Source organism: Pseudomonas sp. MWU12-2029, from assembly GCF_023242425.1.
In the GTDB taxonomy this organism is placed as follows: Bacteria; Pseudomonadota; Gammaproteobacteria; order Pseudomonadales; family Pseudomonadaceae; genus Aquipseudomonas; species Aquipseudomonas kribbensis.
Map to the genome: position 1 here is coordinate 111,602 of NZ_JALJDY010000004.1, position 115,343 is coordinate 226,944.

Consider the following 115,343-nt stretch of genomic DNA (forward strand, 5'->3'; position numbering starts at 1 on the left):
GTCCATTCGGACTTGGCCCAGTCACCCATAATTTGCATGCCGGCCTTGCCGTTGATGACCTTGGCCGCTTCGAGGTTCCAGTCCTGGCCTTTGCCGTCGACGTCCATGTAGGTCGCGACTTTCTTCAGCTCGGTCAGGGCCTTGACCATTTCCGGGCCGGTCAGGGCAGCGTTGTCCAGGTCGACCAGGGCTTTCTTGTAGCCATCAACGCCCATCACCGACAGCACGACCGCTTCGAACACGGTACTGTCCTGCCAAGGCTGACCGCCGTGGGCCAGCGGGATGAAGCCCGCAGCCTTCAGCTTGTCGCCGGCGGCGTAGAATTCTTCGAGGGTGGTCGGGGCTTTGGCGATACCGGCTTTCTTGAAGACTTCCGGGTTGATCCACAGCCAGTTCACACGGTGAATGTTCACCGGCACGGCCACGTAATCACCGTCGTACTTCACGGTATCGGAGACTTTCTTGTCGAGCAGGCTGTCCCACTTCTCGGACTTGGAAACGTCCTTCAGCACGTCGGTGTCGAGCAGACCGGTGGACGCCCATTCCTGGATGTCCGGGCCTTTGATCTGGGCCACGCCAGGCGGGTTGCCAGCTACCGCACGGCTTTTCAGCACGGTCATGGCAGTCGCACCGCCACCACCGGCGACAGCGCCGTCTTTCCAGGTGAAACCGTCTTTTTCCACTTGTGCCTTGAGCACATCGACGGCGGCTTTTTCGCCACCGGACGTCCACCAATGCACGACTTCCACCGAACCTTTGGATTCGGCAGCGGAAACACTCAGGGGCAGCACAGCGAGCGGGAACAGGGAGGCGACAGAAATGACAGTAGCGAGGCGAGAAATCGCATTCATCTGAGATGTACCTTTCTTGTTGTTATGCATGCAAGTCTGGTGCTTGCGCTGCACACGAGTTTAAACAGGACGTTTCCCCTCGCAGGTAACGAAGGGACGCGCAAATGTCACCGCATGGTTACACAGGAATGGGCCGGGACAACTGTGCCAGCGCAGTCGCCATGCTCGGCGCCAGCGGCAGACGCGGGATCAGCACCGCCTGCCAGGCGTGATACAGATCCGGTTTACCCGCCCAGATATCGGCGCTTGGACGGTTCTGCGGATCGAGTTCGTGATGCCAGCTGCCGTCGCAGCGGTCGATGAAATTCGCTTCGCAGAATTCCCAGAATAGCCGGTACCAGGATTCGTACTGCGCATCGCCGGTGCGTTTGAGCAAGGCACTGGCGGCGGCGCTGGCTTCGGCGTGGGTCCAGTGCAGGCGATGGCGCACCACGGCCTTGTTGTCCCAATCGAGGGTGTAGACGATGCCCGGGGCGCCATCGACGTCCCAGCCATGCCGGCAGTTGTTCTCGAACAGCTTTTGCGCATCGGTGGCCAGCCAGCCCGGCGTAAGCATACCGGCCTGGACCCGCGCCGCTTCGAGGTGCAGCAACAGCCGCGCCCACTCGAAACCGTGGCCCGGCGTGGTGCCGTAGGGGCGAAATCCGTCGGCGGGATTGTCATGGTTGTATTCACGCAGCGGCTGCCAGTTTCGGTCGAAATGCTCAATCACCAGATAGTCGTTGGCAGCGGCGTGACCGTGAATCACCCGCTCGACGATGCGTTGCGCACGCACCAGCCAGCGCGGGTCTTCGGTGACATCGGCCAGCGCGAGGAACGCTTCGGTGGCGTGCATGTTGCTGTTGGCGCCGCGATAGGCTTCTTCTTCACTCCAGTCACGATTGAAAAATTCGCGCAGGGCGTCCTCTTCTTCGCTCCAGAAATAGGTGTCGATGATGTCGATGGCGTCATCCAGCAATGCCTTCGCGCCGGGACGCTGGGCGACCACGGCGGAACTGGCCGCGAGGGCCACGAAAGCATGCAGATAAGCGTTCTTGCCGGTGTTGTCGTCGCGGTGCTCGGCGACGGCGAACCAGCCACCATGCAGCGCATCGCGCAAGGGGCCGCGCAATGCCTGAATGCCATGATCAACCAGCTCGGCGAAACCCGGCAGGCCCTGAATGTGGGCCATGGCGAAGCTGTGGGTCATGCGCGCGGTGTTCATGGTTTCGGCTTGCGCGCCGGCCTGGAGCTGGCCGCGCTCATCGAGATTGCCGAAGCCTTCGGGCAGTCGCGAAGCCTTGGCGAACGCCAGCAGGCGCAGGCCTTCGTCGGCGAGCCATTGCTGGTGGGCAGGGGCATTCAGCCAACTGCTGAAGCCCGGATTGAAGTGATCCATGGAAGGCCTTTTTTGTTGTTATGACTGCGGGCAGTCTAAACAACGGGCCGGGGTTGGCTTGTAACGAAGGGGGCAGGTTTTGTCACCAGCCGGTGACATTCGGATCAATCCGCCGAACGCGGCAATTGCAGGGTCACACGCAATCCACCCTCACGCAGATTCTGCAACGTCACTTCACCGCCATGGCTATGGGCAATGTTGCGGGCAATCCCCAACCCCAGCCCATACCCCTGCTGCTGCCCCGCCAGCCGGAAGTGCGGTTCGAACACCTGCTCCAGCCGCTGCTCCGGTACGCCCGGCCCTTCGTCATCAACGTGCAGGACAAACGCACTCTCGTCGTCATCGATATGCAGATGAGCGTTCTGCCCGTACTTCAACGCATTGTCGATCAGGTTGCCGATGCAGCGCTTGAGCGCCAATGGCTTGCCCGGATACGCCGCCAGCGCCCGCCCTTGCTGGGTCACGCGACCATTGCCGTTGGGCGCCAGATACGGCTCCACCAGGCAGTCGAGCACATGGTTCAGATCCACCGGCTCGATGTTTTCGTGGATGTCGGTGTCTTTCACGCATTGCAGCGCGCCTTTGACCAGCAGCTCCAGCTCATCCAGGTCGCGGCCGAACTTGGTTTGCAGCTGTTCGTCTTCCAGCAGTTCGACCCGCAGACGCAGACGGGTGATCGGCGTGCGCAGGTCATGGGAAATCGCGCTGAACAACTGGCTGCGCTCGGTCAGGTAACGGCTGATGCGCTCGCGCATGGTGTTGAAGGCGCGGCCCACTTCCACGACTTCGCTGCCGCCCCCCTCGGCCACCGGCTCGACATCGGCGCCCAGCGACAAGTCCCGCGCCGCCCGCGCCAGGCGCTTGAGCGGCCGGCTCTGCCAGTGCACCAGCAGACCGATGAACAGCAACAGAAATCCGCTGGTGAATACGATGAACCACACCTGCTGGGTCGGCAGGCCCTGCTCTTCAAGACTGGTGTAGGGCTCGGGCAACAGCGAGGCGATGTACAGCCATTCACCCGGCGCCAACTGGATCTGGGTCACCAGCACCGGCGGATTCACCGGTTCCAGGGTCAGCGCGTAGTGCGCCCAGGAGCGTGGCAACTCGTCGAGTTTCAACCCGGCGTTGAAGATACGCAGGTCATCGGGGCTGACGAAGGTCACCAGAATGTCGGTGTCCTGACCCAACGACTGACGCAGCACCTCATCCACCGCTTGAAGCACCGCCGCCTTGCGCGGCGTCACCGGCAGCACTTCCATGCCCAGCGGTTTGTCATTCAGCGTTACCACAAATCGGGTGCCGCCCATGCTGCGCAACTGATCGAGCACCAAAGGCCGGTAAGCCACCGGCAACGAGCGGAAATAACTGACGCTGGCGGTCATCGAATGGGCGAGGCTGCGGGCGCTGGTGACCAGGCCTTCGAGCTGGGTCGCGCGCAACTGAGAAACCCAGATCACGCTGGACAAGGTCTGGGCGAACAACACCGCCAGCAACGTCAGCAGCAGCATCCGCCCGAGCAGCGAACGGGGCATCGGCACTTTGCGCGCGGTGTTGCGCAGGAACTCAGTGACCATTGCCGGCAACCACATTGGCTGCCAGTTGGTAGCCGCTGCCGCGCACGGTGCGGATCAGCCGTGGCGGTTTTTCGGTATCGCGCAGACGCTGGCGCAAGCGGCTGACGGCCATGTCGACGATACGATCGAGGGGCATCAGGTCGCGGCCACGGGTGGCGTTGCCGATGGTGTCGCGGTCGAGGATTTCCTGGGGGTGATCAAGGAACAGCTTGAGCAAGGCGAAGTCGGCGCCGGACAGAATCACTTCCTCGCCGTCGGTGTGAAACAGCCGATGGCTGACCATGTCCAGTCGCCACTCGTCGAAGGCCAGCACTTCGCTGCCGCTGCGTTCCTGGCCGAACTGGGCACGGCGCAACAGGGCTTTGATCCGGGCTTGCAGTTCGCGGGGGCTGAAAGGTTTGCCGAGGTAGTCGTCGGCGCCCAGCTCCAGACCGATCACCCGATCGGCCTCGTCGGAACTGGCGGTGAGCATGATGATCGGCACCTGGGCCTGACGCGGATGCTGGCGCACCCAGCGGCACAGGCTGAAGCCGTCTTCATCGGGCAGCATCACATCAAGGATCACCAGATCACTCGGCGCCTCGTTCAGCGCCTGGCGGAAACTGGCACCGTCGGCCGTGGCCCGTACCTGAAAACCCGCGCGGGTCAGGTAGGTTTCCAGCAACTCGCGTATCTCCTGGTCGTCATCGACCAACAAAATCGACTTGTTGACTGAACTCACTTCGAAGGCATCCTTGTTGTTGGAATTGGGCGGATTATGCCTGATGTGCCGATGGTTCCCACGCTCGGCGTGGGAATGTTCATTTACCGGATTGTTCGAGCGCCACTCCTGCACCGACCAGACCCGAGTACGGTGCCGTCACCAGCCACACCGGAATCCCCTTGAAGTAATCGCTCATGCAGCCCTTGTCGGCGAAGCTGCGGGCGAAACCGCTTTCGAGGAAGAAATCGGCAAAGCGCGGAATCACGCCGCCAACGATGTACACCCCACCACGACCACCGGTGGTCAGCACGTTGTTGCCGGCCACGCGACCGAGCCAGCAGCAGAACTGCTCCAGCACTTCCAGGGCAATCGGGTCACCGGCAAGGCCGGCTGCGGTGATCGCTTCCGGTGTGTCGAGTTTCGGTTCATAACCATCCACCGCGCAGATCGCCCGGTATACCCGAGGCAGGCCGCCGCCGCTCAACGCGGTTTCCGCGCTGACGTGGCCGATTTCGTTGTGGATGTGTTGCCAGAGCTGGGTTTCACGCGGGCTGCTCAGCGGCAGATCGACGTGACCGCCCTCTCCCGGCAACGCGGCAAACCGGCCTTCGCCCAGATCGAGCAAAGTGCCGACGCCCAACCCGGTGCCCGGACCGATCACCACCGCCGGACGCAACGGTTCCGGCTCGCCTTCGCAGACCACGCGGAATTCGCCGGGCTGCAAACGGGTCATGCCCAGTGCCATGGCGGAGAAGTCGTTGATCAGCAATAACTGCTCGACCTGTAACGCCTGGCAGAACGCCTTGCGGCTCAGGCGCCAGTGGTTGTTGGTGAACTTGAATTCATCGCCGCTCACGGGACCCGCCACCGACAGGCACACCGAACCGATGGCGCCCGGTGCCAGGCCGAGCCCGCTCAGGTAGAGGCTGATCGCCTCTTCCGGGCTGGCATGGTCGGCCGTGGCCAGCACCTGCACCGATTCGAGCTGCTGATCTTTCCACAACGCGAACCGCGCGTTGGTGCCTCCGATGTCACCGACCAAAGCCAGTTTCAATTAAGCGTCTCCAGGGCAGAAGTGAAGGCGCTGGCGCCCTGCTCTGCCGAGCTGAAGGCCAAACGCATGAAGCCAAACAGTTCGCGGCCGCTGCCGATGTTGTTGCCCAACAGGCCTTTGGCGGGTTCGCGCGCTGCAAATTCGGCGGCGTCCACCTTGAGTTCCAGGGTGCCTTTGACGCCGTCGACGCGGATGATATCGCCCTCTTGCACGCGAGCCAAAGCGCCGCCGACATAAGCCTCCGGGCTGACGTGGATCGCCGCCGGGATTTTCCCCGACGCGCCGGACATCCGCCCGTCCGTCACCAGCGCGACCTTGAAGCCGCGATCCTGCAGCACACCGAGGAACGGCGTCATCTTGTGCAGTTCCGGCATGCCGTTGGAACGCGGGCCCTGAAAGCGCATCACCGCGACAAAATCCTTCTCCAGCAAACCGGCCTTGAAAGCGTCGGCCAGGTCCTGTTGATCCTGGAACACCATGGCCGGTGCTTCGACGATCTGGTTTTCCAGCGCCACGGCAGACACTTTCATCACGCCACGACCGAGATTGCCTTCCATCACCCGCAAGCCGCCCTCTGCCGAGAACGCACGAGCCACCGGACGCAGGATGTTTTCGTCGAGGCTGTCGGTCGGGCCTTCGCGCCACACCAGTTTGCCGTTATCGAGGAACGGCTCCTTGGTGTACTGGTTCAAACCGTGGCCGAGCACGGTGTTGACGTCTTCGTGCAGCAGGCCCGCTTCCAGCAGTTCGCGGATCAGGAACGACATCCCGCCCGCCGCCTGGAAGTGGTTGATGTCAGCCTTGCCGTTCGGATAGACGTGGCTCAGGGTCGGCACGACTTCGGAGAGGTCGGCCATGTCCTGCCAGGTCAGTTGAATGCCCGCCGCCATGGCGATGGCCGGCATGTGCAGGGTGTGGTTGGTCGAACCGCCGGTGGCGTGCAGCGCGACGATCGAGTTGACCAGCGCCTTCTCGTCGACGATTTCGCCGATCGGCAGGAAGTTGCCGTTCTGTTTGGTCAGGCGCGTGACCTGATGCGCGGCTTCGCGGGTCAGGGCCTCGCGCAGGGGCGTGTTCGGGTTGACGAAGGACGCGCCCGGCAAGTGCAGGCCCATGACCTCCATCAGCAACTGGTTGGTGTTGGCGGTGCCGTAGAAGGTGCAGGTGCCCGGGCTGTGGTAGGACTTCATTTCCGATTCCAGCAGCTCTTCGCGGGTCGCCTTGCCTTCGGCGTACTTCTGCCGCACGTCGGCTTTTTCCTTGTTGGAAATCCCCGAGACCATCGGCCCGCCCGGCACGAAAATCGTCGGCAAGTGACCGAAACGCAACGAACCCATCATCAGCCCCGGCACAATCTTGTCGCAGATGCCGAGCATCAGCGCGCCGTCGAACATGTTGTGGGACAGCGCCACCGCCGTCGACATCGCGATCACTTCGCGGCTCGGCAGGCTCAGTTCCATGCCCGGCTCGCCCTGGGTCACGCCGTCGCACATCGCAGGCGTACCGCCGGCGAACTGGCCGACCGAACCGATTTCGCGCAAGGCGTTCTTGATCTGCTCCGGGAAGACTTCGTACGGCTGGTGCGCCGAAAGCATGTCGTTATAAGACGAAACAATCGCGATGTTCGCCGAGTTCATCATCCGCAGACTGTGCTTGTCTTCGCTGCCACACCCGGCCACGCCGTGGGCGAAGTTGGCGCATTGCAGTTTGCCGCGCATCGGCCCGTCGGTTGCGGCGCCGCGAATGAGCGCAAGGTAAGCCTGACGCGTGGCGCGGCTGCGGGCGATAAGCCGTTCGGTGACCTCAAGAACGCGGGGATGCATGTGTAGAACTCCAGGCTAACGGATGTGGCGACCTGATTGTCTATGCTGACCAAAGCGCCCGCACGTGTGGGATGACGGGCGGTTTCCTTGACCATTCGGACCAGTTGATTCAGGTCACTCGTTGTAGATAAAACAAAATATTGCCACTAAAAAGGCTTGTTTTCTATTTTTATGCGAATAATCTTGTAATTCCAACAACAAAACGACGGCGGCGCTGTTCAATGACTCTTCGAATCGCAATCAATGGTTTTGGCCGCATCGGCCGTAATGTCCTGCGCGCACTGTATACCCAAGGCTATCGACAGGATTTGCAGATCGTCGCCATCAACGATCTGGGCGACAGCGCGATCAATGCGCACTTGCTCAAATACGATACCGTTCACGGCACGTTCGATGCCGAAGTTGCGCATGACAACGAGAGTCTGACCGTCAACGGTGACCGTATTTCGGTCAGCGCGATCCGCAACCCGGCCGAGCTGCCATGGGCTGCGGAAAAGATTGATGTGGTCTTCGAATGCACCGGTCTGTTCACCGACCGGGCCAAAGCCGCCGCGCATATTACTGCCGGTGCGCGCAAAGTCATCATCTCGGCCCCGGCGAAAGGCGCTGATGCCACCGTCGTTTATGGCGTGAACCACGACATCCTGCGCCAGTCGCACCAGATCATTTCCAACGCCTCGTGCACCACCAACTGCCTGGCCCCGGTGGCCCAGGTGCTGCACCGCGAACTGGGCATCGAAAGCGGTCTGATGACCACGATTCACGCCTACACCAACGACCAGAACCTGACCGACGTCTATCACACCGACCCGTACCGCGCCCGTTCCGCCACGCAGAACATGATCCCGAGCAAGACCGGCGCCGCCGAAGCCGTGGGCCTGGTGCTGCCGGAACTGGCGGGCAAGCTGACCGGCATGGCCGTGCGCGTGCCGGTGATCAACGTATCGCTGGTTGACCTGACGGTTCAGTTGAAACGCGAAGCCTCGGCCGATGAAGTGAACGCACTGATGAAAGCCGCGAGCCAGCACTCGAAAATCCTCGGCTACAACACCCTGCCGCTGGTATCGAGTGACTTCAACCACAATCCGCTGTCGTCGATCTTCGACGCCAACCACACCAAATCCAGCGGCAAACTGCTGAAAGTGCTGGCCTGGTACGACAACGAGTGGGGCTTCTCCAACCGCATGCTCGATAACTGCCTGGCGCTGTGTAACGCGGAATAAAACCGCTGCTGCCGATTTTAAGGCGGGTCGTGGCTTTACCAACCTTTGACAAATCAACACTTGACCACTCGGGCGGATGATAAGCATTATCATTCGCTCGAAATGGATCAGGTCCTCCCGTGAGTCAGTCGCAGTTCAATCACGTTTTCCTCGCCCAGCGCACTTCATTGCTGCGAACGCTGGAACGCATGGTCAACAACCACAGCACCGCCGAAGACCTGTTGCAGGAAACCTACCTGCGCGTCACGCGGGCGCTGAGCGAACGGGCCATCGATCACCTTGAACCCTTTGTCTTCCAGACCGCGCGCAACCTGGCGCTGGATCACTTGCGTGCGCGCAAGATTCACTCACGCACCATGGTCGACGACGTGCCGCAGGACGTGGTACACAGCGTTGCCGCCCCCGCCAGCAGCGCCGAAGACGCCGCCCACGCCGAACAATTGCTGGAGCGCTTGAACGTGAGCCTCGGTGAACTCAGCCCCCGTCAGCAGCAAATCTTCATCCTCAGCCGCCTGCACGGGCACAGCTATCAGGAAATCGCCGAAGAACTCAGCGTCTCTCTCAGCACGGTGCAGAAAGAACTCAAATTGATCATGACCATTTGCATCGGTGTCGCCGAGCGCCTGAATGGCGACTGATGCTGTAGGTTTTTTCTCTAAGTGCCAGGATCGACTGCACTGATCATCGGGCTTTGTTACCCTTGCCCGACTTTTACGCTTCACTAAAAAAACAGCCGTGCACAGACACTGCCGAGGAAACACCGTGACGGACACCCACCGCCCTCCTTCGCCCGACACGGCGCAGGACGCCGCCAACGCAATGGACCAGGCTCTGGACTGGCTCATCGTGCTCGGCAGCCCGGACGAGGAGCAGACCCGGCAGTTTCATGCCTGGCTGGCGGCCGATCCGTTGAACGCCCAGGCATTCGCCAAGGCCCAGGCGATCTGGGATGGCCCGCAGATCGCCCAGTGCGCGCAAGACCTCGCGGCCAGACCGAAGAAAGTCACCGTCCTCACACGCCTGCGCCCGCACTGGAAACCGCTGGCCACCGCTGCGGTGCTGATTCTCGGTCTGTTCAGTTTCAGCAACCTGCCGATGCGTCTGCAGGCCGATCACCTGACCGTGGTCGGCGAGCGGCAACGTTTGCAGCTGGAGGACGGCTCGAAAGTCCTGCTCAACACCAATTCCGCCTTCTCCAGCACGATCAATGATCGCCAGCGGGTTGCGCGGCTGTATCAGGGTGAAGCGTTTTTCGAGATCCCGGCCAGCCGCACCCAGCCACTGGAAATCGACGCCGGGCCGGTGAAAGCCAGCGTGCGCGACACCGCGTTCGCCGTGCGTTATCTGGATGGCGTGGCGCAGGTTCGGGTGCAGCGCGGTGATGTCGATCTGCGTGCGACCCGTGACGATGCCCGGGTGCGGCTGTCCGCCGGGGAAAGCATCCGCATCGGCCCCAATGGTTTCGACCGCCCGGCCAAGGTCGACGCCGCTACCGATCTGGCGTGGGTGCAGGGTCGGTTGATCTTCGAAAACTGCCCGTTGAACCAGGTGCTGGCGGAACTACGCCGCTACTACCCGGGTTTCATCATCAACACCAACGAACACCTGGCCGACGTCGCCGTCACCGGCAATTACCGTCTCGACCAGCCGCTGGACGTGGTGCGCTCGCTCGCTCACATCACCTCGGCCAAGCTTCAGGAATTCCCGGCGCTGGTGATTCTGAACTAAATGAGAATTATTTTTACTCGATAGCAGAAGCTCGTTCGTCTCGTTATAGCCAATGCAATTGATTCGCATCTTCGGACGTGAATCAGCACCTATAAAGATTCGTGCGACACGGAGCGCTATCGATGTCCTCACGCCTTACCCGCCAGACTTCTTCCCCTTCCCGCGTGCTGTCGTTGCTGACCGCCGCCATTCTGATGGCCGGCACCGCGCCACTGATGGCCGCCACCGAGCAACCGGCACGCAACATGGGCGATTACTCGTTCGCCATCAGCCAGCAACCGCTGGTGTCGGCGCTCAACGCGTTCACCGCCGTCACCGGCTGGCAGGTCGGTTTGCCGGCCGAACTGGGTAAAGGCGTGTCGTCGCCGGGCGTGCGCGGTTCGCTGCCACCGGAAAAAGCCCTGGAGCGACTGTTGGTGGGGACCAACCTGAGCTTCCGCAAGCTGAGCAACAACAACGTCGTGCTGGAAAAACGCAACAACAGCGGCGCGCTCAACCTCGACCAGGTGACCATTAGCGCCACCCGTCAGGAACAATCGGTCAACAGCGTGCCGGCCACCGTCACCGTGCAGACCCGCCAAGATCTGGACCGCAACAACGTCAACACCATCAAGGATCTGGTGCGCTACGAGCCGGGCGTCTCCGTGGGCGGCGCCGGTCAGCGCGGCGGTATCAGCGGCTACAACATTCGCGGCATCGACGGTGACCGCATCCTGACCCAGGTCGACGGTGTCGAAGTGCCGGACGGTTTCTTCAACGGCCCGTACGCCAAGACCCAGCGCAACTACGTCGACCCGGAAATCGTCAAACGCGTGGAAATCCTCCGTGGCCCAGCCTCGGTGCTGTACGGCAGCAACGCCATCGGCGGCGCGGTCAGCTACTTCACCCTCGACCCGAACGACATCATCAAGCCAGGCCAAGACGTCGGCGCCCGCCTGAAAACCGGCTACAGCTCCGCCGACGACAGCTGGCTGAAATCCGCCACCGTTGCCGGTCGCGCTGAGCAGTTCGACGGTTTGCTGCACTACAGCCAGCGCGACGGTCATGAAACCGATTCCTACGGCAGCAACAACGGCACCGGTCTTGAGCGCACTGCCGCCAACCCGGAAGACGTGAAAGCCTCCAACGTGCTGGCCAAGATCGGCTGGAACTACAGCGAAGGTTCGCGCCTGGGCCTGACCTACGAAAAGTACAAGGATGATCGCGACACCGATCAGAAAAGCGCCTACGGCGGGCCGTACTTCAACGGCGCCCCGACCATTCCGAACAGCGTTTTGCCCGGCGGCATGTACCAGTGGCGCACCGGCAACGACACCGTCACCCGTGAGCGTTTCGGCCTGGAACACAGCTTCGAGTTGAACAGCCTGCTGGCGGACAACGTGAAGTGGAGCCTCAATCACCAGACCGCCAAGACCGACCAGAGCACCGACGAGTTTTACTATCCGATGACCCGTAAAGTGCTGCGTACCCGCGACACGATCTACGAGGAAAAACAATGGGTGTTCGATGCGCAACTGGACAAGGCATTCGCCATCGGTGACACCGATCACGTGCTGACCTACGGCACCACGATCAAACAGCAGAAAGTCACTGGTTCGCGCAGCGGCGACGGCAAGTGCCTGGCGGTCGGTCGCGGCTGCACCGCCATCGGCGCCACCAGTGCGGCTGACGTGCTGAAGAAGTCCAGCGACTTCCCGGACCCGACCATCAATACCTACAGCCTGTTCGCCCAGGATCAGATCAGCTGGAACAAATGGACCTTCCTGCCGGGCCTGCGCTACGACTACACCCAGCTCAAGCCGCACATCACTCAGGAGTTCCTCAACACCGTGGCCGCCGACGGCAAAGGCACGGTCAGCGACGAAAACAAGACCTGGCATAAAGTCTCGCCGAAATTCGGCCTGACCTACGCCCTGACCGACAACTACACCTGGTACGGCCAGTACGCCGAAGGCTTCCGCACCCCGACCGCGAAAGCGTTGTACGGCCGCTTCGAGAACAGCACCACCGGCTACAACGTGGCGCCGAACCCGAACCTTGAACCGGAAAAGAGCAAAAGCTATGAAACCGGTCTGCGCGGCAACTTCGAGCAAGGCTCGTTCGACGTGGCGGTGTTCTATAACAAGTACCGCGACTTCATCAACGAAGACGCCGTCACCCCGGGCTACAGCGAGCTGACCTTCCAGTCCAGCAACATCAAGCACGCCACCATCAAGGGTGCCGAAGTCAAAGGTCGCCTGAACCTGGATTCCTTCGGTGCGCCGCAAGGTCTGTACACCCAGGGTTCGATCTCCTACGCCTACGGACGCAACAACGACAACGGCGAGCCGTTGAACAGCGTCAATCCGCTGACCGGCGTATTCGGTCTGGGTTATGACCAGGACAACTACGGCGGCCTGCTGAGCTGGACCGTGGTGAAGAAAAAGGATCGCGTCGACGACACCAACTTCAAGTCGCCGGACGGTGTCAGCAGTCAATTCAAATCCCCGGGCTTCGGCATTCTCGATCTGGCCGGCTACTACAAGGTCACCGACGACGTCACCGTCAGCGGCGGCATCTACAACCTGACCGACAAGAAGTACTGGTTGTGGGATGACGTGCGCGGTTACGACAGCGTCGGCGAAGCGTCGGTGACACAACCGGCCAACCTCGATCGCCTGACCCAGCCGGGTCGCAACTTCGCGATCAATCTGGTCTGGGATATCTGATCCGGATGACCTCACGGTGCGTGCATTGTCGCGCCGTGAGGTTTTTTTACTGTCCGGCGCTTGCCCGTTCGTCTCGTTATCAAGCGCCTCATTTATCAAGGACATCTCATGAGCACCCCGGAAAAAGCCCTGCGTTCGCAACGCCTGAACCAGATCACTCACGAGCCGCACAGCAAGCTCGATGCGCTGGTGAAAGCCCATGCGCCGTTCGAGACTCGCGCCAATTTCGCCCGTTTCGTGGTCGCGCAGTACCTGTTCCAGTCGGAACTGGTCTCGCTGTACAACGATGCCGAACTGACTGCCATCGTCCCTGACCTGCCGGCCCGCTGCCGTGCCGAAGCGGCCAAGGCCGACCTTGCCGACCTCGACACCGAAGTGCCTGCCCCGGTGGCCGGCGCGGTGAAAAACCCGAGCAAGGCCCGCGCCCTGGGTTGGATCTTCGTCTCCGAAGGTTCCAAGCTCGGCGCTGCGTTCCTGATCAAACGCGCCGTCGCGCTGGAACTGAGCGAAAACTTCGGCGCCCGTCATCTGGGCGAGCCTGAAGGCGGTCGCGCCGAAGGCTGGAAGAGCTTCGTGCGCACCCTCGATTCGCTGCAATTCAGTGCCGAAGAAGAAGCCGAAGTGGAGCAAGGCGCGATCGACGCATTCAACCGCTTCACCGTGCTGCTGGAACAGGCTTACGCCACGGAAGCCGAACCGGCCTGATACTGGCCACACTGTAAAATCCTGTGGGAGCCGGCAAGCCAGCTCCCACAAGGAATTGCGTAAGTCTGTAAGATTCCTGCCCTGTCTCATAAGCCACTCGCTGAGCCCATGCCCCAACCCGCCTCCTCCCGACTCGCCCGCCTGCTGTTCGGCCTGCTCGCCTACGTCAGCCTCGGCATCGGCCTGATCGCCATCGTCGTCCCCGGCCTGCCGACCACCGAGTTCATCCTGCTCGCCGCCTGGGCCGCGACCCGCAGTTCGCCGCGCCTGAGTGCCTGGCTGGAAAACCATCGGCTGTTCGGGCCGATCCTGAGCAACTGGCGCAACGGCAAGATCATCGCCCGCAAGGCCAAGGTAAGTGCCACCGTCAGCATGCTGCTGTGCGCCACCCTGATGCTGGTGGTGCTCGATCACGGCTGGCCGGTCTATCTGGCGATTGCCGGCATGACCCTGGGTAACCTGTGGATCTGGTCGCGCCCGGAATCGCTGCCGAAGATTTCCTGATTTTTCCCTTCTTTTCAGGGCTTTTGCCCGCGCAAACGTTTTGCCGTGACCGTTCGTCGGCATACGCCTCATGCACCCTCGCCCCGCGCCGATGAGCAATGAATGGCGCTGAATGGATTTGGCGAATCGGGCAACTCCGTGCCCCGTAGCCAATAGTTCATTCATTCGCGAGAACACTCCATGTTCGACTCCCTGTCCATTCGCCTGAAAATCGTCCTGCTGTCCGGGCTCTGCCTGCTCGGCGTGGTTGCGCTGATCGTCGGCATCAACATCTACCAGACCAACCAGAACGACGAACTGGTCAGCGATTCGAGCAGCAAGATGCTCACCGCCAGCGTGCAGAACCTGCTGCAGGCCAAGGCGGCCGAACAGGCGGTGCAGGTGCAGAAAACCTTCGGCGAGAGCCTGCTGGTGATCACTGCTCTGGCCGACCAGATCAAGGACATGCGCGTCATGGCCGCCAAGCGTTCGCTGGACGCCGGGGCCTTGCGTGAAGAGTTGAACCTGAGCCTGAAAACCGCGTTCGAGCGCAACAGCAAGGTGCTGGGTATCTGGCTGGCCTTCGAACCCAACGGCCTGGACGGCAAGGACAGCGAGTTCGTCAACGACGCGGCGCGCCAGTCCAACGAAGCCGGGCGCTTCGCCACCTACTGGAGCCGCGCCGCCGGTTCTGCGCTGAACACGATCATGGTCGAAGAAGACATGACCAAGACCACCCTCAGCGTCAGCGGCACGCCCTACAACAGTTGGTACACCTGCCCTCGCGACAACAAGCGCACCTGCCTGCTCGACCCGTACGCCGACACCGTGGGCACCAAGGAAATGCTCATGACCACCATTTCGGTGCCGCTGCTGGTGGACGGCAAGGCCATCGGCGTGGTCGGCATCGATATCGCCCTCGACGCCCTGCAAGCGGCGGCCGTGGGCTCCCAGCGTGAACTGTTCAACGGCGCCGGGCACATGCTGATTGTCTCCGGCAGCGGCGTGTTGGGCGCCTACAGCACCGACGCGACCAAGGTCGGCAAAGGCATCGCCGAAACCCTCGGCGCCGAAGGCAAGGACATCCTGCAATTGCTGAGCGCCGGCACACCGAAGATTCTCGAACAGGGCGACCTGATCCGCGCCGTGTACCCGGTCGATCCGATCGGCAATTCCCGGGCCTGGGGCGTGGTCATCGACCTGCCGAAACAAGTACTGCTGGCCGACTCGGTCAAGCTGCAAGCGGTGCTTGATGACGCTCAGCAAACCGGTGTGATGACCGCGTTGGCGGTGGCCGTGATCGCCGGCCTGATCGGCCTGGTGCTGATCTGGCTCACCGCCTCGGGCGTGACCCGGCCGATCAACAGCGTCGCCGAGATGCTGAAGAACATCGCCAGCGGCGAAGGCGACCTGACCCAGCGCCTGAACTACACCAAAAAGGATGAACTGGGCGAACTGGTGAACTGGTTCAACCGCTTCCTCGACAAGCTGCAGCCGACCATCGCCCAGATCAAACAGAGCATCACCGAGGCTCGTGGCACCGCCGATCAGTCGTCGGAAATCGCCCGCCAGACCAGCGAAGGCATGCAGGTGCAGTTCCGCGAAATCGATCAGGTGGCCACCGCGTCCAACGAAATGAGCGCCACCGCCCACGACGTGGCCAACAGCGCCTCGAACGCCGCCAACGCGGCCAAAGGCGCCGATCAGTCGGCCAAGGACGGGATGTCGATCATCGAGCGCAGCACCCGCGACATCAATCAACTGGCCGATGAAGTCAGCAAAGCGGTGACCGAGGTTGAAGAACTGGCGGTCAACAGCGAACAGATCGGTTCGGTGCTGGAAGTGATCCGCAGCATTGCCGAACAGACCAACCTGCTGGCACTGAACGCCGCGATCGAAGCCGCCCGCGCTGGTGAAAGCGGTCGTGGTTTCGCGGTCGTCGCCGACGAAGTCCGTAACCTGGCCAAGCGCACTCAGGATTCGGTCGAGGAGATCCGCGTGGTCATCGAACGCATCCAGACCGGCACCCGTGGCGTGGTCGCGACCATGCATTCGAGCCAGACCCAGGCCCACAACAACGCCGGGCAGATCCGTCAGGCCGTGGACGCTCTCGGCAAGATCAGCGATGCGGTGACCGTGATCAGCGACATGAACCTGCAGATCGCCAGCGCCGCCGAACAGCAAAGCGCCGTGGCCGAAGAGGTCAATCGCAACGTGTCGGCGATCCGCACTGTCACCGAGACCCTGACCGAACAGGCCACCGAATCGGCGGCGATCAGCAGCCAGCTGAATGCCCTGGCCAGCCAGCAGATGAAATTGATGGATCAGTTCCGCGTGTAATTGCGGTTGCCCTGAATCCCTGTGGGAGCTGGCTTGCCAGCGATGGCGGTAGATCAGTCGATACACTGCTGACTGACACTCCATAATCGCTGGCAAGCCAGCTCCCACAGGGGACAGTGTGTTTCATCTAAGCCGACAGCGTTTTGCACTATTCTGCCCTCTCGTTCCGGAGGGCCTTCGATGACTGATCTGCTCACGTCCATTCAAGCCGCACTCGGCTTGCCCAGCACGCCGATTCCATTCACCGGCGAGGGCGCCCTGCCCTCTGTATTTGCCGTCACCGACCTGGCCTGCGCGAGCATTGCCGCTGCCGGGCAAGCCGTCGCTGAACTCCTTCGGCAGCAAACCGGCGACTTGCCCACGGTAGAAGTCGACCGCCGCCTCGCCTCGTTCTGGTTCGCCACCTCGCTGCGGCCAATAGGTTGGGAAGTCCCACCGCTGTGGGACCCGGTGGCAGGTGACTACGCGACCAAGGACGGCTGGATCCGCCTGCACACCAACGCCCCGCATCATCGCGCCGCCGCTGAAAGCGTGCTGGGTGCCTGTGCCGATCGCGCGGCCATGGCAGCGAAAGTCGCGCAATGGGCCTGTGCCGATCTGGAGCAAGCGGTGGTCGATGCCAAGGGTTGTGCAGCCGAAATGCGCAGTTGGGCGCTGTGGCAGAACCACCCCCAGGGCCTGGCGGTGAATGCCGAGCCGTTGGTGCATTTCAGTGATGGAGAGGAAGGTCATCTCCCCTGGAATGGCTCGGTGGCGCAGCCATTGGCCGGACTCAAGGTGCTCGATTTGACCCGCGTCCTCGCCGGCCCGACCGCCAGCCGCTTTCTCGCAGGGCTCGGCGCCAATGTCCTGCGCATCGACCCGCCGACCTGGAACGAACCCGGCGTAGTGCCGGAAGTGACCCTCGGCAAACGCTGTGCGCGGCTGGATCTGCATGAGCCGGCAGATCGCGCGGTGTTTGAAAGCCTGCTCAAGGACGCTGACATTCTGCTGCACGGCTATCGCGCCGATGCGCTTGAGCATCTCGGTTTTGGCACCGAACGTCGCCGGCAACTGGCGCCGGGGCTGATCGACGTCTGCCTCAATGCTTACGGCTGGAGCGGTCCGTGGCAGAACCGCCGGGGCTTCGACAGTCTGGTGCAGATGAGCAGCGGGATTGCCGAGGCCGGGCGGCGCTGGAAGCAGGCGGACAAGCCGACACCGTTGCCGGTACAGGCGCTGGATCATGCGACGGGGTATTTGATGGCGGCGAGTGTGATCCGGTTGCTGGCTGACAGACTGCGCAGTGGTCGAGGTGGATCCGCACGGTTGTCGCTGGCACGGACGGCGAAGTTGTTGATCGAGCAGGGGCCGGGCACGAACAAAGCGCTGCGTCCGGAAGATGCAAAAGATCGGAGTTTGCAGATGGAGCAGACGCCCTGGGGTCCGGCGCATCGGCTGCAAGCGCCTTTGAAGATCAGCGGGACGCCATTGCAGTGGACATTGCCGGCCACCGAGTTGGGTTCACATCAAGCGCGATGGTTTTGACTGCGTGCGGGTTTCAATCCGCACGACTCGACGAAGTCCACAGCAACTGCGCCGCATACCCCCGAAACGGTCGCCAGGCCTCGGCGCGGGCAGACAATTCCCGCGCCGTCATCCGCTCCCCTTCCAGCACCTCCAGTGCTCGCAGCAACCCCACATCCCCGGTCGGAAACCCGTCCATGTCCCGCAACTGCCGCAGCGCGATGTACTGCGCCGTCCAGTCGCCAATCCCGTGCAGCGCCAGCAACCGCGCGGTCCCGGAGGCAAACAGCAGCGGATCATCCAGCGACGCCTGCGCCACCCCGGACAAGGTGCGCCCGCGACTTTTCGGCATGCCCAGTGTCGTTAGATCGGCACTCGCCAAAACGGCTGCGCGAGGAAAGACGTGAGTCAGTCCAGGCACCGACGAACGCAATGGCTCGCCATACTGCGCCAGCAGTTTCCCCGCCAGCCGGATCGCCCCGACCACGGTGATCTGCTGCCCCAGCACCGCCCGAAACGCCAGCTCCAATCCATCCCACGCACCCGGCACCCGCAACCCCGGGCGTTCGGCAATCAACCGCGCCAACAGCGGGTCCGCCTTCAAATGCTGTTGCATCGTCGGCAGATCCGCGTCCAGATCGAACAGCCGACGCAAGCGCATGATGATCTCGGGAACCGCTGACGGATCGGGGAAATCCAGCTCCACCTCCAGCGCATCGCCGTCACCTGGCCAGACCGAAACCGTGCCGTGAACGCCGTTCAACCCGATGCTGCGCGAATAAACGCCATCGACCACCCTCTCCATCCCGACCACCGCCCGCGCGGCGAGAAAATCGAGCATCGCCGGCCAGTCGTAGGGCGCCAGGTATTCGAGCCGCAGCCTCACAACGACAGCAAGCCGCTGTACAACCCGTAGGCCGCCAGCCCGGCCCCGGCGATCACGCAGGTGAAAATCCCCTTTTCGATGGTGGTAAACAGCGGCTCGCCCTGCTCATGCTTGGCCTTGGCGAACAGGATCACCCCCGGGGCATACAGCAGCGCCGACAACAGCAGGTATTTCACCCCGCCGGCATACAGCAACCACACCGCGTAGCACAGGGCGATGCCGCCGATCAGCAGGTCCTTGGTGCGCTCGGCCGAGGCATGTTCGTAGGTTTCGCCGCGCCCGCTCAACAGCACCGCATAGGCCGCCGACCACAGGTACGGCACCAGAATCATCGACGACGCGAGGTAGATCAGGCTGGTGTAAGTGCCGGCGGAAAACAGCGTGATCAGCAGGAAAATCTGGATCATCACGTTGGTCAGCCACAGCGCGTTGACCGGCACATGGTTGGCATTTTCCTTTTTCAGGAACGCCGGCATGGTCTTGTCCTTGGCCGTGGCAAACAGGATTTCGGCGCACAGCAGCGCCCATGACAACAATGCGCCGAGCAACGAAATCGCCAGGCCGATGCTGATCGCCAGCGCGCCCCACGGCCCGACGATGTGTTCCAGCACCGCCGCCAGCGAAGGGTTCTGCAAGGTCGCCAGTTCCGGCTGGCTCATGATCCCCAGCGACAAGACGTTGACCAGCACCAGCAGCGCCAGCACGCCGATGAAACCGATCACCGTGGCCCGGCCGACATCCGAACGTTTCTCGGCCCGCGCCGAGTAAACGCTGGCACCTTCGATGCCGATGAACACGAACACCGTCACCAGCATCATGTTGCGCACCTGATCCATCACCCCGCCGAAATTCGGATTGCTGCGGCCCCAGATGTCGCGGGTAAACACGTCAGCCTTGAACGCCACTGCAGCGATGACGATGAACATGACCAGCGGCACGATCTTGGCCACGGTGGTCAGTTGGTTGATGAACGCCGCCTCCTTGATCCCGCGCATCACCAGAAAGTGCACGGCCCACAGCAGCACCGAGGCGCAACCGATGGCGATCGGCGTGTTGCCCTGGCCGAACACCGGAAAGAAGTAGCCGAGGGTGCTGAACAGCAACACGAAATACCCGACGTTACCCAGCCAGGCACTGATCCAGTAACCCCACGCTGAAGAGAAACCCATGTAGTCGCCGAATCCGGCCTTGGCGTAGGCGTAGACGCCGGAATCCAGCTCCGGCTTGCGGTTGGCCAGGGTCTGGAATACGAACGCCAGAGTCAGCATGCCGATGGCGGTAATTCCCCAGCCAATCAGGATGGCACCGGCATCGGCTCGCGCCGCCATGTTCTGGGGCAAGGAGAAAATACCCCCGCCAATCATCGAACCCACCACCAGGGCGATCAGCGCGCCAAGGCGCAGCTTTTGCGTCGGTTGCGACATACAAATCTCCTTGAAAGATGTGGTGAGGTTTTATTTGTAACAACTATTAACTAAACGGCTAACAGTCGAAGACGTTTATCAGGTAATGCCAACAAACGCCCACTTATATATAGCGGATGACGCTAACGCCTAGCACGTTAAGTCAGTTTTGTGCGCCGATCCTAATAAATCAATTCTGTACTGAAAACAGATGTGAAAAATTTGCCAAAACCGGAAAAGCAACTAGCGTGATAACTCGAAAGTAATAGGATCCATTCCCAATCAAATCGACCAAAGGCCTCTGGGACGGGCCTTCCAGACAGTAGCCTTATGCCTGCAGTGGATTCATAAGTCATTCATTAACAATGGAATGTGGCCATGCACTGATCTATGTCAGCTGTTTGAACAGTCAACAGAACTACGCTGTGAACTCTTCTCTCCTGCAATGGAGTCATGCAATGTCTGAAGCTCCCGGAAAACTACGACTAGGTGCACTGGTTGCCCTGGTAGTCGGATCAATGATCGGTGGCGGGATATTCTCTTTGCCACAAAACATGGCCGCCAGCGCCGACGTCGGTGCGGTACTGATCGGGTGGGCCATCACCGCCGTCGGCATGCTCACCCTCGCTTTCGTCTTTCAAACCCTCGCCAATCGCAAACCTGACCTGGACGGCGGCGTGTACGCCTACGCCAAAGCCGGTTTCGGCGACTACATGGGTTTCTCGTCCGCCTGGGGCTACTGGATCAGCGCCTGGCTGGGCAACGTCGGTTACTTCGTTCTGCTGTTCAGCACACTTGGCTATTTCTTTCCGATTTTCGGTGAAGGCAACACCGTTGCCGCCGTGATTGGTGCCTCGGTGCTGCTGTGGGCCGTGCACTTTCTGGTGCTGCGCGGGATCAAGGAAGCGGCGTTCATCAACCTGGTGACCACCGTCGCCAAGGTCGTGCCGTTGCTGCTGTTCGTCCTGATCGCGATTTTCGCCTTCAAACTGGACATCTTCACCGCCGACATCTGGGGCGTGAAAAACCCGGATCTGGGCAGCGTGATGAACCAGGTGCGCAACATGATGCTGGTCACCGTGTGGGTGTTCATCGGCATCGAAGGCGCGAGCATCTTCTCGGCCCGGGCGGAAAAACGTTCGGACGTGGGTAAAGCCACCGTGATCGGCTTCATCACTGTGCTGCTGTTCCTGGTGCTGGTGAACGTGCTGTCGCTGGGCATCATGACCCAACCGGAACTGGCCAAACTGCAGAACCCGTCGATGGCCGCCGTGCTTGAGCACGTGGTCGGTCACTGGGGCGCGGTGCTGATCAGCGTCGGCCTGATCATCTCGCTGCTGGGAGCGCTGCTGTCGTGGGTGCTGCTGTGTGCGGAGATCATGTTCGCCGCCGCCAAGGACCACACCATGCCGGAGTTCCTGCGCAAGGAGAACGCCAACCACGTGCCGGTCAACGCCCTGTGGCTGACCAACGCGATGGTGCAGCTGTTCCTGGTCATCACCCTGTTCTCGGCCAGCACTTATCTGTCGCTGATCTACCTCGCCACTTCGATGATTCTGGTGCCGTACCTGTGGTCGGCGGCCTACGCCCTCCTGCTGGCGGTGCGCGGCGAAAGCTACGAGGGCTTCGCGGCAGAACGGCGCAAGGACCTGATCATCGGCGGCATCGCCCTGATCTATGCGGTCTGGCTGCTCTACGCCGGCGGCGTGAAGTACCTGCTGCTCTCGGCCCTGCTCTATGCGCCCGGCGCGATCCTGTTCGCCAAGGCCAAGCTCGAACTCAAACAACCGGTTTTCACCAACGTCGAGAAGCTGATTTTCGCCGCGGTGGTCGTGGGTGCCCTGGTGGCGGCCTACGGTCTCTACGACGGCTTCCTGACTCTGTAATTGCCAAACGTTTTATCTCTGGAGGATCACTGAAATGACCACGGAAAAAGTTAAGTACGGCGTCCATTCCGAAGCCGGCAAACTGCGCAAAGTCATGGTTTGTTCCCCAGGTCTGGCCCACCAGCGGCTGACCCCGAGCAACTGCGACGAACTGCTGTTCGACGATGTGATCTGGGTCAATCAGGCCAAGCGCGACCACTTCGACTTCGTCACCAAGATGCGCGAGCGCGGGATCGAAGTGCTGGAAATGCACAACCTGCTGACCGACATCGTCGGCAACCCCGAAGCGCTGAAATGGATTCTGGACCGCAAGATCACCCCGGACACCGTCGGCGTCGGCCTGACCAACGAAGTGCGCAGCTGGCTCGAAGGCCTGGAGCCGCGCAAGCTCGCCGAGTTCCTGATCGGCGGCGTGGCCGGCGAAGATCTGCCGGACAGCGAAGGCGCCAGCGTGATCAAGATGTACCGCGACTACCTGGGCCACTCCAGCTTCCTGCTCGACCCGCTGCCCAACACCCAGTTCACCCGCGACACCACTTGCTGGATCTACGGCGGCGTGACCCTCAACCCGATGTACTGGCCGGCCCGTCGTCAGGAAACCCTGCTGACCACAGCCATCTACAAATTCCACCCCGACTTCACCGGTGCCGACTTCGAAGTCTGGTATGGCGACCCGGACAAGGACCACGGCAAAGCCACCCTCGAGGGCGGCGACGTGATGCCGATCGGTAATGGCGTGGTGTTGATCGGCATGGGCGAGCGCACCTCGCGCCAGGCCATCGGTCAGCTCGCACAGTCGCTGTTCGCCAAAGGCGCCGTGGAAAAAGTCGTGGTCGCCGGCCTGCCGAAATCCCGCGCGGCGATGCACCTGGACACCGTGTTCAGCTTCTGCGACCGCGACCTGGTCACGATCTTTCCGGAAGTGGTAAAGGAAATCGTGCCGTTCATCATCCGTCCTGACGAAAGCAAACCTTACGGTCTGGACGTACGACGGGAGAACAAAACGTTCCTCGAAGTCGTGGCCAACTCGCTGAACCTGCCGAACCTGCGCGTGGTGGAAACCGGTGGCAACAGCTTCGCCGCCGAACGCGAGCAATGGGATGACGGCAACAACGTGGTGGCCGTGGAACCGGGCGTGGTCATCGGCTACGACCGCAACACCTACACCAACACCCTGCTGCGCAAGGCAGGCGTGGAGGTCATCACCATCAGCGCCGGCGAACTGGGCCGTGGCCGTGGCGGCGGCCACTGCATGACCTGCCCGATCATCCGCGACCCGATCGACTACTAAAACTCTGAGCCCTGGCCGCGACTCACAAAGAGCGGCCAGGGGGATAACCGACACCGAAGGAGATCCATCATGGCTTTCAACATCCACAACCGTAACCTGCTCAGCCTGGAACACCACACCCCACGTGAGCTGCGTTACCTGCTCGACCTGTCCCGCGACCTGAAACGCGCCAAGTACACCGGCACCGAGCAACAACACCTGAAGGGCAACAACATCGCCCTGATCTTCGAAAAAACCTCGACCCGTACCCGTTGCGCGTTCGAAGTCGCCGCCTATGACCAGGGCGCCAACGTCACCTACATCGACCCGAATTCCTCGCAGATCGGCCACAAGGAAAGCATGAAAGACACAGCCCGCGTGCTGGGTCGCATGTACGACGCCATCGAGTACCGTGGCTTCAAGCAGGAAATCGTCGAAGAGCTGGCCAAGTTCGCCGGTGTGCCGGTGTTCAACGGCCTGACCGATGAATATCACCCGACCCAGATGATCGCCGACGTGCTGACCATGCGTGAGCACGCCGACAAGCCGATCCACGAGATCAGCTACGCCTACCTGGGCGACGCTCGCAACAACATGGGCAACTCGCTGCTGCTGGTCGGCGCCAAACTCGGCATGGACGTGCGCATCTGCGCGCCGAAAGCCCTGTGGCCCCACGATGATCTGGTACAGCGCTGCAAAAAATACGCGGAAGAAAGCGGCGCCCGCATCACCCTGACCGAAGACCCGAAAGCCGCCGTCAAAGGCGTGGACTTCATCCACACCGACGTCTGGGTATCCATGGGCGAACCGGTTGAAGCCTGGGCCGAGCGCATCGAGCAACTGCTGCCTTATCAGGTCAACGCACAACTGATGAAAGCCACCGGCAACCCGCGCACCAAATTCATGCACTGCCTGCCGGCGTTTCACAACAGCGATACCAAGGTCGGCAAACAGATCGCCGAACAGTATCCGCACCTGGCCAACGGCATCGAAGTGACCGACGACGTGTTCGAGTCGCCGGCCTGCATCGCCTTCGAGCAAGCGGAAAACCGCATGCACACCATCAAGGCGATTCTGGTGTCGACCCTGGCTGATCTGTAAGCGTTGCCCCTGACCTGCGGGCGCCGCCGAAAGCTGCCCCGCAGGCTCACCGAATTCTGAAAGGACTGCATTATGCGTATCGTCGTAGCTCTGGGCGGTAACGCCCTGCTCCGCCGTGGTGAGCCGATGACCGCTGACAACCAGCGCGCCAACATCCGCATCGCCACCGAGCAAATCGCCAAGATCCACCCCGGCAATCAACTGGTCATCGCCCACGGCAATGGCCCGCAAGTCGGCCTGCTGTCGTTGCAGGGCCTCTCCTATAAACCCGATGAAGCCTACCCTCTGGACGTGCTCGGTGCCGAAACCGAAGGCATGATCGGTTACATCATCGAACAGGAACTGGGCAACCTGCTGGACTTCGAAGTCCCGTTCGCCACCCTGCTCACCCAGGTCGAAGTCGATCCCAAGGATCCGGCTTTCAAGGACCCGACCAAATTCATCGGCCCGGTCTATGCCAAAGAAGAAGCCGAGCGCCTGGCCAAAGAGAAAGGCTGGGTGGTCAAGGCCGACGGTGATAAATATCGTCGCGTGGTGGCCAGCCCGAAACCCAAGCGCATCTTCGAAATCCGCCCGATCAAGTGGCTGCTGGACAAGGGCAGCATCGTGATCTGCGCCGGCGGTGGCGGCATCCCGACCATGTACGACGAGAAGCGCAACCTCAAAGGCATTGAGGCGGTCATCGACAAGGATCTGTGCTCGTCGCTGCTCGCCGAACAGCTGGAAGCGGACTTGCTGGTGATCGCCACCGACGTCAACGCGGCGTACATCGACTTCAAAAAACCCACCGAGAAAGCCATCGCCCAGGCCCACCCGGACGAACTCGAACGCCTGGGCTTCGCCGCCGGTTCCATGGGGCCGAAGGTGCAGGCAGCTTGCGAATTTGCACGCCATACTGGCAAGGTCGCGGTAATCGGTTCGCTGGCGGACATCGAAGCCATCGTCCAGGGCACCGCCGGTACGCGGGTGAGCACCTCGAAACCCGGCATCACCTACCGATAAAAAAGAAATGCTGGGGCAGACTCCAGGTCTGCCCTTCTCCCATGCCTTGAAAGGAGAGAACACCATGGCCCAGTTCGAACCCGGTCATTTGCACATCGAGCGGCACGCGTTGACCAAAGATGACGTCAACTACAACATCCGCCTCGAATACGAGGTGTCGCAGGATCCGCAAAAAGGCAAAGGGATACAGTTCCGGCTGGTTGGAAGCATCCAGGGCAAAGAGGTCAACGAACCGTTCTTTCTGCCCAAGGAAGAGGCCTACAACTTCGCGCGCAACGTGACGCAGATTGCCGAAAAATACGGCATCCCCAAGAGCCACAGCCAGATCGGCTCGGTGCACAAGCATTACGACCTGATGTTTGAAGACATTCGTACGCAGTTGAATATGAAATCCGGGGATCCGGTTAATCCGGAGCATTTCGAGTAACCCCCAAAGCCCCCTCACCCCAGCCCTCTCCCAGAGGGAGAGGGAGCTGATCCGGGGATGCTTCAGGCATACGCCGACCTGAAAGCTCTTCGCTGAATCCATAATCAACTCGATCTTTCAGGTCGATGTATCACGCAATACACCTCGGTAGGCCCCCTCTCCCTCCGGGCGGTCCGACGTTTCGGGAGGGCTGGGGTGAGGGTGCTTTTGATTTAAGGCATACTTGCCCTCCTCCGCACCCCAGAACCCAGAACCACCCCATGCGTATCCACGTCAGTTTCATCGACCGCGTCGGCATCACCCAGGAAGTCCTGGCGATTCTCGGTGGACGCAATCTCAATCTGGATGCGGTGGAAATGGTCCCGCCGAACGTCTACATCGACGCCCCGACCCTCAGCCCGCAAGTGCTCGAAGAGTTGAAAGACGCGCTGTTTCGGGTGCGCGGGGTGGAAGCCGTGGTCGTCGTCGACATCCTCCCCGGCCAGCGCCGGCACTTGCAGCTCGACGCGTTGCTCGCGGCGATGACCGACCCGGTGCTGGCCCTCGACAGCGCCGGCAAGGTGCTGCTGGCCAACCCGGCGCTGATCGCCCTGTACGGTCGCGAGCCGGCGGGTGAAAGCGTCTCGGAACTGTTCAACGATCCGGGCCTGCTCGAAACCTTGCTCGAACAGGGTTTCCGCCTGCCGCTGCGGGAAATCACCGTCAACGGCCAGACCCTGTTGCTGGACGCCACGCCAATCACCGACGCCGGCGCCCTGCTGACCCTGTATCAGCCGAACCGCATCGGCGAACAACTCTCGGCGCTGCACCATGACCACGCCGAAGGCTTCGATGCACTGCTCGGCGAGTCGCCGCCGATCCGCACGCTCAAGGCCCGGGCGCAGCGTGTTGCGGCACTCGACGCACCGCTGCTGATCCAGGGTGAAACCGGCACCGGCAAGGAATTGGTGGCCCGCGCCTGTCACGCCATCAGCGCCCGGCACAACGCACCGTTTCTGGCGCTGAACTGCGCGGCCCTGCCGGAAAACCTCGCCGAGAGCGAACTGTTCGGCTACGCCCCCGGCGCCTTCACCGGCGCACAACGGGGCGGCAAACCGGGGCTGATGGAACTGGCCAACCAGGGCACGGTGTTTCTCGACGAGATCGGCGAGATGTCGCCGTACCTGCAGGCCAAGCTGCTGCGGTTCCTCAACGACGGCAGCTTCCGTCGGGTTGGCGGTGATCGCGAAGTCAAAGTCGATGTGCGGATCCTCAGCGCGACCCACCGTGATCTGGAAAAAATGGTCAGCGAAGGCCTGTTCCGCGAAGACCTGTTCTACCGCCTCAACGTGCTCAACGTCGAAGTGCCACCGTTGCGCGAACGCGGTCAGGACATTCTGTTGCTGGCGCGCTATTTCATGCAGCAGGCCTGCGCGCAGATCCAGCGCCCGGTCTGCCGCCTCGCGCCTGGCACCTATCCGGCGCTGCTCGGCAACCGCTGGCCGGGCAACGTGCGGCAATTGCAGAACGTGATTTTCCGCGCCGCCGCCATCTGCGAAAGCAGCCTGGTGGACATCGGCGACCTCGACATCGCCGGCACCTCCGTGGCACGCCAGACCGACACCGACGTCGACAGTCTGGAAGAAGCGGTGGAAGCCTTCGAGAAATCGCTGCTGGAAAAACTCTACGTCAGCTACCCCTCGACCCGCCAACTGGCCGGCCGCCTGCAGACTTCGCACACAGCGATTGCCCATCGGCTGCGCAAGTACGGGATTCCGGGAAAAGCCTGACCCCGCCAAAAGCGACCTCCATCTGTACTGAAAGCGCTACAGCGGAACGATATCGCTACACCCTCCTCCGATCACCGCCGTGCAAGGCTTTGATCCGCTTCAGCTTTTTTCTTCGCCCCGAGCTGTAGCGATTTCGCTACAAGCCCCACCCTCAAAGCCCATCGACTAAATATCAACTCATTGATTTATAACGATATTTTTACGTTGGCCGCGTTCTTGCTAAGTAACCGTTCATAAAATCAGGGCATTACCGCCCAAGTAATCCACCGCGTCCACCAGACGAGTCTGGCCCTTAGGAGATTCCATGAGCGAGTTGCGTTTTACTGAAGATCACGAATGGCTGCGCGCCGAAGCCGATGGTTCTGTCACTGTTGGCATCACCGCTTTCGCGCAGAACGCTTTGGGCGATGTGGTCTTCGTGCAACTGCCTGAACTGCAGGCTTACGAAAAAGGCGCCGAAGCCGCCACCGTGGAATCGGTCAAAGCCGCCAGCGGCGTGTACATGCCACTGGATGGTGAAGTGCTGGCAGTCAACCCGGCGCTGGAAGATGCCCCTGAGCTGGTCAACGAAGATCCGCTGGGCGAAGGCTGGTTCTTCCGCTTCAAACCAGCCGACGCTTCCGCCGTCGCCAAGCTGCTGGATCAGGACGCCTACGACCGTCTGATCAAAGCCCAAGCCGAAGCCTGAGGAACCTGTCATGACCCAAGTTAATCTCGGCACCGCCAACGAATTCATCGCCCGTCACATCGGCCCGCGCGCCGGTGACGAGCAAGCCATGCTCAACAGCCTCGGCTTCGACTCGCTCGAAGCCCTGAGCGCCAGCGTCATCCCGGAAAGCATCAAGGGCACCAGCGTGCTCGGTCTCGACGACGGCCTGAGCGAAGCCGATGCCCTGGCAATGATCAAAGGCATCGCCGGCAAGAACCAGCTGTTCAAGACTTACATCGGCCAGGGCTACTACAACTGCCACACGCCGTCGCCGATCCTGCGCAACCTGCTGGAAAACCCGGCCTGGTACACCGCTTACACCCCGTACCAGCCAGAAATTTCCCAGGGCCGTCTCGAAGCGCTGCTGAACTTCCAGACCCTGATCAGCGACCTCACCGGCCTGCCGATCGCCAACGCTTCCCTGCTCGACGAAGCCACCGCCGCTGCCGAAGCCATGACCTTCTGCAAACGCCTGAGCAAGAACAAGGGCAGCCACCAGTTCTTCGCCTCGATCCACAGCCACCCGCAAACCCTCGACGTGCTGCGCACCCGTGCCGAGCCGCTGGGCATTGAAGTGGTGGTCGGCGACGAGCGTGAACTGACCGACGTGACGCCGTTCTTCGGCGCGCTGCTGCAATACCCGGCCAGCAACGGTGATGTGTTCGACTACCGCGAACTGACCGAACGCTTCCACGCCGCCAACGCACTGGTGGCCGTAGCTGCCGACCTGCTGGCCCTGACCCTGCTGACCCCGCCAGGCGAATTCGGCGCTGACGTGGCCATCGGCAGCGCCCAGCGTTTCGGCGTTCCGCTGGGCTTCGGTGGCCCGCACGCGGCTTACTTCTCCACCAAAGATGCGTTCAAGCGCGACATGCCGGGCCGTCTGGTCGGTGTTTCGGTTGACCGCTTCGGCAAACCGGCCCTGCGTCTGGCGATGCAGACCCGCGAGCAACACATCCGCCGCGAGAAGGCCACATCGAACATCTGCACCGCGCAAGTGCTGCTGGCCAACATCGCCAGCATGTACGCCGTGTACCACGGCCCGAAAGGCCTGACCCGGATCGCCAACCGCGTGCATCACCTGACCGCGATCCTGGCCAATGGCCTGAGCGCACTGGGCGTGACCGTCGAGCAAACCAGCTTCTTCGACACCCTGACCCTGGCCACCGGCGCGCAAACTGCCGCGCTGCACGACAAGGCTCGTGCCCAACAGATCAACCTGCGGGTGATCGATGCCCAGCGTCTGGGCCTGTCGGTCGACGAAACCACCACCCAGGCCGATATCGAAACCCTGTGGGGCCTGTTCGCCGACGGCAAGACTCTGCCGGATTTCGCAGCTCTCGCCGCGGCCGCGCAAAGCACGATTCCGACTTCGCTGGTTCGTCAGTCGCCGATCCTCAGCCACCCGGTGTTCAACCGCTATCACTCGGAAACCGAGCTGATGCGCTACCTGCGCAAACTGGCGGACAAGGACCTGGCACTGGATCGCACCATGATCCCGCTAGGCTCGTGCACCATGAAACTCAACGCCGCCAGCGAAATGATCCCGGTGACCTGGGCCGAATTCGGCGCCCTGCACCCGTTCGCCCCGGCCGAGCAAAGCGCCGGCTACCAGCAACTGACCGACGAACTGGAAGCAATGCTCTGCGCCGCCACCGGTTACGACGCAATCTCGCTGCAACCGAACGCCGGTTCCCAGGGTGAATACGCAGGTCTCTTGGCGATCCGTGCCTACCACCAGAGCCGTGGCGAAGACCGTCGCGACATCTGCCTGATCCCGTCGTCCGCCCACGGCACCAACCCGGCCACCGCCAACATGGCCGGCATGCGCGTGGTCGTGACCGCCTGCGACGCCCGTGGCAACGTGGACATCGAAGACCTGCGCGCCAAGGCCATCGAGCACCGCGAACACCTCGCCGCGCTGATGATCACCTACCCGTCGACCCACGGCGTGTTCGAAGAAGGCATCCGCGAAATCTGCGGCATCATTCACGACAACGGCGGCCAGGTGTACATCGACGGCGCCAACATGAACGCGATGGTCGGCCTCTGCGCACCGGGCAAGTTCGGCGGCGACGTTTCGCACCTGAACCTGCACAAGACCTTCTGCATCCCTCACGGCGGTGGCGGCCCGGGCGTCGGCCCGATCGGTGTGAAATCGCACCTGACTCCGTTCCTGCCGGGCCACGGCCACATGGAACGCAAGGAAGGCGCGGTCTGCGCAGCGCCGTTCGGCAGCGCGAGCATTCTGCCGATCACCTGGATGTACATTCGCATGATGGGTGGCGCGGGTCTCAAGCGCGCTTCGCAACTGGCGATCCTCAATGCCAACTACATTTCCCGTCGCCTGGAAGAGCACTATCCAGTGCTGTACACCGGCAGCAACGGTCTGGTGGCGCACGAGTGCATCCTGGATCTGCGCCCGCTGAAAGACAGCAGCGGCATCAGCGTCGATGACGTTGCCAAACGCCTGATCGACTTCGGTTTCCACGCCCCGACCATGTCGTTCCCGGTGGCCGGTACGCTGATGATCGAGCCGACCGAAAGCGAATCCAAGGAAGAACTGGACCGCTTCTGCGACGCCATGATCCGCATCCGCGAAGAAATCCGCGCAGTGGAAAACGGCACCCTGGACAAGGACGACAACCCGCTGAAGAACGCTCCGCACACCGCTGCAGAGCTGGTTGGCGAGTGGACTCACCCGTACAGCCGCGAACAAGCGGTGTACCCGGTGGCGTCGTTGATCGAAGGCAAGTACTGGCCGCCGGTCGGTCGCGTCGACAACGTGTTCGGCGACCGCAACCTGGTCTGCGCCTGCCCGTCGATCGAAAGCTACGCTTGACCTGTGAGGGGGCGGGTTCGCCCGCCCCTTTCATGCGTGCCTGATGTGCCTATAACAAGAAACCGGAGAACAACCATGTCGTTAAGCGTGTTCGACCTGTTCAAGATTGGCATCGGCCCCTCCAGCTCCCACACCGTCGGCCCGATGCGCGCAGCCGCGCGCTTCGTCGAAGGCCTGCGCCGGGAAAACCTGTTGTCGGCCACCACCAGCGTCAGGGTCGAGCTGTATGGATCCCTCGGCGCCACCGGCAAGGGTCACGGCAGCGACAAGGCTGTGCTGCTGGGCCTGGAAGGTGAACACCCGGATACCGTGGATACCGAAACCGTCGCCGCACGTCTCTCGCAGATTCGTGGCAGCGGGCGTTTGAACCTGCTCGGTGAACACAGCATTGCGTTCAATGAGAAAGAACATCTGGCAATGATCCGCAAGCCGTTGGCCTATCACCCCAACGGCATGATCTTCCGTGCCTTCGATGCGGCGGGATTGCAGATCCGCAGCCGCGAGTACTACTCGGTCGGCGGCGGTTTTGTGGTCGACGAAGATGCGGCCGGAGCCGACCGTATCGTCGAAGACGCCACACCGCTGACCTTCCCGTTCAAAAGTGCCAAGGACTTGCTCGGTCACTGCGCCACCTACGGGCTGTCGATCAGTCAGGTGATGCTGACCAACGAAAGCGCCTGGCGCCCGGAAGCGGAAACCCGCGCCGGCCTGCTGAAAATCTGGCAAGTGATGCAGGACTGCGTGGCTGCCGGCTGTCGCAACGAAGGCATTCTGCCGGGTGGCCTGAAGGTCAAACGGCGGGCGGCGGCGTTGCACCGGCAACTGTGCAAGAACCCGGAATCGTCGCTGCGCGATCCGTTGTCGGTGCTGGACTGGGTCAATCTATACGCCCTCGCCGTCAACGAAGAAAACGCCAACGGCGGGCGTGTAGTGACAGCACCGACCAACGGTGCGGCGGGGATCATCCCTGCGGTGTTGCATTACTACATGCGCTTCATTCCCGGCGCCAACGATGACGGCGTGGTGCGCTTCCTGCTGACCGCGGCGGCCATCGGCATTCTCTACAAGGAAAACGCCTCGATCTCCGGCGCCGAAGTCGGATGTCAGGGCGAGGTCGGCGTGGCCTGTTCGATGGCGGCCGGTGCGTTGTGCGAAGTCCTTGGCGGCAGCGTGCAACAAGTGGAAAACGCCGCCGAAATCGGCATGGAACACAACCTCGGCCTGACCTGCGACCCGATTGGCGGGCTGGTGCAGGTGCCGTGTATCGAGCGCAACGCCATGGGCTCGGTCAAGGCGATCAACGCCGTGCGCATGGCCATGCGCGGCGACGGGCAGCACTTTGTCTCCCTCGACAAGGTCATCCGCACCATGCGCCAGACCGGCGCCGACATGAAAAGCAAATACAAGGAGACCGCCCGTGGCGGTCTGGCGGTCAACATTATCGAGTGTTAATTAGCCCCCTCTCCCGTCGGGAGAGGGTTGGTGTGAATCAAGGAGTCACGCATGTCCACCGAACAACTGTCGAAAACCCCGCTGCACGCTCTGCACATCGAACTCGGCGCCCGCATGGTGCCGTTCGCCGGCTACGACATGCCGGTGCAATACCCGCTGGGCGTGATGAAAGAACACCAGCACACCCGTGAGCAGGCCGGGCTGTTCGATGTCTCGCACATGGGCCAGATCCGCTTGACCGGCGCCAATGCCGCCAAAGCCCTGGAAACCCTGGTGCCGGTGGACATCATCGACCTGCCGGTGGGCATGCAGCGTTACGCGATGTTCACCAACGAAACCGGCGGCATCCTCGATGACCTGATGGTCGCCAACCTGGGCAACGACGAACTGTTCCTGGTGGTCAACGCCGCGTGCAAGGATCAGGACCTGGCGCATCTGCAAAAACACATCGGCGATCAGTGCACCATTACCGAGCTGTTCGAAGCCCGCGCCCTCCTTGCCCTGCAAGGCCCGGCCGCCGTAACCGTACTGGCACGTCTGGCGCCGGAAGTGGCGAAGATGACTTTCATGCAGTTCGCCCGCGTGACGCTGCTGGGCGTGGATTGCTTCGTCAGCCGCTCGGGCTACACCGGTGAGGACGGTTTCGAAATCTCCGTACCGGCGGCCGATGCGGAAAAACTCGCCCGCGCCCTGCTGGCCGAACCGGAAGTCGCCGCCATCGGCCTTGGTGCCCGGGATTCGCTGCGCCTGGAAGCCGGCCTGTGCCTGTACGGCCACGACATGAACACCGACACTACGCCAATCGAAGCCAGCCTGCTGTGGGCAATCTCCAAGCCACGTCGTGCCGATGGTGCGCGGGCCGGCGGCTTCCCGGGTGCAGAACAGGTTTTCGGCCAGCAGCAGAACGGTGTCGCACGCAAACGCGTCGGCCTGCTGCCGCAGGAGCGCACGCCGGTCCGTGAAGGTGCAGAGATCGTCAACGAAGCCGGCGAAATCATCGGCAGCGTGTGCAGCGGCGGTTTCGGCCCGACCCTGGGCGGGCCATTGGCGATGGGTTACCTCGACAGCGCTTATGTCGCACTGGACACACCAGTCTGGGCCATCGTTCGTGGGAAAAAGGTGCAAATGCTTGTAAGCAAAATGCCATTCGTTCCACAACGCTACTATCGTGGTTGATTGACTGTTTCTATAAGTAACGCGATTGCGTTATGCGTGCACTAATGTGTAACGCAATCGCCATAAAACAGTGCACTTCCCTTACATTCGATTCGAATATGAACTTGGCTTATAACGTTCGAAAACAATTGAACAAGCTAATCGTATAAGCCCGACTAGTGGACTGACTAACAGCCGGCAAGCACAGGAAAACCGGGGCCTTCACGGGGCTTGTTTTTCCTCCTGTAGTTGGCGTAGAGTTTGTCCACTGTGTTTGCATGGGTCAGCTTGGAATCGTGACCTGGGCAGTAGCCTACAAGTTAGCTACATCCCGTTCGACGTCTTCTTACTCTCCTGCAACCAGCCCCAGTACTCTTTCATGAGGAAGAGACTGTCATCAATTTTTGCGTCAAAGGAAATAAGAAATGTCCACACGTCAGAGCGGTACCGTCAAGTGGTTTAACGACGAGAAAGGTTTTGGTTTTATCACTCCAGAAAGCGGTCCGGATCTGTTCGTGCATTTCCGCGCTATTCAGGGCAACGGCTTCAAGAGCCTGAAAGAAGGCCAGAAAGTGACTTTCGTTGCCGTACAAGGCCAGAAAGGCATGCAGGCTGATGAAGTCATCGCTGAAGCCTGATTTTCTGTAACGAAAAAGCCCCTGATATTGATATCAGGGGCTTTTTTGTGCGCGCGAATCCGTAAAATGGCGCTTCACTTTCCGTCCAGAGGCTGCCATGTCGAAACACCTGCTCGTTCCCCAGGGCGACTTTCCTGCCGTCGGTCTCGGCCGTCGTCTGGCAGCGATGTTCTACGATTTTCTTCTGTGCACCGCCCTGCTGATCGTCACGGGCTTCATCTATAAGCTGATCCAGGCCGCAATCATCGGCGAAGAACGTCTGCGCGCAATGACCGACGCCGGCAAACTGGACGGCGACCCGCTGTACTCCACCGTGCTGCTGCTGGTGCTGTTCGGCTTCTTCGCCAAGTTCTGGACCCACGCTGGCCAGACCCTGGGCATGCAGGTCTGGGGCATCCGCGTGCAGAACGCTGATGGCACCGCGATCAGCCTGTGGCAGGCGCTGCTGCGGTTCATGGTGTCGATCGCGTCGTGGCTGTGCCTCGGCGTGGGTTTCTTCTGGTCGCTGTTCGACAAGCGCAAGCGTGCCTGGCATGACATCTACTCGGACACGCAACTGGTGCGGATCCCGAAAAAAGCGAAGTAACCCGGCAGATGCAAAAACGCCCCGATCGAATCGGGGCGTTTTTGTTTGCAGCTCAAGGTCAGGCGTTGCCTGCCAGCTTCATCCGCGCAGCCTGAGTGAAGTCGAGCATGCGCTTGAGCGGGCGGATCGCCTGGGGAATCAGCGCCGGGTCGACGAAGATCTCGTTCGAGCCCTCCTGCAGGCACTTCAGCGTGCGCTCAAGGGTGTTCATGGCCATCCACGGGCAATGTGCGCAACTGCGGCACGCCGCGCCGTTACCGGCCGTTGGCGCCTCGATGAAGACCTTGTCCGGGCACAGCTGCTGCATCTTGTAGAAGATGCCACGGTCAGTGGCCACGATCAGGGTCTTGTTCGGCAGCGATTGCGCGGCAGCGATCAACTGGCTGGTGGAACCGACGGCGTCTGCCAGCTCGATCACCGACGTCGGCGACTCCGGGTGCACCAGAATGGCCGCGTCCGGGTACAGCGCCTTCATATCTTCAAGTTGCTTGGACTTGAACTCTTCGTGAACGATGCAGGCACCGTCCCAGAGCAACATGTCGGCGCCGGTCTGACGCTGAATGTAGGTGCCCAGGTGCTTGTCCGGGCCCCAGATGATGGTCTCGCCGTTATCCATCAGGCTTTCGACGATCTCCAGCGCGCAACTCGATGTCACCACCCAGTCGGCCCGGGCTTTGACCGCGGCCGAGGTGTTGGCGTACACCACCACGGTGCGCTCCGGATGCTGATCGCAGAACGCCGAGAACTCATCCACAGGGCAACCCAGATCCAGCGAGCAAGTCGCTTCCAGAGTCGGCATCAGTACGCGCTTTTCCGGGTTGAGAATCTTCGCGGTTTCACCCATGAATTTCACCCCGGCAACCACCACGGTCCTGGCCGGGTGAGCGTTGCCGAAGCGGGCCATTTCCAGCGAGTCGGAAACGCAACCACCGGTTTCTTCGGCAAGGGCCTGAATGATCGGATCGCAATAAAAGTGGGCAACCAGCACCGCGTCCTGAGCCTTGAGCTCGGCGGCGATGGCGGAACGGTAATAAGCCTCTTCCTCGGCCGTCAGCGGCTTGGGCTGCTTGGCGTCGAGGTGGGCTTGTACCAGAAGGCGTTCGGAAATCTGCGTCATGTTCGCAAGACCTGCAGGCGCATTCGCGCGAAAGTCGAGTATACACCCGGCTCCGGACCGCTTGAGGGTACCGCCGGGAGAGTGAGTTTTATCAGGCACGGACAGCGTTGAAGCTGCGCAAGGCTACAGAATATCCCGATGATGCAAAAGATGATTCTGACCTGTGTCAGCGCAACCGGCGCTAAAAGAAGAAAGGCCGAATCGCAGGCAAAAAAAAACCCGGAAATCCTCACTTTCGTGGGCCTTCCGGATTTTCTAAACCGCCAAATATGGTGGGTCGTGTGGGATTCGAACCTACGACCAATTGGTTAAAAGCCAACTGCTCTACCAACTGAGCTAACGACCCGCTGTGTGGTGGCGCGTATAATACTGATTTTTAAGGACTATTCAACACCTAATTTGAAAAAAATCAAAAATAAGGTGTCGGGTCGCTGATTCCGGCCGCTGCAAAGCCTTCCGCACGCAGTCGGCAGCTGTCGCATTTGCCGCAGGCACGGCCGTTATCGTCCGCCTGATAGCAGGAAACAGTCAGTCCGTAATCAACACCCAGCTTCACGCCAGTCTGAACGATCTGTGCCTTGCTCAGGTTTTGCAGCGGCGCCTGGATGCGGAAACCATTGCCTTCCACACCGGCCTTGGTCGCCAGGTTGGCCATGCGTTCGAACGACTCGATGAACTCGGGACGGCAGTCCGGGTAACCGGAGTAATCCACGGCGTTGACGCCGATAAAGATGTCACGGGCGCCGAGTACTTCAGCCCAGCCCAGTGCGAGCGACAGGAACACTGTGTTGCGCGCCGGTACGTAAGTCACCGGGATGCCTTCACCCAACTCTTCCGGGATATCAATGCTGGTATCCGTCAGAGCCGATCCACCCATGCCGTTCAGGTTCAGGCCGATCACTTTGTGTTCGATCACTCCCAGGTCACGGGCAACGCGAGCAGCGGCATGCAATTCAGCGTGCGAACGCTGACCGTAATCAAAACTCATGGTGTAACAGGCGTAACCTTCTGCCCGGGCCATGGCCACGACCGTTGCCGAGTCCAGACCACCCGACAGCAGGATTACCGCACGTTTTTCGTTGGTGTTCAGTTGTTCAGTCATCTCAGCGCCCCGGCTCATCATTCCATAGATATTTATGCAGCTGCAGTTGCAGGCGCACTGGCAGGTTATCCGCCACCACCCAGTCCGCCAGATCCCTCGCGTTCAGGTCATGGTGACTTGGAGAAAACAGGACTTCGCCGGCACGCCGGTCAAGCCCGTACTGGATCAGTTTGGATACCGCCCAGTCATAGTCGTCCCGCGAGCAGATGACAAACTTCACCTGATCGTTGGGCGTCAGCAGTTCGATGTTCTCGTAACGGTTGCGATGGGCTTCTTTCGAATCGGGCGTCTTCAGATCGACGACCCGACTGACCCGCGGATCAACCGCTGAAATATCGAGGGCGCCGCTGGTTTCCAGCGAGACTTCGTAGCCGGCATCGCACAATTGTTTGAGCAAAGGGATGGCATTGGGCTGTGCCAGCGGCTCACCGCCAGTGACACAAACGTAGCGCGGGCGAAACCCGGCCACTTGCTCGAGGATGTCGTCGAGCGTACGAATGGTGCCGCCGCTGAACGCGTAGGCACTGTCGCAGTATTGGCAACGCAACGGGCAACCGGTCAGGCGCACAAAAACAGTGGGCAGCCCGGCAGTCCGCGTTTCCCCCTGCAACGAGTAGAAAACTTCGGTGATTCTCAATGTGTCTTGCATAGTCGCCACGGGCGTAACAGCTAAACAGGCTGTCCGCCTCCGTCAGGCACTTCAGGCAACCCCGCCAACGCGTAGATCACCAGAAGCGTGTTTCATAAAAGGGCGTGAATTCTAACGAAAAAACCCGCGACAAGCGCGGGTTTCTTCCAAACGGGTCAAACAGTATTACATGCGCTGCAGATCGCGTTGGGCCAACTGGGCAGCGGAGGTACCCGGATACTGGGACACCACTTGTTGCAGAATGCCTTTGACCTTGTCGGTGTGACCGAGGCGGCGCTCTACATCAGCCAGCTTGTACAGCGAATCCGGCACTTTGGCATGCTTGGGATACAGCTGCGAAACCTTGGCAAAAGCCTGACCTGCACCTTGCAGATCGCCTTTGGCCAGGTTCACTTCACCCAACCAGTACTGGGCATTGCCCGCGTACTGGCTGTTCGGGTATTTACGCAGGAAAGCGGCGAAAGCCTGGCTGGCCTTGTCGAAATCCTTGGCCTTGATCAGGTCGAAGGCTGCATCGTAATACAGCTTTTCCTTGGCCGGATCAGCCGGTTCGCCACTCGCGGCAGGTGCCTGGGCGGCAGCAGCGGCCCCGGCTCCAGCAGCGGCACCGGCAGCAGCACTTGCATCGCCACCGGCAGAAGAATTCTCGGGAGTCGCGGCAGGTGCAGCACCGGATCCTATGCGCCGATCAAGATCCTGGTATCGCTCCAGGGATTCCTGCTTCATGCGCGCAACCTGATTCTGCAGTTCTTCGATCACACCCTGCTGGCGCGATATCTGATCCTGCATTTGTTGCAGTTGGTTGAACAGCATGCCTTGTGCCGAGGCAGGGGCCGAAGCCGCTCCCCCGGCATAGGCGCCGTTCGTACCGTAACCTGCAGGCGGATAACTGCTCCCGCTATTGTTATAACCGGAGTTGTCATCGACCACAGGAACCGCAGCCCACGCCGCAAGCGGCGCGAGACTGAGAGCCAGAACAGTTACAGCACGACGGCACGTTCGCATATCGAATTACTTACGCAGTTCGACGCGACGGTTTTGAGCCCAGGACTGCTCGTCGTTGCCGGTAGCAACTGGACGCTCTTCGCCGTAGGAAACCAGTTCCAGCTGAGCTGGGGAAACACCTTGCAGTACCAGGTAGCGCTGAACGGCTTTCGCACGACGCTCGCCCAGTGCCATGTTGTACTCACGAGTACCACGTTCGTCGGTGTTGCCTTCCAGAACAACGCGAGCGCCGTTTGCTTTCAGGTCTTTGGCGTGAACGTCCAGAGCGCGCATGGCTTCTGGCTTCAGATCCGAGCTGTCGTATTCGAAGTAGAAGGTGGTGATTGCGCGCAGAGCAGCTTCTTCGCTCAGGGAACCGTCAACGGCACCAGTGTTTGCGCCGTAACCAGCGTTTGGATCAACAGCGCCTTCACCGGCGTTGTCGCCGCCTTTGGACGAGCAACCTACAGCTACAGCCATGGCCAGAGCCAGCGCAGCAAATTTACCAAACTTCAGCATTTCCATCGTGAAACTCCTAATGAACCCCAGTGTGTTAAGTAAAACGTGTAGCGCCCGCTCACTTCAGGTAAGGGGACCAGGACGGTTCTCTGACTTCGCCTTGAGCGGTAGGAAGCGGGAGCCTAACGCGTCCATTAATGGACACGAGCATCAAGACTCCCCGGCCCTGTTGGCGGGTGGCGTAGATTACCATGGTGCCGTTGGGCGCAACAGTAGGCGACTCGTCCAGAGTGCTATCAGTGAGGATTTTTACACTTCCGCGCTGCAAATCCTGAGCCGCCACTTTGAAATTGGTGAAACCGTCCTGACGATGGATCATCACCAGGGTCTTTTCATCAGCCGAAAGCTTCGGGTTGGCGTTGTAGTTACCCACGAACGTCACACGCTCGGCACCACCGCCATTGGCGCTGGTCTTGTAGATCTGCGGCTTGCCGCCACGGTCGGAAGTGAAGTAGATGGTCGAGCCATCCTTGCCCCAGTAAGGTTCGGTGTTGATGCCAGGACCTGCGGTCACTCGGGTGATCTGACGCGAACCGAGGTTCATCACGTAGATGTCCGGGTTACCGTCTTTCGACAGCACGAACGCCAGGCGATTGCCATCCGGCGACCAGGCCGGAGCACCGTTCAGGCCTTCGAAGTTGGTGATCTGCTCACGGCGACCGGTGTCGATGTTCTGCATGAAGATGCGCGGACGCTTCTGCTCGAACGATACATAGGCAATACGCTTGCCGTCCGGTGCAAAACGCGGCGACAGGATCGGCTCGCGCGATTGCAGCAGAGTCACGGCGCGGGCACCGTCATAATCCGAACGCTGCAGGGTGTAACGGGTGTTCTTCTCGGAGAAGCGTTCAGCCGTCACGTACAGCAGGCGAGTCGAGAACGCACCGTCGATACCGGTCAGCTTCTGGAACGACTGGTCAGAGATGAAGTGCGCCATGTCCCGCAGTTGTTCGGTAGTACCGGAAACACTGCCGTCCGCCACTTTCTGTTCAGTGGCAACGTTGAACAACGCCCACTGAACCTGCAGGCGACCACCGGCCGGCGTGATATTGCCGACCATCATGTACTGGGCACCCACCGCCTTCCAGTCACGGAAGATGATTTCGCTCGGCTGGCTTGGCTGGCTGATCATGTTCTGTTTTGGAATCGGCGAGTAATAACCCGAGTTCCGCAGGTCGTTGCCAATGATTTCAGCCATGTCGTCCGGCAGGACGGCACCGCCCTGGAAACCGAACGGTACGACGGCGATCGGGGTCGCCCGATCGCTGCCGCTGGTGACCAGAATGTTCTTTTCATCCGCCATCGCGATCCCTGCCATGCAGCAGATCACGACCAGCATTCCTCGAAGAAGGTTTCTCACAAGGCTAGATCCTCAGGTGTGAATGTCATCTTGAATGAACGATACGGAGCGAAATCGCTCGGCTTCATTCCCTGCATTTCCGTCAAACGTCCAATATTCTTGACCGCCGCCACTGCCGACGCATCGAACGGACCGTCGCCACTGGACTTGGCCACGCTGACCGTAGTCACCGTACCGTCCGGCAACATGCCGATCTGCAGTACAACCGTCATGCCTTTGCGTGCCGAAGGAGGACGTGCCCAACCTTCCGCTGCCCGCGCACGAATCAAGTCATCGAAGCTGCCTGCGGTTTCGTCACCACGTTCATCCGCCAAAGCCTGCTGACGCTCGGTCTTGTCGGACAGCAGGTCGGCCAGAGCCTGGGCCTTCTTGTCCTCGACCGATTTGCGTGCCGCGTCCTGCGCTTTCTTCTTCGCAGCATCGGCAGCAGCTTTCTTCTTGGCTTCGTCGGCGACTTTCTTCTTCGCCTCTTCAGCCTCGGCTTTCTTCTTGGCGTCTTCGGCGGCTTTCTTCTTCGCGTCTTCGACGATTTTCTTCTTGGCTTCTTCAGCGGCCTCTTTCTTGGCCTCTTCTTCAGCAGCCTTCTTGGCTTCTTCTTCAGCTTTCTTCTTGGCTATATCAGCCAATTGTTTCTCTTCTGCCTTCTTGGCTTCGGCGGCTTTCTTCGCGTCTTCGGCTTTCTTGGCTTCGTCAGCCTTCTTCGCCTGTTCCGCTTTCTTCGCCTCATCGGCCTTCTTGGCTTCCTCGGCCTTTTGAGCCGCTTCTTCTTTCTTTTGTTCCGCAGCCTTCACCGCTTCCTGCTCGACCTTTTTCTGCTCCATCTGCTCGACTTCGGTCTGGCGCGCGGCGGATTTCTTCGCCTCACCCGCAATCTTCTGATTGGTCTGGGTGGTTGCCTGACTTTTCGATTTCAGCTGGTAAAGGGTCGCCTGGACAATCGGCTTGGCCGGCGGCAGCTCCGGTGTCATGGCGAAACTGACGAACAGCATGCCGAACACCAGCACGTGCAAGCCAATCGCCCAGACACTGGGCCAGAAGTAGCTTTCCGAGGCGGACGGCTCTCGCTGTTGCTGCATCAGGGGGCCTCGGTGATCAAGCCAACATTACCGACCCCGGCTTTCTGCAAACCGCCCATGGCGCCCATGACGGAGCCATAATCGACGGACTTGTCGCCACGGATGAAGACCTGGGTACGCTTGCCGCCTTCAGTGCCGGCGCGGATGATCTTGGTCACCGCGTCGGTCATCTGTGGCAGGGTCATGGCCCGGTCCTGTTGCTTCTCGGTGTCGACTTCGCTGCCAAGGTTCCAGTAGTAGGTCTTGTCAGCCTTGATCGAAATGGTCAGCACCTGGGTGTTGTTGTCCTGCGGCAAGGCTTCGCTGGAAACCTTGGGCAGATCCACTTTCACGCCCTGATTGAGCATCGGCGCAGTCACCATGAAGATGACCAGCAGCACCAGCATCACGTCGATGTAAGGCACTACGTTCATCTCGGCGACCGGCTTGCGCTTGTGTCGGGCTCGAGTGATTAAAGCCATCGGTAAATACCTGCTTATTCTTCGCTGGTGTGCACTTTGCGGTGCAGGATCGCCTGGAATTCATCGGCGAAGGTGTAGTAGCGGCTCAGCAAGGTTTCACTGCGGGCAGAGAAACGGTTGTAAGCGATAACGGCCGGGATCGCGGCGAACAGGCCGATCGCGGTGGCGATCAGGGCTTCGGCGATGCCGGGTGCCACAGTGGCCAGGGTGGCCTGTTGTGCACTGGCCAGACCACGGAAGGAGTTCATGATCCCCCACACGGTACCGAACAGACCGATGTACGGGCTGACCGAACCGACGGTGGCGAGGAACGGCAGGCTTTGCTCGAGCTTCTCTTCCTCGCGGGAGATCGCTACGCGCATGGCACGGGCCACGCCTTCCATTACCGCTTCAGGATCAACGCCCGGCTGCTGGCGCAGACGCGAGAATTCCTTGAAACCGGCACGGAAGATCTGCTCGACGCCCGAGTCCGGATCCGGGTTGCTGCCGGCCTGGCGGTACAGTTTGGACAGGTCGATACCCGACCAGAAGCGCTCCTCGAAGCTCTCCAGGGCACGTCGACCGGCGCGCAGCAGATTGCTGCGCTGAAAGATCATGATCCATGAGGTCACCGATGCGGCCACCAGGGTCAACATTACCAACTGCACCACGATGCTGGCATTGCTGACCAGGCTCCACATGGAGGAATGGTCGACGACGTTAGCTTCCACGCTTTATCTCCTGCTTCAAGTGTGTACCCGTGCCGACCGCGTCGGCGAAAGCCGCACGCAAGTCTTCGGGAAGGGCCCGGGGTTTCAAACTGTTAGTGCGCACACAGGCCACCAGAAACTGCCCCTCACAGAGCAGCACATTATCCGTTGCCCGCCTGACCTGCTGTCGAAAGCGCAGGCTGGCACGGTTCAATTCGATTACATCAGCGCTTACCAGCAGTTCGTCGTCCAGTCGCGCCGGCGCGTGATAACGCGCTTCGCTGGAGTGCACGACGAACAACAGGTCCTCCCCTGCCAGCGCCGACTGGGCAAAGCCCAGCTCCCGGAGCCGCTCGGTTCGAGCCCGTTCCATAAACTTGAGGTAATTAACGTAATACACGATGCCGCCCGCATCGGTGTCCTCGTAATAAACGCGACAACGATGTGCGAACGGCTCAAGCCCGTTTTGCGCGCGCATACTCTAGTGCTTACTCCTCGGGTTGCCAATCCGGCCAGGCAACTGTTTTTCATAGTTCGAAGGCTTTACCGCAAAAGTACCGTCCTGAGACAGTACAAACGCTGAATAAATCGCCAATAAATGTGTATCAATCGTCCACGGCATCGAGAAACTCGTCTGCCACGGGCATTTCGCCCATTCGTGACGGAATGTTTAAACCAAAATGCAGATACGCGTGACGGGTCACCACCCTGCCCCGCGGCGTACGCATGATGTAGCCCTGCTGAATCAGATACGGCTCCAGCACATCTTCGATGGTGTGGCGCTCTTCACTGATCGCAGCCGCCAGACTGTCGATGCCAACGGGACCGCCATCGAACTTCTCGATCATGGTCAGCAGCAATCGCCGGTCCTGATGATCGAAGCCGTGCTCATCGACATCCAGCAGATTCAGTGCCAGGTCGGCAACGGATTTAGTGATATGCCCCTTGGCCCGGACTTCGGCAAAATCCCGCACCCGGCGCAGCAGCCGATTGGCGATCCGCGGCGTGCCACGGGCACGACGGGCAATCTCGAAAGAGCCTTCCGGGTCCAGCGGCAGACCGAGGATGTTCGCCGAACGGCTGACAATCGTCGCCAGGTCTGCGGTGCTGTAGAACTCTAGACGCTGGACGATACCGAAACGGTCACGCAACGGATTGGTCAGCATCCCCGCCCGCGTCGTCGCCCCAACGAGGGTGAACGGCGGCAGATCGAGTTTGATCGAACGCGCCGCCGGCCCTTCACCAATCATGATGTCGAGCTGGAAATCTTCCATCGCCGGGTACAGCACTTCTTCGACGATTGGCGACAGACGATGGATTTCATCGATGAACAACACATCGTGGGGTTCAAGGTTGGTCAACAACGCGGCTAGATCCCCCGGCCGCTCGAGCACCGGGCCTGACGTGCTCTTGATCGACACGCCCATTTCCTGGGCAATGATGTTGGCCAGGGTGGTCTTGCCCAGCCCCGGCGGGCCGAAGATCAGGGTGTGGTCGAGGGATTCGCTACGGCCGCGGGCGGCCTGGATAAACAGTTCCATCTGCTCGCGAACGGTCGGCTGGCCAATGTATTCGGCCAGACTGACGGGACGTATCGCCCGATCCTGGACTTCTTCGCGCTCACGCGGACTGTGCGTGGCGGCGATCAGACGATCAGCTTCAATCACTTAAATCATTCCCTTCAGGGCGCGTCGGATCATGTCTTCACTGCTCAAGCCTTTCTCCTTGATCGCGGAAACCGCCTTGCTCGCTTCCTGTGGCTTGTAGCCCAGGGAAATCAGCGCGCTGACCGCGTCGTTCTCGGCGGTATTGACCGGTGCCGGGCCGTCCGGCTGGTTCGGTACCAGCGCAAACATGGCCGGCGAGGTTTCCCAGGCCTTGAAGCGGTCCTTGAGTTCGACCAGCAGACGCTCGGCGGTTTTCTTGCCCACACCCGGCACTTTGGTCAGCGCCGAAGTGTCCTGGGACTGCACGCAACGGATCAGCTCATCGACTTCCAGACTCGACATCAAGGCCAGGGCCAGTTTCGGGCCCACACCATTGAGACGGATCAACTCGCGAAAAAAGTCTCGCTCACGCTTGCCAGCGAAGCCATAGAGTAACTGCGCGTCTTCGCGTACGACCAAATGGGTGTGCAAGGTCAGCGGTTCACCGACCGACGGCAGGCGATACAGGGTGGTCATGGGCACTTCCAGCTCATACCCGAGGCCGTTTACATCCAGAATCAGGTGCGGCGGCTGTTTTTCAGCGAGGGTGCCGCGCAAGCGTCCAATCACGTTTCAGATCCTTGAGCGTTGGCCAGCCGTGGGCTGGCGACAAAACGGAATACGGATTCGGGCCGACGACCCAGGCACAAAATCCGTATACCGGAAAATTGATTGCTGATGCTATCAGAGACGCAGGCGCCCGCCACGACTGCGTGCGGTTCCCAGACCGTGAGGCAACAGACTGGATCGGGTGTGCGCATGGCAAATGGCAATGGCCAGGGCGTCAGAGGCATCGATTTGTGGCTTGCTGGTAAGTTTGAGCATGTGCATGACCATCATCTGCACCTGCTCCTTATTCGCGGCGCCGGTGCCGACCACGGCCTGCTTGACCTGGGTTGCCGTGTACTCGGCGATTTCCAGGCTCTCTTCGGCACCCGCAACGATCGCGGCCCCTCGGGCTTGCCCGAGCTTCAGCGCCGAATCGGCGTTTTTCGCCATGAACACCTTTTCGATGCCCATGGTCACCGGACCGTAGGTCTGAATGATTTCCCGCACGCCGCGATAGACGATCTGCAGACGCTCATGCAACTCGCCGGCGCCGGTACGAATGCAGCCGGAAGCCACGTAGACACAACCACGCCCGGTATCGCGTACCACGCCATATCCGGTGATGCGCGAACCGGGGTCGATACCAAGAATTAAAGTCATAAGCCTGCTGGTTTCGAAAAAACACAAAAACAAATGTGGGAGATTCCATGTTCGAGAGGAACCCTCAAACATGAAATCTCCCACATTGAAGCCTAGCCGTTATCAGCCGAGCTGAGCCGCCACGTCTTCCGGAATGTCCGCATTGGAGTAAACGTTCTGCACGTCATCCAGATCCTCGAGCATGTCGATCAGCTTGAGCACCTTCTCCGCACCTTCCAGATCCAGTTCGGCGCTGGTGGTCGGCTGCATGACGATTTCCGCGTCATCACCCTTGAAACCGGCCGCTTCCAGCGCGTTTCGCACGGCGTAGAAACTGGTGAACGAGGTGAACACGTCGATCGAGCCATCTTCATGAGTGACCACGTCATCGGCGTCGGCTTCCAGCGCCGCTTCGGTCAGCGCATCTTCGTCGACACCAGGCGCGAAGCTGATCTGGCCCTTGCGTTCGAACAGGTAGGCCACCGAACCGTCGGTACCGAGGTTGCCGCCACACTTGCTGAACGCATGGCGCACGGCCGCGGCGGTACGGTTGCGGTTGTCGGTCATGCACTCGACCATCACCGCCACGCCACCCGGGCCGTAACCTTCGTAGGTCAGTTCTTCAACGTTGTCGGCCTCGGTCGCGCCGGCGCCACGGGCCACCGCACGATCGATGATGTCGCGACTCATGTTGGCGCCCAGCGCCTTGTCCAGGGCCAGACGCAGACGCGGGTTGGAACCCGGATCGCCGCCGCCCTGACGGGCCGCAACGGTCAGTTCACGGATCCACTTGGTGAAGATCTTGCCTCGTTTGGCATCCTGACGTTCTTTGCGGTGCTTGATGTTCGCCCACTTGGAATGACCTGCCATATCTCGCTCCGAATTCTCTTTGAAACGTTGCCCGCCGCGCACCTCGCACAGCCAGCAAACAAAAAATCTCGACCTGCTCTTTATAGAAAGAAAAAAGGCGCATCCGAAGATGCGCCTTCAGGCCCGTCTTACTCAGCCTTTGGTGTTTCGCGCAAACGAATGTGCAATTCGCGCAGTGCCTTGGCATCCACGACACCCGGCGCCTGCGTCATAACGTCGGCAGCACTCTGGGTTTTCGGGAAGGCGATCACTTCACGGATCGACTGGGCGCCGGTCATCAGCATCACCAGACGGTCCAGACCGAAGGCCAGACCACCGTGCGGCGGTGCACCGTACTTCAGCGCATCGAGCAGGAAGCCGAACTTCTCTTCCTGTTCCGCTTCGTTGATACCCAGCAGGCGGAATACCGCTTGCTGCATCTCCTTGCGGTGGATACGGATCGAACCGCCACCCAGCTCGGTGCCGTTTAGGACCATGTCATAGGCACGGGACAGCGCGCCAGCCGGGTTGGCTTCGAGCTCTTCCGGGCTGCACTTCGGCGCGGTGAACGGGTGGTGCAGGGCGGAGAAGCTGCCGTCGTCGTTCTCTTCGAACATCGGGAAGTCGACGACCCACATCGGAGCCCACTCACAGGTCAGCAGCTTCAGGTCGTGACCGAGCTTGATACGCAGCGCGCCCAGGGCTTCGCTGACGATCTTGGCCTTGTCGGCGCCGAAGAACACGATATCGCCGTCGACAGCACCGACGCGATCGAGGATCACGTTCAGGTTGGCTTCCGGGATGTTTTTCACGATCGGCGACTGCAGACCTTCAACACCGGCAGCACGCTCGTTGACCTTGATGTACGCCAGACCCTTGGCACCGTAGATGCCGACGAACTTGGTGTAGTCGTCGATCTGCTTGCGCGGCATGCTCGCCCCGCCTGGAACGCGCAGTGCGGCGATACGGCACTTCGGATCGTTGGCCGGGCCGCTGAACACCTTGAAATCAACTTCTTTCAGTTGATCGGCAACGTCCACCAGCTCCAGCGGGTTACGCAGGTCCGGCTTGTCGGAACCGTAACGGCGCATGGCCTCTTCGAACGTCATGTGCGGGAATTCGCCGAATTCCAGATCCAGCACTTCCTTGAACAGGTTGCGGATCATGCCTTCGGTCAGGCCCATGATGTCTTTTTCGTCGAGGAAGCTGGTCTCGATGTCGATCTGAGTGAACTCAGGCTGACGGTCGGCACGCAGGTCTTCGTCGCGGAAGCACTTGGCGATCTGGTAGTAACGGTCGAAGCCGGCGACCATCAGCAGTTGCTTGAACAGCTGAGGCGATTGCGGCAGTGCGAAGAACGAACCGGCGTGAGTACGGCTCGGCACGAGGTAGTCACGCGCGCCTTCCGGAGTAGCGCGGGTCAGGATCGGCGTTTCCACGTCAAGGAAGCCGTTCTCGTCGAGGTAGCGACGGATGCTGGTGGTCATGCGCGAACGCAGGCGCAGCTTCTCGGCCATTTCCGGACGACGCAGGTCGAGGAAACGATAGCGCAGACGGGTTTCTTCACCGACGTCGGAGAACTCGTTCAGCGGGAACGGCGGGGTTTCCGACTCGTTCAACACTTCCAGTTCGTAGCCCAGGACTTCGATCATGCCCGACGCCATGTTGGCGTTGGTGGCACCGGCCGGACGCAGACGCACCTTGCCGGTGATCTTCACGACGTATTCGCTGCGCACGCGATCGGCGGCGGCGAAGCTCTCGGCGCGATCCGGATCGAAGACCACCTGGGCCAGACCGTCACGATCACGGATATCGAGGAAAATCACCCCGCCGTGGTCGCGGCGACGGTGAACCCATCCGCAAAGGGTAATTTCCTGGCCTTCCAGGCTTTCGTTCAGTTGGCCGCAATAATGGCTGCGCATCATGGTAGTGGTTTCGCTTCTCGTAATTCGAAATTCGGTGGAGATCCGCCGCACTCAAGCTCTGTGCGACCGGTGGATGCTCGCGCGTGTCGTAAGACCCGGGACTGAACCCTAGTCAGATTTGTCGCCACCGGCCAGATTCTTCTTCGCGCCGGTCTTGAAATCGGTTTCGTACCAACCGCTGCCGCTGAGGCGAAAGCCTGGCATGGACAGCTGTTTCCTGAGCTCTGGTGCCTGACAGGCAGGGCAATCGACCAGCGGTGCATCACTGATCTTTTGAATGGCTTCCAACTGATGACCACAGGAAGCACATTGGTAATCGTACATCGGCATGGAGTTGTCTCGGCGATCAGATTGCCAGCTCCCGCAGGGCGGTGTGGCGAAAGAGCGGGATTATATCCATTAAATGCGGCCTGTGCAGCCGGAAGACTGCACGGGCCGCCCGGTCACTGGCAACCCCCGATGGTTACCGGGGCATCCCGCAGGCCGTGCACGACGCACACCACCCGCACCAGACCGCTGAAGTTCTTCACGCCACCGTGACGCAGGTGCACCTCGCGATCGACACGGGACAGCAAGGTGCCGACCGAACAGCAATTATCCTCGGCCATTCGGCCCAGAATATTCCAGTAGACCTGTTCCAGCCGCATGCAGGTCGCAAACCCGTTCAAACGCACCGACCGGGCCAATGGCCGGATCAATGCCATGTCGAACTCCTCAAGAAACGGTGCCACGGCCCTGTCCTGCCGCGAGCCGATGACGATTCCACTTCGCCTGTCTCCAACTTCCATATCATTGACACTCCTTTGCCATCTCTGCTTGTTGCCAAGGCAACATCCTGTGACCTCATTAAAAGCGCAGGGACAAAGGCATGGCCAGACGACTTTTTGACCGTCCTCGTAGGATAAGCCAACAGAAAAGGGAGGATCATGGACCAGCGAAGTGCTTTCCTCGCATCCTACAAACGCGAGTGTTTTTTCCTCGCCAGGACGGGCGCACGGCCGACAATTCGTGGCCGTGCGCCACGGGCGATCAAGCTTCGAGCAGCGCCCTGAGCATCCACGCGGTTTTCTCGTGGACTTGCATGCGCTGAGTCAGAAGATCAGCCGTCGGCTCGTCACTGACCTTATCCAGCAACGGGAAAATCCCCCGCGCCGTGCGAGTAACCGCCTCCTGGCCTTCGACCAGTTGTTTGATCATGTCTTCGGCACTGGGTACGCCCACCTCTTCCTTAATAGAGGAAAGACGCGCGTAAGTCGCATAGGCGCCCGGCGCAGGGAAACCCAGGGCGCGGATGCGTTCGGCGATCGAATCCACGGCCAGTGCCAGCTCGTTGTACTGCTCCTCGAACATCAGGTGCAGGGTCCGGAACATCGGTCCGGTGACGTTCCAGTGGAAGTTGTGGGTCTTCAAATAGAGCACGTAGGTGTCCGACAGCAGACGCGACAGCCCTTCGACGATGGATTTGCGGTCTTCTTCACTGATACCGATATCGATTGCCATGCTTACCCCCTAACGGCGATTGAATTCATCCAGCAGGTGTCGGTTCACTGTAGCAAGGCCTCCCTTCCATGGCAGCCCCCGTATCGACCCGATAGAGGCGACAAATCGCCCCACGCGTTGCCGCTGGCCGGCGTGATTTGAGTAGCTGTGGGCTTTGCTGTTAAATAGGCAGTGTGTCGCTACGCCCTGTTTTCCGGGCGTTGCGCATAGGCTGATGCCGGGCACGTGTCCAACGCCTCTTATTGTTTCGAAGCGAACCGTGCGCCTTCAGCTCTTCCTTGTGAGCCGTCATAACGTGAGTCAATAAAAATGTTGAAAATCGTCCACCTGCTAATGGGCGCAGCGGCGTTGCTGCTGTCGTTCATACCCAGCTTGAAATCCGAAGCCGTTCCTTACCTGCAACAACCCGATGCACTTTACCTGGCCTTTTTCGGCCTGCTGAACCTGGTCATTGCCCCGGTGATCCCTTACTGGAACAAAGGCCCGCGCCAGCATCTGCAAAATCTGGTCAGCGCACTGCTGGTGCTGACCGTCGTCCTGCAAACCCTGACCCTGATCGCGCCGATGCCTGTCATCGCCGGCCAGCCAGCCGTGCTGTTCAGCCTGGTGATCGCTCTGGTCGCCGTGATCCTGCACCTGGCCGTCAGCTTCTACAAATCCTCACCGGCCGCCGCCGCGCAAAGCTACGACATGAGCAACCGCGATACCGGCACCGTCAAGTGGTTCAACACCTCCAAGGGCTTCGGCTTTATCTCCCGGGACTCCGGCGATGATATTTTCGTGCACTTTCGCGCCATCCGTGGCGAAGGCCACCGCGTCCTGGTCGAAGGCCAGCGCGTGGAGTTCTCGGTCATGAACCGTGACAAAGGCCTGCAAGCCGAAGACGTGATCGCCGCCCTGCCGCGTCGCTGATCCAGAACGAAAAAACCGCGAACAGCCTGGCTGCTCGCGGTTTTTTATTGCCCCTACGAAATACGCAAACTCAGTAGTGCGGCGGCGGTGCGTCTTCCTCAAAGGACCCGAACTGGCCGACCATTTCCTCCTGGCGCTTGAGCAGCGCGGCCATCTGCAATTGCAGACGCTCCACGACTCGCTGCTGCTCCACCAGCACATCATTCAACGCCTGAATGGTGTCGTCCTGAAATGCCAGACGGCTTTCCAGATCGGTAACGCGTTGTTCCAGGCTCATGATCAGCCCTCCAGAAACTTGAAATCTTCGTCCAGCACCAGGCGCAGGCGCTCGCGGATCGCGGCCACCTGTTCGGCGCTGTAAGGCTTGGCTGGGTGCTTGCCCCAGACCGGCGCCGGCCACGCGGCGTCATCACGCTTGCGCACGATCACATGCATGTGCAGCTGGCTGACGACGTTACCCAGTGTGGCAACGTTCATCTTGTCGGCATCGAACGAGTCCTTGAGCACCTCCGCCAGAGCGGTGGTTTCCTGCCACAGACGCTGCTGATCCGCGACATCCAATTGAAACAACTCGCTGATATCGTCGCGACGAGGCACCAGGATGAACCACGGGTAGTTGGCGTCGTTGGACAGCAGCAACCGGCAAAGCGGGAAGTCGCCGATGGTCAGCGTGTCCTGTTGAAGTCGTGAATCTAAAGCAAACACTGGGTGCACTCCCGGCTGATCGACAATATTCAGCTTAGTGGACCTGCCCGGTGGAAGGCGCACTAAACGACAGGACGGCAGCATACCTTCGAATGCCCTGCCCTTCACGATGAAGCGGCGCCCCGTCATGGAACATTTCTGGCGATCGCGCACCAGCACGAAACCCGCCGTGCCAGACAGCACGCCGAAATGACCGTGACTCACTACCGCGTTCAGGGTCATGACAGGGCTCAAGTGTTTGAATTCAGTACAGCCGGGAAAATTATTTGCACCAAAACCGTACAGTGGGTCTACGCTCAATGGCTCGGGCATCCGCCAAATACTCACTGACAGGGTGAACCGGTAACGTTTTTGGTTGTCATGCGCAAAATCGGGCCTGGCAACACCAAGCGAGGAAGCGCGTCAACCCTGATCAAAATGGAGCGCGCGAGCCCGCATTTACAAGGTTTTTACAGCCACAAGCGGGGCCAGGGAAAAATAACCGCATCAATTTTGCGGTTTGTGCACGCTTGTTGCATTCGTACTCATATGGGCTATGAGCCCGCCACGGGAAGTGGTGGTTCAAACCCCGAAAAAAACAGTGGCAGGGTTGCCCGATGGAGATTCAAGTGTTTTGCCAGGGACTCTTTTTTACCGATGCAGAAAGGCCCAGAAACAGCGATAAAGTTGTCAGCCCGACTGCATGGGTACTGTGAATTTGCGACATCGACCAAGTCATTTGCGACAGCGTCGTAAAGAACATGAAAGGTTGTATGTGCAAGTATCGCCAACATTGTCGGCGTGATATAAGTTTGCGCCGACACAAAAAGAAAGAGCCGCCCAGATAATAAAACAGGTGGGACGGCAGTACTCTTCTAAAACCAAAGGAGCAAATCACGATGCGCGTGATGAAGTGGAGCATGATCGCACTGGCAGTTGCAGCAGCAGCCAGTACTCAAGTGGCTACGGCCGCACCGTTTGTTAGTGACCAGGCAGAAGCCAAAGGCTTTGTTGAAGACGCCAAACTGACCGAAACGTTGAAGAACTACTACTTCAACCGTGACAACAAGAACGGCGGCCGCGACCAGAAAGACTGGACCCAGGGCTTCCTCGGCAACTTCAGCTCCGGTTACACCCAGGGTACTGTCGGTGTAGGTGTTGATGCATTCGGTTACCTGGCCATCAAACTGGACGGCGGTGACGGTACTTCCGGTTCCGGCAACATGAGCCGTAGCGATACCGTCAACCCGGACGGTTCCCGTGACGTCAACAACAGCCAGGGCAAAGCCGGCGCTGCAATCAAGTTCCGCGTTTCCAAGACCGAGCTGAAAATCGGTGACCAGCAGCCAAGCACTGCTCCAGTGTTCGCTGTCGGCGGTTCCCGTATCCTTCCTCAAACTGCCAGCGGCTTCCAGCTGCAGAGCAGCGAAGTCAAAGACCTTGACCTCGAAGCCGGTCACTTCTACTCGGCTACCAGCCAGGACAAGAACGCCCGTGACGGCGAGCTGTGGGCAACCTACGCCAACGTCAAGGCTGACTCGATCGACTACTTCGGCGGCAAATACGGCATCACCGACAACCTGTCGGCTTCCCTGTACGGCGCCAAGCTGGAAGACATCTGGAACCAGTACTACGCCAACGTGAACCTCACTACCCCATTCGGTGGTGACACTTCGCTGAACACTGACTTCAACATTTACCGCACCACCGACACCGGCAGCGCCAAAGCTGGCGAGATCAGCAACACTGCGTTCTCCCTGGCAACCGCCTTGTCGTTCCTGAAGGCACACACCTTCACCCTGGCCTTCCAGAAGGTCAATGGCGACACTCCGTTCGACTACATCGGTGTCGGCGGCCACGGTCCTTCGAACCGCGGTGGCGACTCGATCTTCCTCGCCAACTCCATCCAGTACTCTGACTTCAACGGTCCAGGCGAGAAATCCCTGCAAGCCCGTTACGACCTGAAAATGGCCGAGTATGGCGTTCCTGGCCTGAGCTTCATGGTTCGTTACGTCAAAGGTTGGGACATCGACGGTACCCACACTCCAGCGGGCAGCTCTTACACCGGTGCTTACGGTGAAGACGGCAAACACCACGAAACCAACTTTGAAGCCAAATACGTGGTTCAAAGCGGTCCGGCAAAAGACCTGTCCTTCCGTATTCGTCAAGCGTGGCACGTTGCTAACGCTGATGAAGGCGAAGGCGACGTTAAAGAGTTCCGTCTGATCACCGAGTACCCACTGAACATTTTGTAATCGTCAGTGGTTAGTTTGGTAGCATAAAAAAGGCCCATCTTCGGATGGGCCTTTTTGTTATCTGTCACTTGTAATAAATGCCTGACCAACAAGTCAGGCAATTAATTAGCAACCTATCATTACACTGCCGATTCCTGAACCACACGAATCACTCGTTGTGGAAACGGAATATCAATGCCGGCAGTCTTTAAACGATCACGGGATTGTTCGTTAAACATGAACATCACATCCCAATAGTCTGCAGTTTTAACCCAGACCCGCAGGGAAACAGTAATCGAACTATCGCCCAAGGTGGAAATGACAGCCTGAGGCGCCGGATCCTGCAGAACGCGATCATCCTTGGCCAGGTCCAGCAGCACTTGACGAGCCTTTTGCAGATCAGCTTCGTAATCGACACCTACATCGAACACAACCTTGCGGGTTGGCTGACGGTTGGTGTTAGTAATGATGCCATTCGACAGGTTGCCGTTCGGCACGATGATGGTCTTGTTGTCGCCGGTACGCAGTACGGTGTGGAAAATCTGGATGCTGTCGACAGTACCTGCCACGCCCTGCGCTTCGATCCAGTCACCGATGCGGAACGGACGGAACAGCAAAATCAGCACGCCGCCGGCGAAGTTCGCCAGGCTGCCCTGCAACGCCAGGCCGATGGCCAGGCCGGCCGCACCGATCGCCGCGACGAACGAAGTGGTCTCGACGCCGATCATCGACGCCACGCTGACGATCAACAGCACCTTGAGAATGATGTTGGCCAGGCTGCTGATAAAACCCTGCAGCGCCAGGTCGGCATTGCGCAGAGCCAGAAGACCGCCCAGTTTTTGCGTGACCTTGTTGATCAGCCACCAGCCGATCGCCAGGGTAATCACCGCCAGCAGCACACGGCTGCCGTATTCCATGATCATCGGAATCCACGCCTGGGACGCCTTGACCAGGTTGTCTACCTCAGCATTCAAATCCATCTTTTATCTCCTGATTGCCGGCTTCCCGGGCTGAAAAAATCAGCGGCAGAACGACCGGGCCTGCGGGGGCTCAATCGTTTCTGCCGCTGCTTGGCCCTCGGACGCTGAAAACGCCGAGAGGTTCCCGACTCGGATGGCTCAGTCGCGGAAGTTGTTGAATTGCAGTGGCATGCCGAATTCCTTGGCACGCAGGGCAGCGATGGCTTCCTGCAGATCGTCACGCTTCTTGCCGGTGACACGTACCTGCTCGCCCTGAATGGCAGCCTGCACCTTGAGTTTGGCTTCCTTGATGTGGCCGACGATCTTCTTCGCCAGCTCCTTGTCGATGCCTTCCTTCAGAACGGCGTCCTGCTTCATCAGCTTGCCCGAGGCGAAGGAGTCTTTGACCTCGAGGCACTGCACGTCGATCTTGCGCTTGACCAGGGCCAGCTTGAGGATCTCGATCATCGCTTCCAGCTGGAAATCGGCTTCAGCGGTCAGGTGGACGGTCAGGTCCTTTTCCTTGAATTCGAAGCTGCCCTTGCCTTTCAGGTCATAACGACGATCGAGTTCCTTCACGGCGTTCTCGACCGCGTTGGTGAGTTCGTGTTTGTCCAGTTCGGATACCACGTCGAACGACGGCATGTAATCTCTCCAATAAAAAGGCGCGCTCGTTCAGGACGCGGCGCGCTTGGCTTGCGGTTAAAATCGGGCTCATTATAACGGGTCTTTTCCCACCGACACGGCGAGCCTTGCATGCCTGTACCTTACCGAGTGAAAAACTGATGTCCACCCCCTGGCACATCCTCGGCGCCGGAAGTCTCGGCACCCTCTGGGCCACGCGTCTGGCCCGGGCCGGATTGCCGGTCCGGTTGATCCTGCGCGACATCGACCGCTTGCATGACTATGCGACGGCGGGCGGCCTGACCCTGGTGGAACAAGGCGTGGCCAGCAGCTATGCCATCCCCGGCGAAACGCCGGACAGTCCCGGACCGATCCGGCGCCTGCTGGTGGCGTGCAAGGCCTACGATGCCGAAAGCGCCGTGGCCGGCGTCGCTCATCGTCTGGCACCGGACGCAGAACTGATTCTTCTGCAGAACGGCCTCGGCAGTCAGGAAGCGGTTGCTGCGCAAGTCCCGCAGGCCCGCTGCATCAGCGCCTCCAGCACCGAAGGGGCGTTTCGCGACGGCGACTGGCGCGTGGTCTTTGCCGGCCACGGTTACACTTGGCTCGGCGATGCCGGTCTTCCCGTGGCACCGTTCTGGCTGGATGATCTTGAAGCGGCAAAGATTCCTCATGAATGGAGCGCGGACATCCTCACACGACTGTGGCGAAAACTGGCGCTCAACTGTGCGATCAATCCCCTGACGGTGTTGCACGACTGCCGTAACGGCGGTTTGCAGGACCATCATTGTGAAGTCGCCACCCTGTGCGCCGAATTGACCGAGTTGCTGGAGCGTTGCGGCCAGCCTGCAGCGGCAGACAACCTGCAACAGGAAGTCGAACGGGTGATTTCGGCCACCGCCGCCAATTTCTCCTCCATGTATCAGGACGTGGCCAGCAAGCGCCGCACCGAAATCAGCTATCTGTTGGGCCATGCCTGCAAGGTTGCTCAGCGGCACCAGCTCAACCTGCCGCATCTGCAACAATTGCAGCAACGGCTGACAGCCCATCTGCACAGTCTCGGATTGCCCGTGGACTGAGCAGCGGCTACGCTGCCCACTTGTTCCTTTGTTGCGATAAGCCCGATGCCATTGCGCCAGCGCCTCGAAAACCTGCCGGTCGGCCAGAAACTGCTGGCCGCCCTGCTGGTGCTGTTGACCACCGTGTTACTGGTCGCCAACCTGACTTTCATCAGCGCGGCCTATTACATTTCCCAGGAAAGCATGGCGCCCCAGGCGCTGCAGACCATTGGCCGACTGGTCGCGAACCCGAGCCTGATCGCCGAAGCGCTGCAATCTCCGCAAAGCGCCGAACGCCTGCTCAAGGAGCTCGACAGCTACTCGCCGCTGCGGGCGGCCGCCCTGTATGACGGCAAGGGCGACCGTATTGCGCAGGTACAGCGCGGCGACAAACTCAATCTGCCGGAACGCTACCGGCATATCGAAGCCTGGCAGCTCACCGAGTTTCGCAGCAATCAATTGATCACCCTGCCCCGCCCCGGCACGGCGCCGGGTCATCTGCTGCTGGTGGCCAGCAGCGAACTGCCGATGGCGTTCTACACCGGCACCCTGACGGCGAGTCTGGGAATCCTGATTTTCAGCGTCTTGCTGTGGCTGGTGATTGCCCGGCAGATCAAGCGCCTGATCACCCGCCCCATCCACGAACTCGAAGAACTGTCCCGCCAGGTCACCCGCGAGGAGAACTACGCCCTGCGCGCCTCGCGCGGCAACCACGACGAAATCGGCAGTCTGGCCGAGGCCTTCAACACCATGCTTTCACGCATCGAGGCCCGGGAGCAGCAGCTCAAGCGCGCCCGCGATGACTCGCAAGCCGCCTACGATCAGGCCCAGGGGCTGGCCGAAGAAACCCGCCATACCAACCGCAAACTGGAGCTGGAAGTCCAGGTGCGCAGCAAGATCGAGAAGAAACTCACAGGCTTCCAGAACTACCTCAACAGCATCATCGACTCCATGCCCTCGGCGCTGATCGCCCTCGATGAGCAGCTCTACGTCACGCAATGGAATCAGGAAGCCAGTGCCCTCTCCGGCACCCGGCTGGACGAAGCACTGAATCAGCCGATCTTCCTCGCGTTCGAACCGCTCAAGCCGTTCCTGCCGCAGCTCAAGCAGACCGTCGAACAACACACCGTGGCGAAAATCGAGCGAGTGACCTGGTTCAAGGACGACGAACCCAAGCATTACGCCCTGACCTTCTACCCGCTGATGGGCGGTGCCGGACGCGGCGTAGTGATCCGGATCGACGACATCACCCAGCGCCTGTCACTGGAAGACATGATGGTGCAGTCGGAAAAAATGCTCTCGGTCGGCGGCCTCGCGGCCGGCATGGCCCACGAGATCAACAACCCGCTGGGCGCGATCCTGCACAACGTACAGAACATTCGCCGGCGCCTGTCGCCCGACCTGCCGAAGAACCTCGAACAGGCCGAACAACTGGGCATCGAACTGGAAACCGTGAACCGCTACCTGCAAGGCCGGGAAGTCCCGCAACTCCTTGACGGCATTCAGCAGGCCGGGGCCCGGGCGGCAAAAATCGTCACCCACATGCTCAGTTTCAGCCGTCGCAGCACACGCCAGATGGCGCCGTGCGACCTGCCGGCGCTGATCGATCAAGCGGTGGATATCGCCGGCAACGACTTCGACCTGGCCATCGGCTTCGACTTCAAGGGTCAGGCGATCATCCGTCAGTTCGACCCGGCGCTGGGACCGGTTCCTGGCACCGCCAACGAGCTGGAACAGGTGCTGCTCAACCTGCTGAAAAACGCTGCGCAGGCGATCCACCTGCGCGAAGACGACAGCGAGCCGGGACGAATCATCCTGCGCACCAGACTCAATCCGCCATGGGCCGAGATTCAGGTCGAAGACAACGGCATCGGGATGAGCGAGAACGTGCGCAAACGCACCTTCGAGCCGTTCTTCACCACCAAGGAAATCGGCCAGGGCACGGGGCTCGGGCTCTCGGTGTCGTACTTCATCATCACCAACAATCACAAAGGGCAGATGGAAGTGCAGTCGGCACCGGGGCAAGGCACCTGCTTCACCCTGCGCCTGCCGCTGGCGCAACCGGCACCCATTGCCGCCGAAACCAATCAACTACCGAGGTAACCCATGGGCTTTCGCTTGTCGAAGATTTACACCCGCACCGGCGACAAAGGCGAAACCGGCCTCGGCGATGGCCGCCGCGTCCCCAAGGACCATCCGCGCATCGAGGCCATTGGCGAGGTCGACACATTGAACAGTCAGGTCGGCGTGCTGCTGGCCGGGTTGATCGCCGAACGCGAAAACTGCCCCGGACTCAATGAATTGATCGACGTGTTGGCGCCCTGTCAGCACCGCTTGTTCGATCTCGGTGGCGAACTGGCGATGCCGGAATATCAGGCGTTGAACACGGCGGAGATCGAACGGCTGGAAGCGGCCATCGATGTCTGGAACGAGGAATTGGGGCCGCTGGAGAATTTCATTCTGCCTGGTGGTTCGATGCTGATTGCCCAGGCGCATGTTTGCCGCAGCCTGGCGCGCAGTGCCGAGCGGCGCTGTCAGCATTTGAATGCGTTGGAGCCGTTGGCCGGGGTTGGCCTGGCGTATATCAATCGCTTGTCGGATTTGTTGTTTGTAGCGGCGAGGCTGATTGCGCGGCGTCAGGGCATTGCAGAAATCCTGTGGCAACCGGCGGCGAAACCCGAAAACTGATCACTCCCACGCCAGGCGCGGGAGTGTTCAGATGCCATTCAGGCCTCAGGCCAGAACGCCCGAATCCCCGCCACACCCTGAGCCCCGGCATTCCACGCCTTCTCGCGCTCGGCCGGGCCGACGCCACCCAACAGGAACACCGGTTTGCTGAAGCCTTCGATCAGTGTCGAAGCCTGCTCCCAGCCCAACGGCTGCGCATCCGGGTGAGTCAGGGTCGGCTGCACCGGCGACAGGGTGACGAAATCCACGCCCATCTGCTCGGCCAGCGCCAGTTCTTCAGCATTGTGGCAGGACGCCGCCAGCCAACGCTCCGCCGGTAGCGGACGCCCCGCTACCGCGTACTTGCGCAGTTGCGCCGAGGTGATGTGCCAACCGGCGGACGGGAAATCCCCCAGCCACTCGAACGGGCCCTTGATCATCAACTGCGCCTTGCCGGCACACAGTCCGACCGCGTCCACCGCCAGATCGCGGTATTTCGGGTCATAACCGTTGGGCGCACGCAGCTGGATCAGCTTGATGCCCCCGGCAATTGCCTTCTGGATGCCGCGCAACAGGGCCGGGGCTTCCAGGTCTTCCGGGGTGATCAGGTATTCAGCAGGCAGTCGCGCCGCCGCCACGATCGGCTGGTTGGCCGCCGGGAACTCGTAATTCGCCAGCTCCTTCGCCGACACCCAGGCCAACGGTTGGCCTTCGGCGCCGTGAGGTTCGCCGGTGAAGCTCGAGACTTCCCAGACATCCAGCAACACCTGCTTGTCCGGGTAATCGTGGCGCACCTTGATCAGCGGGCGGGCGGCGCCGACGACAATGCCCAGTTCTTCGTGCAGCTCGCGGGCCAGCGCGGTCTGCACCGACTCGTCGGCTTCGACCTTGCCACCGGGAAATTCCCAGAGGCCGCCCTGATGCTGAGTGTCAGCCCGGCGGGCGATCAGGATTTTGCCGCTGTCGTCACGAATGACGGCAGCAGCGACATGTACACGTTTCACGACTGCAATTCCTCCAGTCCAGCCTCTTGCCAAGCCTTGAAGGCCGGCCATTGGTAGACGGTTTCAACATAGGCTTCATCTTCGGTCGGCAGCTTCACCTGATAGGTGCGCAGGCGCACGGCAATCGGTGCGAAGAACGCATCGGCCAGTGACACGCGACCAAACAGGAACGGCCCGGCCTCCGTCGCCGCCGCACGGCATTCGGCCCACAGCGCCAGCATACGCTCGACATCGACCTTCACCTCTGGCGGCACCGGATTGAGCGGTGCGTCGTGGCTCAGGTTGAACGGCATGTGATTGCGCATCGCGAAGAAACCACTGTGCATCTGCGCGCAGGCAGAGCGCGCCTGAGCACGAGCAGCGATATCGGTCGGCCAGAGCTGCTCGGAAGGAAACTGTTCGGCCAGGTATTCGGCAATCGCCAGGGAGTCGGCGATGGTACCCCGTGCGGTGGTCAGCAGCGGCACCTTGCCGGTGGGCGAATGCTTGAGCAGCCGCTCGCGGGTGTCGGGCTTGCCGAGCTTGATCAGTTCTTCGGTGTAGGGTGCGCCGGTCAGTTCAAGCGCCAGCGCCGCGCGCAGGGACCAGGAGGAAAGCAGTTTGTCGCCGATGATCAGGTGAAGGCTCATGTTCGGGTCCTTTCATGGGACAGAAGAAAAGGAGGTCCGCAGACCTCCCTCTTCGGCAGGGATCAGGTGCGGTATTCGGCGTTGATCTTCACGTACTCGTGGGACAGGTCGGTGGTCCAGATGGTTTCGCTGCAATCGCCGCGACCCAGCTCGATATGGATGGTGATTTCTTCCTGCTGCATCACCGCCGAACCCTGGGCTTCGGTGTAGCTCGCGGCGCGGGCGCCACGGCTGGCGATGCACACTTCGCCAAGGAACACGTCGATCTTGCTCACGTCCAGATCCGGCACACCGGCACGACCGACAGCGGCGAGGATGCGGCCCCAGTTCGGGTCGGAGGCGAACAGCGCAGTCTTGATCAGCGGCGAGTGGGCCACGGTGTAACCGACGTCCAGGCATTCCTGGTGATTGCCGCCGCCATTGACTTCAACAGTCACGAACTTGGTCGCGCCTTCGCCGTCACGCACGATGGCCTGGGCCACGTCCATGCACACTTCGAACACGGCCTGTTTCAGCTTGGCGAACAGCTCGCCTTCGGCACGGGTGATTTCCGGCAGCGCAGCCTTGCCGGTGGCGATCAGCATGCAGCAGTCGTTGGTCGAGGTGTCGCCGTCGATGGTGATGCGGTTGAACGACTTGTTGGCGCCATCCAGCATCAGGTTGTGCAGCACGTCGCGGGAGACTTTGGCGTCGGTAGCGATATAGCCGAGCATGGTTGCCATGTTCGGACGGATCATGCCCGCGCCCTTGCTGATGCCGGTGACGGTGATGGTCACGCCGTCATGCTGGAACTGGCGGCTCGCACCTTTTGGCAAGGTGTCGGTGGTCATGATGCCGGTGGCGGCGGCTTCCCAGTTGTTTTCCGACAAGTCGTCCAGCGCGGCCTGCAAGGCGCCTTCGATCTTCTCGACCGGCAGCGGCTCGCCGATCACGCCGGTGGAGTACGGCAGGATCTGGCTGGCATCGACGCCAGTCAGTTCTGCCAGCTTCGCGGTGGTGCGCTCGGCGGCGGCCAGGCCCGGCTCACCGGTGCCGGCGTTGGCATTGCCGGTGTTGGTCAGCAGGTAGCGCACAGCATTCTGCACGCGCTTCTTGGCCAGGATCACCGGCGCTGCACAGAAAGCGTTCAACGTGAACACGCCCGCCACGGTCGAACCTTCGGCGCAACGCATCACAACGACATCCTTGCGCCCAGGGCGCTTGATGCCGGCCGAAGCGATACCGAGTTCAAAACCGGCAACCGGGTGCAACGTTGGCAAAGGACCAAGACCAACAGCCATGAATGCGCTCCTTACTCAATGATGTCAGCACCGCCAAGCGTAGTGGCGGTGGTGTAAATGGCAAAACGCCGCGACGGCTGGTGCCGGTCGCGGCGCGGGTATTTCAGCGATTGAAACGGGTTTTACTGGATCTGCCCGTGGCAATGCTTGAATTTCTTGCCCGAACCGCAGTAGCACAGTTCGTTGCGGCCCAGCTTCTGCTCGTTGCGAACCGGTGCGGTGGCCAGGGCCACATCGACCTCTTCACCGACCAGTGCTTCCGGCTGCTCCAGACCCGGGGCTTCGGCGTGTTCGAACTGCATGCGAGCGGCCAGTGCCTCGGCTTCCTGACGCAGACGCGCCTCTTCCTCGGCCGGATCTTCGCGGCGAACCTGAACGTGCGACAGTACACGGATCGAGTCGCGCTTGATCGAATCCAGCAGCTCGGAGAACAGCGTGAAGGACTCGCGCTTGTATTCCTGCTTCGGGTTCTTCTGCGCATAACCACGCAGGTGGATGCCGTGACGCAGGTGATCCATGGTCGACAGGTGGTCTTTCCACAGGTCGTCCAGCACGCGCAGCACGATTTGTTTCTCGAAGGAGCGCAGTGCGTCGGCACCGGCCTGGTCTTCTTTCTCGTTGTACGCGGCGATCAGCTCGTTCATCAGCTTCTCGCGCAGGGTTTCTTCGTACAGGTGATCGTCTTCGTCGAGCCATTGCTGGATCGGCAGCTTCACGCCGAAGTCGCTGGCAATCGCGGCTTCCAGACCGGCCACGTCCCACTGCTCAGGCAGCGATTGTGGCGGAATGTGCGCGCTGACGGTGGCGTTCAGGACGTCCTGACGGAAATCAGCGATGGTTTCACCGATGTTGTCTGCGGCCAGCAACGTGTTGCGCATGTGATAGATCACTTTACGCTGCTCGTTGTTGACGTCGTCGAACTCCAGCAGTTGTTTACGGATGTCGAAGTTGCGACCTTCAACCTTGCGCTGGGCCTTTTCGATGGCGTTGGTCACCATGCGGTGCTCGATCGCTTCGCCAGGCTGCATGCCCAGGGCCTTCATGAAGTTCTTCACCCGGTCGGAGGCGAAGATGCGCATCAGGCTGTCTTCCAGCGACAGGTAGAAGCGGCTGGAACCGGCGTCGCCCTGACGGCCGGCACGGCCACGCAGCTGGTTGTCGATACGACGGGATTCGTGACGCTCGGACGCGATTACCTGCAGACCGCCGGACTCCAGCACCTGCTGGTGACGCTTCTGCCAGTCGGCCTTGATCTGCGCGATCTGCTCAGGGGTCGGGTTTTCCAGCGACGCGACTTCAACTTCCCAGTTGCCGCCCAACAGGATGTCGGTACCACGACCGGCCATGTTGGTGGCGATGGTCAGGGCGCCCGGACGACCGGCCTGTGCAATGATTTCAGCTTCTTTTTCGTGGAACTTGGCGTTCAGAACCTTGTGTTCGATGCCTTCCTTCACGAGCAATGCGGACATGTGCTCGGAAGTTTCGATGGTCGCAGTACCCACCAGCACCGGACGGCCGGCAGCCATGCTTTCCTTGATGTCGTTGACGATCGCCGCGTATTTCTCTTCGGCGGTCAGGAACACCAGGTCGTTGTAATCTTTACGGGCCAACGGCTTGTTGGTCGGGATCACGATGACCGGCAGGTTGTAGATCTGATGGAATTCGAACGCTTCGGTGTCTGCAGTACCGGTCATGCCGGACAGTTTTTCGTACAGACGGAAGTAGTTCTGGAACGTGGTCGATGCCAGGGTCTGGCTTTCGGCCTGGATGTTCAGGTTTTCCTTGGCTTCGATGGCCTGGTGCAGGCCTTCGGACAGTCGACGGCCCGGCATGGTACGACCGGTGTGTTCGTCGACCAGTACGACCTGACCGTCCTGCACGATGTATTCGACATTGCGGTTGAACAATTTGTGCGCACGCAGGCCGGCGTAGACGTGCGTCAGCAGGCTCAGGTTGTGCGCCGAGTACAGGCTCTCGCCCTCGGCCAGCAGACCGATGCTGGTCAACTGGTCTTCGATGAACTGGTGACCGGCTTCGTTGAGTTCGACCTGACGGGTCTTCTCGTCGACGGTGAAGTGACCTTCCTGGGTGACTTCGCCTTCGACTTCTTCAACGTGCAGCTTGAGTTTCGGGATCAGCTTGTTGATCTCGATGTACAGCTTGGAGCTGTCCTCGGCCTGACCGGAAATGATCAGCGGAGTACGTGCTTCGTCGATGAGGATGGAGTCGACTTCGTCGATCACGGCAAAGTTGAGTTCGCGCTGGAATTTCTCTTCCATGCTGAACGCCATGTTGTCGCGCAGGTAGTCGAAGCCGAATTCGTTGTTGGTGCCGTAAGTGATGTCGGCGGCGTAGGCGGCGCGCTTCTCTTCCGGCGGCTGGAACGGCGTCACGATGCCGACGGTCAGGCCGAGGAATTCATACAGCGGACGCATCCAGTTGGCGTCACGGCGGGCCAGGTAGTCGTTCACGGTCACAACGTGCACGCCCTTGCCGGACAGTGCGTTGAGGTAAACGCCCAGGGTACCCACCAGGGTCTTGCCTTCACCGGTACGCATTTCGGCGATCCGGCCTTCATGCAGCGTCATGCCGCCGATCAGCTGGACGTCGAAGTGGCGCATGCCCATGACGCGCTTGCCGGCTTCGCGGGCGACCGCAAAGGCTTCCGGCAACAGCTTGTCGAGGGTCTCCCCCTTGGCAATGCGGTCCTTGAACTCTGCGGTCTTGGCGCGCAGTTGATCGTCCGAGAGGGCGACCATCTTCTCTTCGAAGGCATTGACGAGCTGCACCGTCTTGAGCATGCGTTTGACTTCACGCTCGTTCTTGCTTCCAAAAAGTTTCTTTAACAAAGGCGCAAACATATCGGCAGGATCTTCCACACTAAAGGGATGGAGGGCGGCCCCGTGAGTCGCCCGTGCAGCCCTCATGGCCGCATGCGAACGAGCATTCTACCCGGAAACGGTGGTGAGGAAAGTGGCGATATTCCACGATGCTGGCACTGCGCTTTGACGGGGCTCACTTAAAATAGGGGCGTTTTGCTCAACTTCAAGCCGTTGGTGGCAGAAGTTAGTCGTTGATTTAATGGGCAAAGCAGGGACAAAAGCAATGGGCGAGTGAAATGGGGCCCATCTGCTACCATGGCGCCTTTGCAACTTCAGGTGTTGGATCATGGCATTTCGCCCTCTTACAGCCAGAGCGCCCGCCGTTCTGCTACGCGAAGCCAGGCCGTTGAAAGCCATCCTCGGCCATGCTCAACGCCTGGCCCATCTGCAGCGCCTGCTCGACAGCCAGCTGCAACCCGCCGCCCGCGAGCACTGCCATGTAGCCAAGTGGCGCGAAGGCGAACTGTCGCTGGTGGTCACTGATGGTCATTGGGCCACTCGCCTGCGCTATCAGCAAAAACGCCTGCTGCGGCAATTGCAGATGTTCGACGAGTTCACCGGCCTGACGCGGATCAAGTTCTCGGTGCGACCACCTGTCACCCCGCCAAGAGCAGCGGGGCACACGATGGATCTGTCGACGGATGCCGCAGCGACCATTCAGTCCACCGCCGACGGGATCAGCGATCCAAGCCTGCGGGCGGCGCTGGAGCGTCTGGCAGCGCACGCCAAGGCCAAATCCTGACCCTGGCTCGCCACAGGTTTTAGCGGCGCTTGCTGCCACCGAGCAACGATCCCATCAACCCCCGCACCAACTGCCGGCCCAACTGGTTCGCCGCCTGACGCATCGCCGACTTCAACGCCTGCCCCGCCGCTGTCCCGAGGAACTCCCCGGCCTTGTCCGCCAAACTCGGCTCTTCAGGCGCCGGTTTGCCAGGTATCGCCTCGGCTTCAGGCCCCAGGTTCTTGCGCCCGGTGAGGATTTCATAAGCCGACTCGCGGTCGATCGGCTTGTCATAACGCCCCTTGAACGGCGACCCGGCAATCAGCATGGTGCGCTCGGTCTCGGTCAACGGCCCGATCCGCGATTGCGGCGGCGCCACCAGCACGCGCTGGACCATTTCCGGGGTGCCCTTTTCCTGCAAGGTGCCGACCAGCGCCTCGCCAATCCCGAGTTCGGTCAACACCGACAACGTATCGAACGCCGGATTCGGCCGGAAACCATCCGCCACCGCCCGCAGGGATTTCTGCTCCTTGGCGGTGAACGCCCGCAGACCGTGCTGCACGCGCAACCCAAGTTGGGCCAGCACGTTGTCCGGCAGATCGCCCGGCGATTGAGTGACGAAATACACCCCGACGCCCTTGGAACGGATCAGCCGCACCACTTGCTCCAGCCGCTCCTGCAAGGCCTTGGGCGTATCGCCGAACAATAAGTGCGCTTCGTCGAAGAACAGCGCCAGCAGCGGTTTGTCGGCATCGCCCCGCTCCGGCAGTTGCTCGAACAGCTCGGCGAGCAACCAGAGCAGGAATGTCGCGTAGACTTTCGGCGCTTCATGCACCAGACGACTGGCATCGAGCAAATGAATGCGCCCGCGACCGTCGGCGGCCGGTTGCAGGATGTCCTCCAGTTGCAGCGCCGGCTCGCCGAACAAGGCTTCGGCGCCCTGCTGTTCGAGGATGGCCAGACGCCGCAACAGCGCCTGGCTGGAACCGGTGGTGAACAACGCTGCGTCGTCACCGAGCAGTTGCGGGTTGTCCTTGAGGTGATTGAGCAGTGCTTTCAGGTCTTTCAGATCCAGCAGCAACAGGCCTTCACGGTCCGCGACCTTGAACGCCGCGTACAGCGCCGACTGCTGGCTGTCGGTCAGCTCCAGCAACGCACCGATCAATAACGGTCCCATTTCACTCAGGGTGGTGCGCAGCGGATGACCGGACTCCCCGTGAATGTCCCACAAGGTCACGGGATAGGCCTGAGGCTTGTAATTGAGCCACGGCATCCCGGCGATGCGCTCGGCGACCTTGCCCTGGGGATTGCCGGCAGCGCCCAGGCCGCACAGGTCACCCTTGATGTCGGCGGCGAACACCGCGACCCCGGCGTCGCTGAAGGCTTCGGCCAGACGCTGCAAAGTGACGGTCTTGCCGGTACCGGTCGCACCGGCCACCAGTCCGTGACGGTTAGCCAGGCGCATCGCCTGGGCGATCGGTTGCCCGGCGAGATCGGCACCGATAACGAGTTGCGAGGAGTCAGGCATTTGGTCACCCAATAGTTAATCTTTGTCGAGCATGGCCGATAGAGAGGAGTGAGAGACCCGATCAAAAGTCCGGTCTGAGATTTCCCTAAGGAGAGACGGAAATATCAGTGAGCTTTCACCCCTGCCCATTTTGCGCGCCTTTATAAAAGCACGCCCTGGACATTAAGACCTTAGCGGAACCCCAAGCCATGAACAAAAATCTACGCTTCAGCCATAAAATCTTGCTTGCCGCCGCCCTCATCGTCATTGCCGCCTTCGCCTCGTTCACGCTGTACAACGACTGGCTGCAACGCAATGCAATCCGCGACGACCTGAACAACTACCTCAACGAGATGGGCGAGGTCACTGCCGACAACATCCAGACCTGGCTCAGCGGGCGCATCCTGCTGATCGAGAACGCTGCACAGAACATTGCCATCAATCCCGAGCCGTCCGCCGTCGCCAGCCTGCTGGAACAGAAAGCCCTGACCTCGACCTTCATGGCGTCCTACCTCGGCGACGCCACCGGGCACTTCACCATCCGTCCGGATGCGAAGATGCCGGACGGTTTCGATCCACGGGTCCGCCCCTGGTATAAAGGTGCCGAAAGCAGCAGCACCTCGACCCTGACCGAACCGTACATCGACGCGGCCACCGGCCAGACCATCATTTCCATTGCCACCGCCGCGAAAAAGGCCGGCCAGAGCGTCGGCGTGGTGGGCGGCGACCTGAGCCTGCAAACCCTGATCGACACCCTCAGCGCCCGGGACTTCTCCGGCATGGGCTACGCGTTCCTGGTCAGCGCCGACGGCAAGATCCTGGTGCACCCGGACAAGGCCCTGGTGATGAAATCGCTCAAGGAAGCCTATCCGCAGGACACCCCGCGCATCAGCAGCGATTTCAGTGAAATCATTGTCGACGGCAAAACCCGCATCGTCACCTTCGCCCCGATCAAGGGCCTGCCGTCGGTGAACTGGTACATCGGCCTGTCCGTGGACAAGGACAAAGCCTTCTCGATGCTCAGCCAGTTCCGCACCTCGGCGGTGATCGCGACCGTGATTGCCGTGGCCATCATCATTGCCCTGCTCGGCATGCTGATCCGCATCCTGATCCAGCCGCTGCACGTCATGACCCGCGCCATGGAAGACATCGCCGACGGCGAAGGCGACCTGACCAAGCGTTTGACCATCCAGAACCAGGACGAATTCGGCGTGCTGGGCACGGCATTCAACCGCTTTGTCGAGCGGATTCACGGTTCGATCCGCGAAGTGTCGTCCGCCACCGGGCAAGTCAACGAAGTCGCCCTGCGCGTGGTCGCGGCCTCCAACTCGTCGATGTACAACTCTGACCAGCAAGCCTCGCGCACCAACAGCGTGGCCGCCGCGATCAATCAGCTCGGTGCCGCCGCTCAGGAAATCGCCCGCAACGCCGCGCAAGCCTCGACCCAGGCCAGCGACGCCCGAGGCCTGGCCGAAGACGGTCAGCAAGTGGTGGATCGCAGCATCAAGGCAATGAATCAGCTGTCGAGCATGCTCAGCGCATCCAGCAGCAACATCGAATCGCTGAACAGCAAGACCGTGAACATCGGCCAGATTCTCGAAGTGATCACCAGCATTTCCCAGCAGACCAACCTGCTGGCGCTCAACGCCGCCATCGAAGCTGCGCGGGCCGGTGAAGCCGGCCGCGGGTTTGCCGTGGTAGCGGACGAAGTGCGCAACCTCGCCCACCGCACCCAGGAATCGGCGCAACAGGTGCAGACCATGATCGAGGAGCTGCAAGTCGGCGCCCGCGAATCGGTCAGCACCATGAGCGACAGCCAGCGCCACAGTCAGGACAGCGTAGAAATCGCCAACCTCGCCGGCGAACGCCTGAACAGCGTGACCCAGCGCATCGGCGAGATCGACGGGATGAACCAGTCGGTGGCCACCGCGACCGAGGAACAGACCGCCGTGGTCGAGTCGATCAACGTCGATATCACCGAGATCAATACGCTGAACCAGGAAGGCGTCGAGAACCTGCAGGCGACCTTGCGTGCCTGCTCGGATCTGGAACAGCAGGCTTCGCGTCTGAAGCAACTGGTCGGCAGCTTCCGCATTTAAGCCCCTCCCCCGGATGCCTTCGCAGGTCAGCCCGCGAAGGCATCTCACCTCCTGCAAAACCTCCCCCACCGCACATCCCGACCGAACATCTATTCTGGAGTAAGGTCAACACGGGACATCAACGAGCGAAGGGGCGTTCTCTGTGCATATCGCTGAAATCACGCTGACGCGCCAGCACGGACATCGCGCATGAGTCGCGGCATTCTGTTGCTGATCGGTCTGCTGGCCGCCGTGCTGATCCCTTCGTTACTGGGCGGCGGGGAAACCTGGACGCGCCTGCAAGCCTTTCCCCTGCACTGGCTGTCGATCCTGCTGGCCATGGTTCTGCTGTGCTGGGGCATCAATACCTTGCGCCTGCGTCTGCTGCTCGGCGATCAGCGTGAACGGGTCACGCCGCTGAAGAGCCTTGGCGTAGTCATGGCCGCCGAATTCGCCTGGTGCGCCACACCCGGCGGCACAGGCGGGCCGTTGACGATCATGGCGCTGCTGGCCCGCAGCGGGGTTCGCCCGGCCCGGGGCAGCGCGGTGTTTGCAATGGATCAGTTGAGCGACCTGCTGTTCTTTCTGTGTGCGTTGGGCGGGATTCTGATTTATGCCTTGTTCCAGCATCTGAGCGACCGGATGGAATGGCTGTTGATCGTCAGCGCCATCTCGTTGTTCGGCGGGCTGTTCGGTTGTGTGCTGGTGGCGCGTTATCACCGGATGCTGATTCGCTTGAGTGGCCGGCTGCTGGCGCGCATGAACGTGCAACCCGCCACACGATGGCGCTGGGCGCGCAAGCTGCTGCATTTTCTTGCGGCGTTCACCGATGCCCTGAAACTGCCGCGACAAACGCTGTTCAAGGTGTTTGCCCTGACGTGCGTGCATTGGTCACTGCGTTACAGCGTGCTGTATCTGGCGCTGCGCGGGCTGGGGGCGGACGTGCAGTGGGCCTGGACGTTCCTGATTCAGATGCTTTCGCTGGGGGCGGGACAATTCAGTCTGCTGCCGGGCGGGGCCGGGGCGGCGGAACTGACGTCGGCGGCGCTGCTGGCGCCCATGGTGGGGGCGTCGACCGCTGCGGCGGCGATCCTGATCTGGCGGGCGATGACGTTTTACTTCTACCTGCTGGTCGGCGGGCCGATTTTCCTGCTGATGCTCGGGCGTCCGCTGCTCAGGAAGCTGATGAAGGTGCGCCAGGCTTGACGTCGTCCGGCTTCTCTTCGTTGAGCTGCTCCCACAACGCGGCGGCGTCGGGGAAGTCGGTGCCATCCTCCGGGCTCAAATCATCCGGGTCATAGCGGCTCAGGCAGCCTTCGCCCAGGGTGGCGGGCGCTTTGGAGGTGGCTTTGTCCAGTGGATCGCTCATGGGCGTTTTCTCCGGGGCTGAAACAAATAAGGGCCTGAAGCGATTGAACGCCCAGGCCCTTGGTTTTTCAACCGAAAGGTTCGATCAGAACACCACGGTCTTGTTGCCGTGCACCAGCACGCGGTCTTCCAGGTGATAACGCAGGCCACGGGCCAGCACCATCTTCTCGACGTCACGGCCGAAACGCACCATGTCTTCGATGCTGTCGCTGTGGCTGACGCGCACCACGTCCTGCTCGATGATCGGACCGGCATCCAGCTCTTCGGTCACGTAGTGGCAGGTGGCGCCGATCAGCTTCACGCCGCGCAGCGACGCCTGGTGATAGGGCTTGGCGCCGACAAACGACGGCAGGAAACTGTGGTGAATGTTGATGACCTTGTGCGCGTATTCGCGGCACATGTCCGGCGGCAGGATCTGCATGTAGCGCGCCAGCACCACCACCTCGGCGTCGTGCTGTTTGACCAGACGCGACACTTCGTCGAAGGCCGGTTGCTTGTCCTGCGGATTGACCGGGACGTGGTAATAAGGAATGCCGTGCCACTCGACCATGCTGCGCAGGTCGTCGTGGTTGGAAATCACGCAGGAGATCTCGCAATCGAGCTCATCGCTGTGCCAGCGGTGCAGCAGGTCGGCCAGACAGTGAGACTCACGGCTGGCCATCAGCACCACGCGTTTTTTCTGCTCGGTGTCGGTGATGCGCCAGTCCATCGAGAACTCTTCGGCGATCGGTGCAAACTTCTCGCGCAACACCTCGATACCGAATGGCAGGGAATCGGCACGGATTTCGTGACGCATGAAGAACCAGCCGACCTGATTGTCCGAGTGGTGGCTCGCTTCGGTGATCCAGCCATTGTGGGCCGCCAGAAAGTTACTGACTTTGGCAACGATGCCAACGCGGTCCGGGCAAGAAATCACCAGCCGAAAAGTGCGCATGAGGGGGAAACTCCAGAACTTCGCAAAGGCGGACATTCTAGCGACTACGCCGCAAAACTGCAGTATCGATAAGCCTTGAGCCCCGCCAGGCCTCGCCGCAGCTTTTTTGACGCGGGCAATCGTCAGGATGATGGCGCGGCAATAGCCCTGCACCAACCGGTCTCTGTGAATATCTGTGAAGACTGCATCACATTATTTAACTGAATATTCAATTCAGGGCTTTTCAACGTAACTAATCCAAATAAAAAGCCCGGTTAAATGTTTACTTGATGAAACAGCCTGACTATTATTGCCGCACTGTCCCCTGCCATCGCGCACTCCCAATAAGGTAGTAATCATGTCCTTGATCAACGAATATCGTGCCACCGAAGAAGCCATCAAAGAGCTGCAAGCCCGTTTGAAGAACCTGTCGCAAGACGACAAACTGCAAACCGAGCTGGAATTCGAAGGCAAACTGCGCACCCTGATGGGCGAATACTCCAAGTCCCTGCGTGACATCATCGCGCTGCTGGATCCAGAGTCCAAAGCCAAGACCCCACGTGGCGGCGCAGTAAAAACTACCGGCACCAAGCGTGCACGCAAAGTTAAACAATACAAAAACCCGCACAACGGCGAAGTCATCGAAACCAAAGGCGGCAACCACAAGACTCTGAAAGAGTGGAAAGCCAAGTGGGGCGGTGACGTGGTTGAAGGCTGGGCTACCCTGCTGGGCTAAGCCGCAACCCTTGTCGCAGACCCGTCCGCGACACAAAAGAAACGCCAGCATCCGCTGGCGTTTTTTTATGCCCGTCGCTCAGGCGACGGACATGTTCGATTTCAAAGATTCAAACGTTTGCGCAATGCCTGGACATAACTCTGCCATTCAATCAGCACCTCACGCTGTAATGGCGTGGCACTAAGCAACCATTGCTCCGCGGCCTCTGTAAAAGATTGCAAGGTATTAGGGGCGCCCCATTCAGGCTCGGACAAGCGCTGCCGACAAAAGATTTGCCAGCGTTCTTGCTCTTCGAAATTCAACGTATCCGGAAAGTTACGTGCTCGATATCGAAACAACAAATCAGGCAAACGTTCGTCATCGAACGGCCATTGCTCTCGCGACAATTGCGCAGGATCCACCGTCCTCACTTGCTCACATAAACGACGATCACGATCACCGATAAATCCGTCGTACAACTGTTGTTCGGGATCTTCACTCGGGGTGAAATCTTCGCTGGCATAAATCGCCGGGACTTTATCTTTCCAAACTTGTTGTGCGTCACTTAGTCGCAATGCGCGGGCCTGATACAGCGCCATGTCCAGACCCAGACGCTGCTGATCTTCTGCCCTCAACACCGACAAAGGCGCCACCACCGGGCACTTGTTGATGTGAATGAGCTTGAGCGGCACCGGCAATTCGCCTTCGGCCAGATCATCACGACGGGTATACAGGCGCTGACGCAAGGTCTGTGCATCCAGATCCAGCAGGCCCTGCGGGTCCAGGTGCAGATCACAGACAATCAGCGCGTTCTTGTTGCGTGGATGCCAGGCCAGCGGCAGTACCACACCGACAAAACTGCGCGCCGCCGAGAAGCGTCCGGAAATGTGCACCATCGGTTGCAACAGGCGAATCTGGTCCATGACCTTCTGCTTGCTGCGCAGCTGGAACAGCCAGTCATACAGTTTCGGCTGTTTCTCGCGGATCAACCGGGCCAGAGCGATGGTGGCGCGCACGTCCGACAACGCCTCGTGGGCATTGCCGTGATCGATGCCATTGGCGGCGGTCAGGCGTTCGAGCTTGAGCGTGACCTTGCCTTCGTCATCGGTCGGCCAGATCAGACCATCGGGGCGCAACGCATAAGCGGCGCGCACCACATCAATCAGATCCCAACGGCTGTTGCCGCCCTGCCATTCACGGGCATAAGGGTCGAAAAAGTTGCGATACAGGCTGTAGCGGGTCATCTCGTCATCGAAACGCAAGGTGTTGTACCCCGCGCCGCAGGTGCCGGGAGCCGCGAGCTGGGCGTGGACCCGGGTCATGAAGTCGGCTTCGCTCAAGCCCTGCTCGGCGAGGCGGCTCGGGGTGATGCCGGTGATAGCGCAGGCCGCCGGATGCGGCAGGATATCTTCGCTGGGCTGGCAGTAAAGATTGACCGGTTCGTCGATTTCGTTGAGATCGTGGTCGGTGCGGATCCCGGCCACCTGCAACGGACGGTCACTTCGGGGATTGATGCCGGTGGTTTCGTAGTCGTACCAGAAGATGGAAGTCACGGGCGGTTCCTGAACTGAAGATCGGCAAAGTCTAGGCGTTCGACTGCCGTCGCGGCCAGCACCGCATCATTCAGGCACATTTGGATGAACGATGTGAATGACATAGTTATGTCGTTTTCCCCCGAGAGGCTGCTAGCATCGGATTCACTCGCATCCCGATCCGGCAACATCAGGTAGCCCATGCTCGAGACCACAGCACCGCCAAGGAAAGCAACGCTGGCCCCGCCGCTGGACACACGGCACCAGGTCGAAACGCCGGAAGGCATCGATCTGCCGCTGCGTCCCGCCGGCCTGATGGTGCGTGCCGTGGCCTTCACCATCGATCTTTGTTTGCGCGGGTTGATCCTGGGGCTGCTGTTCATGTTGCTGGCGCTGCTCGGCAAACTCGGCATTGGTCTCGGTTCACTGCTGCTGTTCGCCGTGAGCTGGTGGTACATGGTGCTGTTCGAAGTGCTGCGTCAGGGCCGTTCGCCGGGCAAGCAATGGATGGGCCTGCGGGTGGTGCACGACGATGGCACGCCGGTCGGCTGGTCGGCCTCCTTGCTGCGCAATCTGCTGCGTTTTGTCGACCTGATGCCGTTCGGCTATTTCCTTGGCGCCATCAGTTGCCTGCAACATCCGACTTTCAAACGCCTCGGTGACATCGCTGCCGGCACGCTGGTGATCTACAGCGAACACCCGCTCAAGCGCCCGCAGTTGCCCGATGCCGAACCCCGTCGCTCGCCGATCCCGCTGACCCTGACCGAGCAACGCGCCCTGCTCGCTTTCGCCGAACGCCAGGGTGAACTGTCGACGGCGCGGGTCAACGAACTCGCTGCGCTGCTCGCCCAGCCGCTGCACATCAGCGCGCCGAAAGCCGTCGGTGAACTCAACGGCATCGCCCGCGGCCTGTTGGGGCCGACATGAAGCAAAGTCTTTTCGAAAGCCGCCACAAGGCCGAATGGGAGCGCTTCACGCTCGCCCTCGAACGTCTGGAGCGCGGCAAGGACACTTCGCAGGTGGCGGAATTCCCCAAGGCCTACCGGCGACTCTGCCAGCATCTGGCCCTGGCGCAGGAACGTGGTTACAGCAGTTTCCTCGTCGACTCCTTGCAACAGTTGGTACTGCGCGGTCATCAACAACTTTACCGTCATCGCAGCCAGCTCGGCACTAACGTGCTGGGCTTCATCCTGGCCGGATTTCCACGGCTGGTACGCGCCGAATGGCGCTTCGTGCTGGCCGCCGGATTGCTGTTTTTCGGCAGCCTGATCGGTTTCGGACTGCTGGTGTACGTGTTCCCCGAGCTGGTCTACAACCTGATTCCCGCCGATCAGGTGCGCGAAATGCAGAGCATGTACGACCCCGCCGCCGGCCACCTCGGACGCTCCGCCGAACGCGCGGCGAGCGAAGACTGGGTGATGTTCGGCTACTACATCATGCACAACATCGGCATCGCCTTTCAGACCTTCGCCAGCGGTTTGCTGCTAGGGGTGGGCAGCGCGTTTTTCCTGTTCTACAACGGCCTGATCATCGGCACCGTGGCCGGGCACCTGAGTGAAATCGGCTACGGCCAGACCTTCTGGTCGTTCGTGATCGGGCACGGTGCCTTCGAACTCACCGCCATTGCCCTGGCCGGCGCGGCGGGGCTGAAACTGGGTTGGGCGTTGATCGCGCCGGGTCGCCTGACACGCGGCGAGGCATTGAGACACTCGGCGCGCCAGAGTGTTTTGCTGATCTGCGGGGTGATGCTGTTCCTGTTGATCGCCGCGTTTATCGAGGCCTACTGGTCGTCACGCACCGGGGTCACGCCGCAGACCAAATACCTGGTCGGCGCCGGGCTCTGGCTCTGCGTGGCGACGTATCTGTTGTTCGCCGGAAGGACCCGCCATGCGCCTGAGTGACGCCACCGTGGTGATCCGCCCGCGCAATACCTGGGAAGCCATGGATCTGGGCGTGCGCATGAGCCAGCAACATCGGCGCTTGCTGATGACCAGTTGGGCCATCGTCACCCTGCCGCTGTTCGTGGTGCTCAGCCTGTTGTTCTGGGATTCGCCGTCGCTCGCGGTGTTTATCTTCTGGTGGCTGAAACCGGCGTACGAGCGCTTGCCGCTGTACATCCTCTCCAAAGCCCTGTTCGGCGAAACGCCCACGCTGAAACAGGCGTTACGCCAATGGCCAGAACTGCTCAAACCTCAACTGGTGGCGAGCCTGACCTGGCGACGCCTGAGCTTCAGTCGCAGTTTCCTGATGCCGGTGGTGCAACTCGAAGGCCTGGGCGGCCTCGCACGCCAGCAGCGTTTGCGGGTGCTGCTGGAGCGTAATGCCGGCGCGGCCCAGTGGCTGACGATCATTGGCGTGCATCTGGAAACGGCGCTGTGGATCGGCCTGATGGTGTTGTTCTACTTGCTTCTGCCACAACAGGTCGAAACCGATTGGGACTGGCAAAGCCTGATCTTCACCGCCGACCACCAATGGCGCTGGCTCGAGCACCTGACCAATGCCTTCTATGCCCTGATACTGGTGATCTGGGAACCGATCTACGTCGCCTGCGGTTTCAGCCTTTACCTGAACCGGCGCACCGTGCTCGAAGCGTGGGACATCGAACTGGTGTTCCGCCGCTTGCGCCAACGCGTGAACAGCAGCGCACTCGGTTTGCTGCTGGCGGTTTGTCTGCTGCTGCCGGGAGTGCCGTCGACATGGGCCGCCGACCCTGCCACGGCCCCGGATGCGCCCCGGCTCCTGAATCAGCCACTGACCAGTCAGGCATCCCGCGACAGCATCAAGGCCTTGCTGGAACAACCGCCGTTCAAGAACAAGGAAACCGTCACCCGTTATCGCTTTGGCGAAGATCCTGCCACCGCCGAGAAACCCAAGGATGGCAAGGCGCCGCATTGGCTGAAAACCCTGCTGGGCTGGCTCAATGGTCAACACCTCAACGGGCTGGCCAAGGCCATTGAAGTGTTGCTGTGGGCCGTGGTGATCGGGGCGGTCGGCTGGTTGATCTGGCGCTATCGCGAGTTTCTGCAAACGTTCGTCAGCCGTCGCCCGCGATTGCCCGAGCGGATCAAACGACCCGCGTCACAACAAGCCTTCGGCCTCGACCTGAGCAAGGAAACCTTGCCCGACGACATCGCCGCCAGCGCCGAACAGCTTTGGCAGACCCAGCCCCGTGCGGCGCTCGGCCTGCTGTATCGGGCGCTGCTCAGTCACCTGCTGCATGACTTCAACCTGACCCTGAAACCGGCCGATACCGAAAGCGAAGTACTGGCGCGGATCGAACATTTGCAGCGTCCCGACCTGCTCGCCTACAGCCGTCATCTCACCGGCCACTGGCAGAACATGGCCTACGGGCACCGCGTACCGGCGGCGCACCTGCAACAGGAATTGTGCGATGGCTGGCGGTCACTGTTCGGCCATGGAGCTGCCCGTTGAACCGGCGCGCACTCTGGCTGGTCGGCGCGTTGATCGTCGCCCTGTTGGGCGCATTGGGCGTTTATCTTTACCTCAAGGCCACGCCTTACCAGGCCGTGATCGATCACGGCCCTTCCCCCGCCGCGCAAGCCAATCCCTATCTGGCGGCGGAGATGTTTCTACGCAGTCGCGGGATTACCGTCGGCCATGCCGAAAGCCTGACCGTGCTGCCGGAGATAGATCCGCGCCGACACACCCTGCTGTTGTTCAACGACCGTTCAAAAATGACGCCGCGTCAGGTCGATCAGGTCTTGAACTGGGCCCGCGCCGGCGGGCGGCTGGTGTTCGTCGCCGAATCGCTGTGGGATGAAAAGACCGGCCAGAGCAACGACCTGCTGCTCGACCGTGTGCAACTGCATCAGTCCCTGAGCAAGGATCTGAAAGACCCGCCACCGGATGCCGACGACGATCCCTGGCCCAACCTGACCAAGCTCTATCTGGAAGACGAAGACGCCCCCGCCTACGCCGGGTTCGACACCACGTTCCACCTCGACGACCCGAAAAACCTCGCCCAGGCCTGGGCCAACAGCGCCCGCGCCACGCACATGATGCAACTGCCCTACGGCGTCGGCACGATCACCGTGGTCACCGATGCCGAACTGTGGAAAACCCCGGCGATTGCGCAGCACGACAACGCCTGGCTGCTCTGGTACCTGAGCGCCGACACCGCCGTGACGCTGCTGTACAACACCGAACACGACGGTCTGCTGACCTTGCTCTGGCGCTATTTCCCGCAGGCCATCGTCGCCCTGCTGGCGCTGATCGGTCTGTGGTTGTGGCATGTCGGCGTGCGTCACGGGCCGATGCAGGCCCCTGCCCCGAGCGGTCGTCGTCAGCTGATGGAACACCTGCGCGCCAGTGCCGATTTCATCCTGCGCCACAACGGCCAACAGACCTTGCTGCAAGCCTTGCAGCAGGACGTCCTGCGCCGCGCCCGTCACCGACATCCCGGTTTCGACCAATTGAACGTCGCCGAACAATGGCTGGCCCTGTCGCGCCTGACCCGCCAGCCGACCCGCGCCATCAGCCAGGTTCTGAGCCCGACACCGAAGCGGCGGATGTCCAGCGCCGAATTCTGCCGTCAGGTCGCCCACCTGCAAGCCCTGAGGAACTCGTTATGACCGAACACATCGAACCCGGCTCGCCCAGCCACGCGGCCCAGCAACGCCACCGGGCCAGTCAGTTGGCCCAAGCGGTACGCGGTGAATTGCAGAAGGCATTGATCGGCCAGAACCCGGTGATCGACGACGTGCTGACCGCGCTGATCGCCGGCGGCCATGTGCTGCTCGAAGGTGTTCCCGGCCTTGGCAAGACCTTGTTGGTACGCGCCCTGGCGAAGTGCTTCGGCGGTGAGTTCGCGCGTATCCAGTTCACCCCGGACCTGATGCCCAGCGACGTCACCGGCCACGCGGTTTACGACCTGCAGACCGAACAATTCAAACTGCGCAAAGGCCCGCTGTTCACCAACCTGCTGCTGGCCGACGAGATCAACCGCGCCCCGGCCAAGACCCAGGCCGCATTGCTCGAAGCGATGCAGGAACGTCAGGTCACCCTCGAAGGTCGGGCCCTGCCGATTGCCCAGCCGTTCATGGTGCTCGCCACGCAAAACCCGATCGAACAGGAAGGCACTTACCCGCTGCCCGAAGCCGAGCTCGACCGTTTCATGCTCAAGGTGCGCATGGATTACCCCGACGCCGATCAGGAGCTGGACATGGTGCGGCAGGTCAGTCGCTCGACCCGCGCCGACATGCTCGACGTGCAACCGCTGCGCACCGTGTTGCAGGCCAAGGACGTGCAGGCCCTGCAACGCATCGCCAGCGATCTGCCGCTGGACGATCAGGTCCTCGATTACGCCGTGCGTCTCGCTCGCAGCACCCGCACCTGGCCGGGGCTGAACCTCGGCGCCGGGCCACGAGCGTCCATTGCACTGGTGCGCTGCGCCCGCGCCCGGGCCTTGTTGCGCGGCGGCGAGTTCGTGATTCCCGACGACATCAAGGGTTGCGCGCTGGCGGTGCTGCGTCACCGGGTGCGCCTCGCGCCGGAGCTGGACATCGAAGGGCTGCAAGTCGATCAAGTCCTTCAGCAACTGCTCGACCAAGTACCGGCGCCGCGCCTGTGAAACCCTCGCGCCTGCTGTTGATCTGGCTGGCGATCCTGCTGGCCATCGGCATTGTGCTGGGCACTTTGCAGGCGCTGGACATCGAAGTGCCTTCGAGCCTGCTGTCGATCAATTGGGGATTGTTGCTGGCATTGTTCGCGCTGAGCCTGCTGGACGCCCTGCGCCTGAAGCGCCTGCCCTCGCCCCGCGTGCAACGACAGATGCCCGGTAGCCTGGCACTCGGTCGCTGGAGCGAAGTGCGGCTGGAAGTCGAACATGATTTCGACCAACCACTGACCATTCAAATCTTCGACCACGTGCCCGATGGCCTGAGTTATGAAAATCATCCGCTAACCACCGAGCTACAACCCGGCCAGCGCAGCCTGATCGGCTATCGCCTGCGGCCGCTCAAACGCGGCCACTTCACCTTCGACACCTGCGAACTCAACCTGCCAAGCCCCTTCGGCCTGTGGTCCGGCAAACGCCTGCTGAACCTCACCGACCACACCCGCGTCTACCCCGACTTCGCCCGCCTCTACGGCGGCCAGTTGCTGGCGGTCGACAACTGGCTCAGCCAGCTCGGCGTACGCCAGCGCCAACGCCGTGGCCAGGGGATGGAATTCCATCAACTGCGGGAGTTTCGCGAAGGCGACAGCCTGCGCCAGATCGACTGGAAAGCCACCGCCCGCCATCGCACACCGATTGCTCGTGAATACGAAGACGAGAGGGATCAGCAGATCATCTTCATGCTCGATTGCGGGCGGCAGATGCGCAGTCAGGATGGTGAGCTGTCGCATTTTGATCATGCGTTGAATGCGTGTCTGCTGTTGAGTTATGTAGCGTTGCGGCAGGGGGATGCGGTGGGGTTGATGACATTTGCCAGTGATCAGCCGCGGTTCATTGCACCGGTCAAAGGTGCAGGGCAGCTCAAGGTGTTGCTCAACGGTGTTTACGATCTGGATAGCACGCAACGTTCGGCGGATTATCCGGCGGCGGTGAATCAGTTGCTGGCGAGGCAGAAGCGTCGGGCGCTGGTGGTGCTGGTGACCAATTTGCGGGATGAGGTTGATGAGGAGCTGCTGAATGCAGTCCGGCACCTGAGCCGGCAACACCGGGTTCTGGTCGCCAGCCTGCGCGAAACCACGCTGGATGATCTGCGTCATCGATCGGTACAAACGCTGGATGAAGCGTTGACCTATTGCGCGGCCGTGGATTACCTCAACGCCAGCGCGCAACACCATGAGCGCTTGAGCACTCAAGGTGTTGCAGTAGTGCAGGCCCGTCCCGAAGAACTGGGGGCCGGGGTCATAACGCGGTATCTTGCCTGGAAGAAGACGGGTGTTTTTTAGGTTGCCAAACCCGGCGACGGTGGATTTGGCCCCAGCGACATATGGTTTTCTGCCGATTGATTGATCAGGCGATCCGCCGCCAGAACCAGGAAGTAAGTTCCCCCGGCCGCTGTACTGGCGGTAAATGTCCAACTCAGCCCGGCGGCAGTGAATAACCGCGCGGTACCCAATGCCGGGTTCACATTCGTGATACCCAGCTCAGCCAGAGATGACTCGCTCAGGACGCCCAGTTGAACATTACGATTGAGCAAAGCGCTTCCGGCGGCAGCCTTCAAAGTGATGGTATGAGTTGCCGGAGTGATTCGGGGAAACTTGCTTTCTGCCCCCCAGCGAGCCTCGCTCGTGGCGACGCTATTGAGAGTCATCGTGGCCTCGTCCCAGACTCCAGCCTTCACGACCGTGACATGGAAAGTATGTGACGCCGTTTTCGCCTGGCTCCCCTCGACTACTGCCGTTACCTGAACGCGTCCTTGCACGTTGGCCTTGTAGACAAACGGCGCCCACCCCTCGCTGTCTGTCGCCACTCGCACTGGCTCCGGCCCAGGCAGGGTTTCAAATACGACGTTTGCGTTGGCCAAGGCTTCACCTGTGCCAACAACGGCTACCCGGACGGCCAGTCGTACCGATTGTCCAGTCTCCGGATCGTACGAGGCGTCCTCTACTTCGACAATCTCGCCAGCCACGGTTGTCTGCATGATTGTGTTAGACATGATTCAGTCCCTTTTCCGTAAAGTTGGAATGGATGACTCACCCATTTGATCGGCGTCCCGAGTACGGGAGCCAATAACCAATACGCTGAAGGTTTCGACCTGTGGAACTGCGTCGTAAGGACTCTCGGCAGTAGCGGTAACCGCAAACGTGCCGGGCGCCGTAGCGGTGAAAAGATATCGGGCCTCACCCGACTCATCGGTGAGCTCGGTCTTTACATCGTCTGCATGCTCAAAGGTCACTGGCAGCGTCGAAACGGGTGCGTTGGTGTAAAACGAACGAGCCATCAGATACAACCGTGTTGACTGCCCCACTTCCAGATCGACATCAGGCCCGTCGGCCTGCGCCAGGATTCGGTTGTGTGCCAATGGAAGGACTACCGACGAGTAGCCAAACTCAGCCTCAACGAGGGAAAACACAATGCCTTGCGTGCCCTTTTCGGTGCTGGCACGGGCATCGAGTTCCCACTCTTTTCCAGGGATGGGAACAGGCTCGTTATCTTTGGCCGTCAGCTTCATTCCCAGATCGTCGCCATCCTGCAATGTCGCCGACATGGCAAGCCCGACCATGGGACTTTGCGTGAGCGGCACAAACTGCAACGTATGGAGCGCTCCGAGGCAGGCCGGTATCGACTCTCCGGGAGCCAACGGCCGGTCATCGAGTTTCAACTCCCCTTCTTCCGACAGAACGGCCGAAATCAATCGCCCCTCCAGATCATAAGGTGGAAGCCCGGAATCCGAATCCTCTGAATGGTGGCGTACCTGCAATGAGAAGAAAGCGCTGAACTGCGACGTGGAACTGACCATGTAGATCAGCCCGCCTGCGGGCATTTTGCGAGGGGTGGCCGGATCGGGGAACACCTGAAACTCGAGATCTGCCCCCTCACTTGAAAGGTTTATGGAAAAGTCTTCATCTATCAGCAACTCGCCAACCGGCTCGATTTTCAGTGCCACTGCCACAGCATTGCGAAAACAGATCAGCCCCACACCCCCTTGCTCTCGCCCATCGAGCGTCACCTTCGCCAATTGGGCCCAGGGACTCTCTCCGAATACCTTAAAGTTGTACTCGTGCAGACAATCCACATCATCGTAACGATTGACGACTCTTAAACCGACTTTGGAATCGCCTTCGGCGCCCGGCTCGAACGAGGCCAGAACATTGCCGTTAGACCCCGTCGGCTTTGTAGTTTCCGGTTCCCCATTGTCACTCCAATAAGTGGTGGCGTTCGGAACGCCTCCCACGCCGGGCACTCGCGATTCAATTCGTGCAGACAACCGTACATCGGGCCCACCCGTCACTGGAAATTTCGTTAAAACCTTCGGATCGACGATGGAGAGCGAGTGATGACCCAGGTTCACTTTCAACAATGGAGACGCCAGCAGCAACTTTGAACACTTGAGTAACAATGAGACTTCACCGTTTCTGCGGTTTTCACAAACCACGTCCCAGCTCACGTTGCCCCCGTCGACCGGCTGGGTGTCAGGGGTGATCGCTATGCCCACATCCGCCGGCGTCTCGTCCCCCGGAAACTCCATCGTCAACAAAGCTTCGTTCAAGACGCCATCGCTAAATCTCGCCCTCATCACATGGCTTGCACCACGGTTGAGGTAGATCGGACTACTCCCCCAGTTCCCCTCAGGGAGTTCGTCCAGTTGAATCTTGAAGCCTTTCCAGGGATCGCTCTGGATGGCGTGGATGCTGAACGTGTACCGGGCCTCTTCCGGCCGGTAGTAGCTAACGACCGATGCCTTGATTTCGTGGTTGCCCGAGGTCGTCGGCAGCCATGACAAGGAAACCTTGCCATTCGCATTCGAGTCCTGCTCCAGCAACACCGTATCACCCAGTTTGAAAGTGACCTTGCGATTGGCCAAGGGCATCTTGGTGAAGTGGTTGACCACTTGCACAATCAGTCTCACGGACTGAGCCAGGTCGATAACCGGGAAAAACCAGGGCTCCTCCACCGCAATGATGTCCAGCCAGAAATGACCACAAACCACTTTCAACTCATACAGTTCAGCGGTGTATTTACTGCGTATGGCCAGAGTGGCAGTGACTTGCGCATCAGCCTCCGTATCCTTGCAGGAAAGTTGCCAGGCATTGTCGATGGATTGCTCCTGCTCCATAGCCGGGACTGCCCGAAGCAGGTCATCGGTATCGGCGATCGGGACCAGCCCTGCTTCTGTCCCCTCCCAGGCGTTTCCATCCTCCACCAGAAATCCGACTTCCTGGGTGCCACCAATGCACAGGCGGATCTCACCCGGAACCTGAGTCACTCCGTCGACCGTCAAAGACGACAGCTCCAGATCCTCCAGCAGCAATAACACCTCTGCATGCGTGAAACGTACGGCACCTGGCCCGATACCTCCATTTGAAGGGCTCATGACACGGACTTCGAGTTGCGTTTCACTCTCGACGAGCTTCAGCTCCTCCTCCCACTTGTTCAAATAGACGTCTTGAGGTCCTTCTTCGGTCGCCATTCTGAGTGAATTGACAAGCTTGAGATTCGTCTGGCCTGACTCGGCGCCAGTGATCCGGACAGTTCCGTGCGCGCCAGGAAGGAGCCCTGTAACTTCGTACAAGAAATGCAGCCAGTAAACCGCCTTGTCCGCCTTCGGCCGCGGCTTGTCCGGCAATACTATTCCTTGCCAGCCTTCCCCCAGATTCTTGGCAACCATCAGGTGGACATCGTTACCGTTCCACTTATCAATGTTGTGATTTACCGAACCCAAATCATTGGTTTCCCAAGGAACCAAATCATTGATGAAGTCACCATTTTCAAGAAAGCTATGGTTCATGGCCGTACCTTCCCTGCCTGAGTGGCCAGGCGTTTTTTCGGTGACTGACGCGGTGCTGCAAGCACGGCTTCTACAGCACTACCGAAAAGCGGGCCGCCATCGCGAGCGCGATAACTCACGGTCAAAATAAAATCACTCAAAGACTGCAACAGGTTGGCCTGACTCTCCCTGGTTGGCCTGGGAAACGTAATTTTGTAGTTCCCATGGACACCGGTGCCTTCAAAAGGCAGCAGGCGATCGCTGGGGGCCCGGTCGACAATACCGTTGTCATCCACGCCTCGAGACAAACCTATCTGTTGATAGGGCCGCAGGTTCTGCACCAGTGCCCCCGGAGTCGGTTCGCCACTTTCATCGTGCAGATATTTGAACGTGTCGATATCCGGTTGCAGCATTGTCGAACTGCCAAGTTGCATCAGGATGGCGCAAAGATTCTCGTATGGCCCCAACAGCCCCGGGCAGGTGCATGTCAGTTCCACTATCTGCCGGCAGTAATGCTGCGGATAGTCATTGGCGAAGTGGCTTTCCTTCAACCTGAAATTCAGGCTTCCCGATTTGATGAAGTTGTTCCATTCATCTTCGCCCACGAGCTGACTCAGGGAGAACGTCTTCGTCATTTCCAACTGACGTTCATGGCGCTGGATCCGCGCGGCCGACAGTTGTAACAGGCCCATTTTCAATGCCGCACCGGATGTGAATCCATGGCGGGTGTCATTCCAGGCATCGGAACGAATGATGTTCGTTTCGAAGTCGCCCGTTTCATACTGCAGAGCGCGTTCGGCATTCGTACAAAGACTGACGCAAAGGTCATTGAGCTGGTACAGCAGGGTCTTGATCTGCCCCACGATCCAGTTGCTCAGATCCGGGCCGGTACTGCGCTCCTTGTAAAATCGGTAAATTTCCTTTGACTGGGTATTGGCCATTTCCGATTGCTCCAGGCTGGCCCTGGCCGCCCTGATCCCGTGTTCCTGAGCCAATATCTGTTCGCGCAAGCCCCGTGCCTGGGCGCGGGATTGATTGTATTCAAGCGTCCATTCTTCACCGCGCCGACGATACGACTCGTTGATGCCGGCCTCCTCGGCTTCACCTCTCCACTGTTGGGCCACCAAATGGAGCAACTGGGCGCCCGTATAGGGAACCGCCGACAGATCAACGCCCCCAAAAGACGTCCCGAACACATTGGGCAGCAACCTCAGTCCCGCTCCGACGGTCTCGAGTGCCGCAGCCCCCATAACAACCTGACGGGCATCGCGGTTTTTTTCGATGACTTTGTTCTCGGCAGTGGACACCCCCTCCCTGATCAGGCGTTCGTAATGTTGCATCCGTTCGTTGACCATGCTTTCGCTCTGGCGCAAAGAAGCAGCCGTGGCCTCAAGCTGGGCGATGGTTGCCTCGTGAATCGAACGGGTATGTTCGGCCAGTCCCATCAAATGCTCATGCTGCAGTTCTTCAAGCTTGTTGCGGTCACGCATTTCCAGCCACGAACGCAGTTGATCCTCCTGCTGGATCAGAAACTCGACGGCGTCCCGCGCCAGTTCGTAGACGGTTTGAAATCTGTAAGGTACGACCTGTATCTGGCCACCCGGACTGCGTGACGAGCCCAATGTGCCATTCCCCTGAGCAATCAGCAGTTCTCTGGGGTCCCCCATCGGTGTGAAAAGGGGGAGCACCAGATCGTAACCGTCGATCGAGCGGTTCGAACGCAAATTGTCCAGACGCGATTTGAGTGAAACCCAAATGGCAGCGGGGCGTTCGTTGACGCCCGCCTTGAAGATGCCGCTACCGGTCAAATCCAGACGCGGTTTCCCATTCATCGACATAGGTATATCTGCCAGTGAAAGGTGGAGCCTGGTCTCAAACGCTTTAAGAGGGTCCCGATTCTTGATTGCAGCCAGCAATTTATCCAGCGTTTGCGACCTCCAGGTGCTACCCGTATCGGTACCACTTTTTTCACCGATCATCCTCCAGGCCTTGCTGTAGAGCAGGCCGGCACGGACCATGCTGTCGTAATCAAGCCGCCGAAACAGATCGTCGCCTTCTGCGATCAGGTTCTGGATGTAATGCAGGAAGACCGCAATCATGAAGTGAATCGGCGCGCAATATCCGAGCGCATCCGGATCCGTCGGCACCAGTTGCTCGTACGAGCAATCGACATGATCGATTTTCAACGGACGGCAGAGCCAGTAGGCCGGCCGTGCATTCAAATTGGTACTGCCGCGCTTTTTCACCACCTCAGGTGAAAGTGGGTGAAAGACGTACTCCAGCCAGCGCTGTGCTTCCTGGTAACGACCCTCTTCGGACAGTCGCCAGAACACCAGATGCGGTATATGAAAAAACAGTTCCCAGATGTATTTGCCGTTGCAAGCGTCAAACGGGCCATTCTGTTCGAGCGAGCCGTCCGGCAGAGGGTCTTCTTCGACATGCTGGGTATCCCAGCTCATCAGCGTATCCAACGATACCGCCGCACGGCTGGTCAGAATCGCAGCAATCTGGGAACCCAGTCGAAGGTGCCTGAGCGCCTGAGTCGGGTCGTTGAAGCTTAGAAATTGCGCGCCCCGAGCATTGGTTTCACCGATGGTCGGGGTCAGGTAATCCTTCGGCGGGGCCGTCAGCTTTACGAGGAACGTCACTTTCACGCCATCCGCACTGAAGTCCACAGGGATGTCTGCGTTGACGGGAAAAACAGGGCTTAGATAGACAACCCACGGCGATGTGACGGCTCCGTCCAGCGGGGCGGTGAATTGCGACGGGGCCGGATCGGTCGGAGTCGGATTCTGGAGGCCTATGCTGAACGGAACGGCGTCATAGAGAACTTTCTGTTCGAGTCGATTGTCATCGTTGACCACCGTCGCCCCCAGTGGGTCGACAGAAAAACCGGCGCCGGCCCGGATTTCCTCCGAGGTTCTTTCGACGAGATAGCGCAATGCAGGGTCTATGAGTTTTACGACAGATTGCGCTTTCCAGGTTCTGTCGCCTGGTGCGACTTCCTCGAAATCCGTGACAGCAAACGAATGGACAGTCACGTACTGAGCGTTTTCCGTGGAGAGGAGCACCTTATGTTCAGCTACAGGTTGTCGACGCGTCGTCAGGGTGATTGTGACGTGCGTATCGTCAGCGTCTTGAATACTGACATCGGTGTAAGTGCCGGCATGCAGTGCTCTCCAGTGGATCGACAAACGCTGTAAAACCCGCCCGGCTTCGCGCACGGCAGTGCAGCGACCACGCACCCTCAACACTTGAGACACACTGCCGCTCTGCAGCCTTTCGCTACTGAAGACAACATCAACCGCCAGTCCGCTACCGATGGGATCAGCCGGTGGATTCTCGGGCTTGATCTCGATTTTCGGATAATCGGCGGGCACGACTTTCTGTTGCACGCCGTTACGATTCCTGAAGCGTCCGTAGACCATCGCCAGCGAGGTGGAAATATCGCCCTCCACGCTTCTCATCAAATGATCGCGCACTTCATGGATCTCGATCCCGCCGGGAGTACCGTTCCTGTCGGCGGTGTGAAGATTGGTGTAACACACTCGCAGCCGATCATCGCTCGGGCTTCCATCACCATCAGAAAATACCGCCAGCCAACCATCGGAAACGTCCGATTCACATTTTCGGCTATGCAACGTCAACGGAGCGGACCACGTCTCGTCGACCGACTTGAACGCCAATTTAATGTTCAAGGTCCAGGGCGACTGCACCACGCCCTCGCTATCGACCTGGCGATCGATCCATTCACACCAGACCAGCGCCAACTGGCCAAGCCACAGCACACAGCGGATATCAAGGACCGTGCCAGTGGTGTCGATGTTGCACTTTTGCCACTCCTCCCAGTTCGCCGGGTTGATTTTTGTACTGTGCTCGTCCACCTCGACCTTGACCTTGCGCAGGTAATGGTCGAACGGTTGCGTGCGACTCCTTGCCACCAGGTAATAAGGTGCGTTGCGGTTTTTCGTCCCGTCGATATAACCGCTCCTGACCTCCAGATTACTGAGCTTCTCGAAACCACTTGTGTACGACATGAGCGCCACTTTCACCGAAGCATCAGTCAGACGCCTCTGCATCAGCTCGCCTTCCAGTACACGGAACAGCTCGGTTTTGTTCAGGCGCAATGGCGGTTCGATGTAGTTGGCCGCATGCACTTTGAGCAGCACATTGGCCGACCATGAACTGTAATTGCTCAGGATCTTCCACCAATAGTCCTGGTCGTCCCGATCGAAAGAAACGTTTTTGTAACCGAGCTCCATGCCGCCATAAACGCCATGGATGTACCGCTGTAACGTGCGCACCGTTGAGGAAACATCGGTGGCTTGCGCTTGAGCCTTGTCCTCCAGGTCAGTCAGCAGCACGTCGCTCAACGTTTCCGTAGCGGGGACGGCGACAGGGACAGGTGCCAGTCGGTGCCCCACCACCACGTCGACCATAGCCTTCAAATAACGCTCTCTTAACGAAGTATCAACGGACGCAGGCATTTTTTTTCTCCCTGTCTCGCGGTGGGAATCCGACCGCAGGTAGCCTTGGGCAGTGGGTCATCTCAGGATTTATTTGAACGGCGTCGTACCAGCGGTCGTTTGCGCAGACTTCCTGGAATCACCAAGGCCTGCGGCAACTTGTCGGCATGCACACTGATCTCGAAGTCACCGTTGCGCACGTCTCCTGTCCTGAGCTGTATGACGTGAGGGGTGTCGCCATAGGTGAACGACTCGGCCATGGGCGGCTGGAAGTCCAGGGCCAGTGCTTTCGTGGAGTACTGGGAACTCCACCCCGCAGCGCCGCGGCTGTCTTTGAGGGAGGCAGGATCACTCGGCTGGATCTCGATGCGATAGCGCGTGCCTCTGAACAAATCGAGTCGCCCAGGGCCTGCCGGAAGAATCGGCTCACGGTTCAACTCGTCACCGTCAGGTGTCAGCGTGAACAGAACGACGCTCCATCCGAACGCCTTGATGGCTTCAACCGTAAAGCTGTGCACTTGCGTCGGATGGTGTTGCAGGGTTGCGGTCACCGTGTACGTGCCGACCGTTGATGTCTCGAACGGATAGACGGAACGACCTTGCTCATCCGACAGGACGATATCGGTGACAGGAGGAACCGATTCGACTTTCCAGACGACCGGATAGAGCCCGATGGGCTTGCCATCTGCACCGGGCTTATCCGCCACATCCACCCACAATAAAGTCGGACGCGCACCGATCACCGCCATTGGAGGATTAGCCAGGTAAAGCACGATCTGGGCGGTGTCGATTACCTCGACTGTGAGCCGGACCTCGGCGTCGCTGCCCAACCTGGCGAAAATCGCCAGAGGGCCGGCCGCAGGGTTGGGTACAGAGAACGTAGCGATTCCTGATGCATCGGTGGTTTCATCTTTTGTTGTCGTGGCAGGCTCCGTCCTCCACGAAACCACCTGCCCCTCGGAAGGCAACCCATCGAGCCCGACGACCTTGCAGCTCACCGGCAATGGAACGCCCACCCTTGCTACTTCGGTAACGTAAGGCTCAGCGGAGATCCGCGGCGAATCCTTGAACAGCAGCGAATCGGCGAAAGTCATGGTATGGGAGCGATCGACAGGCCCGACCATATACCGGGCGGAGCCTGCCGAAAGGCTGGATACCCACACGAAGCTTTTGCCATCCTTGTCGGTGACAGTCTGGCGCGGCCGTATCTCGCCAAGCGTTGTTCGCCACTCCAGCGGAAATCTGGCGGGGCGATTGCCATACTTGTCGAGTACCTCAGTGAACAACATGACTTCTTCTTGCCTGCCTGCCAGAAGCGGCGGGATGGTTTTGAGTCTCGAGCTCAACTCGGGCTCGGGCCTCAGGGACTCCATATCAGGCCCTATGGTTACCGTCGGACCGTAGGCAGGGTCGCTGAGCAGCAGGTTGTAGCTGAGATGGGCGGCCCCCATTGTTTTGCCAGCCTGCAGGCGCGCCACCGCACGCCCCTGGTTATCGGTCCTGACTTCGGGAGTGAGCACGACACCGATATCGGTTTTGAACTGAATTGGCACCCCCTTGAGGGGAACACCGAAAAAATCCTTCAACTGGAGCAGAAACTCCGAAACTTCCTGATCCACGTTCGCGATCAGGTAGCGGTTGTCGACTGTGCACAGGGTGGTATAGCTCTGACCTGCCTCGGCCGACTCCGGTAGCGTCTGCAAATTGACGAAACGATCGTAACTTTCCAGCGAACTGCGCGCAGCCTTGGCGTATTGCGCCTGGGTATCCAGTGGATTCAGGTTGCCAAGACTGACGACGGCTTCGGCATCCAGCCCTTTGGCTGCCAGCTCAAGTGTGCGTCGCAGTACATCAAGCTCTTGCAGAGTCTGTAGCAGCGGAAGTGCGTCGCTGTCCTGAGCTTCACCCTTCAAATGGCTGACGACTGTCAGCACATGCTTGATGCCGCAGCCAAAGAATCGGGCGAGTTTGTCAGCCGCCGCATCGCGCACCAGCCGACGCGCATCCTCGCTCAGATCGGGCTCAAGAAGGTTGACCTGAAGGAAATAGTCGAGAATCTTCTCTTCCGGCTCCCGGGCCTGCTCCACCACTCGGCCGAACATCGCCAGGTAGTAAAGGGTATTGATCGAGATTTCGTAGCGGTCACCAAGACTGAACCACTGATAGTTTTCGTTTGCCTGGAGCATCTCCAGCAGTGTCGGGCTCACGTTGAGCGTGCTGGCAATCCGGGCTCGACGCTCGACCTCGGCGAACAATCGCAGAAACTGATCCGGCTCCTCCAGCGCTTTCTTCAACGCCCAACGCTTGCGCTCTGCAGGCATGCTCAGTGCCTGTGCCAGGAATCTGTAGGGATGCCCCTGCGCCCAAGCGAGAACCTGACGGGTCAGCAATGAATCGATCCGCAGATAGACCGCAAGGTTCTCTTCAACCATCGTGCGCTGCTCGTCGCGGCAACGCAGCAGAATCAACAGCAGCAGCGCTTTCAACGCTTGCCTTTTCGCTCCGAGCGTCGGATCGACCAAATCCTGATAAACAACCAATGCAACGGTTTCGCATTGCTCCTCGGCGTACGCCAGATATTGCTCTTCTGTCTGGTCGTACTCACCGATCACCAGCCCGTGCTCGTCCACCAGCAAATTCAACAAGGACGACCAGTCGATGATCAGTTCGCTATGCGGGAATCGTACCGGAGCGCCTGCTGCCAGCAACGTCGCCGTTTGCACCAGCACCGACGGTACCTGGCTGGCCAATTGCCGAAGAAACTGTTCCTGGCTTTCAGTCCACACGGTCGGGACAACGACAGGATTGAGGTGTTGCACCAACCACAGCACCGGCAGATTGAACGCCTTGGCCCATTGCGCGCACTCGATCAACCCATGGATGGCGCTCAGCACATCCGCGCCTTCCGTGGACCCCGATTCGGACACTGCAGGCTCAGCCGCCAGCTGGACGCTCAGTCCGAGGGTTTGCGCCAGTGCGGTGTACTCGATCGGTGTCAACTCACTCAGCCGGGCAAGCCGTACCAACCGCCACAACGCCGAGAGCGTACGCAGATCGCAGTCCAGGGAAGTCGTTTTGCCCTTGGCCTCGGCGATAACGATGCTCAGGTAGCGACAGGTTTCGCCATTGATACGCAACGCGGTGCAAATCTGGTGCACCTTATGCTGCTCGGCTGCAGTGACCGGAATGATCGCCAACGGGCTGCCATCGATGCGCAGCGGGTCATCAACTGGAAGAGGGTCGTTGTAAACCTGATCAAAGAATGCTGCTGATCCATTCTGACCATGGACCGACAGCACATCCACCAGCCCCGCGCACTCTTCGGCGGTGCAGCCATGAACGTTGATCAGTTCCACGAACAGGCCCAGGCAGCTCAGGGTGGTGGGGCGAATCCAGAGGGATGTACTGGCGCCTGCGCGCTGCTCGGCGCTCATTGCGGCCACCAGTAGCCTGTCCACCTCATGGCTTGGCAATTTCAGGATGTTATCCAGACGCACCTTGCGGTGAATGCGCTCGGCACGGTGTTCAAGCTTGACCGTCGGAAACTCACCGATATTCGTCAGCAAATGCTTGATATCGATCGCTCCGATTTCGAGCCCGATCGCCGGCTGCTCTGCGCCATTGACGTAACGAGCCCCGGCAACCTCCCCCGTCAGCAGCTCCTCCGGATTGCCTATTGCAGGAACGTTGGGCGACAGCTTGGGCGTAAATTTATCCCACGCCAGCAAGCCGTCCACCTCCGACTGCACGAGGCGGGTCGCAATCTTGAACAGCCCCAGCCGGCGAAGATCCTGATTGTCGAAAATGGCCGGCCCATAGTTCTCGCGATAAAAGTCTGTGGAGGTTTTTTGCGGGTCAGAATCGATGCAACCTGTCAGTGGATCAACCCTGTCAAAGGACAGAAGAGCCCGTTCAGCACTCAATGGAAACACCGAGCTCTCGAGCTGCAACGCCATCGCTTCACGCCCCATTGGCAAGGTCAGTTGCCAGGCTGCGTGATCGCGTGCGCCACGGCCACCCGGGCGTATGAAATACGGATAATCGCGGTCCATCCTGCGAATGATTTCGCCCAACGAGCCATTTGGCACAACCTGGTCCACCACATGCCAGATGCCGACAGCATCCGTCTCGAACGGCATGCTGAGGGGGACACGTGTCGAGCCCAGAAATTCCTGAACCGTTGAATACTCGGGAGGCAGCGTTTTCGAAAGCACCGACTCCAGTATCCGACTGTGGATGTCGACCCGGGACTTCTCTTCGTTGATGGCCGCAGGATCAATCAACAGTTGATCGACATCCGGGCGTCGGTCTTGCAACGGAATGGCATCAGGGCCCGCGTGCTTCTCGATTTCGTCACGGACAAATTCGCGCAGGCTGACCAGATAGGCGACCGGTGAGGCATGATGCTCCGGGCTGCCTTTTGGCGCCGCCCCGTCATTATTGGGAGTGAACAATTGATCGTAGGTGGGCAAACTCACCAACGCCTTTTTGTTGCTGCGCCCCGGCGCCGCACGCAGTTCCTGCTGACGGTATAACCGGGTGATCTGCAGCGCCAATGCCCTGCCACGCAGCAGCAGGGTCTCAGCCTGCGCGTGCGTCAAACCGAGTGCCTGCAACTCACTCGGACTGTGCTTTATCAGGTCGAATACGCTGGAAAATTCCGCGAGGTAACGATCCAGCTTGCGCGGCACAGACAAACGTTTCTTGCCCTGGCCCAACACGGCTCTGACCAGTTGATGCACGGGGCTCGTTTGCGTAGCTTTCATTCAGGCGCTTCCTATTGAACGGAAAACCAATGCCAAAGACGTGTGAGCGGGCCTTGTTGACTTCAAGTTGATTTAGCGCTGATTTGGATGAGTGGGCTACTGTCAGATCTGACAGGTTTTTCGACCACTGGTCGGGATTTTGATGCGCGATGTGAGAGCTGGAATAAAAAAGGCCCTCAAGGGAGGGCCTGAAAGGTTTCGGTCAAAAGCTCAGCCGAAGTCGTGTCGGTTCAAGGGTATTGAATCGACGACGGAGCGGGAGCAGCAGTCATCGCCCGCACCTCGAAACGCTCGCTCCTGCGCCATTCCGAAGGCTGATCGTTCAGCATATCGCGCACCAGAACCCAGCCCCCACCCTCGGCCAACGTAACAGTGCTTTGCGCCTCCCAATAGCCATCTGCACGGGCCTTGGCCGTCGCCAGTACGTTCGTGTTGTTGAACCATTGAGCAATGGTCACCGTCGCTTCTGGTCTGGCCAGCCCTGAGAAAACCGGATTCGTGCCGACCCTGTCGCCTGCCTGAGGCTGTGTGATTTGGGGGGCTTTATGCAGCAACTTGGGAATGATCTGGTCAGACGTTTCGGAATCCAGCCCGGCCCCGGCTCGCGCGATGGCAACGACTCTGCTGCTGGCGGTCATATCGTGCTGGACACTCGTCGTCCAGTAACCGCGTGAATCCACGGTGACGGGAGGAAAGTCCAACGATGTCTGCAGTCGCCTGACGATAACCTGATCGCCCGGGAATGCGCCGACCCCGGAAATCCATAATTGACGACCGATGTACTGATTCGTCAGAGGCGAATCGATCTTCAGTTTCTCAGGCACCACTTTCACGTTGCGAATGGTCGCGGCGCTGAGATCACCACCATCACGAATATAAACATTTACTGCTTTAGGCCCTGTGGCCAGATTGATACCCGGCGCGCTCCAGATGCCGCTGGTTATCGCAATATTGGTGCGGAGCGGCGCGCCTCCAATCCACAACTCGACGGTACCGCTGCGTGCAGTCGTCGTGCCGCTGAACGTCGACACTCGCGGCGTCGGACCGCCCTCGGGCGGAACTGTGATGTCGGCCGTCGGCACGCCGAATTTCACTGCAACACGAGCACTCTCGACCGATGCGTTTGCGGGATTATCCAACTGGTACTGCACGGCAAACAAGGTCTGATCACCCGCAGCCTGTTTCAACAGGGCGATCTCGAACTTGCCGTCGGACTTCACGTTATCTGCGCCCAGCTCCTGATTGCCGATGGTCGTGAAGATCCTGACCCGGCAACCCGGCCAGCCTTCACCGGTGATGATTGCCTGGAGCGGAACCGCTCCGGTGGTAAGGATTTTCGGCTGCGGTGCGCGAACGGTGAGCGATTGTGTGGACGGGGTGGACTTTTGCCCACCGAATTCCGCTGTCACGCTGACCGTATAAGTAGCAGGTGCCCAATCAGACGTGGCGTCCAGATAGAAACTGGCACCCGTTGTGGTAGCGGTTTTGGCTGGCCCTCCATTGATCTGTACCTCGACCTTCGAGCCACTCCACATAGTGCCGCTGATCCGCGGACGTTGGTCGGTAGGTGCGGTGATGGGGGTGAGTGACGGCGGGGGCGACGGGATGATTACCGCAGGGACCGGCGCAGACTGCGAATACTCATTATTGACCAACATTTTGGCGGTCAGTTGATTGTAATTTCCCGGGGCGAAATCGGTGGTGGAAACAGTGGACCACGTCTGGTTGGTGACCGTACCGGCAGGCACCCCGGGACGCATGTCCACGCCGTTATTGTAAATGACCACCACGACCTGGCTCGTGCCCCAGTTCTGCCCACGGCCCGAAAACGTCAGTTTATGACCGTTTCGAGAGCTAGACAGTTGTGTTGGCACTGGTGTAGGGACGTTGGTACGTAGCTGAACCCACCCATCACTGTAAATACGCGCCGTCCCGACGCCGGTAACACTTTGCCGGCAGGAGTAATGAAGAGCCCCCGGCAACTGAGACTGCGGTACATCGTATTCAAATGTGCCGTCCGACTTGATATCAACACTGAATAAAGGAGTATTAGCGTTCCCGGGCTGATGAAAATGGACTTGTCCGCCCCTGAAACCGGTGCCATGCAGTTTGACTCGTTCACCTGTAATGGTGGAAGTAACCACAGGCGGCTCTGGTTTGACATTGAATGTGACGGCCGCGCTACGCCCGGACCCCTTGCCTGAATGGAACTGCTCCACCGTGAGCGCGTGAGCCCCCGGATCCAGATTGTTTGTCGTGATGGAAAACGTATCCGTTGTCGCCGCCCCTGCTGTTCCAACTTGCGTGTTCGAGGGGCCTATGTAGGCAGTCAGAGTGGCACCGGGCAGACGGTTACGGCCTGTCAGTGTGAAGCCCAGCGGTACAGTCAATGGGGTGTTGGTAATAACCGGATAACCCAGTATCTGAATGGTGTAATGATTGGTGTAATTCTGCGCGCCATCGATTTCAGCCGTCACCGACAAATTGCCACTGCCCAGAGTCAGGTTTGCCAGCACAGATGCCTGCCAACTGCTTCCTGCTCCTGTATTGGCCGAGGCAGACAGGGGAGTTCCGACGCCCCCCAGGACAACTTTCACTGAAGTATTGGGCGCAGCGATTCCACCGAAGACGAGATTTTTTAAAGGCACTACTGTACCTGCCGCCGGTGAAGTAAGAGCCGCCCGATACAGGTAACGATTGTCTGACTTACCGGATCCCCATTGTCCATATAGATGCTCAGCAGCAAGACTCAGTTGATTTACACCAGAAGGAATTTGAATATCAGCCCACCATTTTCCGTTTGCTGCAATACTGGCAAAACTTGTTGACATTTCATAACTTTTGTAAACGCGCAGAGAATAAGCCTGGACCCCTTTAGTGCCGGTTACTTTGAAGGATGAGTCAGTAAAGTTCTTGGTCGGGTCAATGATGGGTCGTATGGGCGAGAACGCGTATTCATTGATGACATCGCTAAAAGGTTTATCACCCGCGCCATTGACGTAATACGTACAGCGCAACAGGAGATTGAAACGTCTGTTTTCTGAATAAATCGACCCCTGGCCATTGATTGCATGCCACTGGCCGTCCTGCACACAGTCGCCTCTTTGGTGCACCCACGAATTGCGGCTGTTGAAACTTAAATACAGTTTCCCGTTTCCTTTACCATTATTCTTGGCTCTGTATCCAATGAGTTTGCAGGTACATTGAGATCCATCGGAACGGAATGCTACCTGTACCTTAGCCTCTAACCAATTTCCAGGTTCATTGAAACCAGCACGCACGACATACTCTACAAATTCAGACCCGACCGGTATCGAGGCCTGAGTTGAGGATCCGTCACTGGGTACCTGATCGCCATCTTCACCGATACTTCCTTCATGCTTTTCCATACGGCCTTCCTCGAAACAATTTCCTGATACTCATCCGGCATCGATACCAGCGGACTTGAACCATTGAGCACCAGAACCAGCCACTTCCGACACCTGTAAAATCTGACAGTCCCGACAAGCGGTAACTCTTCCCACAGCCCGCTCCGGCAGCGTTCTGCAAGTCGTAACAACGGGCTACGACGCCTTGTGCCATTGCCTACAAATCCCTCAGAATCCGCCGGCTTGTGCGCCTTGGCGTTGGCCCGTAACTTGATCCCCGTCGCTGCAATCAGCGGCCGGGTTTAGTCGCCCGGGGTCTTTAGTACGTTGCGCATAAGCGTCATCCAGTCGGGTATTCCCTATCCCCGCACTCGATGGTGGCTGTTCGCAGGGCGCCCTCGGGCGCACCGGTACGTACTCCCGGTCGACTAACCTGCTTACAGCCGCCACCCTTTTCTCGTTTAGTCGCGAGCCAATGGTGGCCATAACGACGAGTACGAAATAGATGAAGAAGCCAGTTCCAAATCCCCCTTCGGACACCGATCCAAAGGACCCGACCGATCAACCCGATCCGGTCTCCCCCTACGCTTCAATCGATTCAAAGAAACTCCACGACGCGGCCCACAAGGCCCTCGACTTCTACCTCAATCCCAAGGCCGAAAAACCGCGCAACTCCGTGGATCGCGGCATGCAGATGTTCAAGGTCGATCCCGAGATCGATTCCGAGGCGATCGCCATCCAGACCTACGAAACCTTTTCTTCGGTGAGCATTCTGTTGCTGGACCTGGCCGACAGCCTGGACGACAAGCCGCGACACCTGGCGATGGCGATCTATCAGTTGAGCGAGATGGGGTTGTTGCTGGCGGAAAAGACGCTGGATAACGAGCGGGCGATTGCGATAGGCGCGTAACGAAAAAGGGTCATGACCTGCGGCAGGTCATGACCCTTTGGTTTTGTCAGGCCGAAGCCGGCAACGGCTGAAAACTGAAGTACTGCTTCAACGCCTCGACCAGCTGCCCGTATTCCGGCGGTGTGCGGAACAGGCTGAAGCCGGCGTCGTAATGCCGGGGCGTGGCGTCTTCATGGCACCACAAACAGCAGGCGCTGAGGTCGATCACCTGCTGGCAGCCATCGCCCACGGGGATCTTCAGACGCAGTTTGAATTCGGCCCCGATCATCATCGGCAACTGGCTGATGAGCATCAGCCCGTCTTCGGAGACGTTGCCCAGAAAACCGATGGGTTTGTCGGTGACGCTGTTGAACACTCGCAGAAAATACGGCAACTGGTGCCGTTCGATTCGACGGTCGGTAAACATGAGCGTATCGCCATGCAGGGCCCGGCAAACGGGCCGCACTGTGCTTCGGAACGAACCTGCCCGACAGGCCCGCTCTCCCCGCTTCCGGTGTGGCGCTCGCTACGTACTGCTCATGCCGGTCGCAGGTGTTGCGCCGGTACAGTATGCATCTGCACCGGTGTCATTCGACTATAGCTCACCTTGTACAGCCGGCCAGCTTTTGTATGACAACCGCCATCAGAAGCGGGCGGGTGGCACCACGGCGGCACTGCGGGTCGGGTAGTGGCCCAGGCTCTGCAGGGTTTCCAGACGCGCGCGGGCGCGGTAGGCGTATTCGCTGTTGGGGTACGAGGCGATGATGAACTGATAGGTCTGCGCCGCGTCGACAAACATTTTTTGCCGTTCCAGGCACTGACCGCGCATCATCGACACTTCCGGCCACACGTAAGGGCGGGCGCGGCTGGCGCGTTCGACCTTGGACAGTTCGAGCATCACCTGCTCGCAATTGCCCCGGTCATAGGCGCTGTAGGCGTTGTTCAGATGATGGTTCATCGACCAACGGGTGCAGCCCGAAGCGGCGAGGACGCTGAGGGCAAGGGCGGCAATGGGCAACAATCGCATGGGGGTTCTCCTGTCTTGTGCTCTGTATCGACCCATTGTGAGAAATCTTCAGAGCCGTTTGCGCCGATTGTCGCGTTCAAAAAAGAAAATCGTAAGTAGTGCAAACGAACAATGACTACACCCTTCGAGCATAGTAGCCTTCGCTGGCGCTTGAACCTGAGGAGTCTTTGCATGTCCGTCCGTCGTACCAAAATCGTCGCTACCCTTGGCCCGGCCAGTAACTCGCCGGAAGTTCTCGAACAGCTGATTCTGGCTGGCCTGGACGTCGCCCGTCTGAACTTCTCCCACGGCACCCCCGACGAGCACAAGGCTCGCGCGAAGCTGGTGCGTGACCTGGCTGCCAAGCACGGCCGCTTCGTCGCCCTGCTGGGTGACCTGCAAGGCCCGAAAATCCGTATCGCCAAATTCGCCAACAAGCGCATCGAGCTGAAGATCGGTGACAAGTTCACCTTCTCCACCAGCCATCCGCTGACCGAAGGCAACCAGCAAGTGGTCGGCATCGACTACCCGGACCTGGTCAAGGACTGCGGCGTGGGCGACGAGCTGCTGCTCGACGACGGCCGCGTGGTAATGCGCGTTGAAACCGCCACCGCCACCGAGCTGAACTGCGTGGTGACCATCGGCGGTCCGCTGTCCGACCACAAAGGCATCAACCGTCGCGGTGGCGGCCTGACCGCTCCGGCCCTGACCGAGAAAGACAAGGCCGACATCAAGCTCGCCGCTGAAATGGAAGTCGACTACCTCGCCGTGTCCTTCCCGCGTGACGCCGCCGACATGAACTACGCCCGTCAACTGCGCGACGAAGCCGGCGGCACTGCCTGGCTGGTGGCGAAGATCGAACGCGCCGAAGCCGTGGCCGACGACGAAACCCTCGACGGTCTGATCAAGGCTTCCGACGCCGTCATGGTTGCCCGTGGCGACCTGGGCGTGGAAATCGGCGACGCCGAACTGGTGGGCATCCAGAAGAAAATCATTCTGCACGCACGCCGCCACAACAAGGCGGTGATCGTGGCGACCCAGATGATGGAGTCGATGATCCAGAACCCGATGCCGACCCGCGCCGAAGTGTCCGACGTGGCCAACGCCGTGCTCGACTACACCGACGCCGTGATGCTCTCGGCCGAATCCGCTGCCGGCGCGTATCCGCTGGAAGCCGTGCAGGCGATGGCGCGCATCTGCGTCGGCGCTGAAAAGCATCCGACCAGCAAGACCTCCAGTCACCGCATCGGCAAGGAATTCGAGCGCTGCGACGAGAGCATTGCGCTGGCGACCATGTACACCGCCAACCACTTCCCGGGCGTCAAGGCGATCATCGCGCTGACCGAAAGCGGCTACACCCCGCTGATCATGTCGCGTATCCGTTCGTCGGTGCCGATCTACTGCTTCACCCCGCACCGCGAAGCCCAGGCCCGCGCGGCGATGTTCCGTGGCGTGTACACCGTGCCGTTCGACCCGGCTTCGCTGGCCCCGAACGAAGTCAGCCAGAAAGCCATCGACGAGCTGGTCAAGCGCGGCGTGGTGGAGAAAGGCGACTGGGTCATCCTGACCAAGGGCGACAGCTACCACACCACCGGCGGCACCAACGGCATGAAGATCCTGCACGTGGGCGACCCGCAGGTCTGAGTGACCGGTTGCTGTAAATGAAAAGCCCCGCCATGTGAATGGCGGGGCTTTTTCGTTAGTGGCGTTTGATGAACCCGGTCAACGCCGCCAACGCCTCCGGCGACCTCAGCCGCTGGGTAAACAGCGCGCCCTCCTCCTCGATCACCTTGCGGATCAACTCGCGATCTGGCGCCCGCATCAACTGTTTGCTGATCCGTACCGCCTCAGCCGGCAACTCGTCAAACCTCAACGCCATCTCCCGCGCCCTGGCCAACGCGGCTTCGCCACTGCCCAGCGCCTCGGTGGCGATTCCCCATTGCGCCGCTTGCTCACCGGTGAAGCCTTCACCCAGCAACAACAGCTCCGATGCCTTGGCCTGCCCGAGCAAGCGCGGCAGGATCAGGCTCGAACCGAACTCCGGGCACAACCCGAGATTGACGAACGGCATGCGCAACCGCGCATCCCGCGCCACGTACACCAGATCGCAATGCAACAGCAGCGTCGTGCCGATCCCCACCGCCGCCCCGGCCACGGCGGCGACCACCGGTTTGCGGCAGTCTAGGAGTTCGAGCATGAAGTGAAACACCGGGCTGTCGAGATCGCTCGGCGGTTGCTGGATGAAGTCGGCGATGTCGTTGCCGGCGGTGAAGCACTCGGCGCTGCCGGTGATCAGCACGGCGTTGATTTCGGGATCGTGATTGGCTTGCTTGAGCGCTTCGGCCAACTGGCTGTACATGGCGCGGGTCAGGGCGTTTTTCTTGTCCGGGCGGTTGAGGCGCAGGGTCAGCAAACCGCGTTCGCGGTGCAGCAGGATGGCTTCGGGCATGGCAGGTCTCGCGTCTGAAAGGTCAGCGCTCAACCACGGCTCAGGAAGACATCGGCCAGCAGTTGATTGCGCGGCAGTCCGGCCAGGAACAGACGCTTGGCAAACGCGTCCACGCTGGCAGTCGAACCGCAGACTAAAGCCAGGGTTTGCCGAGAGACAAGGCGCAGTTGCGCCAAAGCGCCCGGCAACTCGGCCGCCGTCCACAGTTCGACGCTGAGGTTTTCCCGCTGTGCGGCCAGTGCTTCAAGGGGTTTGGCCAGGTAATGCCCGTCGGCATCATGGGCCAGGTGAATGACGCGAATGGCGCCGCGATGATCCTGACGCAAGGCTTCGCGCAACACCCCGAACAACGGGCCGAGGCCGGTGCCGGCGGCGAGCAGCCACAGCGGCCGGTCGTGCCAGTCCGGGTCGTAATGCAGCGCACCGCCGCGCAGCTCACCGAGGCGGATCGGGTCGCCGATCTGCAAGCGCCGGGCTGCATCACTGAATTCGCCGGGCTGGCGGCAATCCAGGTGGAACTCAAGAAAGCGATCTTCTTCGGGAAGGCTGGCCAACGAATACGGCCGCGCAATGTGACCGGCCCACAGCACCAGATGCTGGCCGGCGCTGTAGCGCAGCGGTCGCTGGGGTGTCAGGCGCAGGCGCAATACGCTGTCGCCGAGCCAGTCCAGCGCCTCCACCGTGGCCGGGCGACCGTCGGTGACGGGATCGAAGGTGTGCACCTGCAAGTCTTCGACCACCTGACACTGACAGGCCAGCCGCCAGCCCTGATCACGCTGCTCGGCGCTCAGGGCATCCGGGCGGCTGTCGGCGGGCACGCCTTGCACGCATTGCACCAGGCAGGCATGGCAACTGCCGGCGCGGCAGCTGTAAGGCACCGCCACACCGTTTTGATTGAGGGCATCGAGCAGGTTGCTGCCCGCTGCCACCGACCACTGTCGTTCACCGACCCGTAGTTCAGGCATCGACGTTCTCCCACGCGGCGGCGCAACGGTTGCGCCCGTCACGCTTGGCCCGGTACAGCGCCTGATCGGCGCGCTGCAAGGCGTCGTCCAGATCATCGCCCAGTTCCAGCAGGGTCATGCCGGCAGACAGGCTCAGGTTTTTCACATTCAGGCCCACCAGTTCGACGTCGGTAAAGGCGATGCGCAGCCGTTCGCAACAAGCGGTCAGGCGTTCCGCGTTGCAGTCGGGCAGCAGCACCACGAATTCCTCACCACCATAACGCGCCAGCACGTCGCCGTCGCGCAGACAGGCTCCGGCCACGCCGGCGAACGCCTGCAACACCTGATCGCCGGCAGCATGGCCGTGCAGGTCGTTGATACGTTTGAAGTGGTCGAGATCGATCAGGGCCAGACCATGCACCACGTCCGCCTCCATCGCGTTCAATTCGCGGGTGGCCAGGCGCAGGAAATGCCGGCGGTTGAACAGCCCGGTCAGTTCGTCGGTGGCCACCAGATCTTCGAGCTGGCGCATCATCCCGCGCAACGTGTCCTGATGTGCCTGCAAGGCAAACCGCCGCTGGCGCATGCGTTGCCGCGAGGTCTGGACGAAGCGTGCGTAGATCACCAGCCATGCCAGCACGATCAGCAGGATGCAGGCCTGCAACGCGGACAGTGCCGGATCGTGCAGCCGGAAGTGGTAACCGTCCCACAGCGTGATGGCGCAGAAGCTGAAGAACACCAGCATCGCGCAGCGCACGAAGGCCCGCCGCGACAGATGAAACAGGCCGAACAGCAGGATCAGCACATAGAAGACCAGGAACTCGCCCCGGGCTTCTTGCAGATGCGCGATCAGCCACGTCTGCCAGCCAAGGCCGAGCAGCACTTGCGCCTCGGTCAGGCTCGGGTCGGAGAAGCGCAGGTTGGCGCCCGAGAAAAACACCGCGAACAGGGTCGCCTGGCTGATGACCACCAGGGCGCTGCCGACGGCGACGCCTGCCAGCGAATCTTCGTAGTGTCCGGTGAAATACGCCAGCCACAGCAGCAGCAAGGCCAATCCGTAGGTGGCTGCAGCGAGGGCGAAGCGTTTGAGCAAAAGACGTTGAATGGCGTTATGGGTCAATCGTTGACTCACCGTGCGATAAGAGGCTGACCGAGTGTCCTACTCTACAGACCGGCTGCCACTTTAGTGGCCCAGTCGATAAATGACCATTGATTTTCGGGCCGGATAATTGGCGTCAAAAAAGCCCTTGAGCCCGCCCCTCCCGGGTTCCCGGAGCGCCCGCCAAAAGCGCCGGCCACGCGTGATTTTTTGTCGGCCTTCATTGCCCCGAAACCGCGCGCCGGACGCGTGTGGGGAAAACCACGACAACCGGCTCCCGCCATGCGACCAACGAATGACTACCGGCGCGTGTCACCACCGGGGAGGCGCGGTATACTGCCGCGCCTTTTTAGCGTCGCGCCAGCAGCCCCGGCGTGCCTTGAAAGGTGTCTGCGACCGACCGATGCACCCAAGCCGCAGGCACCTTATTGAATGTTCCCGTCTTTTAGAGGAGCGCGACTCATGACCGTGATCAAGCAAGACGACCTGATTCAGAGCGTTGCCGACGCCCTGCAATTCATTTCCTACTACCACCCCGTGGACTTCATCCAGGCGATGCACGAAGCCTACCTGCGCGAAGAATCGCCAGCGGCCCGTGACTCGATGGCGCAGATCCTGATCAACTCGCGCATGTGCGCCACCGGCCACCGGCCGATCTGCCAGGACACCGGCATCGTGACCGTGTTCGTGCGTGTGGGCATGGACGTGCGTTGGGATGGCGCGACCATGAGCCTGGACGACATGATCAACGAAGGCGTGCGCCGCGCCTACAACCTGCCGGAAAACGTCCTGCGTGCCTCGATCCTCGCCGACCCGGCGGGTGCTCGTAAAAACACCAAGGACAACACCCCGGCGGTCATCCATTACTCCATCGTCCCGGGCAACACCGTGGAAGTGGACGTGGCGGCCAAGGGCGGCGGTTCCGAGAACAAGTCGAAAATGGCCATGCTCAACCCGTCCGACTCGATCGTCGACTGGGTGCTGAAGACCGTTCCGACGATGGGCGCCGGCTGGTGCCCGCCGGGCATGCTGGGCATCGGCATCGGCGGCACCGCCGAGAAAGCCGCCGTCATGGCGAAAGAAGTGTTGATGGAGTCCATCGACATTCACGAGCTCAAGGCCCGTGGCCCGCAGAACCGTATCGAAGAAATGCGTCTGGAGCTGTTCGAGAAGGTCAACCAGCTGGGCATCGGCGCCCAGGGCCTCGGTGGCCTGACCACCGTGCTCGACGTGAAGATCATGGATTACCCGACCCACGCAGCGTCCCTGCCGGTGTGCATGATCCCGAACTGCGCCGCCACCCGTCACGCGCACTTCGTGCTCGACGGTTCCGGCCCGGCCTCGCTGGAAGCGCCACCGCTGGACGCCTACCCGGAAATCGTCTGGGAAGCCGGTCCGTCGGCCCGTCGCGTCAACCTCGACACCCTGACCCCGGAAGACGTGCAGAGCTGGAAACCGGGCGAAACCGTCCTGCTAAACGGCAAGATGCTCACCGGTCGCGACGCCGCGCACAAGCGCATGGTCGAGATGCTGAACAAGGGCGAAACCCTGCCGGTGGACCTCAAAGGCCGCTTCATCTACTACGTCGGCCCGGTTGATCCGGTCGGTGACGAAGTGGTTGGCCCGGCTGGCCCGACCACCGCCACGCGGATGGACAAGTTCACCCGTCAGATCCTCGAGCAGACTGGCCTGCTGGGCATGATCGGCAAGTCCGAGCGCGGCCCGACCGCCATCGACGCGATCAAGGACAACAAGGCTGTGTACCTGATGGCCGTCGGCGGTGCCGCTTACCTGGTGGCGCAAGCGATCAAGAAGTCCAAGGTCCTGGCGTTTGCCGAGCTGGGCATGGAAGCGATCTACGAGTTCGAGGTCAAGGACATGCCGGTCACCGTCGCGGTGGACAGCAAAGGTGAATCGGTGCACATCACCGGTCCTGCGATCTGGCAACAGAAGATCAGCGAAAGCCTGGCGGTAGAAGTGCAGTAAGCGCTTCAGCTGCTTGTGAAAAAACCGGGCGGTCAGCGATGACCACCCGGTTTTTTTTCGCCTGCCGTCAGTCGGCACCTGTCAGATCTGACAGGTGCCCGGCGCATGCCGCTCTGCTAGCGTGACACCTCGACATCTTCAGGTTGCGTCGCCATGACCCCGGATGCAGATGCGCTCGTCACCCCTCCCTCCATTGCCAAGACTGCGTCCATTGCAACGAATGGACGCAGTTGGGGGGAGATCGGTGCGACCGGGCAGCGCTCTTATACCCTGCCTCTTCCGATCCTGAATGCGCGCACGCTCAATCCCGAGTTGCAGCTGGTCTACGACAGCAACGCGGGCAACGGCAAGTGCGGACTTGGCTGGGATCTGCCGCTACCCGCCATCTCGCGCAAGACCAGCAAGGGTGTGCCGAAATACGAAGCCGCCGATGTCATGCAGGCCGACGGCACCGATCTGCGTCCCGAGCTGACGACGCGCGGCAAGATCAAGGCCAAAAAGCGTACACGCGGTAAAGGCAGGAACGCCAAAACCTATTCCGTGGTGCTCTACATTCCGCGCCTGGATACGACCTTCACCCGCTACGAGCTTTGGACCCCCACCGGTGGCGGCCGTGGGTTCTGGGTGGTCTTTGGCGCCGATGGCTCTCAGTATTGCTACGGCAACACCCTGGATGCCTGCATCCATGACCCGGCGGACCCAACCCTTATCGCAGTGTGGTTGCTGGTGGAAGTCAGGAACCCCGTGGGCGAAAACATCTTTTACCAGTACAAGACCGACGACAAAACCGCTGACGCCCGTTTTGACTACAGCGCCCAACGCTACCTGCGCCAGATCTGTTATTGCAACAAAAACGCCAGTACCGATTTGTATTGCCTTGATCACGCGCAACCCGAATTACTCGACTGGCTGTTCCGACTGATCGTTGACTACGGCGAACGCGTCGCCGGATATGACGATGTTCCACCGTATGCAGCCAACGAGGATGCCTGGACGGTGCGTTCCGACCCGTTTCGTATGCATCGTTATGGTTTTGAAGTCGGCACCCGGCGCCTGTGCCGGCAGTTTCTGTTGTTCAACCACACCGGCCCCACGCCGGTGCTGGTCAATCGACTGCTGCTGGAACACGAACCCACACTGCACCGGTACAACCACCTGAAAGCCGCGCACTACATGAGTTACGACGCTACAGGACGCGTCAAGCACATGCCGCCCCTCGAATATTTTTATGAAGCGCTGATACTCGACACCACCCCCAAACCCTTCCTGCCACTCGATCACATGCCCGGCCTCAACGACGGCCAGCCCTACCATTGCGTCGATCTTTACGGCGAAGGCGTGCCCGGCTTTCTCTGCCAGTACGACGGCGCCTGGTATTACCGCGAGCCCTTGCGCGGCACGCACGGTACGGACGAAATCGTCTACGGCCCCTGGACACTGCTGCCGCTGATCCCGAATGCCGACAGCAGCAAGCCCGTGGTCGTGATCCTGATCGACCTCACTGGTGACGGGCATCTGAACTGGGTTGTCGCACAATCCGGCGGCAGCGGGTATTACACACTCAACCCGGATGGCACCTGGTCGTTGTTCAAACCATTCAGCCAGTTCCCTGTGGAGTTCTTCCATCAACTGGCGCAACTGGGGGACCTGAGTGGCGATGGTCTGGATTCCATGGCCCTGATAGGCCCGAACAGCGTGCGGGTGTATGCCAATGTGCGGGAGAAAGGATTCGCCCCCGGCCAGGATGTGCCCCATGCCCCGGACAGATTGCCGCTGTTCAGTAACGCCCGTAGCGAATTGGTGTCATTCAGCGGTATGGGCGCCAGTGGCATGGAGCTGTGCCGGATCCGCCACGATGAAATCCGCTGCTGGGCCAGCCTCGGACATGGTCGGTTTGCAGAGGGTTTCAAACTGAGCGACCTGCCGTTCGACCATGGCGAATTCGATGCGGACCGGGTGCGCATCGCCGATCTGGACGGCTCCGGCGCCCCGGCCTTCATTTACCTGTCTTCGGATTACTTCGAAATCTGGTTCAACCAGGGTGGCAATGGCCTGGTCTTGACACCCGAGCGTGTGCCATGGCCCACCGGCATTCGCTACGACAACCTCTGCCAGGTGACCTTCGCCGACCTGCAAGGCATCGGTTGCGCCAGCCTGCTGTTCACCAAGCCGCACATGACACCGCAGCACTGGGTGTATCACTTCGTCAGCAAACGGCCGTACCTGCTCACCGGCTGCAATAACAACATGGGCTACAGCGCCACACTGCAACATCGCAGCAGTGCGCAATTCTGGCTGGATGAGAAACACCGGGAGTTGATGGCTGACAGGCATCCGGTCAGCGAGTTGCCGTTTCCTCAGATGGTGCTCCATTGGCTGGAGCAACTCGATGAAATAACCGGCAACCGCTTGAAGCAGTCATTCGACTATCAGGACGGTTACTACGACGGTTTCGAACGTGAGTTCCGTGGCTTCGGTCGGGTCTGTCAAATCGACAGTGAACTGGAACCTGGCAAGGCCGAAGAAGGCCATACGGCGCCGATTAAGGTGACGCACTGGTTTCATACCGGCCAATGCACTGACCCCGTCCTGAAAGGTATCTGCACACTCGACAAAGAAATCACGCCGCTGGGTTCCACCGTCACTTCAACGTTCGATTCCAAACGCTGCAAGGAGAGTATTCGCAAGCGGCGCAAGGCCGACGACAATCGCGAAATCGCCTACGCCCTGGCCGGTCGTCCGCTGCGCATCGAGGTCTGTCAGGCGGATGATCCCGCCCCGGAACGCTTGTTCTCCCTGAGCGAATTTCGCTATCGGGTGCGGGTGACCAAGGGCAACCCGTCCAGTTTGCTGGTGTTCGAACAGGAAACCCGCAGCCACCAATATGAACGCTTCATGGACGATCCGAACTGTCAGCACAGGGTCAACCTGGCGTGGGACGAGTACGGCCAATTGATTCACGGTTTCACGGTAGCGTGTGCTCGCCGTCGCACCGGGACGGACAAGCCGCCCTTCGACCGAGAAGACCAGCTTCGGGCCTGGGTGGACAGTCACGATGAGCAACAACAGTACTTTTATCTGACGGAATCACTCGCCGCCTTCATTCACCTGATCACTGACGGCCACTGGCTGCTCGGCTTGCCCTGGCGCCAGCGCAGCAACGCAATGAGACTGCCCAAGGGCGCATTGCCGGGCGGGCTGCGAGCGGCGGATATCAGTTTCGAAAATTTCGAGCAGCATAAAGACAGCGCTGAATGGAAAGCCGCGCGGGAACTGACCTCACTCTCGCAACACACGTATCTGGAATCCGCCGGCAAAATGCTCTACCCGCCGCTGGCCGGGCCGACCGAGCAGGCCGTGTTCGACAAAAAGGCCCTTGAGGCCTACGACGACGTCCCGATAGTCATCCGGGACGAGCTGACAAAGATCGGCTACACACCCATGAAGCTGTTCTTCCCGGAGGACCCTGCACAGGATCTGCTGCAAAACCTGTGGTCAGCGCAAAGCGGCTTTTTCACCTACGCCAGTGCCAGCGGTTTTTACCGCGTCACCGAGGTGCAACAGACCGCAAGCCACGGTGTGACGCACATCACCTGGGATGCAGACCACCTGCTGACCATTGCCATCACCCTGCCGGACGGCTGTGTGACGTCAGTGACCTACGACATGCACACCCTGCAGCCGTTCAGTGTCACCGACCCCAACGAGAACATTCAGGAGGTTCTCTACGACGCAGGCGGTCAGCCCATGGTGCACAGCTTTCATGGCAGCGAAGATGGATTGCCGGCGGGATTCGCGCCTTTGTCCGCTTACCCGCCGCAGTCTGATACGAGTGTCGAGTTTGCCCTGGCCAATCCGAAAACCGTGCTGGCACCCGCCGCCAGCGTGGTACGCACCGAGCTGTTCAGCTGGATGCCGACACTCCCGCGCAAAACGCTGTCGCGCAAAAAAAAGGAATGGATTTCCAAGGGCCTGATCCTGCCCGATGGCCGCATACGCGCATCGGCGCTGCGCTGGCTGAACCAACGCAAAAAACGCACGGCCAGCGAGCAGGCTCTGCTCAAGATCATCCGCACCGGCCTCAGACAACCGGTGCACAGCCTGAGCCTGGTTGCTGACCGCTATCACACCGACCCGCTGCAACAAATTCAGATGAAGATCAGCTATATCGACGGCTTCGGTCGCGAGCTGCAAAGCAAACAGCTTGTCCCGCCGGGCGATGCGTTTGTAGCCACCCTCGAGGACAATCTCGCAATCGGCACCGACGGCAAGCCGATCGAATCGCCGGCCATTCAACGCTGGCGAGTCCAGGGTCGTGTGGAATACAACCACAAGGGTGAAACCATTCGGATCTACCGCTCTTATTTCCTCAACACCCATCGCTGCATCAATGACAGCGCCTTGCGCAAGCACGGCTACCACGACCGGATGTTCTACGACGCCCTGGGCCGGCCGATCAAGACGATCAATGCCCTTGGCCATCTGGCATACGTCCTCCTGAATCCGTGGTTCACTCTCAACTACGACTACAACGATACGCAAGAACCGCCACTGGCCAGGCCTGCAAAAAGACCGGCGCCTGCAAAACCCGCAAAACAGGTCAAGTCATGAACGCCAGCGTGCACCATCTCACGCCCGTGATGTCGGTAATCGGCCCTCGCGGCGAAGCCGTCAGACAAATCGAATACCTGCGCACGGTGGCCGGGGAAGCCGTGCGAGCGCTCATCAGCCGACTGCAACATGACGCTGCCGGCCATCTGATCGCACAGCGGGATCCGCGTCTGGCAACGCCCAATACAACGACCTTGCACAGACTGGACGGCACGGCGCTCAAGACCCGCAATGTCGACGGTGGCGAAAATACTGCCCTGCCAGGATTGGCCGGTGAGCTTTTGCAAGGCTGGGATACGAACGGCAATCACCGGGAGATGAGCTATGACCCGCAACTGCGTCTGCGCAGCGTCACAGAAAACGGGGTAACCGGCTTCGAAACGTTCAGCTATGAAACGGCTTCGGCCGATCCGACGCACAACCTGCGCGGACAAATGACGGCGCTGAGCGATCCATCGGGTACGGTGCAATTCAACAGCTTCAACATGCGTGACCAGTCAACGCAAGAAATCCGCACCTTCGAGGATGGCAAGATCTGCGCCGGCCGTCAGCGTTTCAGCGCCATCGGTGCACTGCTGCAAGCCACCGACGCCGGCGGGCATATCCAACATTCAACCTTCGACATCGCCGGGCAGCTTGCTCAGGTGCAACTGCAACTCAGCGGGCAAAGTGTGCAGCCGATTTTGAACGGCGCAGATTACAACGCCGCCGGCCAGATCACCGAACAGCGCCTCGGCAATGGCGTGACCAGCCACTGGCATTACCGCGAGGCCGACGGACGTCTGCTTCGACAGTACGCGCAAAAGGCTTCGGAGCCGGCGATTCAGGATTTCGAGTATGAATATGACGCCGCAGGAAACGTCACCCGCATCATCGATCACACCTACACGCCGACGTTTTTCCGCAACCAGCGGGTCGACGGTGAACGCACATTTGGCTATGACTCGGTGTACCGCCTGACCCGCGCCACCGGTTACAGCGACGCCCCGCCCACGGATAACCCCGGGCGGCCGCAACCCACCGATCCCAAAGACCGACGCAACTATGTCGAGTCTTTCGAATACGACGACGGCAACAACCTGAAAAAACTGACCCACGTACGCGACGGCAACACCTACACCCGCGAGATGTTCATCGACCCTGCCAGCAATCGAGGTGTGCGCTGGAAAGCGGGGGACCCGGCACCTGACTTCAGCGCCCTGTTCGACCGCGCCGGTAATTTGCTGGCCCTGCAACCCGGCCAGCCGATGAACTGGACCAGCCGCAATCACCTGGAGTCGCTGATCTTCGTGGATCATGCCAGCGGTCCGCCCGACCAGGAGCGGTATCACTACAGTCAGGGCGCAAGGGTCTACAAACGCAATGAAACCCACGCCAGCACAGTCAGCCATATCGCTGAAGTGCATTACGTGGGGAGTCTGGAAGTCCGCACCAAAAGCAGCGGAGAAGAGTTACACCGGATCACCGTCGCCACCGGTGTCGGCGAGGTGATGTGTCTGCACTGGGTCGCGGGAAAACCACCCGGTATCGATGCTGATCAGGTGTGTTATTCCCATTCCGACCACTTGGGATCGAGCGTGACGCAGATTGATCAACGGGCGCAGGTGATCAGCCGCGAAAGCTACTACGCCTTTGGCAACACCGCGACGATGGCTGCCCGCTCGCAGATCGAAGCGGACTACAAATTCATCCGCTATTCGGGCAAGGAAATGGATGTCACCGGGCTCTATTACTACGGAGCGCGGTATTACGCGCCGTGGTTGTGTCGCTGGGTGAGCGCCGACCCGGTGGAGGATGCGGACGGATTGAATCGGTATGTGTTTGTCGGGAACAACCCGATGACATACGTCGACACTAACGGGCAGACCAGGACGCCTGCCGAGCTGAAAAGGCAGGCTGACTACTCGGTGAACTTCCTGAGTGCAGCCAACAGGCAAATGGATATTCTCGAACGACAGATTGACAACCTTTCGAGTCGGAGTCGGTTCCGTACCGTCATAACTGCAAAATTTGTCGTACAAGTCGCGAAGGTCCTTGCCAGTTGGTTCTCCACAAACGATCTTTTCAGTGCGGTGGAAACATTAGCCGGAGGAGATCCTTATTCATCTATGATAGGTGAACTCAAGGGTCTGACCATCGGCAACTTCACCGCTGAACGTTCCGCTGAACTGGTCGATATGGCCTTTTCAAACTTTCAGGACGTTTCCAACCCTCTGATACCCCGCAAAATCGATATATCGGCTGAATCAATCTCGCAACAGGCGAGGGGCGTGGAAAGTGGTCCCCTCGATGCTTTCATGCACGTCAGATCTTTTGAGCCAAAGGACGCCATCGAAGCCTCGGTCAATGCCATCTCCGCCACCGGGGGATCACAACTCTACGGAGTCGGAGAGTTGATAGAACTCGCGAAAGTGGCAGAACAGGGAATCAGGGCCGAGGAAGGCATGTTTTCACAAGAGATCGAAGCCCACCTGAACGCACTCGACGCACTGCGTGAGAAAATTGTCAGAGTATCCAATGCCGGCCAAATAGCCTTCAGCGAGCTTAAGGTCATCGAGTTCTACAACTCGGATGTTGATCATCTACTCGATCTGGGGCAAGGGAGAGTCGGCACTCAACAAGCCAGAACAGTCAGACTCGACAATCTGCACGCACTCACTGAGAAAGCCTTGTACGTTGTCGATGACAGAAAGCAAATGCTCAAAACCTATGGCAGGCAGACCGCATACAAACAGAGGAACAAGTAACAACCGACAGGTGATCAAACCGGGCATGTAAAGGTGAAACTATGGTCAAGTGGCAATAATGGACGCCCAAACACATCGAAATACCCCTTTGGTGATCGCTTCGATACCGGCATTAGCATGGTGTTGCCTGGTCAGTCGGTAGAAGAACTTCATCGCAGGGATGCACAGGGCAATTACTGGCTCACGACCTACGACAATCAGTTGATGGTATACGCAATCTCTGATCCGGAAGGTACGTAGCAAGAAGTCAGCTTGTGCATGCTATCGTGCTCGCCCCGACCTGCCCTGATACTTCATATGCTCGCGACTTCCCGTACCCTGCGTCTGTCGCTGTACACCCTGCTGATCATCGCCGGTGCCGCCCTTGCTGCAACGCTTGCGATCCGCCATGCCGAGCGCCAGGCGCTGGAAGAAGACGCCGCGCGGGCCAACCAGCAGCTGGCGCTGTACGCCAATTCGCTGCACACCCTGATCGACCGCTATCGCGCCCTGCCTGCCGTGCTGGCACTGGACCCGCAATTGCGTGCGGCGCTGGCAGGTCCCGTGGATGCCGAACAGCAGGCTGCGCTGAATCTGAAGCTGGAAAAGATCAACGGAGCGGCGCAGTCCTCGACGCTGGAACTGCTCGACCATACCGGCCTCGCGGTGGCAGCCAGCAACTGGCGCCTGCCCAGCAGTTACGTGGGCCACAACTATGGTTTTCGCCCGTACTTCAGTCAGACCCGCACCCAGGGCACCGGGCGTTTCTACGCGGTCGGGGTGACCAGCGGGATTCCCGGGTATTTTCTGTCCAGCGCCGTGCTCGGTGACAACGGCGAGTTCCTCGGGGCGATGGTGGTCAAGCTGGAGTTCCCGGAGCTTGAGCGCGAATGGAGCCATGGCAACGACACCCTGCTGGTCAGTGATGCCCGGGGCATCGTCTTCATCGCCAACCAGCCCGAGTGGCGCTATCGCCTGCTGCATCCGCTGACCCCGGCCGACTATCGGGAGATCAAGGCCACCCGCCAATACGACAAACAGTCGCTGGTGCCGCTGACTCATCTGTCCCTGCGCCGCTTCGACGACAACAGCGATCTGCGCCGTGTCGAGGCTCCGCAAGGCACGGCGGATTACCTGTGGGAATCCCTGCCGCTGACCGCCGAAGGCTGGACCCTGCACCTGCTGCGTCGCCCGCAATTGTCCTTCGAAGACCAGCGCAATGCCGGGCTCGCCGCGGCCGGGGTGTGGCTGGCGCTGGTGTTCCTGTTGCTGTTCCTCAACCAGCGCTGGCGTCTGGCGAAGATGCGCCAGCGCAGCCGCGAAGAGCTTGAGCAACTGGTCGAGGAACGCACCCGGGATTTGCGTACCGCCCAGGATGGTCTGGTGCAATCGGCGAAACTCGCGGCCCTCGGGCAGATGTCCGCCGCGCTGGCCCACGAAATCAATCAGCCGCTGACCGCCCAGCGCATGCAGCTTGCAACGCTGAGGCTGCTGCTCGATCACGGCCGGGTCGATGACGCCTACAAGGCGCTCAAACCGGTGGATGAGATGCTCACGCGCATGGCGGCCCTCACCGGTCATTTGAAAACTTTCGCGCGCAAGAGCCCCAGCGGTTTGCGCGAGCGGCTGGACCTGGCGACGGTGGTCGATCAGGCCCTGCAATTGCTGGACGCGAGAATGCGCGACGAACAGGTCAGCCTTGTGTTGCATCTGACCCGTCCGGCCTGGGTGCGCGGCGATGCGATCCGTCTCGAACAGGTGCTGATCAACCTGCTGCGCAACGCCCTCGATGCGATGCAGGGCAAACCGTGCAAGCGTCTGGAAATCCGCCTGGAAGCCGACGAACAACTGTGGCGCCTGAGCGTCATCGACAACGGCGGCGGCATCGCCGAAGAACATCTGGGTCAGGTATTCGATCCGTTCTTCACCACCAAACCGGTGGGTGACGGCCTCGGTCTCGGACTGGCAGTATCCTTCGCCATCGTCCACGAATCCGGCGGGCGCCTGAGCGCCGAGAACGGCGACAACGGCGCGGTGTTCAGCCTGACCCTGCCAATCGATCTGGAGGCGCACCTCTGATGCTCAATCGCGTGATGGTGGTCGATGACGAAAGCAGTATTCGCAGTGCCGTCGAACAGTGGCTGAGCCTGTCCGGGTTCGAGGTGCAGCTGTTCAGCCGCGCCGAGGAATGCCTGGCGGCGCTGCCGAAGCATTTTGCCGGGGTGATTCTCAGCGATGTGCGCATGCCCGGCCTCAGCGGTCTTGAGCTGTTGGCCGAAGTACAGCGCCGGGATGCCGACCTTCCGGTGATCCTGCTCACCGGCCACGGCGATGTACCGATGGCGGTCGAAGCGATGCGCGACGGCGCCTATGACTTTCTGGAAAAACCCTTCAGCCCCGAGACCCTGCTCGGCAGCCTGCGCCGGGCGCTGGACAAGCGTCGTCTGGTGCTGGAAAACCGCGCCCTGCACGAACAGGCCGACAACCGTGCCAAACTCGATGCCACGCTGCTCGGCGTATCCCGTGGCTTGCAGACCCT

General features: G+C 60.2%; 91 protein-coding genes, 1 tRNA gene and 2 pseudogenes (2 of these 94 running past the window's edge). 44 read left to right on the forward strand and 50 right to left on the reverse strand.

Annotation, left to right across the window (positions count from 1 at the left end):
• The 6 genes from M5B44_RS11020 to edd form a co-directional block, all read right to left on the reverse strand.
• On the reverse strand, positions 1-851 hold the 5' portion of the coding sequence (locus tag M5B44_RS11020; RefSeq protein WP_085709652.1) for an ABC transporter substrate-binding protein. Its footprint begins 451 nt before the window's first position; the window shows 851 of its 1,302 coding nt (coding positions 1-851); it begins with the start codon at positions 849-851; its stop codon lies off the left edge, out of view.
• Positions 852-969: 118 nt separating this feature from the next.
• Complete coding sequence (locus M5B44_RS11025) at positions 970-2,229, reverse strand: AGE family epimerase/isomerase (RefSeq protein WP_248739176.1); 1,260 nt, start codon at positions 2,227-2,229, stop codon at positions 970-972.
• A 104-nt stretch (positions 2,230-2,333) separates the two neighbouring features.
• Positions 2,334-3,761: an ATP-binding protein gene (locus M5B44_RS11030; protein WP_162803532.1), complete on the reverse strand. Its 1,428-nt coding sequence runs from the start codon at positions 3,759-3,761 to the stop codon at positions 2,334-2,336.
• Positions 3,762-3,792: 31 nt separating this feature from the next.
• Positions 3,793-4,524: a response regulator gene (locus M5B44_RS11035; RefSeq protein ID WP_025112821.1), complete on the reverse strand. Its 732-nt coding sequence runs from the start codon at positions 4,522-4,524 to the stop codon at positions 3,793-3,795.
• Between the two features lie 79 nt (positions 4,525-4,603).
• A complete protein-coding gene (locus M5B44_RS11040; RefSeq protein ID WP_248739177.1) occupies positions 4,604-5,560 on the reverse strand; it encodes a glucokinase in 957 nt (318 codons plus the stop codon).
• Positions 5,557-7,383 (reverse strand): phosphogluconate dehydratase, encoded by a 1,827-nt coding sequence (gene edd / locus M5B44_RS11045; protein ID WP_248739178.1) that lies wholly within the window; start codon positions 7,381-7,383, stop codon positions 5,557-5,559. Before edd ends, M5B44_RS11040 begins: the two co-directional genes overlap by 4 nt.
• A gap of 221 nt (positions 7,384-7,604) precedes the next feature.
• On the opposite strand from edd, the gene gap reads away from it, so the two are divergent.
• From gap to M5B44_RS11085, 9 genes and pseudogenes are all read left to right on the forward strand, one after another.
• Positions 7,605-8,606, forward strand: coding sequence for a type I glyceraldehyde-3-phosphate dehydrogenase (gap, locus tag M5B44_RS11050; RefSeq protein ID WP_085709648.1), 1,002 nt, complete (start codon positions 7,605-7,607; stop codon positions 8,604-8,606).
• A gap of 119 nt (positions 8,607-8,725) precedes the next feature.
• Complete coding sequence (locus M5B44_RS11055) at positions 8,726-9,244, forward strand: RNA polymerase sigma factor (RefSeq protein WP_085709647.1); 519 nt, start codon at positions 8,726-8,728, stop codon at positions 9,242-9,244.
• Positions 9,245-9,368: 124 nt separating this feature from the next.
• Positions 9,369-10,334 carry a FecR family protein gene (locus M5B44_RS11060; RefSeq protein WP_248739179.1) on the forward strand — a complete coding sequence of 322 codons (966 nt, stop codon included), beginning with the start codon at positions 9,369-9,371 and terminating at the stop codon, positions 10,332-10,334.
• A gap of 122 nt (positions 10,335-10,456) precedes the next feature.
• Positions 10,457-13,042, forward strand: coding sequence for a TonB-dependent receptor (locus M5B44_RS11065; RefSeq protein WP_248739180.1), 2,586 nt, complete (start codon positions 10,457-10,459; stop codon positions 13,040-13,042).
• A gap of 108 nt (positions 13,043-13,150) precedes the next feature.
• On the forward strand, positions 13,151-13,747 hold the full coding sequence (locus M5B44_RS11070) for a biliverdin-producing heme oxygenase (protein ID WP_248739181.1): 597 nt from the start codon (positions 13,151-13,153) through the stop codon (positions 13,745-13,747).
• A gap of 108 nt (positions 13,748-13,855) precedes the next feature.
• Positions 13,856-14,251 (forward strand): YbaN family protein, encoded by a 396-nt coding sequence (locus tag M5B44_RS11075; RefSeq protein ID WP_085709643.1) that lies wholly within the window; start codon positions 13,856-13,858, stop codon positions 14,249-14,251.
• Positions 14,252-14,704: 453 nt separating this feature from the next.
• A pseudogene (locus M5B44_RS29020) lies at positions 14,705-15,712 on the forward strand (HAMP domain-containing protein); the annotation flags it as partial.
• A 102-nt stretch (positions 15,713-15,814) separates the two neighbouring features.
• Entirely contained in the window at positions 15,815-16,570 is a 756-nt protein-coding gene (locus M5B44_RS29025) for a methyl-accepting chemotaxis protein (protein ID WP_371320921.1), read from the forward strand.
• 180 nt (positions 16,571-16,750) lie between these two features.
• Positions 16,751-18,097, forward strand: coding sequence for a CoA transferase (locus tag M5B44_RS11085; RefSeq protein WP_248739182.1), 1,347 nt, complete (start codon positions 16,751-16,753; stop codon positions 18,095-18,097).
• A 13-nt stretch (positions 18,098-18,110) separates the two neighbouring features.
• On the opposite strand, the gene M5B44_RS11090 is transcribed toward M5B44_RS11085, so the two are convergent.
• The gene (locus M5B44_RS11090; protein WP_248739183.1) at positions 18,111-18,962 is read right to left on the reverse strand and encodes a DNA-3-methyladenine glycosylase family protein; all 852 of its coding nucleotides are present in this window, start codon (positions 18,960-18,962) and stop codon (positions 18,111-18,113) included.
• Positions 18,959-20,386 carry an arginine-ornithine antiporter gene (gene arcD / locus M5B44_RS11095; RefSeq protein ID WP_248739184.1) on the reverse strand — a complete coding sequence of 476 codons (1,428 nt, stop codon included), beginning with the start codon at positions 20,384-20,386 and terminating at the stop codon, positions 18,959-18,961. The genes M5B44_RS11090 and arcD (M5B44_RS11095) overlap by 4 nt, the downstream gene beginning before the upstream one ends.
• 437 nt (positions 20,387-20,823) lie before the next feature.
• Between arcD (M5B44_RS11095) and arcD (M5B44_RS11100) the strand changes: the two genes are divergently transcribed.
• The 12 genes from arcD (M5B44_RS11100) to M5B44_RS11155 all read left to right on the forward strand — a co-directional run bounded on the left by arcD (M5B44_RS11100) (position 20,824) and on the right by M5B44_RS11155 (position 35,202).
• The gene (gene arcD / locus M5B44_RS11100) at positions 20,824-22,251 is read left to right on the forward strand and encodes an arginine-ornithine antiporter (protein ID WP_134827880.1); all 1,428 of its coding nucleotides are present in this window, start codon (positions 20,824-20,826) and stop codon (positions 22,249-22,251) included.
• 34 nt (positions 22,252-22,285) lie between these two features.
• Positions 22,286-23,542, forward strand: coding sequence for an arginine deiminase (arcA, locus tag M5B44_RS11105; protein ID WP_085709638.1), 1,257 nt, complete (start codon positions 22,286-22,288; stop codon positions 23,540-23,542).
• A 69-nt stretch (positions 23,543-23,611) separates the two neighbouring features.
• The gene (locus tag M5B44_RS11110) at positions 23,612-24,622 is read left to right on the forward strand and encodes an ornithine carbamoyltransferase (RefSeq protein WP_025126828.1); all 1,011 of its coding nucleotides are present in this window, start codon (positions 23,612-23,614) and stop codon (positions 24,620-24,622) included.
• Positions 24,623-24,694: 72 nt separating this feature from the next.
• Positions 24,695-25,624 carry a carbamate kinase gene (gene arcC, locus M5B44_RS11115; RefSeq protein WP_248739185.1) on the forward strand — a complete coding sequence of 310 codons (930 nt, stop codon included), beginning with the start codon at positions 24,695-24,697 and terminating at the stop codon, positions 25,622-25,624.
• 64 nt (positions 25,625-25,688) lie between these two features.
• Positions 25,689-26,051, forward strand: a complete 363-nt coding sequence (locus M5B44_RS11120; protein WP_085709636.1) for a DUF5064 family protein — start codon at positions 25,689-25,691, stop codon at positions 26,049-26,051.
• A 260-nt stretch (positions 26,052-26,311) separates the two neighbouring features.
• A complete protein-coding gene (locus M5B44_RS11125) occupies positions 26,312-27,820 on the forward strand; it encodes a sigma-54-dependent transcriptional regulator (protein WP_114885058.1) in 1,509 nt (502 codons plus the stop codon).
• A gap of 304 nt (positions 27,821-28,124) precedes the next feature.
• Entirely contained in the window at positions 28,125-28,508 is a 384-nt protein-coding gene (gcvH, locus tag M5B44_RS11130) for a glycine cleavage system protein GcvH (protein ID WP_119427862.1), read from the forward strand.
• 10 nt (positions 28,509-28,518) lie between these two features.
• Entirely contained in the window at positions 28,519-31,371 is a 2,853-nt protein-coding gene (gcvP, locus tag M5B44_RS11135) for an aminomethyl-transferring glycine dehydrogenase (protein WP_248739186.1), read from the forward strand.
• A 75-nt stretch (positions 31,372-31,446) separates the two neighbouring features.
• Positions 31,447-32,823, forward strand: a complete 1,377-nt coding sequence (locus M5B44_RS11140; protein ID WP_102621278.1) for an L-serine ammonia-lyase — start codon at positions 31,447-31,449, stop codon at positions 32,821-32,823.
• Between the two features lie 51 nt (positions 32,824-32,874).
• Positions 32,875-33,999, forward strand: a complete 1,125-nt coding sequence (gene gcvT, locus M5B44_RS11145) for a glycine cleavage system aminomethyltransferase GcvT (protein ID WP_248739187.1) — start codon at positions 32,875-32,877, stop codon at positions 33,997-33,999.
• Positions 34,000-34,403: 404 nt separating this feature from the next.
• On the forward strand, positions 34,404-34,616 hold the full coding sequence (locus M5B44_RS11150) for a cold-shock protein (protein ID WP_007951194.1): 213 nt from the start codon (positions 34,404-34,406) through the stop codon (positions 34,614-34,616).
• A 97-nt stretch (positions 34,617-34,713) separates the two neighbouring features.
• A complete protein-coding gene (locus tag M5B44_RS11155; protein WP_248739188.1) occupies positions 34,714-35,202 on the forward strand; it encodes an RDD family protein in 489 nt (162 codons plus the stop codon).
• 58 nt (positions 35,203-35,260) lie between these two features.
• On the opposite strand, the gene nadA is transcribed toward M5B44_RS11155, so the two are convergent.
• The 19 genes from nadA to M5B44_RS11250 form a co-directional block, all read right to left on the reverse strand.
• Positions 35,261-36,319, reverse strand: a complete 1,059-nt coding sequence (nadA, locus tag M5B44_RS11160) for a quinolinate synthase NadA (protein ID WP_248739189.1) — start codon at positions 36,317-36,319, stop codon at positions 35,261-35,263.
• A gap of 270 nt (positions 36,320-36,589) precedes the next feature.
• A tRNA-Lys gene (locus tag M5B44_RS11165) sits at positions 36,590-36,665 on the reverse strand.
• Between the two features lie 63 nt (positions 36,666-36,728).
• Positions 36,729-37,421 carry a 7-cyano-7-deazaguanine synthase QueC gene (gene queC, locus M5B44_RS11170; RefSeq protein ID WP_248739190.1) on the reverse strand — a complete coding sequence of 231 codons (693 nt, stop codon included), beginning with the start codon at positions 37,419-37,421 and terminating at the stop codon, positions 36,729-36,731.
• Position 37,422: 1 nt separating this feature from the next.
• A complete protein-coding gene (gene queE / locus M5B44_RS11175) occupies positions 37,423-38,070 on the reverse strand; it encodes a 7-carboxy-7-deazaguanine synthase QueE (RefSeq protein ID WP_041068581.1) in 648 nt (215 codons plus the stop codon).
• Positions 38,071-38,235: 165 nt separating this feature from the next.
• Positions 38,236-39,075 carry a tol-pal system protein YbgF gene (ybgF, locus tag M5B44_RS11180; RefSeq protein ID WP_085730266.1) on the reverse strand — a complete coding sequence of 280 codons (840 nt, stop codon included), beginning with the start codon at positions 39,073-39,075 and terminating at the stop codon, positions 38,236-38,238.
• Positions 39,076-39,081: 6 nt separating this feature from the next.
• Positions 39,082-39,579 carry a peptidoglycan-associated lipoprotein Pal gene (gene pal, locus M5B44_RS11185; RefSeq protein WP_003178634.1) on the reverse strand — a complete coding sequence of 166 codons (498 nt, stop codon included), beginning with the start codon at positions 39,577-39,579 and terminating at the stop codon, positions 39,082-39,084.
• A gap of 52 nt (positions 39,580-39,631) precedes the next feature.
• Positions 39,632-40,912 carry a Tol-Pal system beta propeller repeat protein TolB gene (gene tolB, locus M5B44_RS11190; protein ID WP_248739404.1) on the reverse strand — a complete coding sequence of 427 codons (1,281 nt, stop codon included), beginning with the start codon at positions 40,910-40,912 and terminating at the stop codon, positions 39,632-39,634.
• Between the two features lie 17 nt (positions 40,913-40,929).
• On the reverse strand, positions 40,930-42,009 hold the full coding sequence (tolA, locus tag M5B44_RS11195) for a cell envelope integrity protein TolA (protein ID WP_085709625.1): 1,080 nt from the start codon (positions 42,007-42,009) through the stop codon (positions 40,930-40,932).
• Positions 42,009-42,461, reverse strand: coding sequence for a protein TolR (gene tolR, locus M5B44_RS11200; RefSeq protein ID WP_162803534.1), 453 nt, complete (start codon positions 42,459-42,461; stop codon positions 42,009-42,011). Before tolR ends, tolA begins: the two co-directional genes overlap by 1 nt.
• 23 nt (positions 42,462-42,484) lie before the next feature.
• Positions 42,485-43,180, reverse strand: coding sequence for a protein TolQ (gene tolQ, locus M5B44_RS11205; RefSeq protein WP_007912733.1), 696 nt, complete (start codon positions 43,178-43,180; stop codon positions 42,485-42,487).
• Positions 43,170-43,637: a tol-pal system-associated acyl-CoA thioesterase gene (gene ybgC / locus M5B44_RS11210; RefSeq protein WP_085709624.1), complete on the reverse strand. Its 468-nt coding sequence runs from the start codon at positions 43,635-43,637 to the stop codon at positions 43,170-43,172. Before ybgC ends, tolQ begins: the two co-directional genes overlap by 11 nt.
• A gap of 127 nt (positions 43,638-43,764) precedes the next feature.
• Positions 43,765-44,826, reverse strand: coding sequence for a Holliday junction branch migration DNA helicase RuvB (gene ruvB, locus M5B44_RS11215; protein ID WP_085709623.1), 1,062 nt, complete (start codon positions 44,824-44,826; stop codon positions 43,765-43,767).
• Positions 44,827-45,435, reverse strand: coding sequence for a Holliday junction branch migration protein RuvA (gene ruvA / locus M5B44_RS11220; RefSeq protein WP_248739191.1), 609 nt, complete (start codon positions 45,433-45,435; stop codon positions 44,827-44,829).
• A 114-nt stretch (positions 45,436-45,549) separates the two neighbouring features.
• A complete protein-coding gene (gene ruvC, locus M5B44_RS11225; RefSeq protein WP_065258525.1) occupies positions 45,550-46,074 on the reverse strand; it encodes a crossover junction endodeoxyribonuclease RuvC in 525 nt (174 codons plus the stop codon).
• 102 nt (positions 46,075-46,176) lie between these two features.
• Complete coding sequence (locus tag M5B44_RS11230) at positions 46,177-46,923, reverse strand: YebC/PmpR family DNA-binding transcriptional regulator (protein ID WP_085709622.1); 747 nt, start codon at positions 46,921-46,923, stop codon at positions 46,177-46,179.
• Between the two features lie 128 nt (positions 46,924-47,051).
• Positions 47,052-48,827 (reverse strand): aspartate--tRNA ligase, encoded by a 1,776-nt coding sequence (aspS, locus tag M5B44_RS11235; protein ID WP_011335645.1) that lies wholly within the window; start codon positions 48,825-48,827, stop codon positions 47,052-47,054.
• A gap of 108 nt (positions 48,828-48,935) precedes the next feature.
• A complete protein-coding gene (locus tag M5B44_RS11240) occupies positions 48,936-49,157 on the reverse strand; it encodes an FmdB family zinc ribbon protein (RefSeq protein ID WP_065258528.1) in 222 nt (73 codons plus the stop codon).
• Positions 49,158-49,270: 113 nt separating this feature from the next.
• On the reverse strand, positions 49,271-49,615 hold the full coding sequence (locus M5B44_RS11245; RefSeq protein ID WP_085709620.1) for a ribbon-helix-helix domain-containing protein: 345 nt from the start codon (positions 49,613-49,615) through the stop codon (positions 49,271-49,273).
• Between the two features lie 241 nt (positions 49,616-49,856).
• Complete coding sequence (locus M5B44_RS11250; protein WP_039766007.1) at positions 49,857-50,327, reverse strand: Dps family protein; 471 nt, start codon at positions 50,325-50,327, stop codon at positions 49,857-49,859.
• A gap of 309 nt (positions 50,328-50,636) precedes the next feature.
• On the opposite strand from M5B44_RS11250, the gene M5B44_RS28900 reads away from it, so the two are divergent.
• The gene (locus M5B44_RS28900; protein WP_085709619.1) at positions 50,637-51,239 is read left to right on the forward strand and encodes a cold-shock protein; all 603 of its coding nucleotides are present in this window, start codon (positions 50,637-50,639) and stop codon (positions 51,237-51,239) included.
• A gap of 70 nt (positions 51,240-51,309) precedes the next feature.
• Here M5B44_RS28900 and M5B44_RS11260 read toward each other — a convergent pair whose 3' ends face one another.
• Together M5B44_RS11260 and M5B44_RS11265 are read right to left on the reverse strand one after the other, a co-directional pair.
• Complete coding sequence (locus M5B44_RS11260; RefSeq protein ID WP_085709618.1) at positions 51,310-51,516, reverse strand: SlyX family protein; 207 nt, start codon at positions 51,514-51,516, stop codon at positions 51,310-51,312.
• 2 nt (positions 51,517-51,518) lie between these two features.
• Entirely contained in the window at positions 51,519-51,944 is a 426-nt protein-coding gene (locus tag M5B44_RS11265; RefSeq protein WP_114886769.1) for an HIT family protein, read from the reverse strand.
• Between the two features lie 878 nt (positions 51,945-52,822).
• On the opposite strand from M5B44_RS11265, the gene M5B44_RS11270 reads away from it, so the two are divergent.
• Positions 52,823-54,178 carry an OprD family porin gene (locus M5B44_RS11270; RefSeq protein WP_248739192.1) on the forward strand — a complete coding sequence of 452 codons (1,356 nt, stop codon included), beginning with the start codon at positions 52,823-52,825 and terminating at the stop codon, positions 54,176-54,178.
• Positions 54,179-54,297: 119 nt separating this feature from the next.
• On the opposite strand, the gene M5B44_RS11275 is transcribed toward M5B44_RS11270, so the two are convergent.
• Both M5B44_RS11275 and M5B44_RS11280 read right to left on the reverse strand, forming a co-directional pair.
• A complete protein-coding gene (locus M5B44_RS11275; RefSeq protein WP_007951217.1) occupies positions 54,298-55,137 on the reverse strand; it encodes a mechanosensitive ion channel family protein in 840 nt (279 codons plus the stop codon).
• A 138-nt stretch (positions 55,138-55,275) separates the two neighbouring features.
• Entirely contained in the window at positions 55,276-55,761 is a 486-nt protein-coding gene (locus M5B44_RS11280) for a YajQ family cyclic di-GMP-binding protein (protein ID WP_007951218.1), read from the reverse strand.
• A 140-nt stretch (positions 55,762-55,901) separates the two neighbouring features.
• On the opposite strand from M5B44_RS11280, the gene M5B44_RS11285 reads away from it, so the two are divergent.
• Genes M5B44_RS11285 through M5B44_RS11295 form a run of 3 tightly spaced genes read left to right on the forward strand, consistent with a single transcriptional unit; the run spans position 55,902 to position 59,486 of the window.
• Entirely contained in the window at positions 55,902-56,819 is a 918-nt protein-coding gene (locus tag M5B44_RS11285; protein WP_248739193.1) for a putative 2-dehydropantoate 2-reductase, read from the forward strand.
• 45 nt (positions 56,820-56,864) lie between these two features.
• On the forward strand, positions 56,865-58,901 hold the full coding sequence (locus tag M5B44_RS11290) for an ATP-binding protein (protein ID WP_248739194.1): 2,037 nt from the start codon (positions 56,865-56,867) through the stop codon (positions 58,899-58,901).
• A gap of 3 nt (positions 58,902-58,904) precedes the next feature.
• Positions 58,905-59,486 (forward strand): cob(I)yrinic acid a,c-diamide adenosyltransferase, encoded by a 582-nt coding sequence (locus M5B44_RS11295; RefSeq protein WP_248739195.1) that lies wholly within the window; start codon positions 58,905-58,907, stop codon positions 59,484-59,486.
• A gap of 38 nt (positions 59,487-59,524) precedes the next feature.
• Here M5B44_RS11295 and M5B44_RS11300 read toward each other — a convergent pair whose 3' ends face one another.
• The 4 genes from M5B44_RS11300 to secA all read right to left on the reverse strand — a co-directional run bounded on the left by M5B44_RS11300 (position 59,525) and on the right by secA (position 65,239).
• Complete coding sequence (locus M5B44_RS11300) at positions 59,525-60,469, reverse strand: Nudix family hydrolase (RefSeq protein WP_248739196.1); 945 nt, start codon at positions 60,467-60,469, stop codon at positions 59,525-59,527.
• Positions 60,466-61,098: a glutathione S-transferase family protein gene (locus M5B44_RS11305; protein ID WP_248739197.1), complete on the reverse strand. Its 633-nt coding sequence runs from the start codon at positions 61,096-61,098 to the stop codon at positions 60,466-60,468. Before M5B44_RS11305 ends, M5B44_RS11300 begins: the two co-directional genes overlap by 4 nt.
• A gap of 62 nt (positions 61,099-61,160) precedes the next feature.
• Complete coding sequence (gene argJ / locus M5B44_RS11310; RefSeq protein WP_248739198.1) at positions 61,161-62,378, reverse strand: bifunctional glutamate N-acetyltransferase/amino-acid acetyltransferase ArgJ; 1,218 nt, start codon at positions 62,376-62,378, stop codon at positions 61,161-61,163.
• Between the two features lie 122 nt (positions 62,379-62,500).
• Positions 62,501-65,239, reverse strand: a complete 2,739-nt coding sequence (secA, locus tag M5B44_RS11315) for a preprotein translocase subunit SecA (RefSeq protein ID WP_085709609.1) — start codon at positions 65,237-65,239, stop codon at positions 62,501-62,503.
• Between the two features lie 307 nt (positions 65,240-65,546).
• Here secA and M5B44_RS11320 point away from each other — a divergent pair, with 307 nt between their 5' ends.
• Complete coding sequence (locus M5B44_RS11320) at positions 65,547-66,002, forward strand: DUF721 domain-containing protein (protein ID WP_248739199.1); 456 nt, start codon at positions 65,547-65,549, stop codon at positions 66,000-66,002.
• A gap of 19 nt (positions 66,003-66,021) precedes the next feature.
• Here the strand turns inward: M5B44_RS11320 and M5B44_RS11325 are convergent, their stop codons facing one another.
• Complete coding sequence (locus M5B44_RS11325; protein WP_085709744.1) at positions 66,022-67,509, reverse strand: helicase HerA-like domain-containing protein; 1,488 nt, start codon at positions 67,507-67,509, stop codon at positions 66,022-66,024.
• Between the two features lie 188 nt (positions 67,510-67,697).
• On the opposite strand from M5B44_RS11325, the pseudogene M5B44_RS29030 reads away from it, so the two are divergent.
• The 3 genes and pseudogenes from M5B44_RS29030 to M5B44_RS11335 all read left to right on the forward strand — a co-directional run.
• Positions 67,698-68,729, forward strand: a pseudogene (locus M5B44_RS29030) (cache domain-containing protein); the annotation flags it as partial.
• Between the two features lie 93 nt (positions 68,730-68,822).
• Entirely contained in the window at positions 68,823-69,587 is a 765-nt protein-coding gene (locus M5B44_RS29035) for a methyl-accepting chemotaxis protein (protein ID WP_371320922.1), read from the forward strand.
• A 189-nt stretch (positions 69,588-69,776) separates the two neighbouring features.
• Positions 69,777-70,772, forward strand: coding sequence for a lysylphosphatidylglycerol synthase transmembrane domain-containing protein (locus tag M5B44_RS11335; protein WP_192552256.1), 996 nt, complete (start codon positions 69,777-69,779; stop codon positions 70,770-70,772).
• Here the strand turns inward: M5B44_RS11335 and M5B44_RS11340 are convergent.
• Together M5B44_RS11340 and purU are read right to left on the reverse strand one after the other, a co-directional pair.
• Positions 70,741-70,935, reverse strand: a complete 195-nt coding sequence (locus tag M5B44_RS11340) for a hypothetical protein (protein WP_134827899.1) — start codon at positions 70,933-70,935, stop codon at positions 70,741-70,743. The two genes, M5B44_RS11335 and M5B44_RS11340, sit on opposite strands and share 32 nt — an antisense overlap.
• Before the next feature lie 84 nt (positions 70,936-71,019).
• Positions 71,020-71,868 (reverse strand): formyltetrahydrofolate deformylase, encoded by an 849-nt coding sequence (gene purU, locus M5B44_RS11345; protein ID WP_007912774.1) that lies wholly within the window; start codon positions 71,866-71,868, stop codon positions 71,020-71,022.
• 337 nt (positions 71,869-72,205) lie between these two features.
• Here purU and mvaT point away from each other — a divergent pair, with 337 nt between their 5' ends.
• Positions 72,206-72,583, forward strand: coding sequence for a histone-like nucleoid-structuring protein MvaT (gene mvaT, locus M5B44_RS11350; RefSeq protein ID WP_248739201.1), 378 nt, complete (start codon positions 72,206-72,208; stop codon positions 72,581-72,583).
• A 101-nt stretch (positions 72,584-72,684) separates the two neighbouring features.
• Here the strand turns inward: mvaT and sbcB are convergent, their stop codons facing one another.
• Positions 72,685-74,115 (reverse strand): exodeoxyribonuclease I, encoded by a 1,431-nt coding sequence (gene sbcB, locus M5B44_RS11355; RefSeq protein ID WP_248739202.1) that lies wholly within the window; start codon positions 74,113-74,115, stop codon positions 72,685-72,687.
• Positions 74,112-74,297, reverse strand: a complete 186-nt coding sequence (locus tag M5B44_RS11360) for a hypothetical protein (protein WP_248739203.1) — start codon at positions 74,295-74,297, stop codon at positions 74,112-74,114. Before M5B44_RS11360 ends, sbcB begins: the two co-directional genes overlap by 4 nt.
• Between M5B44_RS11360 and M5B44_RS11365 the strand changes: the two genes are divergently transcribed.
• Genes M5B44_RS11365 through M5B44_RS11390 form a run of 6 tightly spaced genes read left to right on the forward strand, consistent with a single transcriptional unit; the run spans position 74,296 to position 81,012 of the window.
• Entirely contained in the window at positions 74,296-75,021 is a 726-nt protein-coding gene (locus tag M5B44_RS11365; protein WP_248739204.1) for an RDD family protein, read from the forward strand. The two genes, M5B44_RS11360 and M5B44_RS11365, sit on opposite strands and share 2 nt — an antisense overlap.
• The gene (locus tag M5B44_RS11370) at positions 75,018-75,995 is read left to right on the forward strand and encodes a stage II sporulation protein M (protein ID WP_248739205.1); all 978 of its coding nucleotides are present in this window, start codon (positions 75,018-75,020) and stop codon (positions 75,993-75,995) included. Before M5B44_RS11365 ends, M5B44_RS11370 begins: the two co-directional genes overlap by 4 nt.
• A complete protein-coding gene (locus M5B44_RS11375) occupies positions 75,982-77,526 on the forward strand; it encodes a DUF4129 domain-containing protein (RefSeq protein WP_248739206.1) in 1,545 nt (514 codons plus the stop codon). The genes M5B44_RS11370 and M5B44_RS11375 overlap by 14 nt, the downstream gene beginning before the upstream one ends.
• A complete protein-coding gene (locus tag M5B44_RS11380; protein WP_248739207.1) occupies positions 77,523-78,686 on the forward strand; it encodes a DUF4350 domain-containing protein in 1,164 nt (387 codons plus the stop codon). Before M5B44_RS11375 ends, M5B44_RS11380 begins: the two co-directional genes overlap by 4 nt.
• Positions 78,683-79,684, forward strand: coding sequence for an AAA family ATPase (locus tag M5B44_RS11385; protein ID WP_248739208.1), 1,002 nt, complete (start codon positions 78,683-78,685; stop codon positions 79,682-79,684). Before M5B44_RS11380 ends, M5B44_RS11385 begins: the two co-directional genes overlap by 4 nt.
• The gene (locus M5B44_RS11390) at positions 79,681-81,012 is read left to right on the forward strand and encodes a DUF58 domain-containing protein (RefSeq protein WP_248739209.1); all 1,332 of its coding nucleotides are present in this window, start codon (positions 79,681-79,683) and stop codon (positions 81,010-81,012) included. The genes M5B44_RS11385 and M5B44_RS11390 overlap by 4 nt, the downstream gene beginning before the upstream one ends.
• Here M5B44_RS11390 and M5B44_RS11395 read toward each other — a convergent pair.
• The 5 genes from M5B44_RS11395 to M5B44_RS11415 all read right to left on the reverse strand — a co-directional run bounded on the left by M5B44_RS11395 (position 81,009) and on the right by M5B44_RS11415 (position 97,115).
• A complete protein-coding gene (locus tag M5B44_RS11395) occupies positions 81,009-81,722 on the reverse strand; it encodes a hypothetical protein (RefSeq protein WP_248739210.1) in 714 nt (237 codons plus the stop codon). The genes M5B44_RS11390 and M5B44_RS11395 overlap by 4 nt on opposite strands.
• 3 nt (positions 81,723-81,725) lie before the next feature.
• Positions 81,726-84,515 carry an Ig-like domain-containing protein gene (locus tag M5B44_RS11400; RefSeq protein WP_248739211.1) on the reverse strand — a complete coding sequence of 930 codons (2,790 nt, stop codon included), beginning with the start codon at positions 84,513-84,515 and terminating at the stop codon, positions 81,726-81,728.
• Positions 84,512-88,981, reverse strand: coding sequence for a neuraminidase-like domain-containing protein (locus tag M5B44_RS11405; protein WP_248739212.1), 4,470 nt, complete (start codon positions 88,979-88,981; stop codon positions 84,512-84,514). The genes M5B44_RS11400 and M5B44_RS11405 overlap by 4 nt, the downstream gene beginning before the upstream one ends.
• 62 nt (positions 88,982-89,043) lie before the next feature.
• A complete protein-coding gene (locus tag M5B44_RS11410) occupies positions 89,044-93,726 on the reverse strand; it encodes a Tc toxin subunit A (RefSeq protein WP_248739213.1) in 4,683 nt (1,560 codons plus the stop codon).
• A 230-nt stretch (positions 93,727-93,956) separates the two neighbouring features.
• Complete coding sequence (locus M5B44_RS11415; protein ID WP_248739214.1) at positions 93,957-97,115, reverse strand: hypothetical protein; 3,159 nt, start codon at positions 97,113-97,115, stop codon at positions 93,957-93,959.
• Positions 97,116-97,599: 484 nt separating this feature from the next.
• On the opposite strand from M5B44_RS11415, the gene M5B44_RS11420 reads away from it, so the two are divergent.
• Complete coding sequence (locus M5B44_RS11420; RefSeq protein WP_248739215.1) at positions 97,600-98,004, forward strand: DUF6124 family protein; 405 nt, start codon at positions 97,600-97,602, stop codon at positions 98,002-98,004.
• A gap of 46 nt (positions 98,005-98,050) precedes the next feature.
• Here M5B44_RS11420 and M5B44_RS11425 read toward each other — a convergent pair whose 3' ends face one another.
• Together M5B44_RS11425 and M5B44_RS11430 are read right to left on the reverse strand one after the other, a co-directional pair.
• Positions 98,051-98,410 (reverse strand): PilZ domain-containing protein, encoded by a 360-nt coding sequence (locus M5B44_RS11425; RefSeq protein ID WP_119427833.1) that lies wholly within the window; start codon positions 98,408-98,410, stop codon positions 98,051-98,053.
• A 216-nt stretch (positions 98,411-98,626) separates the two neighbouring features.
• Positions 98,627-99,010, reverse strand: a complete 384-nt coding sequence (locus M5B44_RS11430) for a tetratricopeptide repeat protein (RefSeq protein WP_085709591.1) — start codon at positions 99,008-99,010, stop codon at positions 98,627-98,629.
• A gap of 171 nt (positions 99,011-99,181) precedes the next feature.
• Between M5B44_RS11430 and pyk the strand changes: the two genes are divergently transcribed.
• Positions 99,182-100,633: a pyruvate kinase gene (pyk, locus tag M5B44_RS11435; protein ID WP_085697206.1), complete on the forward strand. Its 1,452-nt coding sequence runs from the start codon at positions 99,182-99,184 to the stop codon at positions 100,631-100,633.
• A 55-nt stretch (positions 100,634-100,688) separates the two neighbouring features.
• Here the strand turns inward: pyk and M5B44_RS11440 are convergent, their stop codons facing one another.
• The 3 genes from M5B44_RS11440 to M5B44_RS11450 are packed head-to-tail and all read right to left on the reverse strand — an operon-like array spanning position 100,689 to position 103,502.
• Entirely contained in the window at positions 100,689-101,438 is a 750-nt protein-coding gene (locus M5B44_RS11440; RefSeq protein ID WP_248739216.1) for an enoyl-CoA hydratase-related protein, read from the reverse strand.
• A gap of 29 nt (positions 101,439-101,467) precedes the next feature.
• Positions 101,468-102,403 (reverse strand): iron-sulfur-binding ferredoxin reductase, encoded by a 936-nt coding sequence (locus tag M5B44_RS11445; protein ID WP_248739217.1) that lies wholly within the window; start codon positions 102,401-102,403, stop codon positions 101,468-101,470.
• A complete protein-coding gene (locus M5B44_RS11450; RefSeq protein WP_134827912.1) occupies positions 102,396-103,502 on the reverse strand; it encodes a sensor domain-containing diguanylate cyclase in 1,107 nt (368 codons plus the stop codon). Before M5B44_RS11450 ends, M5B44_RS11445 begins: the two co-directional genes overlap by 8 nt.
• A gap of 441 nt (positions 103,503-103,943) precedes the next feature.
• On the opposite strand from M5B44_RS11450, the gene M5B44_RS11455 reads away from it, so the two are divergent.
• The 5 genes from M5B44_RS11455 to M5B44_RS11475 form a co-directional block, all read left to right on the forward strand.
• Positions 103,944-105,467 carry a fumarate hydratase gene (locus M5B44_RS11455; protein ID WP_007960181.1) on the forward strand — a complete coding sequence of 508 codons (1,524 nt, stop codon included), beginning with the start codon at positions 103,944-103,946 and terminating at the stop codon, positions 105,465-105,467.
• Positions 105,468-105,620: 153 nt separating this feature from the next.
• Complete coding sequence (locus M5B44_RS11460) at positions 105,621-110,078, forward strand: SpvB/TcaC N-terminal domain-containing protein (protein WP_248739218.1); 4,458 nt, start codon at positions 105,621-105,623, stop codon at positions 110,076-110,078.
• Positions 110,075-112,825: an RHS repeat domain-containing protein gene (locus tag M5B44_RS11465; RefSeq protein ID WP_248739219.1), complete on the forward strand. Its 2,751-nt coding sequence runs from the start codon at positions 110,075-110,077 to the stop codon at positions 112,823-112,825. Before M5B44_RS11460 ends, M5B44_RS11465 begins: the two co-directional genes overlap by 4 nt.
• Before the next feature lie 297 nt (positions 112,826-113,122).
• A complete protein-coding gene (locus M5B44_RS11470) occupies positions 113,123-114,883 on the forward strand; it encodes a sensor histidine kinase (RefSeq protein WP_248739220.1) in 1,761 nt (586 codons plus the stop codon).
• Positions 114,883-115,343, forward strand: partial view of a sigma-54-dependent transcriptional regulator gene (locus M5B44_RS11475; RefSeq protein ID WP_248739221.1) — the start only. The gene runs 868 nt beyond the window's last position; the window shows 461 of its 1,329 coding nt (coding positions 1-461); its start codon is at positions 114,883-114,885; its stop codon lies off the right edge, out of view. Before M5B44_RS11470 ends, M5B44_RS11475 begins: the two co-directional genes overlap by 1 nt.

What these genes read in the sequence shown, in the direction of transcription:
- argJ (WP_248739198.1), bottom strand. Translation starts at nt 62,378, where the DNA reads ATGGCTGTTGGTCTTGGTCCTTTGCCAACGTTGCACCCGGTTGCCGGT.
- M5B44_RS11110 (WP_025126828.1), top strand. Translation starts at nt 23,612, where the DNA reads ATGGCTTTCAACATCCACAACCGTAACCTGCTCAGCCTGGAACACCAC.
- M5B44_RS11150 (WP_007951194.1), top strand. Translation starts at nt 34,404, where the DNA reads ATGTCCACACGTCAGAGCGGTACCGTCAAGTGGTTTAACGACGAGAAA.
- tolB (WP_248739404.1), bottom strand. Translation starts at nt 40,912, where the DNA reads ATGCTGGTCGTGATCTGCTGCATGGCAGGGATCGCGATGGCGGATGAA.
- queE (WP_041068581.1), bottom strand. Translation starts at nt 38,070, where the DNA reads ATGCAAGACACATTGAGAATCACCGAAGTTTTCTACTCGTTGCAGGGG.
- M5B44_RS11455 (WP_007960181.1), top strand. Translation starts at nt 103,944, where the DNA reads ATGACCGTGATCAAGCAAGACGACCTGATTCAGAGCGTTGCCGACGCC.
- M5B44_RS11295 (WP_248739195.1), top strand. Translation starts at nt 58,905, where the DNA reads ATGGGCTTTCGCTTGTCGAAGATTTACACCCGCACCGGCGACAAAGGC.
- M5B44_RS11430 (WP_085709591.1), bottom strand. Translation starts at nt 99,010, where the DNA reads ATGCGATTGTTGCCCATTGCCGCCCTTGCCCTCAGCGTCCTCGCCGCT.
- M5B44_RS11245 (WP_085709620.1), bottom strand. Translation starts at nt 49,615, where the DNA reads ATGGAAGTTGGAGACAGGCGAAGTGGAATCGTCATCGGCTCGCGGCAG.
- M5B44_RS11065 (WP_248739180.1), top strand. Translation starts at nt 10,457, where the DNA reads ATGTCCTCACGCCTTACCCGCCAGACTTCTTCCCCTTCCCGCGTGCTG.
- M5B44_RS11460 (WP_248739218.1), top strand. Translation starts at nt 105,621, where the DNA reads ATGACCCCGGATGCAGATGCGCTCGTCACCCCTCCCTCCATTGCCAAG.
- M5B44_RS11030 (WP_162803532.1), bottom strand. Translation starts at nt 3,761, where the DNA reads ATGCCCCGTTCGCTGCTCGGGCGGATGCTGCTGCTGACGTTGCTGGCG.
- M5B44_RS11290 (WP_248739194.1), top strand. Translation starts at nt 56,865, where the DNA reads ATGCCATTGCGCCAGCGCCTCGAAAACCTGCCGGTCGGCCAGAAACTG.
- M5B44_RS11155 (WP_248739188.1), top strand. Translation starts at nt 34,714, where the DNA reads ATGTCGAAACACCTGCTCGTTCCCCAGGGCGACTTTCCTGCCGTCGGT.
- M5B44_RS11280 (WP_007951218.1), bottom strand. Translation starts at nt 55,761, where the DNA reads ATGCCGTCGTTCGACGTGGTATCCGAACTGGACAAACACGAACTCACC.
- M5B44_RS11285 (WP_248739193.1), top strand. Translation starts at nt 55,902, where the DNA reads ATGTCCACCCCCTGGCACATCCTCGGCGCCGGAAGTCTCGGCACCCTC.
- M5B44_RS11335 (WP_192552256.1), top strand. Translation starts at nt 69,777, where the DNA reads ATGAGTCGCGGCATTCTGTTGCTGATCGGTCTGCTGGCCGCCGTGCTG.
- nadA (WP_248739189.1), bottom strand. Translation starts at nt 36,319, where the DNA reads ATGACGCAGATTTCCGAACGCCTTCTGGTACAAGCCCACCTCGACGCC.
- M5B44_RS11395 (WP_248739210.1), bottom strand. Translation starts at nt 81,722, where the DNA reads ATGTCTAACACAATCATGCAGACAACCGTGGCTGGCGAGATTGTCGAA.
- queC (WP_248739190.1), bottom strand. Translation starts at nt 37,421, where the DNA reads ATGACTGAACAACTGAACACCAACGAAAAACGTGCGGTAATCCTGCTG.
- M5B44_RS11470 (WP_248739220.1), top strand. Translation starts at nt 113,123, where the DNA reads ATGCTCGCGACTTCCCGTACCCTGCGTCTGTCGCTGTACACCCTGCTG.
- gcvT (WP_248739187.1), top strand. Translation starts at nt 32,875, where the DNA reads ATGTCCACCGAACAACTGTCGAAAACCCCGCTGCACGCTCTGCACATC.
- ruvC (WP_065258525.1), bottom strand. Translation starts at nt 46,074, where the DNA reads ATGACTTTAATTCTTGGTATCGACCCCGGTTCGCGCATCACCGGATAT.
- M5B44_RS11240 (WP_065258528.1), bottom strand. Translation starts at nt 49,157, where the DNA reads ATGCCGATGTACGATTACCAATGTGCTTCCTGTGGTCATCAGTTGGAA.
- M5B44_RS11075 (WP_085709643.1), top strand. Translation starts at nt 13,856, where the DNA reads ATGCCCCAACCCGCCTCCTCCCGACTCGCCCGCCTGCTGTTCGGCCTG.
- M5B44_RS11465 (WP_248739219.1), top strand. Translation starts at nt 110,075, where the DNA reads ATGAACGCCAGCGTGCACCATCTCACGCCCGTGATGTCGGTAATCGGC.
- M5B44_RS11400 (WP_248739211.1), bottom strand. Translation starts at nt 84,515, where the DNA reads ATGAACCATAGCTTTCTTGAAAATGGTGACTTCATCAATGATTTGGTT.
- M5B44_RS11250 (WP_039766007.1), bottom strand. Translation starts at nt 50,327, where the DNA reads ATGGCAATCGATATCGGTATCAGTGAAGAAGACCGCAAATCCATCGTC.
- pyk (WP_085697206.1), top strand. Translation starts at nt 99,182, where the DNA reads ATGTCCGTCCGTCGTACCAAAATCGTCGCTACCCTTGGCCCGGCCAGT.
- M5B44_RS11070 (WP_248739181.1), top strand. Translation starts at nt 13,151, where the DNA reads ATGAGCACCCCGGAAAAAGCCCTGCGTTCGCAACGCCTGAACCAGATC.
- arcC (WP_248739185.1), top strand. Translation starts at nt 24,695, where the DNA reads ATGCGTATCGTCGTAGCTCTGGGCGGTAACGCCCTGCTCCGCCGTGGT.
- arcD (WP_248739184.1), bottom strand. Translation starts at nt 20,386, where the DNA reads ATGTCGCAACCGACGCAAAAGCTGCGCCTTGGCGCGCTGATCGCCCTG.
- M5B44_RS11085 (WP_248739182.1), top strand. Translation starts at nt 16,751, where the DNA reads ATGACTGATCTGCTCACGTCCATTCAAGCCGCACTCGGCTTGCCCAGC.
- M5B44_RS11325 (WP_085709744.1), bottom strand. Translation starts at nt 67,509, where the DNA reads ATGCCTGACTCCTCGCAACTCGTTATCGGTGCCGATCTCGCCGGGCAA.
- secA (WP_085709609.1), bottom strand. Translation starts at nt 65,239, where the DNA reads ATGTTTGCGCCTTTGTTAAAGAAACTTTTTGGAAGCAAGAACGAGCGT.
- gap (WP_085709648.1), top strand. Translation starts at nt 7,605, where the DNA reads ATGACTCTTCGAATCGCAATCAATGGTTTTGGCCGCATCGGCCGTAAT.
- M5B44_RS11025 (WP_248739176.1), bottom strand. Translation starts at nt 2,229, where the DNA reads ATGGATCACTTCAATCCGGGCTTCAGCAGTTGGCTGAATGCCCCTGCC.
- purU (WP_007912774.1), bottom strand. Translation starts at nt 71,868, where the DNA reads ATGCGCACTTTTCGGCTGGTGATTTCTTGCCCGGACCGCGTTGGCATC.
- M5B44_RS11375 (WP_248739206.1), top strand. Translation starts at nt 75,982, where the DNA reads ATGCGCCTGAGTGACGCCACCGTGGTGATCCGCCCGCGCAATACCTGG.
- tolA (WP_085709625.1), bottom strand. Translation starts at nt 42,009, where the DNA reads ATGCAGCAACAGCGAGAGCCGTCCGCCTCGGAAAGCTACTTCTGGCCC.
- M5B44_RS29025 (WP_371320921.1), top strand. Translation starts at nt 15,815, where the DNA reads ATGCAGGTGCAGTTCCGCGAAATCGATCAGGTGGCCACCGCGTCCAAC.
- gcvP (WP_248739186.1), top strand. Translation starts at nt 28,519, where the DNA reads ATGACCCAAGTTAATCTCGGCACCGCCAACGAATTCATCGCCCGTCAC.
- M5B44_RS11420 (WP_248739215.1), top strand. Translation starts at nt 97,600, where the DNA reads ATGAAGAAGCCAGTTCCAAATCCCCCTTCGGACACCGATCCAAAGGAC.
- M5B44_RS11340 (WP_134827899.1), bottom strand. Translation starts at nt 70,935, where the DNA reads ATGAGCGATCCACTGGACAAAGCCACCTCCAAAGCGCCCGCCACCCTG.
- M5B44_RS11320 (WP_248739199.1), top strand. Translation starts at nt 65,547, where the DNA reads ATGGCATTTCGCCCTCTTACAGCCAGAGCGCCCGCCGTTCTGCTACGC.
- arcD (WP_134827880.1), top strand. Translation starts at nt 20,824, where the DNA reads ATGTCTGAAGCTCCCGGAAAACTACGACTAGGTGCACTGGTTGCCCTG.
- gcvH (WP_119427862.1), top strand. Translation starts at nt 28,125, where the DNA reads ATGAGCGAGTTGCGTTTTACTGAAGATCACGAATGGCTGCGCGCCGAA.
- M5B44_RS11260 (WP_085709618.1), bottom strand. Translation starts at nt 51,516, where the DNA reads ATGAGCCTGGAACAACGCGTTACCGATCTGGAAAGCCGTCTGGCATTT.
- M5B44_RS11230 (WP_085709622.1), bottom strand. Translation starts at nt 46,923, where the DNA reads ATGGCAGGTCATTCCAAGTGGGCGAACATCAAGCACCGCAAAGAACGT.
- M5B44_RS11275 (WP_007951217.1), bottom strand. Translation starts at nt 55,137, where the DNA reads ATGGATTTGAATGCTGAGGTAGACAACCTGGTCAAGGCGTCCCAGGCG.
- M5B44_RS11440 (WP_248739216.1), bottom strand. Translation starts at nt 101,438, where the DNA reads ATGCCCGAAGCCATCCTGCTGCACCGCGAACGCGGTTTGCTGACCCTG.
- M5B44_RS11270 (WP_248739192.1), top strand. Translation starts at nt 52,823, where the DNA reads ATGCGCGTGATGAAGTGGAGCATGATCGCACTGGCAGTTGCAGCAGCA.
- M5B44_RS29035 (WP_371320922.1), top strand. Translation starts at nt 68,823, where the DNA reads ATGTACAACTCTGACCAGCAAGCCTCGCGCACCAACAGCGTGGCCGCC.
- aspS (WP_011335645.1), bottom strand. Translation starts at nt 48,827, where the DNA reads ATGATGCGCAGCCATTATTGCGGCCAACTGAACGAAAGCCTGGAAGGC.
- edd (WP_248739178.1), bottom strand. Translation starts at nt 7,383, where the DNA reads ATGCATCCCCGCGTTCTTGAGGTCACCGAACGGCTTATCGCCCGCAGC.
- M5B44_RS11405 (WP_248739212.1), bottom strand. Translation starts at nt 88,981, where the DNA reads ATGCCTGCGTCCGTTGATACTTCGTTAAGAGAGCGTTATTTGAAGGCT.
- M5B44_RS11125 (WP_114885058.1), top strand. Translation starts at nt 26,312, where the DNA reads ATGCGTATCCACGTCAGTTTCATCGACCGCGTCGGCATCACCCAGGAA.
- M5B44_RS11360 (WP_248739203.1), bottom strand. Translation starts at nt 74,297, where the DNA reads ATGGGCTACCTGATGTTGCCGGATCGGGATGCGAGTGAATCCGATGCT.
- M5B44_RS11415 (WP_248739214.1), bottom strand. Translation starts at nt 97,115, where the DNA reads ATGGAAAAGCATGAAGGAAGTATCGGTGAAGATGGCGATCAGGTACCC.
- M5B44_RS28900 (WP_085709619.1), top strand. Translation starts at nt 50,637, where the DNA reads ATGTTGAAAATCGTCCACCTGCTAATGGGCGCAGCGGCGTTGCTGCTG.
- ybgC (WP_085709624.1), bottom strand. Translation starts at nt 43,637, where the DNA reads ATGCGCGCGCAAAACGGGCTTGAGCCGTTCGCACATCGTTGTCGCGTT.
- M5B44_RS11425 (WP_119427833.1), bottom strand. Translation starts at nt 98,410, where the DNA reads ATGTTTACCGACCGTCGAATCGAACGGCACCAGTTGCCGTATTTTCTG.
- mvaT (WP_248739201.1), top strand. Translation starts at nt 72,206, where the DNA reads ATGTCCTTGATCAACGAATATCGTGCCACCGAAGAAGCCATCAAAGAG.
- M5B44_RS11370 (WP_248739205.1), top strand. Translation starts at nt 75,018, where the DNA reads ATGAAGCAAAGTCTTTTCGAAAGCCGCCACAAGGCCGAATGGGAGCGC.
- M5B44_RS11120 (WP_085709636.1), top strand. Translation starts at nt 25,689, where the DNA reads ATGGCCCAGTTCGAACCCGGTCATTTGCACATCGAGCGGCACGCGTTG.
- M5B44_RS11445 (WP_248739217.1), bottom strand. Translation starts at nt 102,403, where the DNA reads ATGCCTGAACTACGGGTCGGTGAACGACAGTGGTCGGTGGCAGCGGGC.
- M5B44_RS11410 (WP_248739213.1), bottom strand. Translation starts at nt 93,726, where the DNA reads ATGAAAGCTACGCAAACGAGCCCCGTGCATCAACTGGTCAGAGCCGTG.
- ybgF (WP_085730266.1), bottom strand. Translation starts at nt 39,075, where the DNA reads ATGCGAACGTGCCGTCGTGCTGTAACTGTTCTGGCTCTCAGTCTCGCG.
- M5B44_RS11140 (WP_102621278.1), top strand. Translation starts at nt 31,447, where the DNA reads ATGTCGTTAAGCGTGTTCGACCTGTTCAAGATTGGCATCGGCCCCTCC.
- M5B44_RS11365 (WP_248739204.1), top strand. Translation starts at nt 74,296, where the DNA reads ATGCTCGAGACCACAGCACCGCCAAGGAAAGCAACGCTGGCCCCGCCG.
- M5B44_RS11305 (WP_248739197.1), bottom strand. Translation starts at nt 61,098, where the DNA reads ATGAGCCTTCACCTGATCATCGGCGACAAACTGCTTTCCTCCTGGTCC.
- M5B44_RS11385 (WP_248739208.1), top strand. Translation starts at nt 78,683, where the DNA reads ATGACCGAACACATCGAACCCGGCTCGCCCAGCCACGCGGCCCAGCAA.
- pal (WP_003178634.1), bottom strand. Translation starts at nt 39,579, where the DNA reads ATGGAAATGCTGAAGTTTGGTAAATTTGCTGCGCTGGCTCTGGCCATG.
- arcA (WP_085709638.1), top strand. Translation starts at nt 22,286, where the DNA reads ATGACCACGGAAAAAGTTAAGTACGGCGTCCATTCCGAAGCCGGCAAA.